Below are 111340 nucleotides of genomic sequence, written 5' to 3' on the forward strand. Positions count from 1 at the left end.
TGCCCCCCTGCCCCTGATTTGGAAAGCCTTCACTTCGTCGCCTGTGTCGATGGGGCTGTACCTCTTGGCCCTTGGCACGCTGATGCTGGCCGCTTGGCTGACCCGCGAAGGAATCGTTGCGCAGGAAGCCTATGACGCACGCAAAGTCGCGCGTCGCCCTGCTCTGCCCCGCAAAATGGCAGGGTCGCTGCTGACCGGGCTTGGCCTTGGGGTGGCTGGTATGGCTGGCTTTGGCATGGTCGAAGCGGTGATTTTCACAATCGTGGGCATACTGCTCCATAGCCTTGCCTTTGGTGTAGACCCACTGCGCAACAAGGGCGTTGATGGCGTTGACCTGCATCAGACCGACCGCGTGGCGCGCGCCGTAGATGAGGCTGAAAAGCACCTCACCGCGATGTCAGACGCCATTAAACGCGCAGGCGACCGCAAAATGGAACGCCGCGTCGAAGATTTTCAGAAAACCGCGCGTGATCTCTTTCGCACCATCGAAGATGACCCGCGTGATCTGACCTCCGCGCGCAAATACCTAAGCGTCTATTTGAAGGGCGCACGCGACGCGACTGCGAAGTTTGCCGATGTCTACAGTCGCAATCAAAGTGCCGAGGCGCGTGAGGGTTATGCCGCTCTGCTTGATGATCTTGAACAGAATTTCGCTGCCCGGACGCAAAAACTCTTGCTGAATGATCATTCAGACCTGACGATTGAAATCGACGTGTTGCGCGAAAGGCTGCAACGCGAGGGCATCCGCAACGACGCCTGATATTCGTAAAACGAGGGGAATTACATGTCTGACACTGTACGTCAAAAAGCCGAGGCCGCCTTGGCCGAGGTCGAAGAAGTCACCGCTGTGGTGCTGCCAGAACCGGTGGAAGCCAACGCCATCGTCCCATTAGCAGAGGCCGACGCGCCGACCAGCGATGAAATCGCCAAACGCATGGCCGAGCTGAACATGGAAGACACCAATTCCATCGTGACTTTCGGCTCATCCGCTCAGGCCGAGTTGCAGGAAATCAGCCAAGCCATGCTTCAGGATGTGCGCAACAAAGATGTCGGCCCCGCCGGCGACAGCCTGCGCAATATCGTGACCACAATTCGCGGCTTTTCAGTGTCGGAACTGGATGTGCGCCGGGAACGGTCCTTCTGGGAAAAACTGCTGGGACGCGCTGCGCCTTTTGCGAAATTCACCGCGCGATTTGAGGAAGTTCAGGACCAGATTGACCGCATCACCGACAACCTTCTGGATCACGAACATAAGCTGATGAAGGACATTAAGTCCTTGGATTTGCTTTATGAAAAGACGCTGACCTTCTATGATGAACTGGCGCTGTATATCGCGGCAGGCGAGGCCAAAATTGCAGAATTGGATGGCCGCGACATTCCTGCCAAGGAAGCAGAGGTGCAAGCCGCGCCTGAAGATAAGCAGGTGATGAAGGCGCAAGAATTGCGCGATCTGCGCGCCGCCCGAGATGATCTGGAACGCCGGGTGCATGACCTGAAACTGACCCGTCAGGTCACGATGCAGTCGCTGCCCTCAATCCGGTTGGTGCAGGAAAACGACAAATCGCTCGTCACCAAGATCAACTCGACCCTCGTCAATACGGTGCCCCTGTGGGAGACCCAACTGGCGCAGGCAGTCACCATCCAACGCTCTGCCGAAGCGGCTGCGGCTGTACGCGATGCCAATGACCTGACCAACGAGCTTTTGACCGCAAACGCGAAAAATCTGCGCGAAAGCAATAAGATGATCCGCGAAGAGATGGAACGCGGTGTCTTTGATATCGAAGCTGTGAAACAGGCCAACGCGGATCTGATCGGCACCATCGAGGAAAGCCTGCAAATCGCGGATGAAGGCAAGGCCAAACGTGCCGCAGCCGAGGAAGACCTGAAAGCCATGGAGGCTGAACTGCGCGACACGCTTGCAGCCGCCAAGGCCAAGGCGACCGGTCTGGGCGATACCGTTGCGACCTCTGCGGGCGCTGAATAAGCAAAATGCGAGGGGCCGTAGTCAAATCCATGCTGGCCGCAGGCGTCCTTGGCGCCTGCACGCTCGCCGCGCCCGAAAGTGCGCCGGTCAAGCCGACACCTGTCGCGCTGCCCCTGCCTGCGGCCCCAAGCCAACAAAGTGAAGCCATCCGCCGCTACTACGCCCATCTGCAAGAGGACCTGCTGGTTCAGGGGTTGATGCGGGTTGACGGCGGCGGACCGGACACACCCTATAGCGCCACGATGTTGGCGCGGAACTTTGAACGCATTGCCTTTTACGACGAACATGAAATCGGCGCGCGCCTGCAGGCCTCAAGCGGCGAAGCGCGGCTTTTGGCACGTTGGGAAGCCCCCGTGCGGGTCGCGGTTGAATTTGGCCCAAGCGTGCCATCAGAACAGCAAAAGGCCGACAGCGCCTTTGTTGCCCGATTTACGAACCGGTTGGGTCGCATCACCCGGCACCCGGTGCGGGCCGTGTCAGGGCGCGCGAATTTCCATGTCTTGGTGATTGGCGAAGACGATCGCACGGCCATGCAAACGCGTTTTGCGGCGCTTCTGCCCGATCTCTCGACCGCCAATCGCAGACTCCTGCAGAATCTGCCGCGCGACATGCATTGCCTTGTGGTCGTCAGCCACGAAGACAGCGCTAAGCCGCGCATCACCTCTGCCGTCGCCATTGTGCGCGCAGAGCACCCAACGCTGCTTCGCCAGGCCTGTTTCCACGAAGAAATCGCGCAGGGCATGGGTCTTGTGAACGACAGCCCCAACGCGCGCCCCTCAATTTTCAACGACGATGATGAGTTCGCTTATCTCACCAGCCATGATGAGAAATTGCTGCAAATGCTGTATGATCCGCGCCTTCGGATTGGCATGACTGCGTATGAGGCCCGCCCCATCGTCAAACAAATGGCCGGCGAATTGACCGCGCCGAACACGTAACACAGTAAGGAGTGTCCCATGGGTATTTTCGATTTTCTCAAAGGCGAATTTATCGACGTCATTCATTGGACGGATGACACACGCGACACGATGGTTTGGCGGTTTGAACGCGAAGGCCATGAGATCAAATATGGTGCCAAGCTGACGGTCCGCGAAGGTCAGGCTGCCGTGTTTGTGCACGAGGGCCAATTGGCGGATGTCTTTACGCCCGGTCTTTACATGCTTGAAACCAACAACATGCCGATTATGACCACGCTGCAGCATTGGGACCACGCCTTTCAAAGCCCATTCAAGTCGGAGATCTATTTCGTCAACACCACGCGATTCAATGATCTGAAATGGGGCACCAAGAACCCAATCATGGCGCGCGACCCCGAATTTGGCCCCGTGCGGTTGCGCTCATACGGCACTTATTCGATCCGCGTGACAGACCCGGCGCGTTTTTTGACTGAAATCGTCGGCACCGATGGCGAATTCACGATGGACGAAATCTCGTTCCAGATCCGTAATATCATCGTGCAAGAGTTTTCTCGTGTGATCGCTGGCTCAGGCATTCCGGTGCTGGATATGGCGGCGAATACCGCTGAGTTTGGCAAGATTGTCGCCGAAGCGATCGATCCCGTGATCGCCCAATATGGTCTGTCGATCCCAGAACTATATATCGAAAACATCTCGCTGCCCCCTGCCGTGGAACAGGCACTGGATGACCGCACATCGCGCGGGATTGCTGGAAACCTCAATGACCATATGCGCTGGAAAGCGGCTGAGGCCGTGGGCAAAGGCGGCGGCGCAGGCGATGCCATGGGTGCGGGCCTTGGGGCTGGTCTGGGCATGGCCATGGCCGGCAACGTGATGCAGCAAGGTTTTGGCGGTACCACCCAGACGATGGGGCCATGGGGCATGACGCAGTCTCCGGCTGCTCAGCCTGCACCGCCGCCACCACCCGTGGAACATGTGTGGCACATCGCGGAAAACGGCAAAACCACTGGCCCGTTTTCCAAGGCACGTCTGGGCCAGATGGCCGCCGAGGGCACGTTGAAACGTGAAACCTATGTCTGGACGGCAGGGCAAGACGGCTGGAAACCTGCGGGCGACGTGCAGGAACTTGCGCAGCTTTTTACAATAATGCCGCCGCCCCCACCGCCGGGTGTGTAATGCCAGCCGTTTTGAAAGCATAGAATACACGACCACCCATGACCGACACGCCCCCGCCACCCCCCGCGCCGCAAGCTGCGCATCGTTTTCCTTGCGACCAATGCGGGGCGGATTTTCGCTTTGATCCAAAGGAATCTCAACTCGTCTGCGATCACTGCGGCAATACCGCCGAGGTCAAAGACACGGGACCTTGGAAAGGGTCGATCAACGAGTTGGATTTCGTTTCTGCGATCAACAATCAACTGCCTGCTCAGGAAATCGAAGAGACCCGCGTGTCGACTTGCCCGAACTGCGCGGCGCAAGTTGAATTTGATGTCGTAAACCACTCAAAAGAATGTCCCTTTTGCGCAACTCCCGTGGTGACAGACACCGGGCGGCACCGGCATATCAAACCCAAGGGCGTTCTGCCTTTCGCCCTGAATGAACGCGCCGCCAACCGTGCCATGACGGATTGGCTGGGCAAGCTTTGGTTTGCCCCTAATGGGCTGCAGGAATACGCCCGAAAAGGTCGCAAGATGGACGGCATCTATGTCCCCTATTGGACCTTTGATGCCGACACCAAATCCTCCTATCGCGGAGAGCGCGGGACCGAATACCATCAAACCCGCACTGTCATGCGCGATGGCAAGCCGCAGCAACAGACCGTGACCAAGGTCCGTTGGCGTCCGGTCTCTGGCCGGGTGGCGCGGTTCTTTGACGATGTTCTGGTGCTGGCCTCCAAAAGCCTCCCGAAAAAATTCACCGACGCGCTGCCGCCTTGGGATCTTGATGCGCTGGAACCTTACCGGCCAGAGTTCCTCGCCGGGTTTCGTGCCGAGGGCTACGCGGTGGAACTGAATGAAGGCTTTGTTGAAGCGCGCGCGCTGATGGATCGCGTGATCCTGCGGGACGTGAAATTTGACATCGGCGGCGACCGCCAGCGGGTGCATGACATCAACACCGCCGTGTCGGATGTGACCTTCAAACATATCCTGCTGCCTGTTTGGATGGCCGCCTACAAATACCGTGGCAAGACCTACCGCTTTGTCGTGAATGGCCGTACAGGCCGCGTTCAGGGCGAACGCCCTTGGTCCGCTTGGAAAATCGCCTTTGCCGTGCTACTGGGCGCCATCGTGGCGGCTGGCATTGGATATGTGGTCGCAACGAACCAATAATTTCAAAAGGTTAAGACAATGCGCGCTTTGATCCAAAGAGTGTCCGAAGCCGCCGTGCGAGTGGATGGCGAAGGTGTGGGTGAGATCAATCAAGGCCTGCTAGTCCTGATCTGCGCCATGAAAGGCGACACAGAGGCCGAGGCCGACCGGTTGGCCGCCAAAATCAGCAAACTGCGCATCTTCACCGACGAAAACGGCAAGATGAACAAATCCGTTCAGGACATCGGCGGCAGCGCGTTGGTCGTCAGCCAATTCACGCTTGCGGCCGATACAAAAACCGGCAATCGCCCCGGTTTCTCAACCGCCTGCGGTGCCGAAGAAGGCAATGCCTTCTACGATTATTTCGCAGACGCTTTGGCGCAAACCGGTGTCCCAATTGCAAAGGGAGTATTTGGCGCGGACATGAAGGTTTCGCTTGTGAATGACGGCCCGGTGACGATTTGGATTGATACCGATCAGTGGAAATAGGCCCGAAGGCTAGCCTGTCTTTTTCACAAATTTGGTCAGGATGACGATACGCTGCCCCTCAACACGGCCTTCAATCTGCCCATCATTGTCCTGCACTAGTGAAATATTGCGCACAGGTGTCCCGCGCTTGGCCGTAAATCCTGCGCCCTTTACGGGCAGGTCCTTTATCAACACCACATTGTCGCCCGCGCCTAAAACTGCACCGTTGCTGTCGCGGTGCACAATATCGCTGGCACTTGGCGTTGCTGCTTCCGCCCATTCAAGGGTCGCAGGGTCTAGGTACGCAATTTCTAAAAGATCTCGCGCCCAAGGCGCTTCTGGCAGAGCCTTCAATAGCCGGTAAGCGAGCACCTGAGTTGCCGCGTCTGTGGACCAAATCGCTTCGTGGAGGCACTGCCAATGCGGTGCATCGCTGATCTCCCCGGTTGCAGCTGCGTGACAAGTCGCGCAAAGCGCAAGGCTCTCATCGTGAGGCGCTATAGGTAGCTCGATCAGATCAAAATCAACAGAACATAGGGCGCAGGCCATGGCGGGCTCCTTGGCGAAATACGGCGGATCACGCCCGCTTATGGCCCCGACAGGAACTTAGATCCAGACGCAATCGATTAGACCGACAATGTCGCTTGTACTGCCCGTTTCCATGCGGCGTATTTGTCTTCGCGGAAGGGTTCCTGCATTTTCGGCTCAAAAGTCCGGTCCAAGGCCCATGTTGCCGCAAAGCCGTCTTGGTCGGGGTAAACCCCTGCCCGCATGCCTGCCAACCACGCCACACCCAATGCTGTGCTTTCCAGAACGGTCGGGCGATCCACGGGCGCACCGGTGATGTCGGCGAGGAACTGCATCGCCCAATCGCTGGCGGTCATGCCTCCGTCGACGCGCAACTTTGCGTCCGCGCCCTCGCCCATGTCACCATGCATTGCTTCCAACAGGTCACGCGTCTGAAAGCCGACGCTTTCCAACGCCGCCCGCGCGAATTCGGCGGGACCAGAGCCGCGCGTCAGCCCATAGACCGCGCCCCGGCAATCCGGTGCCCAATACGGCGCGCCAAGCCCTGTAAAAGCGGGCACAAGGATCAGGTCCTGCGCCTTGTCGGCCTGTTCTGCGAGTGCCTGCGTTTCGCTGGCGTTTTCGATGATGCCAAGACCATCGCGCAGCCACTGCACCACCGCGCCAGCAATGAAAATCGCGCCTTCCAGTGCGTAGGTCGGTTTGCCGTCGAGCTGATAGCCAATGGTTGTCAAAAGCCGGTTTTTTGAGGTCACAGGCGTATCACCTGTGTTCAGAAGCGCAAAACAACCGGTGCCATAGGTGGATTTCAACATGCCTGGCTCAAAGCAGGCGTTCCCGATTGTGGCCGCCTGCTGGTCCCCTGCGACGCCAAGGATCGGCACCTCGGCCCCAAAAATACCTGCGTCTGTGGTGCCAAAATCGGCCGCGCAGTCCAACACCTCGGGCAGCATCGCTTGCGGGATGTCCAGAAGGTCACAAATCCGGCTGCTCCATTTGCCCTTGTGGATGTCATAGAGCATCGTCCGCGCGGCATTGGTGGCATCAGTGACATGGCGCTTGCCGCCGGTCAGGTTCCAGATCAGCCAACTGTCGACCGTCCCAAACGCCAATTGCCCCAGACGTGCGCGAGCGTGCAGACCCTCGTTGTGGTCCAAAATCCACTTCACTTTGGTCGACGAAAAATACGGGTCCAGCAAAAGGCCCGTCGTTTCGGTGATCAGCGGCTCGTGACCTTCGGTTTTCAGGATGCGGCAGATGTCGGCGGTGCGGCGGTCCTGCCAGACAATGGCGTTGTGCACAGGTTCGCCGGTCTGGCGATCCCAGACCAATGTCGTTTCGCGCTGGTTGGTGATGCCAATGGCGGTGATGTCGCCCATCGTCAGCCCGGCATCGGCCACCGCGGCCTTGCAGGTCGACAGCGTTGTGGTCCACAGGTCAATTGGGTCGTGTTCGACCCAGCCCGAGGCAGGGAAATGCTGTTTGAATTCTTCCTGGGCGCTGGTGACGATTTTCATCTGAGCGTCAAAGACAATCGCCCGTGTCGATGTCGTCCCTTGGTCAATGGCCAGAATATAAGTCATGCGGTCCTCACCCTATCTTTGCAGCTTTCCCAGCATTCAAACGAACAATGGCGTTGTGTCAGGAGGGCGCAACCAGCACGGATGCTCCGCCCTCCCAAACGCAACATGGGCCTTTCCTAGCGGCTTGATGCGCGTTTGAAAAGATATGAATGCAAAAACAACATTCACATCGGGCCAAAATCACATCAAAATCTGATAAACACGGCGCAATCACACCGCGTCGCCCGACCACTCCCAAGGTCTGGTGAAGTTACCCAGCACTTCGGCGACCGCTGCTTCCCTGGATTTATCGCCTGACAACTGCGCCACAAGTCCGCGCCGTTTGTCGTCAATCACCTCTGAAACCTGCACGTCCAGACCGGCCTCAGCCAAGGCCGCGTCATAAACGCGCGTAATGGCGCGCTTGCGCAAGTCAGGCTTAAACACCTTCCCCACAGCGGTCTTGGGCAATTCATCCAGAACCTCGACATGTTTCGGCTGCGCGGCGCGTTCATGCACATGTGTCTTGGCGTGCGCCATCAATTCTTCGGCGGTTGCCGAGGCACCTTCGACCAGTTCCACATAGGCGCAGGGCAGTTCGCCTGAATGCTTATCAGGTTGCCCAATCACGCCTGCCATGGCGACGGCGGGGTGCAATACCAATGCTTCTTCAATTTCAGCCGGGTCAATATTGTGCCCGCCACGGATAATCAGGTCTTTGGCCCGCCCTGTGATCCAGACATAGCCGTCTGCATCAACGCGCCCAAGATCGCCCGTGCGAAGAAAACGATCCTGATAATAGAGGTCCTTGTTGTTCAACACGTCGGTGTAGGTACTGCCCACGTAGACACCTGGGCTGGCTATACAGATTTCGCCAACCTCATCGGTCTTGCATTCCGCCGGTCCCTCATCTGTCTGAGCGACGATCTTGACCTCGGTATGTGGGAACGGGATGCCGACTGATCCGACCTTCTTTTTGCCATCAACCGGGTTGCAAGACACAAGGCAAGTCGCCTCTGTCAGCCCATAGCCCTCGACAATGGTAATGTCGGACGCCTTCTCAAACCGTTTGAACAATTCGATCGGCATGGGGGCAGAGCCTGAAAACGCCACTTCGACCGATGAAATATCGGCGTTTACGGGGCGTTGCATCAGGGCCGAAACCGCGGTGGGCACGGTGATAATAAAAGTGATGTTCCATCGCTCGATCAGCTTCCAGAAATTGTCAAAGACGCCCTCGCCGCGATAGCCTTGCGGGGTTGGGAACACCACATGCGCGCCCGAGGCAATCGCCGACATCATAATGACCTGCACTGCAAAAACGTGAAACAGCGGCAGCGGGCACATGATCGTATCGTTTTCATCAAACAGCAGTCGCTGACCGATCCAACCGTTGTAGACCATGCCTTCATAACAATGCTGGGCCACCTTTGGCATACCCGTGGTGCCGCCCGTGTGGAAATAGGCCCCGACCCGGTTGCCTGTGCTGTCATCAAAACTCAACGTGACGGGCTGCTTTGCCATCTCGGCCCGAAAATCCAGAACCTTGGCCTTATGACGAACAGGGTTCTTCGGGCGGATCAACGGCACGATCCAACTTTTGGGCGGGGTAAGATACCGCAGCAGGTCGACCTCAAGCACCGTATGCACATCCGGCGCTAGCGCCACGGCCTCTGCCACTTTCTGCGGCACATCGGTCTTTGGAAACGCCTTAAGCGTCACCACAACCTTGGCCCCTGTTTCGCGCAGGATCGAGGCGATTTGTTCGGGATCAAGCAGCGGGTTGATTGGGTTGGCTACGCCTGCGATCATCCCACCAAAAAGCGCAAACAGCGTTTCATTGGCGTTGGGCAGCACATAGGCGACGCTGTCCCCCTCGTTGATCCCAAGGTCCCGAAAAAGGTTCGCGGCTTGCACGGACTGGCGATGCAGGTCTGCCCATGTCAGGGTTTCCGCCTTGTCCTTCGGGCCTGAGGTCAGTTGATAACTGACGGCAGGTCGATCCGGGAACTTGTCCATCACCCGTGTCAGAAAATCATAAAATGTGGTTGCGACATCGCGGTCTGCCCATGGCATTTCTTGCTCAATCGCGTTGCGTTCTTCCATTGATGCGAAAGTCATCGCACTCCTCCCCTTGCCTGACCGCCCCTTGATTTAGGGCTTGTTGGCCGCGTCTGAGTTCGCGACATCTCTGCCCACGACGCAAGCTTACCTATGGGTCAACCTTAGCGCTGACGTGGCGTCGGGCAACCTTGAAATGTGTGCTTAAAGGGAAAGAGTCAACTTATGTGAGAAGTGACCTAGGCCGCCATACCGTCTGTGAATTGCAGCCGGGCCAGCTTGGCATATAGCCCATCCTGCGCGACCAATTCGTCATGGCGGCCCTGCGCAACGATCTCACCCTGATCCATCACGATAATACGGTCTGCCTTCTTAACGGTCGCAAGCCTGTGAGCAACAATCACTGTCGTGCGGCTTTGGGCGAGGTCATCGACCGCCAGCTGCACCAAACGTTCGCTTTCGGCATCGAGCGCCGACGTCGCCTCGTCCAACAGCAACACCGGCGCATCGCGCAGAATGGCGCGCGCAATGGCAATCCGTTGCTTTTGCCCGCCCGACAACATCACGCCACGCTCGCCCACATAGCTTTCATAGCCTTCGGGCAGCTTCTGGATAAATTCATGCGCGGCAGCGGCTTTGGCGGCGGCTTCGACCTCGGCGTCGGTCGCGCCAGGGCGGCCAAAGCGGATATTCTCTCGCGCAGTGGCCGCAAAGATCACCGGGTCTTGTGGAACTAGGGCGATGTGCTGGCGGAAATGGTGGCGGTCCATTTCGGTCAGCGGGATACCGTCCAAAGCAACCTGCCCCGTCAGCGGATCATAAAAGCGCTGGATCAGTTGAATAATGGTGGTTTTGCCTGCGCCCGAGGGGCCGACCAAGGCCACGGTTTCCCCCGGCTGAATGGTCAGGTTCACATCCTTCAGGGCAGGAATATCCGGGCGCGCCGGGTAGTTAAAATTCACGTCCTCAAAACAGATTTCGCCCTGCACGCTCTCTGGCACAAAACGCGGCTCTGCCGGGTCTTTCACACTGTCTTCGGCCTGCAGCAACTCGACCAACCGTTCTGTTGCCCCGGCGGCGCGCTGCAATTCTCCCCAGATCTCAGACAGGGCGGCGACCGACCCTGCGACCATGACGGCATAGATCACGAATTGGATCAAAGAGCCGGGGCTCATCGTGCCAAGGCGTACATCATTGGCACCAATCCAAAGCACACCGACCACGCCGGAAAAGATCAGGAAGATCACAATCGAGGTCATCAACGCTCGGGTATTTACGCGCCGCAGGGCTGATGCCAGCGACAGATCCGTGACCTCGGCAAAGGCCTGACGGCTTTCACGCTCATGGGTGAAGGCCTGCACGGTTTGCACTGACAACAGCGCCTCGGACGCATTGCCCGAACTTTCGGCGATCCAATCCTGGTTTTCCCGCGACAGCTTGCGCAGCTTTCGCCCCAAAACAAGGATCGGAACAATCACCATTGGCACGATCAGCAAGACAAGCCCGGTCAGTTTGGCCGAAGTAAACAGCATCAAGACCAGCCCGCCCGCAAAAATCAGCATATTGCGCAGCGCGATAGAGATTGAACTGCCGATGACCGACAGGATCAGCGTCGTGTCGGTGGTGATCCGGCTCAGGACTTCACCAGTCATTATGGTTTCAAAAAACCGGGGGCTCATGCCAATGATCCGGTCAAAGACAGCCTTGCGGATGTCTGTGACCACGCGTTCCCCGAGCTTGGTCACCAGCATATAGCGCAGCGCGGTGCCTACAGCGAGCAAAGCCGCAATCCCTAAGGCGGACAGGAAATACTGATCCAGAAGGGCGGCATCTGCGGTGCTGAAGTTATCCACCACACGACGTACCGCGATGGGCATCACCAGCGAAATCCCTGCCGTCAGCACCAACGCAAGACCTGCCATCACGGCTAGGGATTTGTATGGGCGCAGAAAAGGTGCAAGTTGACGCAAGGCGCCAACATTTTTGGACTTTGCCCTATCCTCATCGGTTTTCGCCGGGGTCGGAGTGCGCGCCATAGTGTCCTCATTTCACAGTCTTGGCGTGTTAGTGACCGCCCCGCCGCGCAAGGTCAAGAGTTGACCATCACCAAAGCGGCGAAGTGTCTCCCCGCCCAGCAGAGCATGTCCCTAAGGGACCGATGTAGGCTTCGCCAAAGAAGCGCGGAAAACGATCTTTGTAGCCAGTTTGACCGAGGCGACGTCCTCTGCTCCTTCGATCTGCTGAAGCAGCGTGCGCGCGGCCCTCTGGCCCATTTCATCATGCGGCACATAGACGGTCGTTAACGCAGGGGTAATGATCTGCGCCAGTTCCATGTCATCAAACCCTGTTATCGACACGTCACCCGGCACCGATAGCCCCATCCGGCTAGCCTGCCGCATTGCCCCTGCCGCGATGACGTCATTGCCGCACAGGATGACTGTGGGTGGGTGTGGTGCATCCATCATCTCGCGGAAATGAATCGCGCCTGCGCTGATGTCATAGTCTGCTTCTCTCAAGATCAGCTGGTCTCGTGGGATGCCCGCCGCCGCCAAAGCCGCGATGACGCCATCCACACGGCCCTTCGCGCGGTCGTTGCCTTCGGTTTTGCCTGCGATGAAGCCGATGCGTTGATGGCCGTATGACAGCACTGCCTCTGTTAGCGATTGCATCGCAAGGTGGTTGTCAAAACCGACCGAGGGCACCGGCCCGTCTTCGCTGTAGGTCCAAGCGGCGACTGTGGGAACGCCGTGACGCTTCAGATAGTCATAGGTCTCTGGCTCTCGTTCAAAGCCCACCAGCAGAATGCCATCTACGCCGCGTGCAACCAGATTGCGAATTTGCTCTCGTTCTGCAACGGGGTCATAGGCGGAACTGCCGACAAGCAGCATATAGCCGGCCTGGGCCAATTGATCCTGAAAGGCCTGCAAAGCACGCGCGAAGATCGCGTTGTTCATCGTGGGAATGACCGCGCCGATTGTCAGAGACCGTTTCGCCGCCATGGCGCGCGCGGCAAAGTTGGGTGTGTATCCCAGCTGATCGACCGCCGCCATGACGCGCTTACGGGTCGCCTCGATGACCCGGTTCGGGTCATTTAAGCAACGCGATACCGTTGCGGTCGACACGCCCGCCGCCTTGGCAACGTCCTCAAGTGTTGGGGCGGATTGGGATTTTGCCACGGCTCTCTCCTTTGGCGCGTTGCCGTCCTTCTATCACGCTTTCCGGCCTGTGCCACGCCCAAATGTAAGCGCTTGCATTTGGTGATGTAAGCGCTTACATATCCCCTCAGAAGTCGGACTTCTGATTCTCACCCAGAACCAGACATCCCAAAGCCGCCCCTGCTCATTGCCTTTACAGGATGCCCGCCATGCCCCGTGAATATCTCAAGCAAGCCACGCTCACTCCAAAATCCCACGCGACGGAAACCCATGACATCGTGAAGTCGATCTTGGATGAAATCGAAGCCGGTGGTGATGAGGCCGCTTTGAAATACGCGAAACAGTTTGACCGCTACGAAGGCAGCGTGATCCTGGGCCAAGCGGAAATCGAAGCCGCCTGCGCGCTGGTGCCGGAAAAACTGCGTGCTGACATCCGCTTTGCCCATGACAATGTGCGCCGTTTTGCGGAACTCCAAAAAAGCACCGTCCGAGATGTCGAAACCGAAATCACACCGGGCTTTGTCGCCGGACAGAAAGCGATCCCGGTTGATGCGGCGGGCTGCTATGTGCCCGGAGGTCGCTATAGCCATATCGCCAGCGCGATTATGACCGTCACGACCGCCAAAGTTGCCGGCTGCCGCCATATCACAGCCTGTTCCCCACCCCGCCCCGGTGTGGGTGTGAACCCGGCCATCGTTTATGCCGCCCATATCTGCGGTGCGGATAAAATCATGGCGATGGGCGGCGTTCAGGGCGTTGCGGCAATGACCTTTGGCCTTTTTGGCCTGCCCAAAGCAAACATACTGGTCGGTCCCGGCAACCAATTTGTCGCCGAGGCCAAACGCATTCTCTTTGGCCGCGTCGGCATCGACATGATCGCGGGGCCGACCGACAGCCTGATCCTTGCTGACAAACAGGCCGACCCGCACATTGTGGCCACCGACCTCGTAAGCCAAGCGGAACACGGTTATAACTCGCCTGTCTGGCTGGTGACAGATGATCGCGTCCTTGCCGAAGAGGTCCTGCGCCGCGTGCCCGAACTGATTGCGGACCTTCCAGAGCTTAATGGTGAAAACGCCGCTGCCGCGTGGCGCGACTATGCCGAGGTGATCCTCTGTGAAGACCGCGAAGACATGGCCGCCTGTTCAGACGAATACGCGCCGGAACACCTGACTGTACAGGCCGAGGACCTGGATTGGTGGCTGAACAGCCTGACCTGCTACGGGTCTTTGTTCTTGGGCGAGGAAACCACCGTATCCTATGGCGACAAAGCCACGGGCACCAACCACGTGCTGCCGACCTCTCGGGCGGCAAGCTACACCGGTGGGTTGTCGGTGCATAAATACATGAAAATTGTAACTTGGCAGCGCGCGACCCGCGAAGGGTCCAAGGCGGTGGCTGAAGCCACGGCGCGGATTTCTCGGCTGGAAGGCATGGAAGGCCACGCGCGCGCGGCGGATGTCCGTCTGGCGAAATACTTCCCAAATGAAACCTTTGACCTAACCGCAGATGCGTGACCCGCGCCATCTCTTTGATCTGACAGGCAAAGTCGCCTGTGTGACCGGGGCCAGTTCCGGCCTTGGTCGGCGCGCGGCTTTGGCGCTGGCGTCGGCGGGCGCGCAGGTCATTGTGGTGGCACGCCGCGCAGATGCTTTGGACAGCCTCTGTGCCGAGATTGGGCCAGAGTCAGCCGCTGTTGCCACCGACATCGCGGACCGCAGCGCGATGGAAGACATCGCGAAAGAGATCGCAGCGCCCTTTGGCGCGCCAGACATTCTTGTGCATGCCGCCGGGTTGAACACCCGCGAGGCCGCCGACGACGTTACCGATCACGGGTGGGATCAGACCCTCGCGATCAACCTATCCGCCCCATTTTTCCTCTCGCAGGCTTTGGTCCCCGCGATGAAGGAAAAGGGTTGGGGGCGCATTGTGAACTTTGCCTCTTTGCAGAGCACACGCGCCTTCCCGGGGGGGATTGCCTATGGGGCGACCAAGGGAGGGGTTGGCCAATTGACGCGCGCAATGGCCGAGGCCTGGTCGCCCCATGGCGTCACTGCAAACGCCATTGGGCCGGGGTTTTTCCCGACCGAATTGACCGCTGCTGTGTTCAATGACCCAGAGCGCGCGGCCCGCAATGCCGCGCAAACCTGCATTGGTCGCAATGGCACATTGGAAGACATCGACGGCCCGCTTTTGTTTCTTTGCTCTGATGCGTCAAGTTATGTAACCGGGCAAATCTTGATGGTTGACGGGGGGTTCACTGCGAAATGAAAGCCCTTGTTTATGAAGGCGTTGAAACGCTTGGCTATCGCGATGTTGCGATGCCCGTGCCGCAGGGCGGCGAGCATCTGATCAAGGTCGAAGCGGTTGGCATTTGCGGCTCTGACATGCATGCCTATTTGGGGCACGATAACCGCCGCCCTGCCCCCTTGATCCTTGGTCACGAGGGCGCCGGCACCATTGTTGGCGGGCCAAAGGACGGCGCGCGCGTCACGATCAATCCGCTTGTCACCTGTGGCACCTGCCCGGCTTGCCGCGCGGGACGAGAGAACCTTTGCCCGGAACGACAGATCATTTCGATGCCACCGCGCGAAGGGGCCTTTGCGCAATATGTGACCATGCCAGAGCGTAATCTGGTGCCTGTGCCGGATCACGTGTCCATGCAGGTTGCGGCCCTCGCAGAGCCTTTGGCGGTCAGTTGGCACGCGGCACGTCTGGCGCTTGATGCGCTGCATCCCAGCATGGATCGCCAAGCCCTTGTCATTGGCGGAGGTGCAATCGGGCTGGCTGCGGCGCTTGCGCTGACGGCGATGGACGTTTCGGATGTAACCATTGTCGAGTCGAACGCAAATCGGCGGCAGTTTCTGATTAAGAACTGCGGTCAGACTGTTGTCGAAAAGGCCACTACAGCTTGCCCGATTGTCATCGACGCCGTTGGTTTCGCCGCGACGCGCGCCACGGCCTCAGCCTTGGCCCTGCCCGGTGGGGTGATTGCACACATTGGTTTGGGCGAAGACACCGGCGGGCTGGATGTGCGGCGCTTAACGCTGCAAGAAATCACCTTTGTCGGCACCTACGCCTATACAATGCAGGACTTCCGCGACACCGCGCAGGCGATTTTTGACGGCCGGTTTGGTGCGCTCAATTGGATTGAAAACCGACCGCTGTCTGACGGCGCGCAGGCCTTTGCCGACCTACGACGCGGGGCCGTGGCGACGCCGAAAATCATACTTGATCCATGGAACTAAATGAACTGCTGCCCGGCACCGCCGGTGCCTCCTTGAAAGGGACCCCCATGAATATCGACAAGAAGATCGCAGATGATTTTGTCGCCAACGGCGTTTCATTTGTCACCACCGTGCCCTGCAAGCAATTGGCGGGCGTCATCGAGGAAGTCGACAAACGCGACGACATTTTCCACATCCCGTCCAACAAAGAAGACGAAGGCATGGGCCTCTGTGCGGGCGCTTGGATGGGCGGAAAACGCCCCGCTATCATCATGCAAAACACCGCAATCGGTGTGACCCTGAACACTTTGGCGACGCTGATCCAATATTACCGCATGCCACTGCCGATGCTGATCTCTTATCGCGGTGAATTACGAGAGCCGGTGGCCTGTCAGGTGGAAATGGCGGTGCATACCAAGGCACTATTGGCACAGCTGAACATCCCGACCTACCACTTTCACTGGCAGAAAGACGTCGAGGAATTCGACAATATTCTGAAATACACGTTTATGTGCAACAAGCCCGTCGCGATCCTGACCGACGCGAACTTTTGGGGAGGCTATGGCGACCAATGATCCGTTCTGAAATTCTGAAAGACATCGCGCCGATCCTGCGGGACCAGCTTGTGGTTTGCAATATTGGCATTCCCAGTCAGGAATTGCATGCAATCGACGACCAGCCCAGCAATTTCTATATGCTGGGCACCATGGGGCTGGCCTCCTCCATCGGTTTGGGGCTGGCGTTGGCGCAGCCAAAACCGGTGATCGTGATTGATGGGGACGGTTCTGTTCTGACAAACCTTGGCACCTTGCCCACCATCGGCAACAATGCCCCGCCGAACTATATATTGGTGATCATCGACAACGGCTCCTATGGTTCCACCGGGGATCAGCCAACCTATGCCGGGCAGAAGACAGATTTGGCCGGAATGGCTCGCGCTGCTGGGTGTGATCGCGTGGTTGAGGTACAAGATGTCGATACCGGCAAGGCGCTGAAAGAAGCGCTGGCGGCGGGTGAAGCCACCGTGCTTGTCGTGAAGTGCCAAAGCGGGAATGCTAAGATGCCTGTCATCACGATGGACCCGGTTGTCATCCGGGATCGCTTTATGAAAGCGGTGGCCGGGTGATACGCGGGTCAGCCATCCATTCGGTCGAAGACGCGCGGCAGATCGCGAAACGACGCCTGCCATGGATGGTGTTTGACTATATCGACGGTGCGGCGGGACGCGAAACCGGAGCAGCACGAGATCGTGCGGCGCTGGATCAGATCACACTGCGCCCACTCATCCTGCGCGATGTCAGCCAGCGCTCATTGGCGACGACCCTTTTTGGTGCACCAGCTCAACGCCCCTTCGGCATCGCGCCAATGGCGATGTGCAACCTTGCGGCCCCCGGGGCAGACCTGATGCTGGCGCGTTTGGCTGCAAGATACGAGATACCTCATGGGATCTCGACCATCGCCACAACCCCCATGGAAGAGCTGATTGAGGCTGCAGAAGGCCATGCTTGGTTTCAGCTTTATTTCTCGGGCGATGGCAGCGGGACTTTCAAACTGGTTGAGCGCGCAAAAGACGCCGGGTTTGAAACGCTTGTCCTGACCGCAGATGTCCCGGAACTGGGTCGTCGCTCGCGCGAATTGCGCCATGGCTTTAAGATACCTTTCCGTTTGGGGCCGCGTCAGATGATTGATTTCGCCCTGCACCCGCGCTGGTCCTTGACGACACTGCGCGCAGGTCGCCCAGATATGGCGAATTTCCATAAGCCGGGATTTCGGTTTGACCGTCGCGAAAGCCGGGGCCGTGCGACTTGGGACACGCTTGCGCGGCTGCGCGATGTTTGGCCCGGCAAATTGGTCGTCAAAGGCGTTCTGGACCTTTCGGATGCAACGCGGCTGCAGGCAGCCGGTGTAGACGCCATTCAGGTCTCCACCCATGGTGCGCGGCAGTTGGAAGCGGCGCCTGCGGCGATCAGCACTCTCGCTGAATTTCGGGCGGCTTTAGGCCCTGACTTCCCACTGTTTTATGACAGTGGTTTGCGCGGCGGCGAGGATGTATTGAAAGCCTTGGTGACCGGTGCGGATTTCACTTTTTTTGGGCGCGCATTGCTTTATGGAATTGCAGCGGCTGGCGAGGATGGGCTGCAGCAGGTCTGGGACGCTTTGACAGCGGAACTTAGCACCGCGATGGCTTTGACCGGGGTGACCGACCTATCGAAGGTACGATCGCAGTAGCAGGGAAGCGAAGGGCCTCCGCTCAACCGCGCTATCGACGATCGGCCGAATTTCCAATGCCAATGCCCATTTGCCTATTGACCTCGAAAACTGGATAAAATACTTCGTCATCCTACCGAGCGGGTATGGTGAAATGGTATCATAAGAGCCTTCCAAGCTTAAGGTGCGGGTTCGATTCCCGCTACCCGCTCCACTTTAACTTTTCCGCGTAAAACGCTTATTTTGCTCTGAAAGATCAAAGGTTAGTTCAGTGGAACGACCTTGCCGGGATTCAGGATATTCTGAGGGTCCATCGCACGTTTGATGGCCGCCATCACGCCCAGCGCCGCGCCGTGTTCTGCGGCCATATAGGGCAATTTTCCAACGCCAACACCATGTTCACCGGTCACCGTGCCGCTGTGTTTCAGCGCCAGTTCGTTCAACGAGTTCGCGATATTTTTGGCGGCAGCCATTTCCTCGGTACTTTTTGGATCGACAAGGATTTGTAGGTGAAAGTTCCCGTCCCCGACATGGCCCACAACAGGTGAGATCAGCCCCGCCTGCGCGATGCGTGCTTTGGCTTCGGCAATGCAGGGCGCAAGCGCCGAAATGGGAACACAAACGTCCGTCACGACACCGACCGCGCCACTTCGCATGGCGCGTGCGGCGTAATAGGCGTTGTGACGCGCCGACCAGAGTTTCTTATGCGCCTCTGGCATGTCGGCCCATTGAAAATCAATGACGTTGTGGTCGTTCGCGATGTCTCGGAACAGATCGACCTGTTCAGCCACACCATTGGGGGAGCCATGAAACTCTAGAAACAGATGCGGCATCTCGGGCAAGTCAAACGCTTCGTTATAGGCGTTCAGCCCGCGAATTTGCACCTCGTCGATCAATTCGATCCGCGCCATGGGCAAGCCGCTTTGGATGGCCACAATTACGCTTTGGACCGCATCGTCAATCTGCTCAAACGCACAGGTCGCAGCCGACATGGTTTCCGGGCGGCCGAACAGGCGCACGGTCAGTTCGGTGATGATGCCCAAAGTGCCTTCGGACCCCACGAAAAGGTGGGTCAGATCATAGCCCGCCGAAGACTTGCGTGCACGTGTACCCGTGCGAATGATGGTCCCGTCCGCCGTGACCACCTCAAGTGCCAAGACGTTTTCGCGCATTGTGCCATAACGCACCGAATTTGTGCCCGATGCCCGCGTAGCAGCCATGCCGCCCATTGTGGCGTCTGCCCCCGGATCAACGGTAAACATAAGCCCCGTGTCGCGCAGCGCTTCGTTAAGTTCAGTCCGCGTAACGCCCGGCTGAACCACAGCATCCAGATCGTCTGGATGAATGTCGAGAACGCGGTTCATACGCATCATATTCAGGGTCAACCCGCCTTTGATCGGCACGACATGTCCTTCGAGCGACGTGCCGACCCCATAAGGTACAATGGGGCAGCCGTGTTTGGCGCAGATCTTAACGATTTCTGAAACCTCTTGCGTGGTTTCCGGGAAGGCGACCGCGTCGGGCAAGACCGGTGTTGTATAGGCCTCATCATGGCTGTGGGTTTCACGGATGGATTGGCCGGTCGACAGCCGCTCTCCCAATAGATCGCGCAGCTCTGCAATGGCTTCTGAATGACCCACCATGGTCTCTCCCCTCATACTCCTTGGGGTATCCTCTGTGGTTTGGCGGAAAGTTCAAGGGCGCTTTTGAGGATCGACAGCTTCGAAGCTGTCATTGACGTTGCCCCACCTGTCGCCCAATTGTCGCCCAATCCCATCTTCCTGATGACCCTCCCGCGCGTCAATCGCATGCGTCGATTGAACGGGCTCAGTCTGATATCAAACGACGAGGTCGACCCGGAGGGATCGTCCGGCTTGAAACCTACTAGCGTCTATTAGGGAGGCTTGCGCGTGGTTTCGCGTGCATTCTTTAGCGCCTAGGACAGAATGTTTTCATCCGCTCTTAAGCCGCGCGCCTAGACGCCGATTAACCCTGAGCAAGCCAAGACCACCGCGCGGCGCGTTGGGTTGAGGCGATCCGCCCGGCAGCGCGCCGCGCGTGAGCCGCGTCGGCATTCCCTTTGTGATCGCGCTGCCTCAACGCTACCCAGAAGCTCAGAAAGAGGCAAAGACACCACCTTCTTGGCGTCTATCCACCTGTGACCCAACTTCTCAGCCAAGGTATCTGTGGCAGTAAAGCGCGCATCAACTAAGCGGTGTTGCTTGCTAGCTCCGCTTCCCAGCCTTCGGTCACCTTACTCTAGGCCTCGGTCGTTTGCGGTGCGCCTTCTCTTCTCTGTTCGCCCTCAATGTCCCCCAGACGTTCTCTCATGGCATAATTTCTTTGAAAATGTATGGGGGCACGAATCCGCATCGAGTAGCGGCGGGTGCATGAAAATTTCCATGACAAACTCCAACAAAATTCGGATTGATATTTCAGACGAGCAGAGAAATGTGCTGCAAAATCGGCATTTTGGATACCGGAACGCCAAAATCATGACGTTAAGTCTTTGTTTTATTGGTTTTTTGGACTGGGATGTGGCGGAGGAGGTGGGATTCGAACCCACGAAGGGCGTTAACCCTTGCCGGTTTTCAAGACCGGTGCATTCAACCGCTCTGCCACTCCTCCGGTCGGGCCTGAGTAAAGGGCTGCGATTGATTCTGAAAGCCCGAATTGGGGAAATTTTGCCGATCCTAGTAAGCAGCCTTTTCACAAACCATGCAGCGCGATAGACTGCGTAAAAAGCTGGGGTGCCCAAAATGGGGATGCCCCGGAAAGAACAAAAACGACAGCAAGAAAAGAACGCCGGCTACCGGCGCAACATTCAGGCAAAGGGCATGTCATGACGCAGATCAACCAACAGCCAAGAACGACGGCGCGCATCGGGCGCGCGCTCTTGATGGTTTCGGCACTTTCAATCGTCGCCGCATGCGAGGATTTTCAAGGTTTCAACTTTGGCAAGGGCAGCGCGTCTGAGGAAGCCGCCCCCATTCAAAGCACCAAAACTACTTTTGTAGAGCGCGATGTAGAAGCGCCAGAGGTCTTTTCCGCCAGTGAGGCCGGGCTTTGGGATGGCCGCCCCTCGCTTGGCGGGGTCTGGGTTGCGCATCCTGACGTGTCCGACCCAGAGCGGGTGATCATTCGCAATCAGGCCAATGGCAATTTCGTGATTGGCGCGCTTTTCCGTCGCGAACGCGCCCTGCCCGGCCCGCGCTTGCAGGTCTCCTCTGATGCCGCGTCAGCGCTCTCGATGTTGGCAGGTCAGCCGGTTCAGCTAGAGGTCACCGCGCTGCGCCGGGAAGAGACACCCGTTGAGACCGACGTGGAACTGACCGAAACGCCACTGGATGTGGCGGCAGAGGTGGAAACCGAAACGCTTGACCCAGTGGCTTCGGCAGCGGCGGCCATTGATGCCGCAGAAAGCGCAAGCACCGAGCCTGAGGCACCTACTGCGCCAAAGCCAGCGCCAGCTGCAGCGCCGAAACCCTCGAACCTCAGCAAGCCATTCATTCAAATCGGCATCTTCAGCGTGCAGTCCAATGCCGAAAACACCGCCGCACAGATGCGACGAGCGGGCATGGTGCCCACGGTCAAACCCGGCGAAAGCAATGGCAAGTCCTTCTGGCGCGTTGTGGTTGGCCCGGCGGCGACCTCTTCTGAACGGGCCGCATTGTTGAAAAAGATCAAGGAAACGGGCTTTACCGATGCTTATGCGGTCACCCATTAACTTGGCGATTGGGATATAATGCGTAGGGCAAAGCGATGGTCAGCGCAGCGGACAAACAGGGGAAACGAATGATGATGTCTTCCGCGAAACACTTCCTTTTGGGGGTCGTGGCCTCCGCCATGATATCGGTGCCGGCCTGGGCTTTTGAGACCCGCGCCAAGGCGGCGTTTGTGCTCGACCAGACCACGGGCACGATCCTAATGGCGAAGAATGCGGATGATGCGCTGCCCCCGGCGTCGATGTCCAAACTGATGACGCTTTACATGGCTTTTGAAGCTGTGCGCGATGGCCGCCTGTCGATGGAAGAAAAGCTGCCCGTTTCGCAACACGCGATGAGCTATGGCGGCTCGACTATGTTTCTGGACACCACGGACCGGGTCAGAGTCGTGGATCTCCTGCGCGGGATCATTGTGCTTTCTGGCAATGACGCTTGTGTTGTGATCGCAGAAACCCTTAGCCCGGATGGCACTGAGGCAGGCTTTGCACGGCAGATGACTTTGCGGGCGCGGCAGTTGGGTATGACAAATTCGACCTTCGCCAACTCCAACGGCTGGCCAGCACCCGGACATTTGATGTCAATGCGCGACCTTGCTTTGTTGGCCAATCGCCTGATCACGGACTTCCCCGAATTTTACCCGATGTTTGCGGAAACCGAATTTGCCTTTGACGGGCGCGCGCCGCGCAATGTGCAAAACCGCAACCCGCTGTTGAAACTTGGCATTGGCGCGGATGGTTTGAAAACCGGTCATACGCAGGAAGCTGGCTATGGGCTTGTTGGGTCGGCCAAACAGGCAGGGCGGCGTGTGATCTTTGCTGTGTCAGGCATGGAAAGCGTAAGCGACCGCGCCGAAATCTCTGAACAGATCGTCAATTGGGCCTTCCGCCAGTTCAGCGAGCGGCAAGTGCTGCGGGCGGGCAAACGCATTGCGCAGGCAGATGTCTGGATGGGTGACACGACGAAAGTTGGGCTGGTGTCTGCAGAAGACGTCGACATCCTGCTGCCGGTGATTGGCCAAAACGATGTTGACGCCGAGGTGGTTTACAACGGCCCCGTACAAGCCCCGATCGCCAAGGGGCAGCAGATTGCGGAACTGGTGATCAGACCGATGGACCTGCCTGAAATCCGGGTGCCACTGGTCGCTGAATCTGACGTTGCTGCGGGCGGATTTGCGGTACGCATGCGGACGGCGACCTCTGTTTTGATGACACGCTTTGGGCTGACGGCCGGGGGCGCAACTTGACGGACGACACTGTGCCGCCCAAGGGCACCTTCATCACTTTTGAGGGCATCGATGGGTCTGGCAAATCCACGCAAACGAAACGGCTTGCCAAACACCTCGAAGGCCTTGGCCATACGGTCGTTTTGACACGAGAGCCGGGTGGGTCTGTTGGGGCCGAGGAAATCCGCAGATTGGTTCTGGAGGGCGACCCGGACCGCTGGTCAGCAGAAACGGAGCTGCTGCTCTTCACGGCAGCGCGGCGAGATCATTTGGAACGCACGATCAATCCTGCACTGGCCGCGGGGCACATTGTCATATGCGACCGTTTCGCAGACAGCACCCGCATGTATCAGGGCCTGTCGCGCGGCGATTTGCGTCATAAGGTCGACGCGCTGCACGATCTGATGATTGGAACAGAGCCTGACCTCACAATCCTAATCGACATGGATCCATCGGTTGGCCTTGCCCGCGCTAAGGGTCGCCAAACAGCAGAAGAACGGTTTGAGGATTTCGGCCAAGACCTTCAGGTCAAAATGCGCGCGGGCTTCCTTGATCTTGCCAAACAATACCGCGACCGCTTTCGGTTGATTGATGGCAGCCGCGATATGGATGCTGTGGCCGCTGAGATACGCAAGGTTGTGCTGGACTATCTGACATGACAGATGATGCACTCACGGAAAGTGACCGCATCGAAGGCGCTCCGCACCCCAAAGAGACCCAAACACTCTTAGGGCAGGATCAGGCCATCGCCGCCTTTCTGGAAGCCTTCAATTCACAACGCTTGCACCATGGCTGGCTCGTCACCGGGCCGCGTGGCGTTGGCAAAGCGACCCTGGCCTGGCAAATCGCGCGTTTTCTTTTGGCGACTCCGAAACCAAGCGCTGGCGGGTTGTTTGATGACGCACCGCAAATAGCGGGCAACCTGCAGATTGACGCCGAACACCCGGTTGCCCGACGCATCGCAGCGGGGGCTGAGCCGGGTCTTTTTGCAGTGCGCCGCCCCTACGATGACAAAACCAAGAAACTTAAAAGTCAGATCACCGTTGACGAAATTCGCAAACTGAAAAACTTCTTCGCGCTCTCTTCTGCTGATGGCGGTCGGCGCGTTGTGATTGTGGATAGCGCGGATGAACTCAACGTCAGTGCGGCCAATGCGCTCTTGAAGGTACTTGAGGAACCGCCTGCCGACACAACGCTTCTATTGATTTCGCACCAGCCGTCGCGGCTGCTGCCAACGATCCGGTCGCGCTGTCGGGAATTGCGGCTCTCGACCTTGAACAGCGCGGATATGGCCAAGGCCCTGCGGAATGCAGAAATTGACGTCTCTAACCCAGAAGCCGTCGCAGAGCTTTCGGCAGGCTCTGTCGGGGACGCGATCCGGCTAGCACAGTTGGGCGGTGCAGATATCTATGCAAACCTCATCTCCCTGTTTGCCGACATGCCGCGTCTTGATCGACAGCGCGCGCTTACATTGGCCGAAGCCGCCGTGGGGCGCGGGGCTGAAGAGCGGTATGACCTTTTGCTGACCCTGATTGACCTTTTGTTGACGCGCCTTGCCCGCACAGGTGCAACCGGTCAACCGCCGATGCACGAGGCCGCCCCGGGAGAGGCCGCCCTGCTCGCCCGGCTTGCCCCTTCACCTCACCACGGTCGCAAATGGGCGGAAACGGCAGCGCTCGTCACGCAACGCAGTCGCCACGGCAAGGCGGTAAACCTTGACCCCGCCGCGCTGGTGCTGGATACGGTCTGGAAAATACAAGAGACCGCACAAACCTAACCATGACGCATGTTCCCCTGATCACAGACAGCCATTGCCATCTGGATTTTCCTGATTTCGATGGCGAACACGACGCGCTGATCGCGCGCGCCGCAGAGGCGGGCGTGGCGCGAATGGTTACGATCTGTACGCGGCTGCGCAACGAACCCAAAGTGCGCGCCTTGGCAGAGGCTTATCCGCAGGTTTTCTACGCGGCGGGCACTCATCCGATGAGTGCAGCTGATGAGCCGCTGGCGACGGTTGAAGAACTGGTTACGATGGCGCAGCATCCGAAGTTCGTCGGCATTGGCGAAAGCGGGCTGGATTACCATTACACCGCCGAAAGCGCCGACATTCAAAAAGAGTCGCTGCGCATCCACATCGAAGCGGCACGCCAGACCGGCCTGCCTTTGATCATTCATGCCCGCGCAGCCGATGACGACATGGCGCGCATTCTGTCAGAGGAACACGCGGCCGGGGCCTATTCTTGTGTGATGCATTGCTATTGCTCTGGCCCGGAGTTGGCCAAAACCTGCGTCGATCTTGGGTTTTACCTGTCGATGTCGGGCATCGCGACCTTTAAGAAAAGCCAAGAGGTCCGCGATATCTTTGCCGCGATCCCTGTTGATCGCGTGTTGGTGGAAACCGACAGCCCCTACCTTGCGCCAACGCCCTACCGGGGCAAACGCAATGAACCCGCCTATACCGCTCATACTGCAAAGCTGGGTGCCGAGGTTTTTGGCATGGACTACGCCGATTTCGCGGCACAGACCGAAGCCAACTTTGAACGGCTCTTCACAAAGGCTGCTGTCAAGGCGGAGGCCACATGAGCGACCAACTGACATTTACCGTGCTCGGCTGTGGTAGCTCCGGCGGCGTCCCGCGCTTGGGCGGGCATTGGGGTGAATGTGACCCCGAAAACCCAAAGAACACGCGCACGCGGTGTTCTTTGTTGGTCGAACGCATAGGCCCAAAGGGCACGACGACTGTTCTGATCGACACCAGCCCCGATATGCGCCAGCAGTTGCTGCGTGAGGGGGTCGGTCGGCTGGATGGCGTGATCTATACTCATAGCCACGCGGACCACGTGCATGGGCTAGATGACCTGCGCATGATCGTCTTTAACATGCGCAACCGCGTGCCGGTCTGGGCAGATGGCCCCACGCAAGACGCCTTGTTGTCGCGGTTTGGCTATGCCTTTACCCAACCCGAAGGTTCCCCCTACCCGCCGATCCTGGACCTGCATGCCATTCGCGGCGATGTCACAGTTGATGGACCCGGCGGCCCGATCACCTTTGAACCTTTGGAAGTCACACACGGCGGCATCGACGCCTTAGGCTTCCGCATCCATGACGTGCTTTACATGCCGGATGTGTCTGACATCCCTGAAGCGATCTGGCCACGTCTTTCCGGCCTACGCTGCTGGATCTTGGATGCCCTGCGCCGCACGCCACATCCGACCCATGTGCATTTGGATCGCGCCCTGGAATGGATCGACCGCGCCGCGCCTGCGGAGGCGGTGCTGACCAATATGCACATCGATCTGGACTACGTGACGCTGGCTGCTGAAACCGCTGATCACATCCAACCCGCCTTTGATGGTCTACAACTGACCTATCCGGTCTAAGCCCCCATGCTGGATATCCTCAACGTTGTCCTTCCCGTCTTTCTCTTGATCGGGATTGGCTATCTGGCGCGTTGGACCGGGCTAGTTACAGATGTGCTGGTTGACTCTCTGATGCGTTTTGCACTGAAGTTCGCAGCCCCTGCGTTGCTATTTCAAGCCGTCTCGACCCTGAATATCAGCGAAGAATTCAACACCCGAATGCTCGGCAGTTTCTACATTGCGGCCTTTGCGTCTTTCTGCCTTGGCGTGATGGGTGCACGGAAGCTATTCAAACGCGACCTGCAAGACAGCATTGCAATTGGATTTGCCTGTCTCTTTTCCAACTCACTGATGCTGGGCCTCCCCATTGCAGAGCGCGCCTATGGATCAGACGGCCTTGCAGGCAACTTTGCCATCATCTCTGTGCATTCGCTCTTTGCCTATGGCATCGGCATCACCGCGATGGAGATCGCCAAGGCGCGCGGGAGGTCGACGCTGACCACCCTCCGCACCGTGGTGAAAGGCATGACGTCAAACGCGCTGGTCTTGGCGATTGCCTTGGGCTTTGCGGTGAACCTGACGCGCACACCGGTGCCCGAGGCGGTGATGGACGGCGTGGGTCTTTTGGCCCAAACCGCCCTACCTACGGCGCTTTTTGCCATTGGCGGTGTCCTACGACGTTACAAGCCCGAAGGCGACCTGCGCGTCGTCCTATTCATTTGTGCCATGTCGCTGCTCTTTCATCCGGGTCTCGCCTACCTTTTGGGACAGACACAAGGCCTGTCGCAGGATCAGATGCGCTCGGTGATCACCACGGCCGCGATGGCACCGGGTGTAAATGCCTACCTCTTTGCCAATCTCTATGGTCGCGCCAAACGCGTTGCGGCCAGTGCGGTTTTGATCGGTACGGCGCTTTCGATCCTCACGGTCTCGGGCTGGTTGATCATATTGCAGTGATCTGCCGGGTTAGCCCTTGCCACGCGCCGGGAACATGGCCAGTTTTCCCCCAACGCTAACAAAAGGATCTGCCATGCCGTTGCGCGTAGACATTATTTCTGACGTCGTATGCCCGTGGTGTGCTGTAGGCTACCGGCAGCTTAAGCAAGCAAGCGCAGAAACCGGCCACGAGATCGGGGTCTATTGGCATCCCTTTGAACTGAACCCGGATATGGTGCCCGAAGGGGAAAACCTAAAGGATCACATCAAAGACAAATATGGCTCCTCCGACGAACAGTCCGCGCAGACGCGGGCGCACCTGAAAGCACTTGGCGATGACCTCGGGTTTGCTTTCAATTTCCAAGACGACAGCCGCATCTACAACACGCTGAAAGCGCACCAGTTGATCCACTGGGCAGGCGAAGACGGCAAATCGCATGACCTGAAGCAAGCGCTGCTGAAGGCCTACTTCACTGACGGCAAAGACGTCTCTGACGTCGACGTTTTGGTGGCAACGGCAGCCTCTGTTGGCCTTGACGCGGGAAAGGCGAGGACCGTTCTAGACACCGATGAGTTCGCGGAACTCGTGCGCAGCAAAGAAGCCTTTTGGCAAAACAAAGGTGTGCGCGGCGTGCCGGCGATGGTGTTTGCCGAAAAGTACCTTGTGACGGGTGCTCAGGGCACAGAAAACTACGCAAACATCCTAACGCAGCTCTCTGAAAATAAACAGTAATGCGGCCAACAGTCTCGCCTGATTTCTAAATCGACACGCTCGCCAGCAACTTGTCGCGGCTGATCGTCTCGGCCTTGTCGCGCAGGGTGACCCGGCCCCGGTTCAGCACGACAAAATCGTCGCCAAGTTCATGCGCGAAGTCGAAGAACTGTTCGACCAGCACAATCGCCATCTCCCCCTGATCACGCAGATAGCGGATCACATCACCGATCTGTTTGATGATATTGGGCTGAATGCCTTCTGTCGGCTCATCAAGCAAAAGCAGTTTCGGTTTCGTGACCAGCGCCCGCGCAATCGCAAGCTGCTGTTGCTGACCACCGGAAAGGTCCCCTCCGCGCCGGTTGCGCATGTCTTGCAGCACCGGAAACAGTTCAAAGATCTCATCCGACACCATGCGCTCAGCCGTATCTAGGCATGCATAGCCGGTCTCCAGATTTTCCCGCACCGTCATCAATGGGAAAACGTCCCGGCCCTGCGGCACATATCCAACCCCCATTTTCGCAAGCGTATAGGGTTTGGCGGTACGCGCAACAGATTGGCCGTCCAAAGACATCTCGCCGCCAGAGCGCGGATGCGTGCCGGAAATGGCTTTCAACAGGCTGGTTTTGCCGACGCCATTTGTGCCCATCAGACAGGTGACTTTGCCAACCTCGGCGGACAATGAAACATCATAGAGAATTTGCGAATGCCCATAGTGGAGCGTCAGGTTTTCAATATTCAGCATCAGTTAGCGTCCCAGATAAACGTCAATGACTTCAGGGTTTTGAGTGACGTGGTCGATGGACCCTTCGGCCAAAACAGACCCTTCGTGCAGCACCGTGACCTTGCAATTCAGACGACGCACAAATTCCATGTCATGTTCCACCACCACAACCGCGCGGGTTTTAGCCGCTTCGACAAGGATCTCGGTCGTTTTCTCTCGTTCCGCCGGTGTCATGCCTGCGGCCGGTTCATCCACCAACAACAGCCGCGGGTCCTGCGCCAAAAGCATGCCGATCTCCAGCCACTGCTTTTGCCCATGGCTCAACTCGCCTGCTTTGCGCAGCAATTGTTCGGTCAGATTGATTTCAGCGGCCAACGCTTCAATACGTAAAGCGCCATCGGCGGACTTACGATAGAACAACACCTCAAACGGGCCGCGTGGGTTTTTCAGCGCCATGGCGAGGTTTTCGCGCACGGTCTGATCTTCGAACACCGTGGGTTTCTGGAACTTACGCCCGATGCCTTCGCGCGCGATTTGGCTTTCGGATTTACCGATCAGGTTGATGGATTTTTCACCCCACAGCACACGCCCTTCATCCGGTTTGGTTTTGCCGGTGATAATATCCATAAAGGTCGTTTTGCCAGCGCCATTCGGGCCGATGATGGCGCGCATTTCCGGCTCTCCGATCTGGAACGCCAGATTGTTGATCGCTTTGAAACCGTCAAAAGAGACCGAGACGCCAGAGAGTTCAAGAAGGGTGCTCATGACGTGCCCTTTTTCAGTTTGTCAAAGATCATGCCAATGCCGCCGGGGAAGAACAGCGTGACCGCCACAAAAGAGGTGCCCAGCAATACAAGCCACCATTCGGTCCATTGGATTGTGTAGAACCCGAGGTTGATATTGGGTGCGCCACCGCCAGTGAACCAGCTTGAAAGCAGCGAAACAAAAGCCGTGCCAATCACCGCGCCATAAAGCCGCCCGCGCCCCCCGATGGCGACCCAAACGGCGAGGTAGATCGACGCAATCGGTGCGATTTCTGCTGGGTTGATGATACCCGCCTGCGGATAATAAAGCGCGCCCGCGATGCCAGCGACAATAGCCGTCAGGGTAAAGACGAAAAGCTTATAGCTTTCAACGTGGTATCCCAAAAACCTTACCCGTGCTTCATCGTCGCGAATGGCGCGGATCACGCTGCCCATTTTTCCGGTCAGGACGCGGGCAAAAAGCACATAGCCCAAACCAAGCGCCAATGCGGAGGCCCAAAAGAAGCCCATGGAGATGACAGACTGCGGAACCGCCTCAAACCCCGGGATGTTCTGCAAACCGGATAGGCCATTGTTACCGCGCAGACCGCTGTCGTTTTGGAACAAGTACAGCGCCAGTGCCAAGGTCATCGCCTGTGTCAGGATCGACAGGTAGACGCCCGTGACGCGAGAGCGGAACGCCAGCCAGCCAAAGATCAGCGCCAACAGGCCCGGCACCAGCACAACCATCATAAGTTGCAGGATCAGACTGTGCGAAAACGCCCAGATCAGCGGGAATTCTGAAGCCCCAACCACGCCGAAAATCTGCGTCGCAATCGCGTCATTCAGTTCTGTCGCTGTGGGCGGGATGGTTCGCTCGGCTAGGCTTTGGATGACGATAGCCTCTGTGCGGGCATACATCAGCCACATGCCAACCGCGTAACCGCCGATCCCAAAGAATGCGAAATGACCCAGCGAAAGGATACCGCAATAGCCCCAGACCACGTCCATGGCGACCGCGACGAGGCAGAGGCACAGCACCTTGCCCAAAGTTTTCACAAATGAGGTAGAGATCAGCCCGGCGCCTGTGGCTTCGGCCAGCACTGTCACACCAAGGGTGAACAAGCCAAGGCAGGCGAGGAACCAAAGAACGGATGGGTTGTCGGCAAAGAAACTCTTACGCATCGGATCAATCCCCTGCTGCGCGGCCTTTGAGGGCGATGATACCCTTTGGCCGGAATTGAATGAACAGGATGATAAAAAGGATCATATAGGTCTGCGCCGCCAGGGTGTTGGATGGGTTCAACCACTCCACCCCTTTCTGGAAGGTGCCAATCATCGCGGCCCCCGCAAGCGTGCCCCAGACATTGCCGACGCCGCCGACAACCACGGTCATAAAGGACTGTACAATGTAGTCTGATCCCATCTCGGACGTGACCTTGGCAAATAGGCCAATGGCAACACCTGCGATCCCGGCGATGCCTGAACCAAGCCCAAAGGTCATCATTTTGATCTTGTCAGGGTTGATACCCATCGAAGCTGCCATGCGCGGGTTCTGGGTGACAGCGCGCACTTCCAGACCCAGACGGGTCCGTTTCAAAATGAAGAGCAGCAGACCAAGGAACATCAGCGCCAGCACAAAGATCGCGATGCGGATATAGCTGATCTGCACGACGTCGTTGATGATCCATGCGCCATCGAGCCAGCCCGGAGAGGTCAGCGGACGCGCCTGCGTGCCAAAGATGTTCTTGGCAAGCTGTTGCAATGCAATGGAAATCCCAAATGTCGCGAGCAGCGTTTCAAGCGGGCGGTTGTAAAGCCAGCGGATGACCAGCCGCTCCATCGCGACGCCTGCTGCAAAGGTCACGATAAAGGCCAAGGGCAAAGCGACGATCAGCGAGGCGGTGTAATTTGGCACGAATTGCTGCACCACATAGCCGGTGTATGCGCCCATCATAATGAACTCTCCATGGGCCATATTGATGACGCCCATAACGCCGAAGGTGATCGCGAGCCCCACCGCAGCAAGGAAGTAGATAGAGGCCAATGAAATCGCATCTAGGCTGAGGTCGAAGAACTGGTTTACGCCAACGCGGGTCTGAACCGAGGCCTGCGCCTCCAAAGCGGCTAGCGTCACCACCGGATCGTCTTCGACAAAGGCACGATGAATTTGGTAGGTTTCAAGCGCATCGGTCAGCATCGCCTCGGTGACACGCGGCGCGACCGCGCCCGCAGACGCGAGCACATCATAGGCGTTTTCGCGTTTGCTCAGATCGTTAAGCTGCTGCACCGGAATGCCACCGACCTTGCCGCCCTCGACATTGGCTTCAAGCGCAAGACGGATTTCGTTTTCCGACACCATCGGTGACAGCTTGTGCTGCTCAACAATCAGCGCATAGGCCTCTGGCGCGGAGATATCTTCGCCAATTTCAAGCGTTTCCAGAAGGTTGCGATCAGAGGCACCTTTGGTCACAACAAGCTCTGTTTCTAAAATCTGCGACAGGATGGCCCGGCCCTCAACGCTGAGGTCGCCAGCAATGTCTTGAATGGCCGCCACGCGGTGCGCCGGATCATCAGAAAACTTGGCGCTCAGGTAATTGGCCAATTGTTTTTTGCGCGCCAACAGCGTTGGGTCGTTTTCGTTGTCAATCGACCCCAAAAGCGGCGTCAACATCTGACCTGACATATCGCGCGCAATGGCGTTCACCGCATCCGTGCGTCGGGCAATATCCGGGTCGCTCAGTTGAAACTGCACCAATGCAGAGCCGATTTCTTTGCGCACCCCGCCGTTGGGTTTGATTTGCTTGGCGGCTTTCTTGTCAACCGTGGCAACCGTCTCCCCAGTGTCCACGTCAATTAATTCCAGAGTGTCACCCGCGGCTTTGCCATAGAAAAACAGCCCGTCGTCTTCGCGGCTGTAGACATCTTTGTTCTGCCAGTATTCCAGAAAAACGGGAACCGTCGGCAGACCAGAGGTCACAAGCGCCTCAAGCACGGGGCCGACGGATTTGCGTGACGGTTTGGCAATTGTCTTTTGATGGCTTTGCAGCAGACTTTGCAGCTCTTGCGCTTGCACGGTCAATGGCAGGCACAGCAAGGCCAGCGCCATAGTGAGGATACGGATCATGGGAGAATGTCGCCGTTTAAAGTGAGGCCAAGGCGACAGTCTCGCCTTGGCCATAGGTCACAGGATCAGATCAGTAGTTGGATTTGATCTGAACGCAGCTTTCGGTCTCAGTGTTGTACATACCGCAGCCCAGCTCTTTCCAGTCGGACTTCAGAACCGCGGACGCTGGCAGGAAGTCTGTCCATGCATCGCCTGGAACCTCGGTGGTTTTGGAGATGATGTCGAACTGACCGTCTGCTTGGATTTCGCCAATCAGAACCGGCTTCGCCAAGTGGTGGTTTGGCAGCATAACAGCTGTACCGCCGGTCAGGTTCGGGAACTCTTGGCCGTACATTGCGGTGCGTACTGCATCCACATCGGTTGTGCCTGCTGCCTCAACTGCGTTCACCCACATGTTGAAACCAATGTAGTGTGCTTCCATCGGGTCGTTGGTCACGCGGTCTTCACCAGCAAAGGCTTTCCATGCGTCGATGAATTCAGCGTTTGCTTCGGTTTCTGCGGACTGGAAGTAGTTCCATGCCGCAAGGTGACCAACAAGGTTGGATGTATCCAGACCGGACAGTTCTTCTTCGCCAACAGAGAAGGCCACAACTGGGATTTCATCTGCAGAGATACCCGCCGCAGCCAGTTCTTTGTAGAAGCCAATGTTTGCGTCACCGTTGATGGTAGAGATAACGCCGACGGACTTACCGTCTTCGCCCAGTGCGACAACATCTGCCACAATGGTTGCCCAGTCAGAATGACCAAACGGTGTGTAGTTCACAAAGATATCGTCGGCTGCAATGCCGTTGTCTTTGAGGTACTGCTCAAGAATGTTGTTGGTTGTACGAGGGTAGACATAGTCTGTGCCCAAAAGCGCGAACTTTTCGACACCCAGTTCTTCTAGGAAGTAATCCACAGCTGGGATCGCCTGTTGGTTCGGCGCAGCACCTGTGTAGAACACGTTTTTCGAGGACTCTTCGCCTTCGTATTGAACAGGGTAGAACAGCAGGCCGTTCAGCTCTTCGATGACGGGCAGAACGGATTTACGGGACACAGATGTCCAGTTGCCGAAAATCACGTCAACTTCATGCGTGGTCAGCAGCTCACGCGCTTTTTCCGCAAACAGCGGCCAGTCAGACGCTGGGTCAACAACGACCGCTTCGATCTCGCAGCCCAAGACGCCGCCCTTGGCGTTCTGTTGATCGACCAGCATCAGCATGGTGTCTTTCAGAGTGGTTTCAGAAATCGCCATTGTGCCAGACAGAGAGTGCAGAACACCCACTTTCACAGGACAATCTGCGGCCATGGCAGCAGAGGCGGCGACGGTCAACGCGGCGGCACTGGTAAGAGTTTTAGCGAACTTGATCATATTAACTCCTCGCGGAGGGCCTGCCGCATTGCACGAAAGCGCGCAAAAGCGTAGCAAGGACTCCGCAACGTTTGTTGCAATTCGTGTGGCGGTCTCCTCGAGGTCCAAATCGGTTGGCCGTCACACACCCGGTATCCCCAAACGAGCCGAAGCCCGCGATCAGGTGGCCTTATGAAGGTCACTGGCTGCGCGCCTTTCAACTATTGAACTCGGAACGATGTCCCTTTTGGGGTGAGTGGTTAAATTTTAGTCACTTTTGCCCGACTTCGACTATTTTTTAATCATACATCCGTGTCAGTGGAGCAAAAATAGCCGCGAACTGGTCACTTACTGACGCATTTGATGAAGGATGCAGCAGAACAGTTTCGGGAATCAGACCATACACACTGCTGCCACATACCAGATTGAAAATACGATGGGTCCAGTTCCACGCACCAAAGGCGCGCTTTTGCTGTCGTCTAAGCGTGTCGCGGGGCGCAGCGGTATTGATCGGTTCCGCACGTCGGGCGCAATGAAGGCATTGTTCCCGCGCGCGGAAGACCTGCAGGCGATCTTGATCAATACCTCCGGCGGTCTGACCGGTGGCGACCAGATTGATATCGTCGCGCAGGCCGGTGCTGGCAGCTCCCTGACGTTGACCACCCAAGCAGCAGAGCGCGCGTATCGTTCACAAGACGGTCGCGCGCGAATGCACACCGACCTGACCATTGATACCGACGCCCAGATTAACTGGCTGCCGCAGGAGATGATCCTGTTTGAAGGCTCGGCTCTGGATCGCCGTTTGACCGTCGATATCGCAGACAACGGGCGCTTCTTGATGGTCGAGCCCATAATCTTCGGGCGCACCGCCATGGGCGAAACGCTGACCTCGGTTTCGTTCAAAGACCGCGTGCGGATCAATCGGCAGGGAAAGCCGCTTTACTGGGACGGGCTTGATCTGGACGGTCACACCATGCGGCACCTTGCCCAACGTGCCGTCGCGCAAGGCGGTCGTGCGATGGTGAGCCTTGTATACGTCGCCCCAGACGCAGAAGCCCATTTAGATGCGTTGCGCAGGTACCTGCCCGCAACCGGCGGTGCCAGCCTTTTGGCCCCTGACCTGCTGACCCTGCGTTTGGTGGCTGCGGACAGTTTTGAACTGCGCCGCGCGCTTATCCCTATTTTAGAGCGGTTGACCAAAGACCAGCTCCCAACCTCTTGGAGACTTTGAAGACATGAACCTGACCCCGAGGGAAAAAGACAAACTGCTGGTGGCCATGGCCGCCGAGGTGGCACGCAAACGCCTTGCGCGCGGCGTCAAGTTGAACCACCCCGAAGCCATCGCCCTGATCACCGACGCGGTGGTCGAAGGCGCGCGCGATGGGCGTTCTGTGGCTGACATGATGGAAGCCGGCGCCGAGGTCATCAGCCGCGACCAATGCATGGCAGGCGTGCCAGAAATGATCCACGAAGTTCAGGTCGAAGCCACCTTCCCGGATGGCACAAAACTCGTGACCGTCCACAACCCCATTCGCTAAGGAGATCACCCATGAAATTTGTTTTGCCCCTTTTGCTGACCGCATCACCAGCTTTGGCCCATACCGGCGTCCATATGCATCCGCACGGGTCCGAAAACTGGATCGCCGGGGCCCTGCTGGTCGGAACGTGCCTGTTTGTGGCGGGCGTCAAATACGTGTGCGTCAAACGCGCGGAGCAACGCACATGATCCCCGGAGAGGTCTTTGCGGCCGAGGGTAAGTTGATCCTGAACGAAGGGGCGACTGCAATCACGCTTATGGTCGCCAACACCGGCGACCGCCCGGTGCAGGTCGGCAGCCACTACCATTTCGCCGAGACCAACCCAGCGCTCGATTTTGATCGCGACGCGGCATACGGAATGCGTTTGGACATTGCGGCAGGCACTGCTGTGCGGTTTGAACCGGGACAACGCCGCGAAGTGCAACTGATCCCCATTTCTGGCGCACGCAAGGTCTATGGCTTCAATCAGAGAGTCATGGGTGATCTGTGATGTTGGGCACTTTGAGGCCCTCTGAAACGGTTGCGCCTAAGCCTCGGGGTGGGCGCAGCAACCGGGCTTGCAGCATGGAAGATGACCGTATGCGCAAGGTTCGCGCACTTTCGTAACGGCGCAAATGCGCCCTCCCCGTGGGGGAGGCTCGGGCGCAGACCGGCCTAAGGCCGGGCAATAAGATAAATTCAGGGAGCATTCACATGCCAGCAACCATCAAACGATCAGACTACGCGGCGATGTTTGGCCCAACCGTGGGCGACAAAGTCCGTCTTGCGGATACAGACCTGATCATCGAAGTCGAAAAGGACCTGACCGGCCCCTACGGCGAAGAAGTGAAATTCGGCGGCGGCAAAGTCATTCGGGACGGCATGGGCCAAGCGCAGACCACTCGCGCGGACGGTGCGGTCGATACGGTGATCACCAACGCGCTGATCGTGGACCACACCGGCATCTACAAAGCAGACGTTGGCCTGCGCGACGGGCGCATTCACAAGATCGGCAAGGCTGGGAATCCCGACACGCAGCCGGGCGTGAACATCATCGTCGGACCCGGCACCGAAGCCATCGCGGGCGAGGGCCGCATCCTGACCGCAGGCGGCTTTGACAGCCACATCCACTTTATCTGCCCGCAACAGATCGAAGACGCGCTGCATTCAGGCCTGACCACCATGCTCGGCGGCGGCACCGGGCCAGCCCATGGCACCTTGGCCACCACCTGCACCCCCGGAGCCTGGCACATAGGCCGTATGATGCAAGCTGCAGACGCCTTCCCGATGAACCTTGCGTTTGCCGGCAAAGGCAACGCCAGCCTGCCCGCCGCCTTGGAAGAACAGATCAAAGCCGGTGCATGTGCGATGAAACTGCACGAAGATTGGGGCACCACCCCAGCGGCGATTGACTGCTGCCTGACCGTGGCCGATGCGATGGACGTTCAGGTGATGATCCACACCGACACGCTGAACGAGTCAGGCTTTGTCGAAAACACCGTCGCCGCCATGAAGGGCCGCACCATCCACGCCTTCCACACCGAAGGCGCGGGCGGCGGTCATGCGCCGGATATCATCAAGATCTGTGGCGAAGAGCATGTGCTGCCGTCTTCCACCAACCCAACCCGCCCCTTCACCGTGAACACCATCGAAGAGCATCTGGATATGCTGATGGTCTGTCACCACTTGGACAAATCCATTCCCGAAGACGTGGCCTTTGCCGAAAGCCGCATCCGGCGCGAAACCATTGCTGCCGAAGACATCCTGCACGACATGGGCGCGTTTTCCATCATCGCTTCCGACAGTCAGGCCATGGGCCGTGTGGGCGAAGTGTTGATCCGCACGTGGCAGACCGCCGACAAGATGAAGAAACAGCGCGGGCGTCTGGCCGAGGAAACCGGCGACAACGACAACTTCCGTGTCCGCCGCTACGTGGCGAAATACACGATCAACCCGGCGATTGCCCACGGGCTGAGCCAGCACATTGGCAGCATCGAAGAAGGCAAACGCGCCGACCTTGTCTTATGGAACCCTGCATTCTTTGGGGTCAAACCCGAAATGGTTCTGCTGGGCGGCACCATTGCCATGGCGCAGATGGGCGACCCGAATGCCTCGATCCCGACGCCGCAACCGGTGTACTCGCGGCCGATGTTTGGGGCCTATGGCCGCTCGGTTGAAAACTCTGCCGTGACTTTTGTCTCAGAGGCCGCGCAGGCTGAGGGGATTGCCGACAAGCTCGGCCTTGCAAAATTGACCGTCGCTGTGCGCAATACCCGCAATATTGGCAAGTCAGACCTAAAGCTGAACACCGCGACACCGAAGGTCGAGGTGAACCCAGAAACCTATGAGGTGCGCGCTGATGGTGAACTGCTAACCTGCCAACCTGCCACCGAACTGCCCATGGCGCAGCGCTATTTCCTGTACTGAGACGACAATGACAACACTCCCCCTCGCCCAAACGCTGCATCGGCATTCACATGCGGAATACGCGGCCAGCGTCACGCTTAGCTATGACGACCGGTTCCTGCGTCGCAAACGGCTGGTCGCGGATGACGGCACGGCCTTTGTCGTGGACCTGGAAAAGACCACGTCGCTGGATCAGGGCGACGCGCTGGAACTGTCGGATGGGCGACTGATCAACGTGCGTGCCGCTGCTGAGGACGTACTGATCGTGACCGGCCCGAACCTGCCGCGCCTTGCGTGGCACATTGGCAATCGTCACACGCCCTGCCAGATCGAGGCCGACCGTCTGCTGATCCAACGCGATCCGGTGATAAAACACATGCTGGAGCATCTGGACGCCATCGTCGTTGAGGGCAAAGAACCCTTCACGCCCGAAGGCGGGGCCTATGGCCATGGGCGGACCCATGCGCATGAACACGGCCATTCGGCACATGATCACAGTCACGACCATAGCCATGCCCATTGACGCGAAGCTTCTGACGCTGACGCAATGGCTGTCACCGGCCTTTCCAGTCGGCGCCTTTGCCTATTCTCACGGGTTGGAACAGGCGGTGTGCGATGGCTGGATACATGACGCGTATACGCTGAATGAATGGTTGGTCGACATTGCACGCCATGGCAGTGGCATGTCAGATGCGATTTGGATACGGCTCGCCTATGCCGCGCAATCTGACGCAGAATTGGACGCGCTGAACGCGCAGTGCCGCGCCTATGCGCCCTGCGCCGAACGACTGCGCGAAGGTCAGCGACAAGGACAGGCCTTTGCACGCGTTGCGTCAGAGGTTTGGGGGCTTGCGCTGCCAAATCTGCAGCTTCCCGTCGCCTTGGGCAGCGCCGCGCGGCAAATGGGTCTTTCGCCAGACAGCACCATCACGCTTTACCTGCAGTCCTTCCTCGGCAATCTGGTGTCTGCTGCGCAAAGGTTGATGCCCCTGGGTCAGACCGAAGCGCAGACCGTGCTGGCCCAGTTGAATGCAGACTGTATCGCACTGGCGCAGGCCAGCGACGGCAAGGCGCTGGAGGACATTACATCAAGCGCCTTCCTTTCTGATATCGCCGCCATGCGGCACGAAACACTCCAACCGAGAATATTTCAGTCATGACAAAAATGAACGGTCCCCTACGCGTGGGCATCGGCGGCCCGGTGGGCGCGGGTAAAACGACTTTGACAGCGCGCCTGTCTGAGGTGCTGAAAGAGCGGTTTTCTATCGGCGTCATCACCAATGACATTTACACACAGGAAGACGCCGAGGCTTTGATGCGAATGCAGATCCTGCCGCAGGACCGGATCATTGGCGTGGAAACCGGCGGTTGCCCCCATACAGCGATCCGCGAGGATGCCTCGATCAACCTTGCCGCCGTGGCAGAGATGCAAGAACGCCATCCAGACCTTGATATCGTGCTGATCGAAAGCGGGGGCGATAACCTGTCTGCCACCTTCAGCCCAGAGTTGGCAGATCTGACGATCTATGTGATCGACGTCGCTGCAGGCGAAGAAATCCCGCGCAAAGGCGGCCCTGCCCTCACGCGATCAGACATTCTGGTGATCAACAAAACCGACCTTGCCCCCCATGTCGGGGCCTCTTTAGAGGTCATGCGGCGTGACGCAACCAAAGCCCGCGACGGGCGGGTCTTTCATTTTACCAACCTCAAGCAAAAAGAAGGTGTAGAGGCGGTTCTGGGCAGCGTCTTGGACCTTTCGGGGCTGGAATAGACTGCAGCGAGCGCAGCGCCGTCAAAGACCGACGATACTCCGTGGGTCCTTCCGGATGCTGATCAGGATCACACCGGCTGCGAGGGCTGAAAACACGACTCCCGACAGGGGCAAATAGCCCAGGCCCACGCCGCCCGCCAGCAATTGTGCGCCCAAGGCTGCCCCGGCCGCAATCCCAAGATTGGCGGCTGTCGAAATCAGCGTTGATGCCAAATCTGGCGCAGCAGAAGCGCCTTCTAGCACTCGGTTCACAATGGACGCTGCGGGCACAAACATGATCACCCCGAAGCCAAACAAAACGCCGCCCATTATGATGGGACCGGCCCCCGCAACAAACACCGCCAGAAAGGCCACGGCCTGCGCCGAGATGCCAATGATCAACGTTCTTTGCGGGATCTGATCCGCCAGTTTCCCGCCGATGAATGTGCCCAGCGTTGCCCCTGCTCCGAACAGAAACAGCATCACCGGTAAGGTGCGTTGGTCGACCTGCACCACCTCGGTCAGGAAAGGAGCAACAAAGGTAAAAAATGACCAGAACCCGATCAGCATGACGGCGAATGTCAGATAGGCCATCAGCACCTGCTGATTGCCAATGGCTTTGACCTGTGACGCTATGCGGCTGCCCTCGGACGCGGTGGATTTATCCGCAGGCACCGTCCAGGCAATTGCGCCCATCACAAGCAAAGCTGCGCCGCCAATGATCCAGAATGTCGCCCGCCAGCCCAGCCAGTTGCCAATTGCGGTGCCCAGCGGGACGCCAAGGATGTTGGCGACACTGATCCCCGCAAAGAGCCACGCAATGGCCGCGCCGCGCTTGTTTTCTGGCACAAGGGACACGGCCACCACGCCAGCGACACCGAAGTAAGAGCCATGGCTTAAGGCCACCAAAAGCCGACCAGACAACAGCGACTCATAGGTGCCTGCCGTTGCGCACCAAAGGTGCCCAGCGACGAAAATCGCAAGCAAAAGCAATAGATTACGTTTGCGAGAGTATCGTGCAATCCCCAGAGTCAAGACTGGGCCACCAATTGCAACGCCCAGAGCGTAGGCGGTGATCAGATAGCCCGCCGCAGGAATTGTGACATCGAGATCGCGCGCGACTTCTGGCAGCAGGCCTGCAACGACAAACTCGGTTGTGCCGACGCAGAAGGCCCCAAGAAACAAGGCAATAACGGCAATTGGCATGATGTGTCCCCCTGCGATGATGGTCGCAGGTCGCGCCCGTTACCGCAAGGTCAGAGGTTTTTGCCCAAACGACTAACGCTGGTGTCACGCTTTTGGTGGCAGGATCAGAAAGGCGCGGAAGTCGTTTACATTGGTCAATGTTGGCCCGGTCACAACCTGCGCAGCGGCCTTTTCAAAATAGGTATGCGCATCATTGTCGGCCAGCGCCGCCCGCGCGACGGCCAATCCGTTGGGCAAAGCAGCCAGCGTTTCAGGCCCGATACAGGCCCCAGCCACTTCTGCCGCGCCATCAACGCCGTCGGTGTCGCAGGCGATTGCATAAATTCCTTCAGCACCCTCAAGCGTCTGTAAGGCTGACAGTGCGAATTCCGCATTTGGCCCGCCAACACCCTGCCCTCTGCGCGTCACGGTGCATTCGCCGCCAGACAGCAATAGAACCGGTGCATCGCCTGCCGTCATCTTTGCCCGAATATCCAGCGCCGCCTGCGCCTGCGCCGCCCCTAGGTCTCTGGCTTCGCCCTCAAGGGCGTCGCCCAGCAGTTGCACCTCACTTTGGGCAGCGCGCGCGATCTCTGCTGCGGCCTGTAGCGATTGCGATGGCGCCGCAATGATGTGCACCTCTCCGTTGACGTACTGGCGTCGCTGCGGGGTCATGCCTGAACCGGCAGTTTTCAGATGTGTCATAACCGCGTCAGGCACGTCGACTGACCAGCGGTTCAGAATATCTAGCGCCTTTTGAGGCGTGCTTTGGCTGGCCACGGTTGGCCCAGAGGCGATCTCAGCGGGGTCATCGCCGGGCACGTCAGAAATGATCAGGCTGATCACGCGGGCAGGCGCACAGGCCGCCGCCAACCCGCCGCCTTTGACGCCGGAAAGCTGGGTACGCACCGCGTTCATTTCGCTGATCGGCGCGCCAGACGCCAACAACGCCGCGTTGACCGCTTGCTTATCTTCAAGGGTCAGCCCCGCCACTGGCGCACAAAGCAAAGAGGACCCACCGCCCGAGATCAGGGCAATCACAGTGTCCTGGGGTTCAAGGTCTTTCACACGTTCCAGCAGTTGCAGCGTCGCGTCGACCCCGGCTTGATCCGGCACCGGGTGCGCGGCTTCCACGATCTCGATCTGTTGACAGGGCCTGGCATAGCCATAGCGGGTGATTACGAACCCATCGCAGGGGCCATAGGCGGCCTCGACCGCCTCAGCCATGCGCGCACTCGCCTTGCCAGCACCAACAACAAGCAGCCGTCCCTCTGGCCGTTCAGGCAGGTGGTTCGCGACAACTTTCATAGGGTCAGCGGCGGCCACAGCGGTATCAAACAGCTGGCGAAGGAACCCGTTCGGGTCGGTGAACGTCGCTGACATAGAGGGCGTGTTTCCTATCTTGGAGCAAGCCAATTGGCGTAATCGCTGACGAGAAGATGCCTTGGCGCTTCGTCTTCGTCAATATTGGCAAACCGCCCTATCGGATCACGGAACACATTGTCCGTTTCATCATCATTCACGGTCGAGACTTCGCCGATCAGCACATCACCACCTTCGCCCCAAAAGGCATGCCAATCGCCGGGTTGCAGCGTCACGCTTTCTCCGGGGGCGAAGGTCAGCTTTTCACCGGGCGCATAGTCTCGATGAATGCCGTCACACCAGACTGTGCCGCCTTTGTCTTCAGCGAAGTTGCCTTGATCGTCAGAGCCGTAAAGCTCCACCACCAAGGTTGCCCCACCGCGGTTGATAATGTCCTCTGCTTTGATCACATGGGTGTGCATGGGTGACAGCTGATCTTGTCGAGAAATCAGCAGCTTTTCGGCATAACACATGCCCCCACCCCGTTGCAGGTCCGCCAGGCGGCCATTGCGCAGGGTGAACAAAAACAGCCCCATCTGGTCAAAATCCCCGGCTCCGTAGTCAGTAATGTCCCAACCGCAGCGTGCATCGATCAGATGTTTGGCCTTGTCCGCATTGGCCGCAAAGTCTTTTGGGGACCAATAGGCAAAGGGCGGCAGGGTAAAGCCGTAGCTGCGGATCATGTCATCCGCCGCGCTCATAATGTCGTTGATGCGCGAACGCTTCATGCGGGTTCTCCGGTCATCTTCAGGAACTCCATTACCATGGCCGCAGTCCATGTGAAATGCGGGCCACCACAGGGCGCGCCGTTCATGGGGTCAAAATATTCCGCAAAGCCACCAATGCGGATCAGTTCGACACTGTCGCTGACCACGCGCGCGGCCACCTGATCATACCCATCTCGTGCCAGACCGTCGGCGATCATGTAGTTCACAATCAACCACGCCGGACCACGCCAATAGCGGCGACCGTCAAAGTCCTCTACATCGGGGTCATGGCTAGGGACGAGGTATTTCACGCGGTTCCCAAGCGTTTCAAGCCGCGCGGCGATGGCCGTGGCCCGTTCTTCTGGAATAGGTGCAAAGACTGGCAACAACCCACCAATGGACGGGCTATCAATCAGCGCCCCAATCGCACGGTCATAACAGAGGTATTGCTTGTACTTGTCGCTCCAATGCGCCTCAAGCGCGGCAATCCCCTTGGCAACTCGCGCTCGTGACGTTTCGGCCAAAGCGGTTTCTCCAAGATCATCCGCCATATCCGCGAGATCCGCGCAGGACCTCAAAAGGATGGCGTTGAACCCCGGATCAACCACGCGGAAAGGCGATGCTTCGTGCAGCTTGCTGTTGTCCCATCCAAGGCTGCGGAAGCGTTCCACCAACCAGATATAGCGCTGATATTGCTCCTGCGTGGGGCGATGGGCGGGGTCTGTGTGCAGGGTATCGCGCCGGGTGAAGGCCCCCACCCCTTCGGTGGGAACGCGCGAAAAGGCGTCGTCCCAGTCAATCGAGTTATCGCGCCCGGATTCCCAAGGGTGGATGATTGCCACCAGCCCGGTTTGTTCCGGATCGCGATTGGCAAAGAACCAATCGTGCCAAGCAGCGATTTTGGGCAATAAGGCCGCCGCCCTGGTTCGCGCAGCTTCTTTGTCCTTTGCCCGGTTGAACAGCCGTCGAAGCGCAAAAGCTGCGACTGGCGGCTGTGTGATGCCCGACGTGGGGACAGGCCTGCCGGTCTGCCACACTTCGGGCCCGGGGAAATAGCCGTCATCTTCTTGATGGAAGATGATATGCGGCACCATCCCGTCCTCCCATTGATGAGAGAACAAAGTTTCGATTTCCGTCCAAGCACGGGGCTCGTTGATGTAGTTCAGACCAATCGCCGACAGCGCGCTGTCCCAATTCCATTGGAAGGGATAAAGCCCATGGGTTGGGACGGTGTAAGTCCCCTTGTCGTTCCGGGCCAGAATGTCGACAGCTTGATCAAATAGGTCACTGTTCATCGGAGTTCACGATTTCTTAGGCCACAGCCTGTTGAGTGGATTTATCAAACCAGCGGATACGGTCTGCATGCGGAGCGAGATTGATGATCTCCCCGGTCTTCAGCTCAAGATCGCTTTCCAACACGGCGCGGAACATGGTGCCATCGACATCGCAGGTCACAAGAAGATGCGCGCCCAAAGGCTCGATCAGCCGGACTTTGGCGGGCAAGCCGCTTTCAGCAGGGGCGATGTCTTCGGGTCGGATGGCAAATTCAACTGACCCATCCGCCGCATGAGGGCCGTCATAGGTTTGCCCCGCCACAGTCCATTTCCCGGCGTCCGCACGGTTGGCCGGCAGGAAGTTCATGGGCGGGTTGCCGATGAAACCGGCCACGAAGCGTTCTGCCGGATTGCGGTAGACCTCAACCGGGGTCGCAGCTTGCACAATCCGTCCTTGGTGCATCACGGAAATCCGATCCGCAAGGCTCATGGCTTCGACCTGATCGTGGGTCACGTAAATGGCGGTAGTGTTGCTTTCCGCCAAAACGCCCTTCAGTTCGGCGCGCATTTCCAAACGTAACAACGCATCAAGGTTGGACAGCGGTTCATCCATCAGGATCACATCAGGTTCCATGGCCAAGGCACGGGCCACGGCCACACGTTGGCGCTGACCACCGGAGAGTTCACCAGAGTAGCGCCCTAGAAGCTGCTCGATATGCATCAACTCGGCGGTGCGCTCGACCCGGCGTTTGACTTCGTCATTGGGCTGTTTCTGCATACGCAGGCCAAAGCCGATGTTTTCGAACACCGTCAGGTGCGGGAAAACCGCGTAGTTCTGGAACACCATCGCAATGCCCCGGTCCTTGGGTGCGAGGTGATCCACACGACGCCCGCCGATCCAGACCTCGCCTTCGGTGGCGGTTTCTAGCCCGCAGATGATCCGCAGCAGCGTGGATTTTCCGCAGCCAGAGGCCCCCAGAAGCACCATGAACTCTTGGTCTGCAATGGTGAGGTTGATGTCACTCAGAGCTTGATATTCCCCAAAGCGTTTGGCGACGTTTTTGATTTGAATTTCAGCCATTTGTCGGCTCCTTTTCCATTTTGCCAATCAGCGATTGGCAATGCCCCACATCGCAAACAGATATTTGCGGACGGCAAAGATGAAGATCAGCGCTGGCACCACGAGGATGAACCCACCGGCGAATTTCAAATGCAGCGGAGATTCTGACAGGGTTTGCAGCAAGAATGCAGTCAGCGTCCGGTTCTCGATCGTCAGAACCGCTGCGGCGAAGACCTCGTTCCACGAGATCACGAAGGCGAAAATCGCAGAGGCAGTGATGCCCGGAAGGATCAGTGGTAAGACCACTTTCTGAAACGCGGTGACCCGGTTACAGCCCAAGGTCCATGCGGCCTCTTCCAGTTCAATCGGGATGCCCGAAAAAAGCGAGAAAGTGATCAAGACCGAGAACGGGATCGCCAGTGTTGTGTGCACCAGCGCCAGGCCAAAGGCCGTGTCATCCAATCCCGTGCGGATGAAAAGCACCGCCAACGGAAGCGCCAGCAATGGCAGCGGAAAGGCGCGGGTCAACAGGATCAGCAGCCGGAACAGTTCTTTACCCCTAAAGTCAAACCGCGACAACGCGTAGCCCGCTGGTGCACCGATCAGGATCGACAGGACCATGGTGATCGCCGCCACAATGATCGAGTTTTTCAGCGCGACCAACATGCCGGAAAAGCCTGTGAAGAACTCCAGCGAGCCAAGGTCGAATTCTGGAATGAATGACTTTGGAAAGCTGTTCACGGTTTCCGGCGACGACAGGGTGTTCACCAGCAGCAGATAAAGCGGGATCAGCACCCAGGCGCAGAGCAACACCACCCCTGAGATATAGACATAACGCCCTGCCTTGCCCGGTGCTCTGGGAAGGGCGATTTCGGATACGGTCGCGTCACTCATATCGTGGCTCCTTTCGGGACGCGCAGCGCGCGCAGGATGATCAGGGTGAAGAAGATCGAGATCGCCAGAACGATCAGCGCAAGCGCCGCCGCTGTGCCACTATTTTGCAGCAAGAACTGGTTCTCATAGATTTGCTCCATCAAGACCGGGAAGGTCGATCCGCCAAGGGCCGCAACCACTGCAAAGACTTCAAAGGCAAGGACGACGCGCAGGATCAGGGCCGTTTGCAGCGAGGGGCGCAGCAAGGGCAGCGTGACCTTGACAAAGCGTTTCCACGGCGATGCGCCAAAGACTTCGGCGGCCTCGTAGTATTCCTTGGGAATAAGGCCAATGCCTGCCACGATAATCACCAACATGATCGCCGTAGCGCGCCAGATTTCTGCAAGCATGATCGCAATGAAGACGACCGTGAGGTTCTGATAGGACAAGAATGAGGTCGGCTGATCGACTACCCCAAGCCCATGCAGCATGGAATTCAGGAAGCCCGACTGCTCAAAGATGGCAAGCCAGATGATGCCTGCGGCAAGGTCTGAGATGCCCAGCGGAATGGTCCAGACATAAAGCACCAAATCACGTCCGCGTTTCATTTTGTTGACCATTGTCGCCATCAAAAGCGAAAGCGCCAACTGGATCGGAACGACCGCAAGGGCAAGCAGGAAGGTGTTGCGCATCGAAATCGGGAACTTCCAGTAGCCCACGACCTCGCGGAAGTTGTCCATGGTGAAGCCGTTACCTGTGGTAAAGGCCTGCTGCGCAACGAGGAAAAATGGGTACAGGAAGAAGACACACAGGAACGCTGTCACCGGTGCAATCAACACATAGGGTAGTAACCGAGCATTCATCAGAAAGCTCCTCGGATAAGATTTGCGAAGTTTAGATAATACACACCGTATCAGCGGTGGGGATGGGTCCGGGCCAAACTTGGCCCGGACAGGAGGCAAAACCTTATCGATTACTCGACTGGGCAGGCACCTTCAGATGGAGCATCAGGAGCCCAGCATGGCGCACCGGTTTCGTCCATGATTTTCTGCAAAGTTTTCTTTTGATCTGCAAGAACACGGTCGATCGGCTGACCGGCCAGAACGATACGCTCGAAGGTGTCGACGAACACACGGTTGAAGTCACCCCCCATCGAACCAAGACCTGCTGGCAGAAGACCTGGGTTCGCATCAGACGATCCGCTCATCTTGGCAACTGCATCGCCTGCCGCACGCACTGCCGGTGGCAGGTCATCAGGCAGATCAACATCGACCACAGGGAAGAAGCTGGTCGCACGCAGCGTTGCAATCTGAGTTTCAGGCTGCAGCAGATACTTCACCAATTCCTTGGCTTCATCCATATTTGGTGCTGTCTTCGGGATCGCGACACCTGCAAGCACAGGCATGAAGCCACGACCAGTAGGCCCTGCTGGCGCTGGGAAGGCTACAAAGTCATCAGGACGCTCGTTAAAGGCCTGTGCCAAACGTGAGGTGTGATCAAACACAATCCATGCATCGCCGGACAACAGTTGCTCTTGCAGGAAGTTGTAGTTTGTCGATGCTGGGTTGGTGTGTTCCCACAGTTCTTTGAATTTTTCCCACGCAGTGACGGCTTCGTCTGACGCGAAGGTACGCACAACGCCGTTTGTATAGGACGGGTACAGATAGCCTTGGAAGAACCGGTGCTTCAGCCCTTTTGGACCGGCAGGGAAGCCAAACTTCGGCTGACCGACGGCTTCGTGCACATTCGCGGACCACTGGATCAACTCATCGTAAGTCAATGCATCAATATCAGCGCCTTCCGGCAGATACTGCAGCGCTTCTTTGTTGGCTGCCATGATGTAGCTTGCCTGCATCCAAGGCACATATTGCATGTTGTCGGTGCCAAGTTTTGCAAGATTGTTGAAGGTCGCGCTTGAAGACGAAACCCCGAGATCGTCAAGATCAACTAGGTCATCTGCATTCAGAGATGAAAACACCCCATGCAGCGACCCCAAAACCCCAATCGAACCAGAATTTGCTTCGATTTCTGCCTTCAGGCGGGTCAACCATGGCCCCTCTTCGTTTGGCTGATAGTCCACACCGGGACCAAAGCCAGCGAGAACATCCGTGCGCATGGCCTGCGCTTCTTCTGCCGGACGCGCTTGCGTTGACCAGAAGAGTGTTTCCGCGCTTACCGCTGCGGCTGATAGTAAGATTGACAGGCCCGATACGGCACCTGCCAGCTTGGCTGAAAGTTTCATTTCATTCCTCCCTTATGAACAACGGTACCCATTCTCCCTTGGCACCATTCAGAGTTCAGGCGGTTTTCCAATTGCAGCGCCCCAGAAATCGTTTGCTGGAGGGCTCAAATGGAATCGCCGAATTCTCGCAGTCAGCTTGGTATAACGTTATACCTTCTGTCAACGATTTTTCCTGACGCATGTTTTCGGTATAGGCGTGAACTGCCCTATCCCCTTGTTATTTGGGGTGTTGCAACGTTATGTTTGCAATAACGTTTAACCAAAAATCAGGCTCATGGCACAAAGACCCAAGCTAGAAACTGTTGCCAAACGCGCGGGCGTCTCTGTCGCGACCGCGAGTCAGGTCATGCGCGGCACCGGTCGCATTTCGGACAAAACCCGCAAAAAAGTTCTGGATGCCGCACAGACCCTGCACTACGTGCCTGATGCCCGCGCGGCGGCGATGCGGTCGGGCGACAACCGGGAAATTGGGTTTACCATCCACCAGATCGCCAACCCATTTAACGCCGAGGTGATCAGCGGGGTGAGCGATCTGTTGGAGTCTGAGGGCTACCTTGTCTCTATTCTGGACTCCCAGGATGACCCCGAACGTCAGCGCCGTCAGCTTGAGGCATTTATTCGCGGGTCGCGCGGCGGGCTCTTGTGGGTGCCGGCCCATGACACGCCGAAATCAACTTTTGAGTTGCTCAGAAATCATCGAATCCCCACGGTGACGTTCCTGCGTCGAGAGGGCTTTGATGAATTTGACCACGTCGGAATACGCAACAGCGAGGCCACACGCACCGCAACGACGCACTTGGCTGTACTTGGTCACCGCAACATCGCCTTCCTCGGCGGCCTTGCCAATGTCGAAACCCGCAATCAGCGGATCGCGGGCTACTTGTCAGTGATGCAAGAGCGCGACCTCGCCGATCCAATTGTTTGGGAATCCCCAGACGACAAAATGTCCGGCATGAAGGCGATGATGGCCCTGCAAAAAGCACATCCCGAAGTCACAGGAGTGGTTTGCAACGGCGACATGATCGCCCTTGGGGCGTGCCTTGCTTTGACGCGAATGGGCAAACAACCGGGCAAAGATGTTTCGGTCGTGGGCTTTGACAATATCCAAGACGCGGCGGTCGCCACCCCGCCCCTTACGACCATGGCGGTCTCGCCCCGTCAACTCGGTCGTCGCCTCGCTCGCACGCTGCTGGACCGCATCCGAGAACCTGAAGGGCCACCTGCCGTGTCAGAGGTGTCTGCGGAACTGACTGTCAGGGATACAACGGGCGCTTTGACACGCCCGTCGTAATTTGCGTAAGCCGTTTTATCGACGCAGTGCGAAAATCGCGCCGGCTGCAGCAACCAAAGCCAAAATCAAAGTATTTTCAATGCCATGGCTGTGAAATCCATTGTCAACGTGTGCGAGCGCTGGCGATGCAACGATCATCGCTACGAGTGAGAAAAGGCGCGTTTTCATGCCTCTATTTCCTTTTTTCTTTGATGCAAAAAGTCGCGAATATCCATGGTCGATTTCTCATCCATCGAGACATAGATCAGCGACATGTTGGTGCGTTCCTGAACCATTTCACCGGGAAACGGCAGATAGCTAAGCTCACGTGACCCAAAAGAGGGCGACGCGGTCCCGACCTGCCAGTCGGTTTTTAGCTCGACATCGATCAGCTTCAGCGATTTTGCGCCGTCCTTGGCCGGGCGTTCAAACGGGACACCGGCCAGTTTCAGGTAGCTGGATTTGTCCTTGGCTTGCAAAAAACCCTCGATGAATTGCGTGGCAAGCACCTGCAGGTCAGCCGCTTCATCTGCATTATGCATGTGGCTGTGCAGGTGGTCGCCGTGCGCGTGATTGTGGCCATGCCCCGCGTGGGAATGAGGGTGGGCATGATCGTGATCATGGTGGTGGTGGTGGTGGTCGTGATGGGGATGGTCGTGTGGCATCAGACACCCACCTTATGCGGACCGTCGTTGCGCCAGCGGCGACCGTTGAATTCACCATGCGGTAAGCTGACCGGTTTATCGATGAACTTCTTATGCGCCCCAAGCTTGCCGTTGGACACCAGTGCCCCCAGCACGTCCACAATCACACGCGTACCCATCAGCGCGGTAATATCAGACGTGTCGTAAGGAGGAGACACCTCTACCAGTTCGAGACCGCAAATACCTTCGGCCGCGATGCCCGATGCCAGCGCCAGCGCCTCGCGTGGGAGGAACCCACCCGGTTCTGGCCAGCCTGTCCCGGGCACAAAGCCACAGTCGATGCTGTCGATGTCAAAGGACATATAGACCATGTCGACGTCCTTCCATGCCATCTCAAGCGCCATTTCGATGGTTTTATCGACACCCATTTTTTCCATGTCGCCCATGGTGATGATGTTGGTGTTGCGCTCTCTCGCTACTTTGACGGCCTCACGCGGGACCTGCCAGCCGCCGATGCCGATCTGCACGAGGTTTGTGGCAGGCACATTCGGTAGGTTGGTCGAATGGAACCAAGGCGTTGTGTGCATCCGTTCATCCAAGTCTTTCTCTTGGATGTCGGCATGGCGGTCAAAGTGCACGATGCCGATTTTCTTGGAGGTACATTCCGCGATCCCGCGCACGCATGGGAAGCCAATCGAGTGGTCCCCACCAATCATGATCGGCAAGGAACCAGAGCTAAATACATGGCTGACGGCGCGGCTGATCTGGTCAAAGGATTTTTCGATATTGGCCGGGATCGTGAACACATCGCCCGCATCGCAGAGCGTCATTTGCTCGCGAAGATCGACCCCAATTTCGTAGTTATAGGGCGTATAAAGCGCCGAGATTTTGCGGACCCCTTGCGGGCCAAATCGCGTTCCCGGACGATAAGTTGTCCCACCATCAAATGGGATACCAAGGACCGTGGCATCATAGTCTGCGACCTCCAGAACGTCTTCGGCATAGGGTGCCTTTAGGAATGTGTTGATCCCAGCAAAATGCGGCAGTTCCCCGCGCGCAAAGGTCGGGATGGATTTGTCTTCAATGCTGTCCGCACCGGTCAACCCCATGCGCAGCGCCCACTGACGCTCTTCTTCCATGCGGCCTTCGGGCAGGTCCTTTTCCAAATGCATGGCCTTCCAGCCTGCCAGTTTGGTCAGATCCGGGTGGTGATGGCGTTTATCGCGCGCCTCGATGGTGCCCTGCAAATCAACAGGGTGGTGGGTTCGGGAACGGTCCCGATCATGCAGAAACATCTGCGTCCTCCTTCAATTGAAACGGGATGCCCCCATCGCGGGCATCGAAATCATATGTGATGGTCGCGCCATACATGCCTGGGTCATGTGGGTCCCAGCGCGGCTTATCAAAGACCAGAACACGGTCCCCGAGTTTGAACCCCTCCTGCAGGTCGTGCGTGACCATGAAGACCGTCATGTTGGTCTCGTCACGCAGTTCCAAAAGAAAATCGTGCATCTGTAGACGTGTGCCGGGATCAAGAGCCCCAAAGGGTTCGTCCAGTAGCAGAATGCGCGGCTTGGCGGTCATCGCTTGGCCAATCGCGAGGCGCTGCTGCATGCCGCCCGACAGTGATGCCGGATATTGATCGGCCACGTGGTTCAGGCCGATACGTTCCAGCATTGCATCGGCGCGCTCTGCCGCAGTTTTGCGTTTTTCGCCGGACAACCGGCCAAAGGCCGTGTCAAAGCTTTCCGCTGCAATCAGGTTCTCTCGTACCGACAGATGCGGAAAGACAGAGTATTTCTGAAACACCACCCCGCGTTCGCGATTGGGCTCCTTGGCAGTTACCCCGCCGTCGATGCTGATCTCACCTTTGTGTGGACGTTCCTGCGCCAAAAGCATGCGTAGAAAGGTGGATTTGCCACAGCCCGAGGCCCCGACGATGGAAATAAATTCGCCCTCGTCAATCTCGACATTCACCCGTTCAAGGATCGACCGGTTGCCGTATTTCTGCCAGACATTTGAAACACTTACAAAGCTCATAGGCCTGCCTCCATCCAAGGGAAGGCTTTGCGCGACAGGGTCTTGAGGAGCCAGTCGATCAGAAAAGCCAGAAAGGTGATCCAGATGACGTAGGTCAGGATGACATCCATGGCGAGATAGCGGCGCACAAGGAAGATGCGGTAGCCTAGCCCGACGTTAGACGCTACGGCTTCGGCGGCAATCAGGAAAAGCCAGGCAGAGCCGAGCGACAGGCGCACATTTGAAATCAGGCGCGGCAGCACTTGCGGCAGCGCGACGCGCAGGGCGATGACGGCTGAGGATGCGCCAAGCGTCTGGGCTTTGACAATCTGCTCTTGCGGAATTTCAAGCACGCGCTGCGCGAGGTCACGGGTCATAAAGGGCGTGATCCCGATGACGATCAGAACCACTTTTGATGTCTCTCCAAGCCCAAAGACAATGAACAGGATCGGCAGCAAAGCCAAGGGCGGCACCATGGACACAACAGCAATAAAACTCGACATGGCAGATCGCGCATAGGGTAAGAGGCCAATGGCGAGACCGATCAGCAAAGAAAGCAGCGCTGATATCCCAACACCCCCCAAAAGCCGTGCGAGGCTGGCGAAAGTGTCGTTCCAAAGCAGAATTTCTTTGGACCGGCGGTCGGGTTCGGTAAACAGCCGCTGTGCGGTTTCAGCGATGGTTGAAGGGGCAGGCAGAAGTTTGTCTTGCGGGTTCGCGTCCAGTCGGATGTCAGAGCCAATCGAATAGGCCGCAAAGAGCGCGATAAAAGGGAGCGCCGCCAAAAGGACCGCCAAGGGCTTGCCCGGAATATGGTTGATCAAACGCATGCGCCGACCTCCTTTGTGGATTGGAAGGGCCATGTGCGGCCCTTCCAAAATCAACGGATGGATTACAGCGCGCCGTCGGCGGCCATCTGCATGTAAGTCGTGTCAAAGCGGAATTTGACGTTACCTGAATCGCCGGTTGTGGATCCGTCGGGGTAGGCAATCCCCACGAAATCCGCGCTTGGGGCGCCTTCGCCCAGAATGCCTTTATCAAACAGGAACTCCGCGACACTGGTCATTGTGGTCGGCAAATCGGCGGAACTTGCCTGCGCGACGGCAGCTGCCGGGTCAAAGAACATTTCCGTCGCCGCCAGCTGCGCTTTGTACCCTGCAAGATCGGTACCGGACGCTTCTGCCATCGCGGTCAACGCGGCTTCGTCGCCTGCTGCCATCAGCGCCATAAGTTCGTACCACGCACCAGCAACGGCTTTGCCAAATGCCGGGTTATCCGCGAGCGTCTCGGTGTTCACCACCATCAGGTCAAGGATTTCACCGGGGATGTCAGCACTGTCAAACAGCACATTTGCATCTGCGTTGGAGCCGGTGATTTCAGACACCAGCGGGTTCCATGTCACCACAGCCTCGACATCATTGGTCGCGTAGGCCGCGATCATGTCAGCGTCTGAGGTATTGATGACGGCATCGAGATCGGATTCTTCCATGCCTACCGTGTCCAGCGCACGGGCGAGCAAGTAGTGCGAGACGGACAGTTCCACCAGATTGACCGGCTTGCCTTTCAGATCGGCGATGCCGCCCGCACCTTTCATAATCACGGCGTCGTTGCCGTTTGAATAGTCGCCGACGATCAACGCGGTTGTATCGACGCCACCACCCGATGGGATCGAAAGCGTGTCCATATTGGTGGCCGAAACGCCATCAAACGCGCCCGCGGTGTATTGGTTGATGGATTCGACGTAGTCGTTGAACTGCACGATCTCGACATCAATGCCGTATTTCTCGGCCCATTTGTCCATGATCCCGCTGTCTTCCAGATAGCCCCATGGCATCCAGCCGACGTAGATCGACCAGGCAAGTTTGAATTCGGTTTTTTCTTCTGCTGCGACAGGGGCGGAAACCCCGGCCAGAACACCCATCGCAAGGGCGGTCGCGGACATCAGTTTGGTGATCTTCATGTCTTTCCCCGTTGTTGCGTCCCGCCGAGGTCTTCGGTTTTGGGTCCACTGGCGGAACAAAGAGATCGGGCGCGGACAAACCTGCGCAGTAGTCTCCCGGGATTTTGCCCCGCCGTGTGCCTTACCGGAGTTTGCCGGTTCGGTGAAGCTTCTCGGACCTGACCCGCTGGGAATGCGGCGGAACCCTAAGCGTCCTGCAAGTCTAGTTCACGAGACCGTGGTATCTTCAGGCAATAAAATTGCCTCAATTTCCGAGGAAATCGCCAATTCGCCGCGTTGTGACGCCGGATATTCCCGCTTCTGCCCATCAATTAATCAAAAAGTGAAGGCTCGGCGTCGTTTGATCTTGCGAAGTTTGCCGGGGACGTCATCGGGTTTGAACGGCTCGGCTAAACTAACCTACCTTGTGACCTTGGCTCCAAACCCCGCGTAGCAGCGGCGTTTGGCCGACTGGTCGCACCCGCAGGACGTCGCCACGCAGACCAACTTCCAAAGCGCCGCGATCCGACAAACGCGCTGCTTTTGCCGGGTTGCGCGTCACAGTCGAAATGGCGCGGGGCATGTCATCCCAAATGCGCGCCAGTTGGAACGCTGACAGCAATAGCGCGGATGGCACATAGTCTGACGACACAATATCCAGCAGGTCCGCCTTTGCCAGATCTTCCGCCGCGACATTGCCGGAATGCGACCCGCCCCGGATCAGGTTCGGCGCCCCCATCATAACGGCGATACCCTGATCGCGGCAGGCTTCTGCGGCTTCGACGGTGGTCGGGAATTCAGCAAAGCCCACGCCGTTTGACGCCGATATCACGACTTGCTCTTTCGTCGTGTCGTCATGGCTGGCCAACACAGACCCAAGGCGGTTTGCTTCCTTTACGGCGCCCGCCTCATGTTTCGCGCCAAACCGTTTCTGGAGGGACAGCAGGTTTTCGACATGTTCTTCAAACTCGGCGTTATTCATACCGCGTTTTTTGGCCACATAGGTCTTGAGCGCTGTCAGATCGCAGAATTGCCGTTGGCCCGGTGTGTGGTCCATTAGACTGACGATGCCCACCCGATCCTCCGGTCCAAAGGCGGCCAGTTCCTCTAGCAGGGTTTCTGAACAAATCTCTGCCCGCAGGTGCAGGAAGTGGCTGATCTTGAACAGCCCTTCGGCCCGCGCCGCCAGCAGCTCATCTGCAAGTTTGCGCGCATAGTCGATATAGCGCCCCTTGCCGCTGTGGATCGAACCGACACGCATCGCGTCAAACACGGTGGTGATCCCAACCGAGGCCAATTCTGCGTCATGGGCAATCAGGGCTGGTAGATGTGGCCAATCGACCTCTGGGCGTGGCTCAATATGGCGTTCAACATTGTCTGTATGCAATTCAACCAATCCCGGCAGCACCAAGTCGCCCTGGCAATCCACAGCGCCGTCTGGCACCCCTTCCCCTTCAGTAATTTCATTGATGATACCTTGTTCGATCTTCACCGCGCCTGTAACCACACGGTCGGTCAGAACCAACTGTGCATTTGCAAGATGCAGGTGTCCTGACATGTCGTTGTCATAAGACTCTGGCAGGGACGGCACAGGAAAAGGGGAATTCATGTCATACTCTCGCTTTGCGATCTATTACGTTCCGCCCGAGGGCCCATTGGCGACGTTTGGCGCAACCTGGCTGGGCTGGGATGTTCTGCGCGGCCTCGAGGTGCCGCAGTTTGATTTGCCCGGTTTGGATGACATCACAATGACACCACGCAAATACGGATTTCACGGCACTCTGAAGCCGCCGTTCCGTTTGCAGACGGGCCATACGGTTGATGACCTTGCGTCGGCTGCTTCCAAGATGGCCGCCGCGCTGGCCCCGGCGACTTGTGATGGTTTGAAACTGACGCCCTTGGGCCGGTTTCTCGCCCTGACCCCGCAAGGGGATATGTCGCAATTGCAGCGCGTGGCCGAAACCTGTGTGCAGGAATTGGATGCTTTTCGTGCGCCTGCCAGCGAGGCGGAATTGGCGCGACGCCGCAAGGCTGGGCTGAATGCGCGGCAGGACGCCCTGCTGACGCAATGGGGCTATCCTTACGTGTTTGAAGAGTTCAAGTTCCACCTTACCCTGACAGGTCGGTTGCCCGCTGACATTCTGCCTGTCTGGGTCGACAACGTGCAAAGCTGTCTGCCGGACTTGCCGACGCCCTTTGTCGTCGATCAGATCGCCCTTTGTGGCGAACGCGAAGATGGGCGCTTTGAACTTCTGCATCGCTACACACTCGCGGGTTGAAGCAAGGCAACTGCCCGGGTGATGGTCTGATCCAGCGGACCGTCATTAGCGAGGTCGAGCACATCTAACCCGTCAGGAAGTGGCTTATTTGCCTGCGCCAGACGTTTGGCGATTTCTTCTTCGGTTTCCCGCCCGCGTCCAGCTAGCCGCGCTGCCAAGGTTTCTGGCTGCGCCGTGATATGCAGGACAGAAAAGCGCGGGAAAACATCAGCCCCACGCGTCAATGCCTTGCGTGAGAAATTGGCGAGGCAATCCGTGCCCGCCTCAAGCAAAGACAGGACCGAGTTGGGAATGCCGTAGTAAAGCCCATGCGCGCCCCAATGAACCGCGAAGGCACCGCTTTGGGCCATCTGTTCAAACTCTGCCACAGAAACGGCGTCGTAGTCTTCGCCCCCGAGTTCTGGCGCGCGCGTGATGACCCGACGCACCAGATGAAAGTTCGGCGCGCGGTCGTGAATGCCCTGCATCACGCTGTCTTTGCCTACACCCGATGGGCCAACAACCGCGATCAGACGCCCCTGTGTCATGCGGCAGCCTTTGGTGTAAAACGGCTGACGTCGATTTCACGGTCGCACACGCGGTCGCGCGCAGCTTCATCGTGGAAAATCCCAATGATTGCCGCACCGCGCCCTTTGGCCTCTTCGATCAGTGACAGGACGATTTCGCGGTTGGTCGCGTCAAGGCTGGCTGTTGGTTCATCCAGCAGCATCGCCGGATAGGTATGCGAAAACCCGCGAGCAATATTCACCCGTTGCTGTTCACCACCAGAAAAGGTTGTCGGCGAGAGGCTCCAGAGCCGCACTGGGATATTGAGTTGCGTCAACAGAGCACGCGCGCGTGCCTGTGAGGCTTCGGCGGACACGCCCAGCGCCCGTAAAGGTTCCGCAACAACATCCAAAGTCGGCACACGCGGCACAACCCGCAAGAATTGGCTGACGTATCCCAGAACCTCGCGGCGCAGGGCGATCACCTCGCGCGGCTCCGCTTGGACGAGATCAACATCGCCAATCCGAATGGCGCCGGCCTGCGTCAGGTAGTTGCCATAGATCATGCGCATTAGCGTGGATTTACCCGCGCCAGAGGCACCGGTCAGCGCCACACATTCTCCCGGAGCCACCGCAAAGGACACATCGCTGATGACTTCAATAACCGCACTGCCTTGATTGTGCAGGGTGAAGGTCTTGGAAACGTTGGAAAGTTCAATCATGGCTCACACCTGCAAAACGGAACTGACAAGAAGCTGGCTGTAGGCATGCTGCGGATCATCCAGCACCTGATCAGTCAGGCCTGCCTCAACAACGCGGCCCGATTTCATCACCATCAAACGATCCGCCAAAAGCCGCACCACTGCAAGGTCGTGGGTAACGATGATGGCCGAAAGCCCCATGTCGCGCACCAAACCGCGCAGCAGATCCAACAGCCGCGCCTGAACGGACACATCCAGCCCGCCTGTTGGTTCGTCCATGAACACCAGCCGCGGTCCGGTCACCAGATTGCGCGCGATTTGCAGACGTTGCTGCATGCCCCCCGAAAAGGTGGTCGGCCGGTCATCAACGCGCCCGGCGTCGATCTCAACACGTTCAAGCCAGTCGGTCGCCTTGGATCTTATGTCGCCATAGTGACGTTCGCCCACGGCCATAAGCCGTTCGCCCACGTTCCCGCCAGCAGAGACCCCCATGCGCAGCCCGTCCCGCGCATGTTGGTGCACAAAGGCCCAGTCGGTGCGGCTCAGCATGCGGCGCTCGGGTTCGGACATAGTCACAGTGTCGCGCGGCCCATCGGCGCGCGTGTCAAACACGACCTGCCCCGCATCCGGTGTCAAGTGCCCCGCCATACAGTTGAGCAGGGTTGATTTGCCAGAGCCACTTTCGCCCACGATGCCCATGACCTCGCCGGGGTAAAGCTCAAACGAGACATCCGCGCAGCCGATATGAGCACCGTAGCGCTTGGTGACGCCTTGAACAGAAAGCAAAGGTGTCATGCTGCGTCCTTCCCTTTGTAGCCTGCCGCCTGGCGCGCATCGCAATAATCTGTGTCCGAGCAGACAAACATCCGCCCACCGGCATCATCCACGATCACCTCATCCAAATAGCTTTCTTCGGCGCCGCACAGCCCACATGGATGGTCAGCCTTGGAGGCCTCAAACGGGTGATCTTCGAAATCTAGGCTGACGACCTGCGTGTAAGGCGGCAAAGCGTAAATCCGTTGTTCGCGCCCAGCGCCGAACAGCTGAATTGCCGCCATGTCGCCCAGTTTTGGGTTGTCAAATTTTGGAATGGGCGATGGGTCCATGACATAGCGCCCTTCGACTTTGACAGGATAGGCATAAGAGGTCGCGATATGGCCGTGGCGGCTGATGTCCTCATAAAGTTTCACATGCATCAGCCCGTATTCTTCAAGCGAATGCATCTTGCGTGTTTCGCTTTCGCGTGGCTCCAGAAAGCGCAGCGGTTCCGGGATGGGCACCTGATAGACAAGGATTTGATCCTCGGTCAGCGCCTCTTCGGGGATGCGGTGACGGGTCTGAATCACGCTGGCGTCGGAGGTCTTTGTGGTGGTGGTAACGCCTGCCGTGCGCTGAAAGAAAGAGCGGATCGAAACCGCATTGGTCGTGTCGTCCGCACCTTGGTCGATCACCTTGAATGTGTCTTCGGGTGTCAGCACAGCCGCAGACACCTGCACGCCGCCGGTGCCCCAACCATAGGGCATCGGCATTTCGCGGCTCGCAAACGGCACCTGATAGCCGGGGATTGCCAAACCTTTGAGGATCGCGCGACGGATCATGCGTTTGGTCTGTTCGTCAAGGTAGGCGAAGTTGTAATCTTGGTCGGTCATTCCGCAGCCTCCGGCACCTGATCGGCCCCTGCTTCGCGCCGCAGTTTACGCACCAGTTCCAGTTCGGATTGGAAATCGACGTAATGCGGCAGTTTGATGTGTTCGAGGAACCCCGTCGCCTGAATATTGTCGGCGTGGTAAAGCACGAATTCTGCGTCCTGCGCCGGGGCACCAACATTGTCCTCGCCCAGTTCCTCCCACCGCAGCGCCCGGTCGACCAGCGCCATGGATATGGATTTGCGTTCACTTTGGCCAAAGACCAGCCCATAGCCGCGCGTGAATTGCGGCGGTTCGGTTTTGGAGCCTTTGAACTGGTTCACGGTTTCGCATTCGGTCAGGGTGATTTCCCCGATCTCAATCGCGAAGCCCAGTTCGGGGATCTCCATCTCCACCGGCACCATGCCAATCCGCAATTCACCGACAAATGCGTGGTTGCGCCCGTAGCCGCGTTGGGTGGAATAGGCGAGGCCCAGCGTGAACCCCTCATCCGCACGTGTTAGCGCCTGAAGCCGCAGCGCACGGCTGGCGGGCATTTCAAGCGGTTCGCGTGTCAAATCAGGCGGCGTGGTGTCCTCGGCGGGTGCTTCTTCGATCAATCCCTCACGGTTGAGGAATTCGGTCACATGCGGCACATCGCCTGGGGCGACATCGCGCGAAGGCGCTTCGGGCACTTCTCCGTCTGCGGCCAGTTTGAAATCCAGCAAGCGGTGCGTGTAGTCAAAGGTTGGCCCCAAGACCTGCCCGCCGGGCAAATCTTTGAAGGTCGCAGAGATACGCCGGTCGCAGGCCATTTCGCCAGTGGACACCGGCTCTGACGCGCCAAAGCGCGGCAAGGTGGTGCGGTACGCCCGGATCAAAAAGATCGCTTCGATCAGGTCGCCGCGCGATTGCTTGATCGCCAACGCCGCAAGGTCGGGATCGTATAGCGACCCCTCAGCCATTACCCGATCAACAGCCAGTTTTAGCTGCTCGCGGATCTGCGTAACGCTGAGGTCGGCCACATCGGTATCACCACGGCGCTCTTCGGCCAGCCAAGCATGGGCGTTTGCAATGGCGCGTTCACCGCCTTTGACTGCAACGTACATCAGGACACCTCTGTCGTTCTTGGCAGCGCGGCCAATTGGCTGCCGCTGGTCAGGATAAAATCAAGCCCCAAAGGAAAGAGCGCGCGGTTCTGTTGGAAGGCCTGCACCGATGGCAATGACAGCGCCGCATTGGTTTTGATCCCCGGACCGCTGAGCGTCGCACCGGACTGCGTCAGCGCCTCACATTCTACGATCAACGTGGCAGATCGGTCAGGATATTCAGACGTACCAACGGGATAGACCGAAAGCGGGTTCAGGGCCTCCCACGTGCCAACCGCGAACATGCAGTGGCTTGGCCCGGTCAATGGCGCGCCGGTGTGAAAGGCCAGCCACGCACGCACGGCGTCGCAATCGGCGTCCCCGGCCAAATAGACCGGCGTGTCGGTGTCACAAAGCGTCAGCAACACGCTGCCTGCCGCTTTGGACAACGGCGCGGGGGGTTCAGCACCGGCGATATCCTGCAAAGTCCCGGGGCGCGCCATGGCTTCCATTACGCTGCGAAATGCATGGGCCGATTGGACGGCTGGGTTGGCAAAGCCACCGGAAAGGGTTTCTGCCTGCATCAGTCCTCTCCTCGTGCCATGGTGAAAAACTCGACCTTGGTGGCCGCCGCTTTGGCCGCGCGCGCGGCCTTTTTGGCGGCCATTTCTTCTTCAAGCGGGGTCAAAACAGCAGAACGCACGGCCTCTGCTTGTGGTCCCTGCATCAGGGCATCCACCAGCGCTGCGGCCTCAGTATCTGCTTTGCGGCGTCCTTGGATATAAGCGTGCCCGACCTCTCCGGTCTCTAAGGTCAGCGCACAACGCGTGACGGTCATTTCGCCCAAATTGAATGGCGCGCCCGTGGCCCCTGCCCGACCGCGCACCATGGTACTGCCGATCTCCGGCGCACGCAGCCAAGTAAACAGGGGGCGCTCCATGGCGGCATCCAGAAGGGTTGCTACCCGCCCCGCTGGCGCTTTTGCCAGCAGGCCCATCCAATGTTTGCGCAGCGCATTTTCGTCGAATGTATCTTTCATCTCGACAACTGTTCCGTTCCCTATACAACTATACATATCTTAACATTTTCGCGGCAAGAAGACAGCGAAGATTTGTGAAACTTGCGTGACAAGGAGACGACAATGCAGGCCAAAACGCCCATCTGGAAGGCGATTGCCGACGCCTTGCGCAGCGACCTCGCCGAGGGGCGCTACGCCCCCGGCGACAAGCTGCCGACCGAGGCGGCCTTGGCAGAGCGGTTTGGCGTCAATCGGCATACGGTGCGGCATGGGATCTCTGCTTTGATTGATGAAGGTCTTGTCCGCACCCGGCGCGGGGCTGGGGCGTTTGTCGCGACGACACCGACCGACTACCCCATCGGCAAACGCGTGCGGTTCCATGAGAACCTGATCGCTGCAGGGCGGCGACCCGAAAAAACCGTACTGCACCTAGAGGAACGTGCAGCCACCGATGGCGAAGCCAAGGCACTGCAAATCGCTCCGGGCACGCTGATCTGCGCTTATCACGGGCTATCGCTGGCCGATGGACAACCCATCGCTGTGTTTGAAAGCCTCTTCCCGCTGGATCACCTGCTGGGCATCAGCCAAGCATTAACAGAAATCAGCAGCGTAACCGAAGCGTTGGCTGCTGTAGGCGTACATGACTACACACGCGCTTCGACGCGCTTGACCGCTGTGCGCGCCTCTGCAACGCAGGCTTTGCACTTGCAAGTGGCAGAGGGTGATCCCCTCTTGCGGTCTTCCAGTGTGAATGTGGACATGTCAGGCATGCCCATCGAATACGGGCGCACGTGGTTTGCGGGGGACCGGGTGACTTTGACGCTGGAAGGTTAACCTTCGTATTTTTCCAAGAACGCTTCGGCGGACAGCGCACGGAAATCCTCCAGCGCCGCGCGCAAAGCCTCATGCGGCCAATCCCACCACGCAAGCGCCATCAAACGCTCTGCGATGTTGAGTGGTTGGCGCAGACGCAAGGGTTTGGCCGGCGTCCCGGCGACAATGGTGTAGGGATCGACGTCCTTGGTCACAACCGCGCCTGAGGCCACAACAGCGCCGTCGCCCAAAGTGACTTCTGGCTTGATCTGCGCGCCTGCCCCAATCCAAGTGTCATGCCCGATATGTGCGATCCGTGATCGGCGATGGGCAAAGAATTTCGCATCGCGGTCCGCGTCGTCCCAATAGTCGTCAGAGCGATAGAGGAAGTGGTGACAGGCGGCGGTGTCCAGCGGATGATCCGTCGCACCGATCCGAGAAAAGGCGGCGATATTGGCAAACTTCCCGATCTTGGCGTTGGCAATATCAGCATAGCGGTCGCAATAGCTGTAGTCGCCAAACTCCGAATGCGCGACCCGGCTGCCTTTGCCGATTTCGACAAAGGCACCGAAAGTGCTGTCGGTGATTTCACATTCGGGGTGGATAAACGGCTTTTCGGCGGAGAGGCGTGCCATGATCAGAAGTCCCTTTCTTCGCCGGTAAAGCGAAAGAATTTACCTGTGTCGGCCATTTGCAGGCCAAGTGCGATGTCAAGAATACCCTTGGCGACCTCTGTCGGGTCTTCTTCGGCGTCCGCTCCGCCCATGTCAGTGCGCACCCAGCCGGGATCGACCAAAGCCACAGGGATGCCTTCCGGGTCTAGCGCTGTCGCGAGGCCCTGTATGACTTTGTTCACCGCCGCCTTGGACGCGCGATAGGCGATCCGGTCGGCCTTGCGATAACCCATCCAGGCCATTTGCGAACTTATCGTCACAATCTTGGGCGCTGCACTGGTGCGCAACTGCGGTAGCACCGACTGGGCGACGGCCAAAGGCGCGATGCTGTTCACCGTCAGCGTATGGGCGAAGCCAGCAAAATCCATATCCAGCGGCGATTGACGCGTGGGTGTTATCACGCCTGCGTTGTTGATCAGAATGTCGACCGGACCGAGGTCGGCCAGCTGGTCTGCAATTGTCTCTGGCGTATCCAGCGTCAAGGCAATGCTGCCATCGCGCCCGTCCCTCGTTGTGCCAATTGGATCGTGCCCGGCTGCTTTTGCCGCCACAAACAGCGCAGCACCAATACCGCGGTTGGTTCCGGTAATCAGAATGCGTGCCATTAGTCTTTGCGGTCAATCAGTTTGCCACGCAGCCAGCCCGAGAACCAATCCATAAACATCACCATGACAACGATCAGAACGATGTAATAGGCAACTTCTTCCCAGTCTTTCTGGGTCTGGATCGCTTGCGTCAACATCAAACCAATGCCGCCGCCGGTGATCGCCCCGATAATAGTGGCCGAGCGTGTGTTGGATTCCAAGAAGTATAGGATCTGTGCCAGCAGCACCGGTACGACCTGTGGGATCACGCCAAAGCGATACCTCTGTAGCGGCTTGGCCCCGGTCGAGGACACACCTTCGATCTGCTTTCCGTCTACGTTTTCCAGCGCTTCAGAGAATATCTTGCCAAATGTACCTGTGTCCGTAATCAGGATCGCCAGTGCCCCAGTCAATGGACCTGGCCCAAAGGCGCGAGCCAAAACCACGGTCCAAATCAAGGCATCCACACCGCGCAAGAAGTCAAACAACCGACGCGTTGCCGCCCGCAAAACCATCACTGGGGAAAACCGCTTGGCCGCAAGAAAAGCCAGAGGCAAAGCAATGATCGCGGCCCCCATGGTGCCCAGAAACGCCATCAGAATGGTTTCTCCGATAGCCCAGGCCACGTCTTTGTGTCGCCACATCGGATTGTTCCACCAATCCGAGATCGCACCAGCAATGTTGCTGCGCGCCGGGTCGATCTGTTCGCCGAACAAGATCGTGGCAAGGCCCTGCCCGTGGTACGGGCTGTCCAGCGTGAACCAAAAAAGTTCCCAGCCGGGGAAATAGTTGAACACTTCGGTGCGCGATCCGGTCAGCGTGATGCGCCCTTCCGGGGTGGTAATGCCAATGCGACGGTTAGAGGCGGAAATCCAATCTGGAAGGTCTGTGGGCAGATTGCTGATCAGGCTGCGCCCCTCAGCCTGCACTTCGATCATCGGAAAGCCCGGAAGTTCGATTTCTGTCCGGTTTTCTGGCAGATAGCGCACGATGTGGTTGCCACCCAGATCAATGATGATGACCTCGTCCCCAGTCACCCAATCGGGGCGCTGACCTTCGGGATATGTGCCTTTGCGTTCGCCTTCGACGGCATAGGTGATCTCTCCTGAGCGGTTGTCGCGGGTGACATGCACCTTATGAGACCAGCTGTCAGAGGCCAGCGTGACCGCATTGTTAAGATTGGCGCGTCCGGCAAGGCCCGGCAGATCAAAGGCGAAAAAGATATAGATCAGATAAAGCAGGATGACCGCAGGGATGGCATAGCCGATCAGCCGTTTGCGCTGAAACAGCCTGTCCGCATTTTCTTTGGCGAAACTCAGATCAGTTGCGGTCATTGGCCCTGCCCCTCTGTCAGTCGATTGCGATAGCGGCTGGACACCTGATCGAAGAAGACAATGGTGCCAAACAGCAGGATGAAAATTGCCGCGGCTTCGTCAAAGCGGCCCGGCCCCCAAGCCATCGCATTGCGCAGCTCGTAGCCAAGGCCGCCAGCGCCGACAAAACCGAGAATGGCCGACGCACGGATGTTGATCTCAAAACGCAGAAGCGCATAGCTGATGTAGTTTGGCGCGACCTGTGGCAGGACACCCAACAGCATGCGCTGCGACCAAGTCGCCCCGGTGGACGCCAACCCTTCGACAGGTTTCAGGTCCGCATTTTCCGCAACCTCGGAAAACATCTTGCCCAACGCGCCAGCCGTATGGATCGCAATGGCAATCATTGCAGGCACCGGTCCGCCGCCAAGAACAAAAATCAAAACAAGCGCAATCACGATCTCTGGCACGGCGCGCATGATGTCGGCCACACGGCGGAAGAGCGGGATCAGCCGTGGCCATCTGGCCAAACCACGTGTTCCCAAGAGCGAAAGGAACAGGCCGCCGATGGCCCCAATCAGAGTAGAAACAGCAGCGATATTGATGGTTTCCACTAAGGCTGGAAAATACTTTGCAATCAAAGACGGCAGATCGGCGCGTTTTTCCCAGGCCTCAGACAGAACATCAGCCGGGTAGTCCCCGATCTGGTGCAAACCTTCCCAGAAGCCGCCCGCGTTGCGGTCATCGGCAACATTGAAGCCCGACACCATCAGAACGGCAAAGATCAAAAGCGCCAAGCCACCATAAAGCCTGCGTCGTTGGACCTGCGCCATATAGCTTGCTTGGATGCTGTCCACGCTGTCCGGCGCGCCGCTGAGTGAGATTTCTGCCATGCTGCCCTCAACCAAAAAAATACCGGCGGCCCCAGAGGGCCACCGGACACGTCATTGAAATGGCTTAGCCACCGATTTTCGCTTTGCGCGCTTCAACGATGGAGACGTAGGTGTCGTGCGTGACAGGCTGGAAGCCAAGCGTGTCCCCCGCTGCAACGCCATAGGCGCAATCCGCGTCACGCTCATGCAGGCCGTCAACCAGTGCGGTCATGGTTTCACGCACGTCCGCTGGCAGAGCCTTGCGCAGAACAACCGGACCTTCTGGGATCACGTTGGATTTCCAGATTTGAACCATGTCGTTCATGTCAACCAGACCCGCGTCAACTGCTTTGCGCAGCGCGCCAGAGTTGTAGCCGTCTTCCCAGTTGCCTTGACCGTCAGCCCAGGTCACGCCGCCGTCGATGTCGCCGTTGTTCACTGCAACGATGGTCTGCTCGTGGCCACCGGTGAATTTCACTTCGCCGAAGTATTCGCCGGATTCCATTGTGATGCCGTCTTTGTACTGCGGGATCTCGATGGATGGGATCAGGTAACCGGATGTGGAGTTCGGGTCGCCAAAGCCAAAGACTTTGCCTTCCATGTCATCCAAAGAGGTAACGCCGCTGTCTTTGCGTGCAAACCCGATGGAGTGATAACCGATGGAACCGTCAACGTTCACTTTGATCAGAACAGGCTCTACTGCTTCTGGGTCTTGCAGATATGTCGCTGCATAAGATGATGCGCCCAACCATGCCATGTCGATGGTGCCGCCCAACAGGCCTTGGATCACGCCGTTATAATCCGCAGGCGCGAACAGTTTGGTTTCAACACCCAGCGCTTCGGTGGTGTAGTCTGCCAGACACTGGTAAGAGTTCATACGGTCCTGCGCGTTTTCACCACCCAGAATGCCGATACGGAATTCAGTGATGTCTGCGGCAAAAGCACCGGTGGTCAGGGCAGTCGTGGCGACAAGCGCCATTGCAAAGGTCTTTTTCATCAGTTTCTCCATTAGGTTAGATGAAGGTCGCCTGCATGAGGCGCAGGGTTTACTGGCTCAGATGAAGGCTTCCGCCTCGCGGACTTCCGGTCTGTCCAGGGTCTCAATTTCTGTCGATGTGGCGGCTTCGGAGAAATCCGAACCGGCCCCATAGATGTCGCGTGCAACGCCGGTGGTCAGTTGCTCTGGCGTGCCATCAAAAACGATGCGCCCGTCGCGCATGCCGATCACACGGTCGCAATACCGGCGCGCGGTGTCGAGCGTATGAAGGTTCGCAATCACCATGCGCCCGTCTTCTTCGTGAATGGTCCGCAACGACTGCATCACAACCTGCGCGTTCATCGGGTCAAGCGAGGCAATCGGTTCATCTGCCAAGATAATTTTGGGGTCCTGCATCAGGGCGCGCGCAATCGCGACGCGCTGTTGCTGGCCACCCGACAGCGCTTCGGCGCGCTTTGGGGCCTGTTCAGCGATGCCCAGACGATCGAGAATTTCAATCGCTCGGTGGATGTCAGACTGGGGATACAGATTGAACATGGTCGCCAATGTCGAGCGTTTGTTCAGCGTGCCATGCAAAACGTTTGAAACAACGTCCATGCGCGGCACAAGGTTGAATTGCTGAAAGATCATCGCGCAGCGCGATTGCCAGTCTCGCTTCGCTGCGCCCCGCAACGCGGTGATCTCTTCGCCTTCAAAGGTGATTGTTCCGCTGGTCGCGTCACTCAGCCGGTTGACCATGCGCAGAAGCGTGGATTTGCCCGCCCCTGACCGGCCAATGATGCCGATCATTGTCGGCTTATCGACCGTGATATTGGCCGCGTCTACAGCCGTGTTTTGCCCAAATTGCTTGGTCAGCGCGTCTATCTTCAGCATATTGCCCCCATGTCCGAAGGCTGGCTAACGGCTGAAAACAACAGTCACGTGACATAAATATTTCGGTTTTGTTGCATTTTATGACGAAACGCTGACAAAACACGCCTTAAGCTGCGCTGAAGCATTGCTTTCAACTAATCCGTGCATGATGCCTGCGCGTTACAAATTTGTTACAACTGCCGCAATGTCGCGCTATCGTGGCTTTATGAGTTTTCGTTTCACTCTCTGTCTGAGCCTCGGGCTGACACTGCCAACACTCGCCCTCGCCAATTTGGTCGAGGTATCCTGCGATGACAGCGCGCGGATGGTCAAAACATTGGAACGGGTCATGGGCGCACAGCGTCAGGGCATGGGGCTGCGCGACCCAGAGACCATGCTGGAGGTCTGGGTGACCCCGCGAAACGGAGACTGGCTGATCGTGCAGAATTACGCCAACGGCACATCGTGCATCGTCGCAATGGGCGAACATTGGGAGGCGATCCCAGCAGACCCCGTTTAGCGCTTGGCTTATGTGAGGCGATCTTTTGTTGGGGCGGGTCAAGGCGATAACGCTTCAATGCGGGCGTAATCATTGTCACGCAGCTATAAAGCCGGCGCATTCATGCGGTTTGAGCTGGCCGCATGTTCCAGCTTCCTGATTTGCCCAAAGCAAATGTCCTCTAACGGATGGAATCGGAGTGAACACGTGTCCTATGCCCAAGTTTAAACTCGCGCCCAAAAGGGCTACCGGTTCAAGAGATCTGCGCACCAATCAATATCAAAGGGGTCCCTGGCCATTGCCGAGCGGTTTGGTCTGATGTCGCAAGTCAGATTGCTTACGAAAGGGCGAGCACGCAGGGGTCTTAAAGTGATCCACCAAGTACTATTTGGAAAGGTGTACCACACCCAAATACCACCATAAAAATCAAACATTTAAGGTTTATGGCGGAGACGAAGGGATTCGAACCCTCGATACCGTTTCCGGTATACTCCCTTAGCAGGGGAGCGCCTTCGACCACTCGGCCACGTCTCCGAGGACGGGTAGTAATGATTAGCCCCATGAAGGACAAGCGGTTTTTGTGACTTTTTTACGTCGCTGACGGCACGGGTCGGAAATACATCAGGCGACCGTGGGATCGGTCGCCTGATGTGTGGAGTTCGGCCTTGGATGCGGTCCTGATGGACGAATGGCCATCGCTAAAAACATAGGAATTGACCTATTTTCGGATGGCGTGTGCCGTGATGGTTCGATCATTCTGACCTGGCCCAAGGCCTTCTGCCCAAACGATCGGCAATTGACCTTGTACCTTCGTGCCAAAGCTGGGCTTTGGCATTTCGCTGCAGCAGTGCCAGGGATTGGCTGCAAAAACAGGGTAGCGCTTGCCAAATCGGCGATCCATCATTCATATTGAATTTATCCATGAAAAATCAAAATATATATAAGGTCGACGCACATCTCCTTCGGGTTTTCCTGAAGGTCTGTGAACTCCACTCGGTCAGTCGGGCAGCGGATGTATTTGACCTGAACCAATCGACCGTCAGCAATATGATGGATCGCTTGCGACAGGCGGTGGGGTTTCGTCTGTTTGAGAAGGTTGGCCGAAACATAGTGCCGACAGAGGACGCCAAAGACCTAATCCCACGTGCGGCACGTATCGTGTCAGCCATTGAAGGACTACCCGAGGCCGGTACCTATGACCCCTCGCAGGACAGCCGCCCGATCACGATTGTCGGAAATCTGAACTCGATGCTGGGCGTTCTGCAGTGCATTCAGGACGCCGTGCGCGCAGAATGTCCAAGCCGCCATGTCAGGTTCTTGGAACTTGGCAGCAGGGATCAGCTTGAGGAACGGTTGGAAGATGGCAATGTCGATTTCGCGATATCTGTGCGCACACCGCGCTACCCACCGTCCCTCTCTGCGCATCTACTGTTTGAAGATCGCTCGGTGGTCTATTTTGACGGCAAAATGCGCAGCGCCCCGACCACACGTGCCGAGTATTTTCGAAGCGGTCACGGCGTATTGGATTTTGGCGGCTATGTCCGCAGTACCGTCGACAATGATGTGCGTGGGTTACAGGCCCACCGACGGATTGTCTGTTCGGCCTCTAATGCATCGGTGCTGGCGCATATGATTGCAGGCACAGACCTTTTGGCGAGCATGCCAAGCCATCTGCGTCTGAATGTGTTCAAGTCGCTTAGCTGGGCGCCACTCCCGCTGTCACCGAACACGACGCTGAAATTCGACCTTTTGTGGCATAAGCGGAACGCCAATTCTTCGCGCCACAAATGGATTAAGAACATCATCCTAGAGGCTGATACCCAGGGCGCGACACAGGCTATTTTGGACTGAAGCCACTCACGATAGGCGGGCAAGCGCCTCAAGGAAAAGTCCTTTCACCGCCGCTGCTTCAACCGCCGTATAAACCGCAGTGGGCGCGCGGCCATCTTTGGCCGTTTGTGTCGCGCCCGACTTGTCGCCATCACATGACACAGTGATCCCGACGTTTTCTGCTGTGAAAAGATGCGGATGGGTGCAGGCAATGACAGCCGCCGGATCATGCAGAGAGCAGCCATCCAACTTGCCAACCGACTTATAGAAGGCGAGGTAGAAGTGGCTCATATCCTGCAGCATGCCGCCCAGTTTGGGGGCCGCCGCCGCGATGTCTCTAAAATCATTGGCTGTGCAGAGAATGCGGTGGGTGACATCAAGCCCAACCATTTCGACCCGCGCGCCGCTGGCAAAGACAACCTCTGCCGCATGGGGATCGTGATAGATATTGGCCTCTGCATGCGGTGTGATATTGCCGCCTTCGCGATAGCTGCCGCCCATCAGGACGATGCGTTTGACGTTCCTCGCAAACGCTGGGTCTTGTTGGATGGCTTTGGCAATATTGGTCAGCGGGCCGATGGGACACAGTACCAGTTCGCCCTTGTGTTCCCGCGCCATGCGGCACAGAAAATCAACCGCGCCTTCGTCTATGGCTTTGCCTTTTGGAGTGACTGCCGGAATATCACCAAACCCTTCATCGCCATGTACATGGAATGACGGTTTGAAAGGAGGCAATTGCAAAGGCGTTTTCTCGCCAGCAGCGACCGGCACATCCAAGCCCGCAGCCTCAACCAGACGCAGCGCATTGCGGGTGGCCATCTCGACCGTGACATTGCCGAAAATTGTGGTCAGCCCCAAAAGGTCAATATCCGTCGCCGCGGCGGCATAGAAAATGGCCATGGCATCATCTACGCCAGGGTCTGTGTCGATGATCAATTTGACTTTGTCTGACATATCGCTGGCTTCCTAAACAAGGAAGGGAGGCTGCGCGCCTCCCCTTTGAAAACGCAAATTTGAACCGGATCAGGTGTTGAACAAGAAGTGCATGACATCACCGTCCTGCACAATATAGCTTTTGCCTTCGGCGCGCATCTTGCCCGCTTCTTTGGCCCCCTGTTCGCCATTGTATGTGATGTAGTCGTCATAGGCGATTGTTTCAGCCCGGATAAAGCCACGTTCAAAATCACCATGGATAACACCTGCCGCCTGCGGCGCTGCGGTGCCTTTTTTGATGGTCCAAGCGCGGGCTTCTTTCGGGCCGACGGTGAAATAGGTTTCCAGCTGCAAAAGATCATGCCCAGCGCGGATCAGGCGATCCAGCCCTGCTTCTTCCAGACCCATTTCGCTAAGGAACATTTCTGCTTCTTCGGCATCCAACTGGCTGATCTCTTCTTCGATCTGTGCCGAGATAATCACATGCGTGTTGCCCTGCTTGGCGGCCATTTCAGCCACGGCAGCGGAATGGGCATTGCCGGTCGCAGCGTCTGCCTCACCCACGTTGCAAACATAAAGGACTGGTTTGGTGGACAAGAGCTGCAGGCTCTTCCACATCTTTTCGTCTTCTTTGTCGATCTCAACCGTGCGCGCGGGGCGGTCGTTTTCAATCGCCTCTTGTGCCATGGCCAGCAGACGGTCCTGCTCTTTGGCTTCCTTGTCGTTGCCCTTGAGTTTGCGCACCAGACCCTGACGGCGCTTTTCGATGCTTTCCAAGTCAGCAAGCATCAATTCCGTTTCGATGGTTTCGGCATCTGCAACCGGATCAACGCGGTCGTCGACATGGGTTACGTCATCATCGTCAAAGCAGCGCAGGACGTGGGCAATCGCGTCGGTTTCGCGGATGTTCGCCAAGAACTGGTTGCCAAGGCCCTCGCCTTTGGACGCGCCTTTCACAAGGCCCGCGATATCCACAAAGGTCATGCGCGTTGGGATGATCTGCTTGGAACTGGCGATCGCCGCCAGCTTGTCCAGCCGGTCATCAGGCACGGCCACATCGCCAACGTTGGGTTCAATGGTACAGAACGGGAAGTTCGCAGCCTGTGCAGCCGCGGTTTTGGTCAGCGCGTTAAACGTGGTGGATTTGCCGACATTCGGCAGCCCAACGATCCCAACTTTAAAGCCCATGCTGGCCTCCTGTCACATGTTCGTGCTGCTCTTATGCAAGGTTTGGGCATGGCGCAAGCCGTGTTACCCTTTGCCCAGTTCATTCATCTGTAAAAGTGGAGGTGCCGATGTCTTTTACCCCGTATATTTTCTTTGACGGCAATTGCTCTGACGCGATTGATTTCTATGCCGAGGTGTTTGGCGCGGACAATGTGATGAAGATGCCCTATTCCGAGGCCCCGCCGGATGTCGGTCTGCCGCCCTCTGAAAGCCGGTTCATGCATGCTCAGATAAATGTGGGCGATACGGTTCTGATGTGCAGCGACAACCCAGAAGGCGCGCCATCCATGCCGCAATCGGGTTTTGCTGTCGCGCATGAGACCAAGACGGTTGAGGACGCAAAGGAAAAGTTCGCCAAACTGCTGGATGGCGGAGAGGTCACCATGCCCTTTGAACCCACTTTCTTTTCGACAGGCTTTGGCATGTTAAAAGACAAGTTTGGCACCCATTGGATGATCATGGTGGCAGAAGCCCCCGCCCAGGACTAAAGCACAGCCGAACGGCCATTGATTTTCCGAAACGAAACAGGCAAACCCCTAGCAAGATTTGTAAGGGGCACCCATGACTCGCATCGACGCCAAATTCGCAGACCTGAAAGCCACAAATAAGAAAGCCTTTGTGGCCTACGTCATGGCGGGTGATCCGAATTACGACACTTCGCTAGAGATCGTCAAAGGTCTTCCCGGCGCAGGCGTCGACGTGATCGAACTGGGCTTGCCTTTCACCGACCCAATGGCCGATGGCCCAACCATCCAATTGGCTGGGCAACGTGCGCTGGAAGGCGGCATGACGCTAGAACGTACCCTGCAGCTGGCGCGCGAGTTCCGTGAAACTGACGACACAACGCCAATTGTGATGATGGGCTATTACAACCCGATCTATAGCCGAGGCGTCGACAAATTTCTGGTCGATGCCAAAGAGGCCGGGATTGACGGGTTGATCGTTGTGGACCTGCCACCCGAAGAAGACGAAGAACTGTGCATCCCAGCCCAAGCGGCCGGGCTGAACTTTATCCGCCTTGCAACCCCCACGACCGACGACAAACGCCTGCCGAAGGTACTGCAAAACACCTCTGGCTTTGTCTATTACGTCTCGATCACCGGCATCACCGGCGCGGCCAATGCGCAAGCGACCAATGTTGGACCAGAGGTCGCGCGTATCAAATCCAGCACGGACCTGCCCGTGATTGTGGGCTTTGGCATCAAAACACCCGAGGCGTCACAAGAGATTGCCTCAGTCGCGGATGGCGCTGTGGTCGGGTCTGCCATTGTCGGAGAGATCGCATCGGGCAAACCGGTCTCCGAGGTTCTGGAATTTGTGAAGACACTCGCCGACGGCGCGCATCGGGCCTGAGTTTGATTTTGAGGGCTGCGCCTGACCCTGGGTGGGTGCGAAGCGCCCTCCCGTGGGGAGGGTCGGGCGCTGCCCGGCTTGTCAGCCGGGCCTAACATTTCTTAGTCCAACAGACTTTCCAACCGGATCGCACAGAGAAAATCATTCTCTGTCAAACCGCCCGCTTCATGGCTTGTGTAAACCACCTCGCAATAGCCCCATCCAAAGCTGATATCTGCGTGGTGCCCCATCTTGTCCGAATGCCACGCCACAAGGTTCGCCATCTGGGTCGCCTTGGCGAAGCCTTTAAATTCATAGCGCTTGAAAATCGTGCTCTCACGCTGCGCCCACCCCGGCAGGTTTGTCAGCCCATCGTCGATCTGGGCCTGATCCAAAACACCGGTCCCCTGCGAACACGGCACACATTGCGTTGCTGTTGTCATTTTATGATGCTTTCTTTTCAACTGGAGGATAAGTCGGCGCAAAAAGCCCCTTAGCTTGCGCGGCTTTGATATCGGCCATCAGGTCACGGTCTGCTGCTGCAAACAGATCATTCATATCCTCAATCACAAAATAGATCGGCTGATGAATGTCGATCCGATAGGGCGTGCGCAGGATGTCTTCGATATTGAACGGGCGGATGGTGGGTTCGCCGGACAAAACCGCATGCGGCAGCTCAGTCTTGGAAGACGCAAGTCCCGACCCAAGCGCTTTCAACTGCCCGTTTTCTCGGGTCAGGCCAAATTCGATCGTGAACCAATAAAGCCGGATCAGCCAGCTAAAGTCGGTCTTCTCTGCTGTCAGCCCAGCGCGCCCGATGGCGTGGGAAAATTCGGCAAAACGCGCGTCGGTCAGCAAGGGCGTGTGGCCAAAGATTTCATGGAAGATATCGGGTTCTTCGATATAGTCGAAATCTTCCCGAGACCGGATAAAGCTTGCTGCCGGAAAGGTGCGGTCCGCCAGCATGCTGTAGAATTTATCAAACCCTATCAGTGCAGGCACGGGTTTCACCTGCCAGCCCGTTTCGCGCATCAAAACGGCAGAAATCTCGGGGCATTGCGGCACCTTGTCTTTTGGCATCGCGAGCTTTTTCAAACCCTGCAGATAGGGCTGCGCCATATGAGCCTGAACGGCACTTTCCTGCGCGGCATAAAGATCGCGCCATACGGCGTCTTCTTCGGGGGTATAGGCAATATATCCCGCCTCATTCGGGATCTTTGCCACGTATTTGGTAGATTTTGGCATCTGTTCGCTCCTCTCATCCCATATTTGCCGGAACCACATGAAAAAACTTGCCAGTTTTCCGCAATATCGCGCTATAATGGGTAAAATTTACCCACACATCACCTCCTGAGGGGAAAATTCCGTGAAACTCGAAGGTAAAGACAAGGAAATCCTGCGTGTTTTGCAAAAAGACGGCAAGATCAGCCTACAAGCTTTGGCTGAGGCGGTGAACCTGTCGACCTCTCCCTGTTGGCGGCGGGTCAAGCGGCTGGAGGAAAGCGGTTTGATAGACCGCTATGCCGCCATTCTGAACCCCCGCAAATTGGGCTTGCACGCGCAGGCCTACATGCATGTCTCGCTTCTGGATCACACCGAGGCCACGATTGAAGCCTTCGACCGCTTTGTGCAGACCGAAGATCAGATCACCGAATGCTGCTCGATCACCGGATCAAACGACTACATGCTGAAGGTCGTCGCCGAAGGGCCCGAAGCGTTGGAGACCTTCATTATGAAACGCGTGCTGCGATTGGGTATTGTGCGCTCATCGCACACAAACTTCGTCCTGCGCCGCACGAAATCCAGCACCGCCCTGCCCGTCTAATCAAACCCTCAGGCGCTTGGCAAACTCTCCGAAGTCTGCTCTGCTGTCCGGGCGACAGAACCAAGGGAGGAACACGCGATGAAACGCATGAAGGATTTTCTCGACGAAGCGAATGAAGTGGTGCCAAAGGCCACGCCCGAAGAAGGGATCGCCATTCACGCCAAGGGTGACGCGGTGTTCATCGACGTGCGCGACAGCAACAGCCTGCGCGACAGCGGCACAATCGCCGGTGCCCTGCACATCCCGCGGGGCATGGTGGAACTCTCTGCGGACCCTGACACGCCATTTCACAAACCAGAACTGCAAAAAGACGCGCATCTTTGCCTTGTTTGCGGCGGCGGCGTCATGGCAGCGATGGCGGGTAAGACCCTGAAAGAAATGGGCTATACCAACGTCACCAACGTCGGTGGCATCAACGCTTGGAAAGAGGCTGGCGGTCCGACGGAAGATGTGGAGTAACACCCCAAAAATTGCCGTGAAACTGCGCCGCATCTGCGGCGCGGTCTTGCTGTTACTGCTGGCGACACAGACCTCTGTCTTCGCAGGAGAATTGGATGGGAAGGTCTTCAAAGGATTGATAGGCCCCAGCGCCAACCCAGACTTGGAAGACAGCCTGCATTTTTCAGACGGGCATTTCTGGTCAGACATCTGCACGCGCTGTGGCTTTCAACCGGGTCCCTACCAAAGCAAGACAACTGAGGAAGGTACAACCTTTCAAGGTGTTCTGCAAAGCGACAGCCGTGGTCAGTTCACCTACGATGGATTGATCCACCCTAACGGCAGCATCGATGTGACCATTAAATGGGAACGCAAACGCTGGTATTGGACCACGCGCCGCGAGATTGCTTTCCGGGGTCAATTACAAGATGCTCAACCGGCCTCCGCGCTGAAAGAAACGCTTGCGGCGATGCACCGTCAAAACCCCAATGAGAACCCGCTGTGCGCGCGCTTCTAGCAGGCATCTGGTCTAAGAGACGCGCATTGTTATTTTACGCGGCACTCTTGTTGATTGGCTGGATCATGGGCGAAGCGCTACACGACTTCGCAGTCCCGGAAATGCGCCCGATGAATGAACCGCAGATTCACCGCATGGTCATGGTTGCGCTTGTGGTCTTCATTCTTGCGGCCGCGATCCCCTTTGTGCCGGGGGCAGAAATTGGCTTTGCCCTGCTTTTTCTGTTTGGCGGCCAGGCGTCGCTTTTGGTCTTTCTTGGAATGACCGGCGCAATGCTACTGGCCTATGTGGTTGCGCGGATTGTTCCGGCCCATTTGATCAGCAATTTTGCCCTATGGCTCGGCCTGACCGGCACCGCGAAGTTGCTGTCGGACCGATCGACCAAAGGCGAAGCGTCGATCCAAAAGCTTACGAAAAATATGCAAGGTCGCTTGGGTAAGTTCGCGCTGAACAATCGGTATTTGCTGTTAATGCTATTGCTGAATACACCGGGCAACTCTCTTCTTGGTGGCGGCGGAGGGCTGGCATTTCTGGCAGGTTCGTCCGGCCTTTATCGCTTTGTGCCATTTGCGATCAGCGTGATGCTTGCCGTCGCGCCGGTGCCGTTGGCCTTTGCTTTGATGGATGGCGTTGGCTAACGCTTCCTAGGCGCCTCAGACATAGGGATTACGTTGGGGCCGCAGCGTGATCTCTGTGACACAGGCCGTATTGGGCAAGGAAATCGCGCCGTAAATCGCCTGCGCGATATCCTCGACTTGGATCATTTTGGCAGGGTCCTTGCCTTCATACCCATCACGGCTGGTATTCACAAAACCCGGATGCACGACAGTGACGCCAATGCCGTCTTCGCGGACATCCTCAAACAGAGCCTTGGCAAAACCCGCCTGCGCGTGGCGCAAGGCGCAATGGATGGCGTGGCGGGACCAGCCCAACCAAGACGTCGGGCCACAGATGTAAACCACAGACCCTTGTGTTTTTTGCAGTGCTGGCAGCACATAGGCCGTCAACCGGATCGTTGCGCGAAGCACGTCGTCTATGGATTGATCCCAATCCGCAAACCGTTCCGTTGAGACTTTGCCGTAGGTGAATTTTGCGGCGCAATGCACGAAAGCGTCCAAACGCGGTTGCCCGAGCGCCCAATCTGCGAGGTTTGCCAATTCATCCATGTCCCCCATTTCGGCAAAGAAACACGTGGCTGATCCACCAGCGGCTTGAATGGCGGCAACCGTCTGCTGCAGCCGGTCTTCATCTCTGCCGTGGGCCAAAATATGCCACCCCTCGCGCGCCAGCCGAATGGCCGTGCCCTGCCCTATGCCGCTTGACGCACCGGTGATAAGAGCTGTTTTTGGCATATCTGGGACCTCCGCATTTGCGCCCTTAGTTTAGCACAGACTCCGCCAACACCACATCCTTTGCCCGGCAACACCCAGCGCCCCTTTGACAGCGGCAATGGTCCAAGCAATAGTCAGGGCAACACAGACGCAGGCTAAGACGGTGCAAATTTACTTCAAACAAAACTTGGCATTTCTGGCAGTTCCCAAAACCGGCACAACCGCCTACGAAATGGCGCTGCGTGGTGAGGCCGACATCATCTTTGCCAAACGCCGCAAGCATATGACAGCCGGGCAATTTCAGCGTCGCATGATGCCGTTTCTAAAAGGGTTCTATGATCTGGAACCCGAACGCATGGCGATCATGCGCGACCCGATTGAACAGATCCGCAGTTGGTATCGCTATCGCACGGACCCCAAACGCAATAGCCGCACCGAAGGGCTGAGTTTTGACGAATTTGTCTTGGCAACAATGCAAGATCCAGAGCCGCCCCTTGCGGCCATTGGCAGCCAATACGGATTTCTGACCATGGCCGACGGCCACCAACCGCTTGAACATCTTTTTGCCTATGGACATCAAAACCTTATTCGCGGCTGGCTCTCTGACCGGTTTGGAAAAGATTTGAAGTTCCCGGAAAAAAACGTCTCACCAGACCGTCCAGCGCCGCTTTCGCCCAAGGTTGAACATCGTCTTCGACAGGCGCGCGCAGCGGAATTTGAACTGTATGATCGGATTTTGCAGGCCGGAGGCCATCTAAATCCAAATAAGCGCTAAAATCACAGCAAATTCACGATTTTCGGACTTTCCACACATTTGATTCTGCGCTATGGGCCGGGCTTCACGCGGGGTTACAGCCTTGGAGGAACCCTGCCCTAACATATTGGAGAATTCAAATGGCTGGACAGATCCCTGATCTTCACGCCGAGGTCCGTACGGGGACAGGCAAGGGCGCCGCTCGTCAAGCACGTCGCGATGGTATGGTTCCTGGTGTTGTATACGGCGGTGACGCTGACCCACTGGCAATCAATATTCCTTTCAATGTTCTGTTGAAGAAACTGAAAGATGGCCGCTTCCTGTCGACGCTTTTCAACCTGAAAGTTGAAGGCCAAGAAGACGTGCGTGTGATCTGCCGGAACGTGCAGCGCCACGTGGTCAAAGACCTGCCAACGCACCTCGACCTGCTGCGTCTGAAACGGACGTCTAAGATCAACCTCTTTATTCCGGTTGAGTTCATCAACGAAGAAGACGCCCCAGGCATCAAAAAGGGTGGCGTTCTGACTGTTGTTCGTAACGAAGTCGAGCTGAACGTGACCGCAGGCGATATCCCAGAGAAAATCGTTGTGGACATGGCCGGTGCAGAAGTGGGCGACACGTTCACCATCTCTGGTGTTGAACTGCCAGCAGGCGCAAAACCAACCATCGACCGCGATTTCGTGATCGGCAACCTGTCCGCGCCATCCGCGCTGCGTTCTGAAGACGACGAAGAAGAGGTCGATCCAGAAGCAGTCGAAGTGATCGAAGGCGCTTCTGAGGACGCTGCGGCAGAGGAATAATCCTCCGCGCGCTCCCTTAGTGGACCAAATAGAAACGCGGCCCTGATTTGGGGCCGCGTTTTTTGTTGGTGAGAGCGCATTCGCCGTGGATTTCAGGTGCCCGCGTTGACTTACCTCGACTTTTCGACGCGCAAGCGCCTTAAACAAATTGAAACACGCCTGTGTCCCTGTAAGCTTTCCAATGGAAAAAAGTTGGATACTCGGTCTGCACAAACTCCTTGCGGCAAATTTCATCAAAGCGTGCAAAGCGAATTTCAGAGACTTCTGAGAAATCGGGAGCATAGTCGGCATTGACGAGATAACCATGCGCTAACAACGAAATGTTCTGCACAATATCCCCGTTTGGATACGTGTGACGCTCTGAAATCGGGTCCGAAGACAATCCGAAAGCTGTTGTGTCCCTCAATTTAGCACGCGCTTCTTCCCAAGCCTCGCGATGAACCACATCCAACAAACTTTCACCGACTTCCATGGAACCGCCCGGCAATCCCCAATCTCCGCTGTCAGTCCGTCGAATGATAAGAAACTTTCCTTCATTATTCTCGATAAGAACCCGCGCTCCGATTGCTAACAAAGTCTGAGAACCGACTTTAGCTCGAAGCCTTCCAAGATAGCTTTCTGAAAAATGCATGTAAGAACCCGCAAGGTGAAATAACGAATACTAACAAAACTTCGTTCTTTGACCACGGTTTTGCAGTTTAGCTCACTTCAATTTTTCTCAACCCAAGGGATTGGAAAAACCGCAGCAGATACCCATCGGGATCAGCGACAACAAACTGCCGATTGCCCGCTTCGCTGTCTCCCACGCGGTACCATTTGTCTTCTGGTGGAAGGAACAAGGCAATGCCGTGGCGCTCAAGCGCCCCTACCAACGGCGCGATGGTCGCAACTTCGATCTGAACGTTCAACCCACGCCCAAAGGGGTATCCTTCCGGCGCATGACCATCGTCAAATGTGCGTCCCCGTCCGATCTGATCGATCATCAATTCCGCGCCCTCTCGCCGTAGATAGGCAAACCCCTCTTCCGGGCGGTCGTAGACGCATTCAAAGCCCAGAACATCGCAGTAGAACGCTTTGGAGCGCGCATAATCGCTGACTGCAAACTCCGGGACAAGTGCATTCCCCATGGTTAAACCCACTTTCCAAAAAGTTCCTAAACCCGCATGAACCCCAAGGTGCGGCCATGGGAGGTCGCGGGATCATAGGTCAGACCCGAGGCCGACATACAATCCACTATTTCTTTGATGGTTCTGGTTTTGTATTTCTTTGGGTGCAATTCCAACACAACGAATTTCACAAATCGCGGCCAGGGCTTTTTGAACAGCTCCGCCTCTGCGCCCTCGACATCCAGCATGACAAAACGCGGACGGATGGTCAGCAACAGAGGGCGCAGACGCAGCGCTGGAACCGGCACCATGTCATCATGCGTCACGCCATTCGGCAGTGTTGCCCCGCCCCAAAAGAGGCTCCCGGCACGGAAATTCACCGTCTCTTCGTGGTGGCCATTGCCAACCAGCGCCCCATGCATCACCTGCACGGCCTTACAGCCATTGCGCGCCAGATTGGCTTGCAGCGGTGCCAACATCTGGGGGTTGGCTTCGACGCTGACAACATGTTCGGCCCCTGCCAGATTGGCGCAGATCGCACTGACGTAACCAAGCCCCGCACCGACCTCTAGAACTCGCATTCCGGGTTTGATCCGCATGCGGGCAGCATGGCTTTCGCTGCCTTCATAGTCACCGCTGGCAACTTTATGTTCAATTGCCGTGCCAAGCAGCCAGTCGGGCAGTTCAATCTCGATATCGTCGATGGAGAATACGCGCATCTCGGCCTCTTTTGGGGGCATTCTGTTGCCATCCGTGACGGCGCGCAACCGCTAATGAAGATTGAACAATTCCTCTCTGCCGCCTAGGGTCAGCGCAAAGACGACGCCCTACACGACGGGGCTGGAAAAGGACGGACGAAGATGAAACTTTTCGTGGGGCTTGGCAATCCCGGGCCAAAATACGCGGGCAATCGCCACAATATCGGCTTTATGGCGCTGGATCGTCTGGCCGAGGACCACGGCTTTGCCCCTTGGCGCAAAAAGTTTCAGGCGCAGGTGAGTGAGGGCAAACTGGGGTCCGAGAAAGTCGTCCTGCTGAAGCCAGAGACCTTTATGAACCTGTCGGGCCAATCGGTGGGCGAGGCCATGCGGTTTTACAAACTTGAAAGCACCGATGTCACCGTATTTCACGATGAATTGGATCTTGCACCGGGCAAATGCCGCGTCAAGTCAGGCGGCGGGCATGCGGGCCACAATGGTCTGCGGTCCATCCACCAACATATCGGTCCGCACTATGACCGTGTGCGGCTGGGCATCGGCCATCCCGGCCATAAGGATGCTGTCGCGGGCTACGTGCTGCGGGATTTTTCGAAGGCCGACGGGGAGTGGCTCGACGACCTGATCCGTGGTATCTCTGACGGGGCTGTCCATCTTGCCGAAGGTGACGCGGGCAAGTTTATGAACGCTGTCGTCCTGCGCGTCGCCCCGCCGCGGTCCTCAACCAGCCAGCCCAAGGCAAAGGCCACAAAAGCGCCAGAGCCAGAACCAACCGATGACCGCACGCCAATGCAAAAGCTGATGGATAAGTTTCGCTAACGCCCACCCCCACCAAAGGCGACCGACAATGCAGAAAGACCCCGAAATCAATGTTTTAGGTGACAAATTGGAAGCCTGTTCGACCGACCCGGTGACCGGGTTTTTCCGCGACGGGCATTGCAATACCTGCGACGCAGATACAGGCAGCCATACGGTCTGTGCGGTGATGACGGCGGAATTTCTAGCGTTCTCGAAATATGTAGGCAATGACCTGTCGACCCCGCGCCCTGACTTTGGGTTTGCCGGTCTAAAACCCGGCGACCGCTGGTGCCTCTGCGCCGCGCGTTTCCTACAGGCCCATGATGAAGGCTGCGCGCCCAAGGTGCATTTGGTGGCCACCCATGGGCGTGCGCTCGAAATCGTGCCCCTGCGCGTCTTGCAAGAACATTCAGCCACCTAATCCTGCATTAGGTCTTCGACAAAAAGGCTCAGCAATTGGGTGCGCCCACTGACCCCTGCCTTGCGATAGATCGCATTGCTTTGGGCCTTGACTGTGCCTTCTGATGTTTCCCGGACCGAGGCGATCTCTGCCAAGCTAAGGCCTTTGATCGAATACAGCGCCACATCGCGTTCTGCGTTTGTCAGGCCCCAAGCCTCGAATTTTTCGTCCAAATGGTCGCGGAAGGTCGATTGCAGCACGCGCAGGCTTTCTTCGGCTTTGGCTCGCATCCGCATGGCATTGCGCAAAGCATTGATGGCAAAGATCGTGCCCAAAAGCAGCCCAACAGCCGCTCCGATTTCAAGCATCTCGCGCAATTGCCAACTGATCGGGACAGAACGTGTTCCGAAAACTGTGAAGAAAATATCAGAGACAAAGAAAAGCGCGCAGGCGATCTGAATGAAAATCAGCGCAAATAGAATAGCGTTGTTGGTCAAAACGCGATCTCCGCAGCAAAGGCGACTACCAAAGATGGCTTAGGCACGTTCACGTGTCATCCTCTTCGTCATCGTCATCCTCTTCTTCGTCTTCTGCTTCCTCCTCGTCGTCCTCTGTTTCGTCCTCATCGTCTTCTTCTAGCGCGTCGTCCTCATCTTCATCGTCGGGAAACCAATCCTCATCGACCTTGATGTAGTCGCGCAGAACTTCACCGGTGCTGCGGTTAATGACGATCTCACGTTCTAGGTTGCCTTTTTCAGCCTCAATGCGAATGCGGCCAAGCCAAGTGCGTTCAGTTTCAAAGATTTCAAACCCTTCCGTCCGCAATTGGCTGATAATGCGATCGACATGAGGGTTGGCAAAGGCCGGTGTCGCCATGGCCAAAGCAAGTGCCGCTGCCCATAGATGCCGGTGTTTCATGCTGTCTCCTTCAACGGCGCAGGCCAGCGGCGCTCGGGGGGCGTGCTGACCAGCATGAGGTTAATCAGGGCTTACATGGGGACGCAAGGCGAAGCCCTGCCCCATTACTGAAATTTAGTCGTCGTCTTCATCCTCGTCGTCTTCATCATCATCTTCTTCGTCGTCCTCCTCCTCATCCTCTTCGTCCTCATCATCTTCCTCATCAACGTCGCCATCGTGATCATCGTCTTCGTCGTGATCATCGTCATCATCGTCATCGTCTTCAGACAAAGGCTCTATTTCCGTTTCCAACAGGTCTTCGCTTTCGGTGTCATAGACATACTCGTAGCGCATATCGCCAAATGTCGCTTCGATGACCGTCGTGCTGCCTTCGGTCTCTATTTCGATATCGGTGTATCCCTTCGACAAAAGATCCGTGACAATCGGGCCAGCAAAGCTTTGGGCGGCGGCCCATGTTGTCATTCCAAATGTCAAAGCCGTTGTGGTTATCAGAAGTTTTTTCATCGAGCATCTCCAATTCGATTTTGGTCAAGCAAGTGTCCCTGCCGTTCCTCAGAATTGCCGCGCCATGCTGCGTTTCACTATTGGGCTTAGGTTTAGAAAGACTGCCCTAAACCATGAGCCCACGGCCATAAACTTTGGTTTATGGGGGAAAAACCACGAAAAAAGGCGCGCCGAAGCGCACCTTTTCATTCAATCCAACACCTGAATTGGCGAGATGTTATTCGCTGTCTTTCATGTCAAACCCAAGGTGGCGGGCGACGGTAAAGATGTCTTTGTCGCCCCGGCCACACATGTTCATCACCAAAATGTGGTCTTTGGGCAGCGTCGGTGCGAGCTTCATCACATGGGCCAAAGCGTGGCTTGGCTCCAAAGCTGGGATGATGCCTTCGGTCCGGCAAGCGAATTGGAAAGCCTCCAGCGCTTCTTTGTCGGTGATCGAGACGTATTTCGCGCGGCCAATTTCGTGCAGCCATGCGTGCTCTGGCCCGATGCCCGGATAATCCAGCCCTGCTGAGATTGAGAACCCTTCGAGGATCTGCCCATCATCATCCTGCAACAGATAGGTGCGGTTACCGTGCAAGACACCGGGACGTCCGCCTGTCAGGGACGCGCAGTGTTCCATCTTTTGGTTCACACCTTTGCCGCCCGCCTCGACGCCGATGATATTCACGCTTTCGTCATCCAAGAACGGGAAGAACAGACCCATCGCATTCGATCCACCGCCAATCGCCGCAATCACGGTATCAGGCAGACGGCCTTCGCCTTCTTGCTCGGCCAGCTGCCAGCGGACTTCTTTGCCAATGATGGATTGGAAATCACGCACCATGGCAGGATATGGGTGCGGACCGGCCACCGTGCCGATGCAATAGAAGGTGTCCGCGACATTGGTCACCCAGTCACGCAGCGCGTCGTTCATTGCGTCTTTCAGCGTGCCACGGCCAGAGGTCACAGGCACAACTTCGGCCCCCAATAGGCGCATGCGGAAAACGTTTGGCGCTTGGCGTTCCACATCATGCGCGCCCATGTAGACCACACATTTCAGACCAAACTTGGCGCAGACCGTTGCCGTCGCAACGCCGTGCTGGCCTGCACCGGTTTCGGCAATAATGCGGGTCTTGCCCATGCGGCGCGCCAGAATGATCTGCCCTAGCACGTTGTTGATTTTGTGCGCGCCGGTGTGGTTCAGCTCGTCACGCTTAAGGTAAATTTTCGCCCCGCCAAGTTCTTCGGTCATGCGCGGTGCGAAATAGAGCGGGCTTGGTCGACCTACGTAATGCGCCCAAAGGTCGTCCATCTCGGCCCAGAACGTCGTGTCGTCTTTGGCCTTTTCGTATTCCGCCTCCAGATCAAGGATCAGAGGCATCAGGGTCTCAGACACGAAACGCCCGCCGAAATCACCAAAACGGCCCTTTTCGTCGGGACCGTTCATGAAGCTGTTGAAAAGATCGTTGGCCATGGATGCCTCATTTACTCATCGTTACTGAGTGTCTTAGGGCGAAAGCCCGGAAACTTCCATGGCAAATTGGGCGCAACCTGTCAGGAAAGTTTCGGCGCAGGTGCCGTTTGGGCGGCTTTGATAAAGGCGCGGATCAGGTCAGGGTCCTTGACACCCGGCGCGCTTTCCACACCTGAGGAAAGATCAACCTGCTTCGCGCCGGTCATCTGAATGGCCTCGGCCACATTGTCGACCGTCAGCCCACCGGCGAGCATCCACGGTTTCGGCCAGAACTTACGTTTGACCAGCCGCCAGTCAAAAGTCAGTCCGTTGCCCCCCAGCATCTTGGCGTCCTTGGGCGGCTTCGCATCCACCAGCAACTGATCGGCCACCTCGCCGAAAACATCAATCAGCTTGGTGTCTTCTTCGGTCGCGATGCCAAAGGCCTTGATGACCGGCAGACCATAAAGTTCACGCACCTCGGCCACACGTTCTGGCGTTTCATGGCCATGCAGTTGGATCATATCCAGCGGCACTTTGGTCAAGAGGTCGTCAAGGAAAGTGTTGTCCACATTCACGGTCAGGCCGACTTTGGCGACACCAATCGGCGTTTCCAACGCAAGGTCGCGCGCCTGATCGAAATCCACGTAGCGCGGGGATTTGGCGAAGAAATTAAACCCCACATAGGCAGCACCGGCTTCGGCGGCGACTTTGATGTGCTCGGCTTCTTTCAGGCCACAGATTTTGACGCGTGTTTTCAACTTCATTCTCTCTCAGGCGATCTGTTATCTGTCTTATCTGGTCAATGAAGAACGTAAAACCCCAAGTTCCGCCGGACGATAGACCAGCCCCCGACCGCGGGTGGGGGTGAAGCCCCCGCCCTAGAGGGCGGTCGGGGGCTGGCCGGCGTTACCGGCCTATAGCGTTCAAACAAAAACGCCCCGGACATTCCGAGGCGCTTCATCGAACATTCACTCAGTTCAACTCGCTTCGTCCAAAAGCGCCAGAACCTCGTCTTTGTTTTCTTCCTGACGCCCTTTCAAGCGGCGCACTTCGCGTTTGGTTTGCTGCAACTCGCGTTGCGCCCGGCCCGCGGCAGCACGGATTTTATATTCGCGCATCCACTCCCAGACGAAGCCAATCAATAGCCCCGCGATAATGCTGCCCAAAATGACAACAAACAGCGGCAGCGAAATTGAATAATGCAGCCCCACCAGATCGGCCAAGGCCTCTGGCAAAAGTTTCAAGGTCACCACACCACGATTGGCGAGGGCCACAGAAATCAGAACCACGCCCAGCGTGGCTAAGAAGGCATAGCGAATATAGCGCATTTAGGCTTTCCCGTTCAGACGATCCCGAAGGAGTTTCCCTGTCTTAAAGAACGGAACGTGTTTTTCTTCAACTGCGACAGATTCACCCGTGCGCGGATTGCGACCGACGCGGGCATCGCGTTGTTTGACAGAGAAGGCCCCAAAGCCACGCAGTTCCACGCGATCACCACGCGACATGGCTTCGGTGATTTCGTCAAAAATAGTATTCACAATACGCTCAACGTCACGCTGATAAAGATGCGGGTTTTCGTCGGCGATTTTTTGAATGAGTTCCGATCGGATCATCGAAGTCCTCTCCCCAGGGTCGTGCTTTTGTTTTTCTTAGCATTGACGATGAATATAGAGAAAACGTCGCCAAACGGAAACATTAAGTCAGGCTTACGCCGCGCAAACCCCTGATTTTCTACAAAAATACCCGTGAATGCCGGAAATTGAGCAATGCTATGCCGATGACAGGCCGCGCCTTCTGCGACTGCGAACAATGCCGCAGCGCAGAAAGTGACTGTCGATTCGGATCACCCGCCGCTATTTGGCGCGTTTGGGCCGGGCTTCTCCGCCTTTGGATTTGGCAAAGGCCTTTGTTGCCGCGCGGGCTTTATTCTTTTTGCTATTGGGTTTGCCTTTGGGCGGTGGCGGGCCTTTCGGCTTTTGACCGGCAGGTTTGCCCGCTCTGGGGGTCCGGTCTTTCCACGCTTCTTCATCACGTGGTTTGCGCGGCGTCCCCTCGCCTTTGCGATGTGGCTTTGGCTCTGATCTTTCCGCCGATCTGTCAAACTCGCGATCCCGACCCGGCTTTTTGAACTTTGGCGGGCCTTCGCGCTTTGGACCTCGGTCCTTGAAGTTACGGTCTTTGAAATTGCGCTGTGGGCGTTCAGAACGTTCAGCGCGCTCCAGATTTGGTTCGCCAGCCACCTGCGTGATCTTCGCGTCCTCGACCTTTTGATCCGGTCCAATCGCTTTGAGGAAACCCTCAGCGCTTGACTTCAGAACCTGCACATAGGTTTCCGTTTCCTGAATGCGGATCGCGCCGAGATCGTCTTTGGTCAGGTTGCCAGCTTTACAAAGCATCGGCAGCAGGCGTCGCACTTCGGCGCCAGCCGCTCGACCACCAGAGACAGAGAACCAGACGCTCGGGCCGAAATCCTCTTTCCGGCGCGGTTTGCTTTCGGTGAACGCATTCAACTCTTCTGGAGCAGAGCGCGACAGCTGACGCAGGCGCAAATAGGCCGCGGCAAGTTGTTCTGCCGAGAAGGCGCTGACCAGAGCGTCAACCGTTTCGCGTTCGCTTTCGTTCACGGGTGTGGTCCAGGCCTCATCCGCCAGCATACGTTCTTCTTCGCGGGCGGACACCTCTTCTGCACTTGGGGCACTGCCCCAGCTTGCATCCAGTTTCGCCATCGACAGAATGCGTTGTGCTTTCTTCGAAGACCGTTTTGTCACAATCAGTGCGCTGGTGCCCTTGCGCCCAGCCCGGCCTGTCCGGCCAGAGCGGTGCAGCAGGGTTTCATGGCTGCCCGGCAGTTCAGCGTGCACAACCAAATCAAGGTTCGGCAGGTCAATCCCGCGCGCGGCGACATCTGTGGCGACACAGACATTGGCGCGCCCATCGCGCATCGCTTGCAGCGCGTTTGTGCGTTCCGCCTGTGTCAGTTCGCCAGACAGGCAGACCACGCGGAACCCACGGTTTGAAAGCCGGGTCGTCAAACGGTTTACGGTCGCACGCGTATTGCCAAACACAATCGCATTGGGTGCATCATAATAAAGCAGTGTATTGATCACGGCGTTTTCCACGTCGCGGTCCACCACGTTCATCGCGCGATATTCAATATCGGCGTGCTGCTTGCTTTCAGATTTCGCCACCACACGGATCGCGTCATTCTGATATTTCTGCGCCAGCGTGGTTATCATTTTTGGCACGGTGGCAGAGAACAAAAGCGTCTGGCGGTCGGCTGGGCACTCGCTCAGAATGAACTCAAGATCATCGCGGAACCCGAGATCAAGCATTTCGTCTGCTTCATCCAGCACCACAGCGCGCACAGCGGACAGGTCAATCGCGCCCTTTTCGATGTGGTCACGCAAGCGGCCCGGCGTGGCGACAACGATATGTGTGCCTCGGTCCAATGTCCGCCGTTCGGTGCGAATATCCATGCCGCCCACGGTCGATGCCAAAATCGCTCCGGCTTTGGCATAAAGCCACTCCAGTTCGCGTTTCACTTGCAAGGCCAACTCGCGGGTTGGGGCGACGACCAAAGCCAAAGGTGCTTCGGCGCGCTGGAAACGGTCGCCTTCACCAAGCAGAGTTGGTGCGATGGCCAGACCGAAACCAATGGTCTTACCAGAGCCGGTTTGCGCCGAGACCAACAGGTCTTTGCCCGCATAATCATCGCTGATGACGGCCTGTTGTACAGGCGTCAGGGTTTCATAGCCGCGGTCATCTAACGCGTCTTGCAGGGTTTGTTTCACTATAGATCTTCTCTTTGTGTAGGGTGTCTGCGCGATGCGCAGGAAGACCATTCGCCGACCACCGACACTAGATCCTCAATAAGAAAGGCCCCGCCCAGTGGGCGAGGCCAATGTTTGCTTTAGCCCTAAGGCCAGTCGACTTATTCGTCGCCCTTCAGAGCTGCGCCAAGGATATCGCCCAAGGACGCGCCAGAGTCAGAAGAACCGTACTGTTCGACAGCTTCTTTTTCTTCCGCGATTTCGCGCGCTTTGATCGAGAGACCCAGACGGCGTGTCTTGCTGTCGACATTGGTGACGCGAACGTCAACTTTGTCGCCAACATTGAAGCGCTCTGGACGCTGGTCCGCACGGTCACGTGCCAGATCGGAGCGGCGGATGAAGGACTTCATGCCTTCGTATTCCACTTCGATGCCGCCATCTTCGATCGCGGTCACTTCGACAGTCACGATAGAGCCACGCTTCACGCCGCCAACTGCGTCAGCGAACTTGTCGCCGCCCAGTGCTTTGATGGAGAGAGAGATACGCTCTTTTTCAACGTCAACTTCGGACACAACCGCTTTGACGACGTCGCCTTTGCGGTAGTTCTGGATCGCGTCTTCGCCGCGCTCATCCCAAGAGATGTCGGACAGGTGAACCATGCCGTCGATGTCGCCTGGCAGGCCAATGAACAGACCGAATTCGGTGATGTTCTTGACTTCGCCTTCAACCTCGGTGCCCTCTGGGTGGGTTTCGTCAAAGACTTCCCATGGGTTGCGCATTGTCTGCTTGAGACCAAGGGAAACGCGGCGCTTCGCACCGTCGATTTCCAGAACCATGACTTCGACCTCTTGAGACGTAGACACGATTTTGCCTGGGTGTACGTTTTTCTTGGTCCAAGACATCTCAGAGACGTGCACCAGACCTTCAACACCGGCTTCCAGCTCAACAAATGCACCGTAGTCGGTGATGTTGGTGACGCGACCAGTGTGGACGGATTCCAGTGGGTATTTCGCTGCAACCAGATCCCATGGATCTTCCATCAGCTGTTTCATGCCCAAGGAGATACGGTGGGTTTCTTTGTTGATCTTGATGACCTGAACCTTAACGGTTTCACCGATGGACAGGATCTCGGATGGGTGGTTCACACGGCGCCATGCCATGTCGGTGACGTGCAACAGGCCGTCAACGCCGCCCAAGTCAACGAACGCACCGTATTCGGTGATGTTCTTGACCACACCGTCAACCGCTTGGCCTTCGGACAGGTTGCCGATGACTTCTGCGCGCTGCTCGGCGCGGGACTCTTCGAGGATCGCGCGACGGGAGACAACGATGTTGCCACGGCGACGGTCCATCTTCAGGATTTGGAATGGCTGCTTCAGGCCCATCAGAGGGCCCGCGTCGCGTACTGGACGCACGTCAACTTGGGAACCAGGCAAGAACGCAACTGCGCCGCCCAGATCAACAGTGAAGCCACCTTTGACGCGACCGAAGATCGCGCCTTCAACGCGCGCATCGTCTGCGTATGCTTTTTCCAGGCGATCCCATGCTTCTTCGCGACGTGCCATCTCACGAGAGATAACCGCTTCGCCACGCGCGTTTTCTGCGGCGCGCAGGAAGACTTCAACTTCGTCGCCAACGGAAACTTCAGGAGCTTCGCCAGGGTTTGCGAATTCTTTAAGTTCGACGCGGCCTTCCATTTTGTAGCCTACGTCGATGATGGCCTGACCCGCTTCGATTGCGATGATCTTGCCTTTAACAACGGACCCCTCTTCTGGGGTGTCCATTTCGAAGCTTTCGTTCAGAAGGGCTTCGAATTCTTCCATAGATGTCATTGCCATGTGGCGCACATATCCTTTGTTACACTTTTCTGGCCGCGCGGTTGTCTCCGCCGGTCTTGGTTTCGTTACATCTGACGGCGCATGCTAAAGCGTTGCAAACACTGGTGAAAAAAACACAAACAACAAGGGCCGAAGGTTTCCCTTTGGCCCTGCTCACCAGAATTGCGACTCTTAACGGTCGTCAGACAAGGGCGCGTATAGGCGGGAATGGGCTTGTTTGCAAGGGGTTTGGGACAGCATCGAATGATCCGCCCGGCCGCACGCCGGGCAGCCCCCGACCGCCCCTCTTTGTCGAAGGCAGACCTTTGGTTTGACGGCGAGGGCTTCACCCCCACCCGCGGTCGGGAGCGGCCCTTTGGATCAACAAATGCATTCAGCTCTATCTTTCCACCTCGATACTATGGACGGCATCGAGCATATCTTGATGGGAAGGAATGTAATGTTCAGCCAAAGCTTTTAGTTTAGCCCAAGAATAATAATCTCGTCCGTCATTTGGTAGGGGATAGCGCTCTCTTGGTAGTGCAAATAATTCCGGGGATTCCCTTTTGAGCCTATGGTCGTCTTCACAAACGAGATCGCGCTGAAATGAATTTTCTGCTGCTTTAGCGATTTTTTCACCGACGGCGGGAGTTAGGTACGCTCGTGGTAAGTGTGACGAAGAGGAAGTGTGCTTGAGGCGCTGGCCCGCTTCCTTAGATTGAAAAGCTAAATATACCAGCAACGAGGCATCCACGGGACGGTCGGAATAGCATCGTAAAGTGAGACCTACCTTACGGAGAATTCGCCGAATTTGACGAGGTGTTAGTTTAAGAAGGACGGCCAATTTTGCGGCTAATTCCGCCGCATGTTCGACACTAAATTGATCGTCTTGCCCAAAAAGAATGGACACTTCCATCTCAGAAAGAGCAATTAGCCGAGTTGCCGCTTCCAGATCATCTTCATCCACGGGCAGCCTCAACCGAATATCCACAAACTTATCGAGGTACTGCTCCCCTTCCCCCAACTTCCCAAACCGATGGTCCGCAACACTTTGCAAGTAGTCTGCGTTCACGAACAAGCAGAAGACAAATCCATCCTGCGCAAACACCAACTTCATCGCTTCTAAGAAGGCAATCGCGTAATCTGGATGACATCGATCCAACTCATCAACCAAGATTACAACACGCTTATTCTTGGCATCTTTGGTCAAAGCATCTCGAAGCGCCTTCAACTGCTCGGGTATCTCCTGAGTGCGCACCCGCTCGGCAATAACCTGCGCGGCAATTAGATCACCAGCCACCTTCGACAGACCATCTCCGAACTCTTCAACAGCACCCTGCAGGGCTTCTTTGTCATCCCCAATCGCATCGCTGGCTTGCCCAGTGACCAGATCGATCACCTCATCCGCGCCTTGCCGCAAACCCAGACGCAGGACAGAACGCAGTGCAACTCCGCCAAATTTTTTGCTTTTCTCGAGCAACTGCTTGCCGGTTGCTGTTTCATTCTCAGGCAATGCTGCAACAAGCGCTGCAATGAAGGTCAGCACCGGATCACCCGAGTGATCTGACAACAGTGCATCGACCTCGACAACCACTTCTCCTTCGGCCTGTAAATGCTTCGCCCAGCGTTCCCGAAAGAATGTCTTGCCGCGCCCGTAGCCCGCCTCAATCGAAATGACCTTCGTGTCGTCTATCGATTTAACAAGATTGCCAAATGTGTTCCCAATTTCCTCAAATCCAGGGAGGTCACCTTCCCAAATGCTCATGTAATTGCCTTAACTATTTCTTCGAAAACAAATTTGGTTAAAACGCTTTGATATAGCAAGTTTCCAGTTCCCGAGGTCGACCAAAAGAATGAAGTTTGAAATCCAATCCATCACCGCCCAAGAAACCTTGCCCTTGCGTCAAAAAGCACTTTGGCCAGGCCATCTCATTGAGCAATCCATGGTCGACGGAGATGAGACTGCCCTTCATTTTGGTGGATATCTGGATCGGAAACTGGTCTGCGTCGCCTCACTATTTCACGAGCCGCCCGGCATCCGCTTGCGTAAATTTGCAACCGATCCGGCGTTTCAGGGTCAGGGATTTGGCAGCCAGATGCTGAGACAGCTCTTGCACGAGGCGCAGGCAACAGGGGCAAAAACGTTCTGGTTTGACGCCCGAGAAAGTGCGCTGCCGTTTTATCAGCGCAACGGCTATACCCCTGACGGGGAAAGGTTTTTCAAGGCTGATATCCCCTATCGGCGCATCGTGCGGGCGCTGACGTAACGAATTAGCGACCTGTTTTCCCCATGATCGCTGTCAACGCCATCGCCACAGCTGCGTCGATATCCAGCGTCGACGTATCAATCAAAACCGCGTCCTCTGCGGGTTTTAACGGGGCTTCGGCCCGGTTCATATCGCGCTCGTCCCGCGCTTTGACGTCCGCCAAAACGTCCTCGCGAGACACGTCATGCCCGCTTGCGGTCAACTCCAGATAGCGCCGCTCGGCGCGGACTTCGGCAGAGGCCGTTACAAACAGTTTCACTTCGGCATCCGGGCAAATCACCGTTCCGATGTCGCGGCCATCCAGAACCGCCCCACCCAAACGGCGCGCAAAGGCGCGTTGGAAATCCACAAGGGCCGCGCGGACCTCGGCAATCACCGCGACTTTGGAGGCGGCTTGCGCCACGTCTGGCGTCCGTAGATTGGTCGCTTCCAGATCAGCAGCGGTCAATGACGTCGCAGCCTCAACCGCCTCGACCCCGGCTAGGACCTTGGCCCCAACGGCGCGATAGAGAAGCCCGGTGTCCAGATGCGCAAAGCCAAGTTTCTTGGCCACGGCCTTGGAAATCGTGCCTTTGCCTGCCGCGGCAGGCCCATCAATTGCGACGGTGATCCGGGTGTCAGCCATTGTTGCGCACCAGCTGCGCGCCAAGGCCACCCATCAGACCTTCGAAAATCGGGAAGGAGGTCGCAATCGGCCCGCCGTCATCCACGCTGACCGGTTTTTGTGTCGCCATGCCCATGACCATGAAACTCATCGCGATGCGGTGATCCAACACGCTTTCACAGGTCGCGCCGCCGGGCACGTTGCCATGCCCCAAGCCTTTGACAATCCACCAATCGTCGCCCTCTTCGACCTCAACCCCATTCAAGCGCAGGCCTTTGGCCATGGCGTCGATCCGGTCAGATTCCTTCACGCGCAACTCCTTGACGCCTTTCATCACGGTGTCACCTTCTGCAAAAGAGGCCACGACCGACAGCACCGGGTATTCGTCAATCATGCTGGCCGCGCGGGCTGGATCGACCTCGATACCTTTGAGGTCCGGCGAGAACTTTGCCCGCAGGTCTGCCACCGGCTCCCCGCCCTCTTCGCGTTCGTTTTCGTAAGTCAGGTCCGCGCCCATTTCACGCAGGGTTGTGAACAGCCCCGCCCGCGTTGGGTTCAGACCGATATTGGGCACCAGCACATCAGAGCCGGGCGTGATGATCGCGGCACAAACCGGGAAAGCCGCCGAAGATGGGTCGCGCGGCACCACAATGTTCTGCGCCTTCAATTCCGGCTGACCGGTCAGGGTGATCACACGGCCCTCATCGGTTTCTTCGACGGTCAGTTCCGCGCCAAAGCCCTGCAGCATGCGTTCGGTGTGATCGCGCGTGGCTTCTTTTTCAATCACAACGGTTTTGCCCGGCGCATTCAGCCCCGCCAGCAACACAGCCGATTTTACCTGAGCCGAGGGCATCGGCACTTCGTAGCGCACCGGGACAGGGTCGGCTGCGCCCACAATCGTCATTGGCAAGCGCCCACCAGAGCGCCCGACGGCCTGTGCACCAAACAATGCAATCGGGTCCGTGACGCGCGCCATCGGACGTTTGTTCAGGGATGCGTCGCCAGTGAATGTCGCCGTGATGCCGGTCGTCGCCATGCAGCCCATGATCAGTCGCACACCGGTGCCAGAGTTACCGCAGTCGATGACATTCTCTGGCTCCGCAAAGCCGCCAACGCCGACGCCATGCACAGTCCATTCACCGCCGCCATGTTCGATGACCTCTGCGCCAAAGGCACGCATCGCTTTCGCGGTGTCCAGAACGTCCTCGCCCTCCAGCAATCCCGTGATATGGGTTTCACCCACCGAAAGCGCACCCAGGATCAGAGACCGGTGCGAAATCGACTTGTCGCCCGGCACATTGGCCTCCCCCTTCAGGGGGCCACAGGGGCGGGATGTCATTGGAATGGGGGTGCCGTGGCCAGACATATGCGCGATCCTCAAACTGTCGTTTGTTAGGCTGTTAGCGCAGAAGATTGCGAAGGTCCATGGGGCAGCGCCATGATCGCAACGCCGATCCGCATTCACCTTTGCATAATTACTCTGGGGTGAATGGCGCGGCGCGCCAGAGGGGCAAAGCCCCTGCCTCTGCTCTCCCTCAGCCCAGCCGCTTGAACGTCAGATAATGCGGCTTACGGCCTTCACGGAAAGCTTTTTGTTCATAGCGGGTGGAAATCCAATCCGCCCACGGCTCTCGCCAATCGGCAGGGCGTTCGGCCAGCCATTCAAACCCCGCTTTGGGCACTTCTTCCAAGGTCTGACGCACGTAGTCTTCGATGTCCGTCGCCACGCGGAAAATCGCGCCGGGTTTTAGCGCCTTTGCCAGCGGCTCCAGATGTTCGGGCGTCACAAAGCGACGACGATGGTGGCGCTTTTTCGGCCATGGGTCGGGATACAGCAAAAAGGCGCGGGAGATGGATGCGTCAGGCAAAACATCAAACATGTCGCGCGCATCGCCGGGATGGACGCGGATATTGTCGGCCCCCGCCTCTCGGATCTTGCCCAGCAGCATGGCAACGCCATTGATGTAAGGCTCACAGCCGATAAAGCCCACATCTGGGTTCTGGCTGGCTTGATGCACCATATGCTCGCCGCCGCCAAAGCCGACTTCAAGCCAGACGTCGCGATCGCCAAACAGCGCCTTCAGGTCAATCTCTGAGCGATCAGGGTTGTCTTCCCAAGTCACCTTGCCCGGCGACAGCGCCGCGAGGTCTTCGTCCAGATAGGCTTCCTGAGATTTGCGCAGGCCCTTGCCTTTGAACCGGCCATAGAAATTGCGCCATGGCGCGCCAGAAGGGTGTTTGTCGCTGTGCTTTGGGTCGTCAGACATATCGGGCCTCTTTCAGGTGGCGCCCATGTGCCGTAACGAACCAAGCGGGTCAAGGCCAGCCGTCCGATCAAACGCAAAACGCGGCCCCGAAGGACCGCGTTTTGATCAATGTTAATTGACCTAGATCGCGGATGTCAGCGCGTCGGCCAGATCGGTGCGTTCCCAGCTAAAGCCGCCGTCTGCATCGGGCTTGCGGCCAAAGTGGCCATAGGCTGCGGTGCGTTGATAGATCGGCTTGTTCATCTGAAGATGCTCGCGAATGCCGCGCGGGGTCAGATCCATGACTTGCGCCACGGCTTTTTCGATCTGCTTGGCCGAGACTTTGCCGGTGCCGTGGGTTTCAGCATAGATCGATAGCGGGCGCGAAACGCCGATAGCATAGGATAGCTGTAGCGTGCATTTGTCAGCAAGACCCGCAGCGACGACATTCTTTGCCAGATAGCGCGCGGCATAGGCTGCGGACCGGTCAACTTTCGTTGGGTCTTTGCCAGAAAACGCGCCGCCGCCATGCGGGGCGGCACCGCCGTAGGTGTCCACGATGATCTTGCGGCCCGTCAGACCGGCATCGCCATCAGGCCCACCGATCACAAACTTACCGGTCGGATTGACGTGCCAGACGGTGTCATCCGTCAACCAACCCTCAGGCAGCGCTTCCTCGATATAAGGCGCGACGATGGCGCGGATGTCTTCGCTGGTCAGGCTTTCGTCCAAGTGCTGCGTCGACAGCACCAAAGAACTTACGCCGACCGGCTTGCCATTTGCATAGCGCACCGACAGCTGAGATTTCGCATCCGGGCCAAGCACCGGCTGTTCACCGGTTTTACGCGCCTTTGCCAAGCGGCGCAGGATCGCGTGGGCGTATTGGATCGGCGCAGGCATCAAGTCCGGCGTTTCGTTGGTCGCATAACCAAACATGATCCCCTGATCCCCGGCACCTTCGTCCTTATCGGCGCGGGCATCCACCCCTTGGGCGATATGCGCGGATTGTTCGTGCAAAAGATTGGTGATTTCCACCGTCTCGTGGTGGAACTTGTCCTGCTCGTACCCGATGTCTTTGATACAAGCGCGGGCGATCTCGTCGATCTTGCCCATATAATCTTTAAGTTTCTCCTGATCCGAGAGGCCCACCTCGCCACCGATCACAACGCGATCAGTTGTGGCAAAGGTTTCGCAGGCAACGCGCGCTTCGGGTTCTTCGGCCAAGAGGGCGTCAAGAACGGCGTCAGAAATGCGGTCGCAGACCTTATCAGGATGGCCCTCCGAGACGGACTCGGAAGTGAAAACATAGTTCTGTCTGGCCATGAAGTGCTCCATTAGGTTTCATCTGCCACGCCAGGAAGCCGTTGTGACAGACAGCAAGTAAGGCCCACTTAGGGTGCCCCACGGGTAAGGTCAATTGCTATTGCGTCGTCTTTTGATCCAAAGGCCTAAAAGCGCAACGGTCAAGAGTATGGAAATCGGAAAATCTCTGGTGTGGCTATAAAACGTGGGCGCTGCTGGTGGCGGCAAGGGAACGTCCAGAAAGCCAGCTTCATTCAGCGGCAAGGCCTTCACAATGCGGCCTTTGTCATCAATCAGCGCAGAGATGCCGGTATTGGCCGCGCGCAACATGGGCAACCCCTGCTCAATGGCGCGCATGCGCGATTGCACCAAATGCTGTTGCGGGCCAGCAAAGCTGCCAAACCACGCGTCATTTGTCAGATGCAGCAGGAAATCCGGGCGTTCGGGTGAACGCGCGACATCCTGCGGAAAAACTGCTTCATAGCATATCAGGACCAAAGCACGCCCTAAGGGGCCAAGGTCCATCAGATCAGCCGTTGACCCTGCCGAGAAGCCACGCCCCTCAGATGCAGCCAGCCCGTGAATACCGAGTTGCGCGAGCCAGTCGCCAAAAGGCACGTATTCACCAAAGGGGACAAGGTGCTGTTTGTCGTAGGTCTGGGTGATCTCGCCTTTTTCATTCGTCAGGACCGCCGCGTTATACAGTCTGAACCCCTCAAACCGATTGGCCCCGATAACCATGGGGGTGCCGTTTGTGGCACTGGCGATCTCGGCCAATATGTCTGCCCCGCCCGGCAATGATGCGGGCAGGCTTGTTTCTGGCCAAACGATCAGATCAGGCGCCCCAGGTGCCGTGCTGAAGTCCAAGGCGCGATCATAAAAGACCTGAATGTAGTCTGGGTCCCACTTCAGATGCTGGGGCGCATTGGGTTGGACTAGGCGGACGGTTGCGGCGTTTGCATCTGGAGAGATCGCCGTTTCGCTGGCCGGTAGGGGCCAAAGCAACGCGGTACCAATCATGGCAGAAACAAGCGCTAGTTTGCGTGTGCCCCCGCGAGCGCAGATTGATTGCGAAAGCGCAAAAGCGGTTGCCAGAAAAAGCAGATTGACCCCATGAGAACCAACAAGTGCTGCCCCCTGCCCGAGCCATGTATCCACTGCCCCGTAGGCAGGCATCGCCCATGGAAAACCTGTGAAGACATAGGCGCGCGCTAATTCCGCAAGCGGCATGGTCATCAACAAAGCGATGGACCCAAGCCGGTGTGAAATCGCAAAGGCCACACCCCAAAACAGCGCCAGTCCGCCCGCCATGAACAGCACCGCAAAGGGTGCCATCCACGCATGGCGCGCGGCATCAACCAGAAAGGGAGAGACCAGCCAATGCAGGCTCAGAACGAAATAACCAAGACCAAAGCGCCATCCGATCCATGCGGCACCGCGCATCGTCGCAGCACGCCGCAGGGAATAGAAGCCCAAAGCGAAACCGATCAAAGACACAAGCGGCACCCCAAACGGGGCTTGCCCCAGGCTGGCGATCAGCCCGAGGGCAAAAGGGAACCGCAGTAGCAGTTCCCAGTTCAGTGTAAAAGGTTCAGCTTTCTTATTCCGCCACATGCTGCTGCGCTTCGGTCAGCAGGACCCGCAGGCGCTTGATCCGGCGCGGGTCGGCGTCGACGACTTCAAATTCGGTACCATCCGGGTGCACGACCAATTCGCCCCGCGCAGGCACACGGCCTGCCAGCATGAACACAAGTCCGCCGAGGGTATCGACCTCTTCAGCGTCGATGTCTTCATGCGCACTGAGGGATCGCCCGATTTCACCTTCGAACTCTTCCAGCGGTGCCTTGGCAAGCGCGTTGAAACAGCCCGGCGCTTCCTCGACCCACAGGACGTCCTCGGCCTGATCGTGTTCGTCTTCGATCTCGCCGACGACCTGTTCAATCAGGTCTTCGATGGTCACAAGGCCATCCACGCCACCGTATTCATCGATCACCAGCGCCATATGCCGTCGTTCGGTCTGCATCTTGGTCAGCAAAACACCAATCGGCATCGAAGGCGGCACAAACAGCAAGGGGCGCACCAAGGCGCGCAGCACAAACTGCCCGCTAGAGCCGTTGAAACCAAATTTCAGCGCCAAATCCTTGAGATGCAAAAAGCCGACCGGCGTATCCAATGTGCCGTCATAGACCGGCAGACGGGTGAACCCGCTGGTACGGAAGGCATCCACAACTTCATCAAGGTCCATGGTCGCTGCAAGCGCGACAATGTCGGCCTTGGGCACAGCCACATCTTCAACCCGCATACGGCGCAGGTTGATCATGCCCGGCACCGGAGCGAACAATCTTTCCTGTTCAGGGTTTTGCGCATCCTCGCCTGCATCGGCAGGGCTGATCGCTTCGATCAGACGGCGGAAAAATCCTCCGCCCGTGTCATTCTCTGTCGTGGTCTCAACTTGCGCGCTTTGCGCTGCGCTAGAGGACCCGTCGGTACTGTCGCCCATCTTACCTTTCCAATTGGGGGGCTACCCCGTTATGTCCCTATATGGGTCAGCGATACCCATTTTGCCAAGTATCTTCGTTTCCAGAGCTTCCATCAAAGTGGCATCTTGGTCACGGATATGATCATAGCCCAACAAATGTAGAATACCGTGTACCAATAAGTGCGTCACGTGATCTTCGAATCTTTTCCCAGCGTCGCGCGCTTCGCGATCACAGGTTTCAAAAGCAATCGCGATGTCGCCAAGTTCCGGGTCCGGACCTTCGGGAGATGCGGGATGGGTGCCGTCTACCTCTGCGCCGCGTTCCTCTGACGGCCAGGAAAGCACATTTGTCGGCGTGGGTTTTTCACGAAATTCGGCGTTGAGCTCCGCAATACGCGCGTCATCGCAGGCCATGATGCAGATTTCCCAATCCGCATCCAAGCCCAAGGCCGCAAAGACACCCATCGCCGCTTTGTCTGCCAAAGCATCCAAACCCACGTCTGCCCAACGGGCATCTTCAATGATCACATCCACCGTCATTGGCGCGCCATACAGCGAGTCGTCAGTTCCGACGAGTGGTATTTCGCTCGACCATCGCTTTTTCGGCGTCCGCATCATATGCCTTGATGATCGCGGCAACCAATGGGTGGCGGACGACGTCATCTGCGGTGAAATAGTTAAAGCTGATGCCTTTGGTACCTCTGAGCAAACGTTCAGCATCGGCCAACCCCGACTGCACGCCGCGCGGCAGGTCCACCTGTGATCGGTCGCCGGTGATGGCCATGCGGCTGCCTTCGCCCAGACGGGTCAGGAACATCTTCATCTGCATGGTGCTGGCGTTCTGCGCTTCGTCCAGAACAACGAAAGCATTCGCCAAAGTCCGACCCCGCATAAAGGCCAGCGGCGCAATTTCGATGCGTTTTTCTTCGATCAGCTTGGCCAGCATCTTACCTGGCAGAAAATCATTCAGCGCATCATAAAGCGGCTGCATATAGGGATCGACTTTGTCTTTCATGTCGCCCGGCAGATAGCCCAGCTTTTCGCCCGCCTCGACGGCAGGACGCGACAGGATGATCCGGTCGACCTCGCCCGAGATGAACATGCTGACACCCACCGCCACCGCGAGATAGGTTTTGCCCGTCCCTGCAGGGCCGATGCCAAAGGCGAGTTCGTTTTGAAAAAGGCTTTGGACATAGGCCTTTTGGGCGTCAGTCCGCGGTTCAACATGTTTCTTGCGGGTTTTGATTTCGACAGGACCGCCCTTAAACATCTCAAGCTGGTCGCCATCGCGGACGCCTGTGCCTTTTTCGGCCTGACCCATGCGGATCTCACGGTCGATATCGCCGGGTTCCACAGCTTTGCCGCTTTCCAAACGTTCATAGAGGGCTTGCAGAATGTCGCGTGCCTTGGCCTGCAGGGCCTCTTCGCCGTGGATCGCAAGCATATTGCCGCGCCGGATGATCTGAACACTCAGCTTCTGCTCTATGTCCGCCAGGTTGCGGTCAAACTCTCCGCAGAGGTCAATCAACAGACGATTATCCGGGAATTCCATCAGAACTTCGGCGATGGCTTCGGTGACGGGCGGTGGGGTCAGGGCGCTGGTGGCCAAATACTTCTCCTCGCTAAGCGTTCCACTGAGTCTCAGCGTGACAACTTGTGCGCCCCAGCGCAAGTGGGTCTATGCCGAATTTCACAGCGGCGTTACAAAAAATGCCACCGACAGGGCGTCGATGGCATTTCATTTTCGTCATTTATTTTCATGGGGTTAGAGGGATACTCTGACCCTTGTACTTTCACCCAACCTGCCGACGGCAACCGCCTAAGAATTGATCAAACTTGACCCTACGGCAAGGTATGTGGCGCGGTCTGAATCGATCCGAACCTTTAGGCCGGATCGTTAAAGAACGTGCCGTCTTTGTATCCGCCCGTTGCGGTGTTTGGCGGTGCGATGGGGGCGCAAACAGGTTTGCCATAGCGATCAAGCCGCGCATCCATATAGCCTTCGTTGCCGTCATCGATGATCCAGTGATGGCAGCCGTTCGGGTCAACCCAAATCCCGGCTTTGAGTTCGGTCAGCGGTTTGGCGTCATAGCCACTGTCGACGGTCTTGTCGGTGATTTCGCCGCCGCTTTCCTCGCCAAAACAGCCCGCCAGCGCGGTAATTGTTACCAAGGCAACGCAGATTTTTCCAAATTTCATATCCCGTCCCCCTTAGCGAATACACATGATTTCAACACGCCGGTTTTCAGCCCGACCTTTGGAGGTCTTGTTGCTGGCACGTGGCATGCGTTCGCCATAGGCGCGGATGTCGGCGATTTCGGCCCCGGCGCTTTGGCCGACCTTGGCAACGGCAGCCGCCCGGCGGAAGCTGAGCGCCATATTGGCTTCGTCGCTGCCACGGCTATCGGTGTGGCCCATGACGATGTAATATTGCGCCCCGGCGCTTTGGAAGAATTCTTTGATCTTGGCGCGGCCAGAGGCGCTTAGCCCGGCACTGCCCGAGGCGAAGAACTGATCGGAACTGAGTTCGCCACACATTTTGCCATCGCGGCAAACCGGAAGGCCCTGTCGTGTGAGGTGCGGGCTCATGTAGCCCTCTGCCCCGTCGTCCATGACCCAGTGTTCACAGCCATCCGGGTCAACCCAGATGCCTGGCGTGTAATCCTGTGCACGGACGGTTTTCGTTTCCTGTGCAAATGAAGTGCCGGCGGTCGCCGCCAAGGCGAAGCTGGCGACAACTGCGCCCCGCATCACCCCACGCGCACCAGCAATGAAGCCTACTGCCACGATAATATCCCCTGACTGCCCAGACACCCCGCGCAAACCACGAAGCACCCCCAAGTTATGATTATCGTCAGTTTAGCAAAATTTTGAGCGCTGTGAAGAAATAATACTAGATATGGTGGTCATACCTAGAAAACACGCGCGGCGTGTCTTAGGTGCAGCAGGTCACCCTCGCCCGATGGATCAGGCGATGGCCACGCCTTTCAAGGAGTTTGTGCCGCTTTCGACAATTTTCACCTTGCGAATATCCCCGATCTGCGCGCCCGACCCGGCCACGTGAACGGCGTGAAGGTAATCAGACTTGCCCACCATTTGATCCTCAAACCGGCCTTCTTTTTCAAAAAGAACCGAAACCTCACGTCCGACCATTGCGTCCTGCAGCTCTTTTTGTTGCTGCGATAGCAAGGCTTGCAGGCGCTGAAGGCGTTCGCTCGCTTCCGCGTCGTCCACCAATGGGCGTTCTGCCGCCGGGGTGCCTGGACGGGTGGAGTATTTGAAGGAATAGGCCTGGCCGTATTTGACCTCTTTGATCAAATCGAGCGTCGCCTGAAAATCTTCTTCGGTTTCTTCCGGGAAGCCAACAATGAAGTCGCCTGACAACAACAGATCAGGGCGCGCGGCGCGGATGCGCTCGATCAGGCGGATGTAGCTTTCTGCGGTGTGGCTGCGGTTCATGCGTTTCAGGATTTTGTCGCTGCCGGATTGCACCGGCAGGTGAAGGTAAGGCATCAGCTTTGCGCATTCGCCATGGGCCGCGATCAAATCATCCTGCATGTCATTCGGGTGGCTGGTGGTGAAACGGATGCGTTCCAGCCCGTCAATTTCGTTCAACTTCCAGATCAGATCGGCCAAGGACCATGTGCTGCCGTTCAGCCCAGCGCCGTGGTAGGCGTTGACGTTTTGCCCGAGCAGAGTGATCTCACGCACACCGCGTTCGACCAGATCCTGCGCTTCGGAAATCACGCGCTCTGCCGGGCGCGAAACCTCTGCCCCGCGGGTGTAAGGCACCACGCAGAAAGCACAGAATTTGTCACAGCCTTCCTGTACCGTCAGAAACGCCGCTGGCGCGCGCTTGGCTTTGGAGCGTCCCTTGAGTTTCTCAAACTTATCTTCTTCAGGGAAATCCGTATCAAGCGCCTTTTCACCGGCACGGGTCTTTTCTTCCATCTCGGGCAGGCGATGATAGGCCTGCGGGCCGACAACCAGATCCACCAATGGCTGGCGGCGCATGATTTCCTCGCCTTCAGCCTGCGCGACACAGCCTGCTACACCAATTTTCAGGTCAGGTTTGTCCGCTTTCATACCCTTGAAGCGCCCGAGTTCAGAATAGACCTTCTCGGCGGCCTTTTCGCGGATGTGGCAGGTGTTCAGCAGGATCATATCCGCGTCTTCGGGTGTTTCCGTCGTCTCATAGCCTGCCCCGCCCATGGCTTCGGCCATGCGCTCGCTGTCATAGACATTCATCTGGCAGCCATAGGTCTTGATAAACAGTTTCTTGGTATCGGCCATGATACAGTTCCCGCAGTTTCAGGGGGCTACCTACATCAGTTTCACACCCGCTTGCAATGCACGTCGATTTCGCCGAGTTTATCCACAAATGAGAGCAGTCACATCCAATTCAGACCCTTTGCGGTTCACCTCGTTCCAAGAGCTTTTGGCCACGGACAAATCCCTGATTTCCAAAGGGCCGTTGGCGTTGATCTTTGTGGAAGATGAAGTTGAAATTGACACCACCCTGCGCCACCACGTCGGGCTGGGTTTTCAGCAGGTCATCGCTTTTATGCCGGCAGCGTTCAAAATGGCCTATGACGTCAGCGAAGATGTGATCCGTGTCGATTGTGAGCAGACCAGTGGGCAAGCGATGATTGATATGGTCAACCTGGTCGCCAAACAAGCACCGGGCGTTTGGCTGTATTATTGCTTTAACGCGGAATATTTACTGTTCCCGTTTTGCGAGACCCGCACCGTTGGCGAGATGCTGCAATTCCATGCACAGGAACGTCGCGCGGCGATGCTGACCTATGTTGTTGACCTTTACGCGGGCAATCTGTGGGAGCATCCAAATGCGGTCTCGATCGACAACGCGCTGATGGACAAAACGGGCTACTACGCGCTGTCGCGCCCGGACCCGGAGAACCACAACCACCCTAAAGAGCGGCAGTTGAACTTTTATGGCGGGCTGCGCTGGCGGTTTGAAGAGCATATTCCCGAAGTGCGCCGCCGGATTGACCGGGTTTCGATATTCCAAGCGACCGAGGGTGTAGAACTTAAGTCTGACTTCACAATGAGTGATGAGGAAATGAACACCTTTGCTTGCGCATGGCACAACAATCTGACGGCGGCAGTCTGTTCCTTCCGCACCGCCAAGGCGTTGAAAACAAATGCAGGCAGTACCTTTGATATTCAAAGTTTCACCTGGCACAATACAGTGCCGTTTGAATGGCACTCTCGGCAATTGCTAGATTTGGGGTTGATGGAACCCGGGCAGTGGTTCTGAAGAAGCGCCCTACCCGCAAATGCAAAACGCCGCCCCGAGGGACGGCGTTTTTGTTTTGTGGGTACTGCTCTTATTGGATCAAGCGCAGGCGCTGAATGGACGACGCGATTGACACAAAGGTGTCAACCAGTTCCTCGCCTGTAACCTCAAAGAAGTGGCTTTCTGAGGAGGCGCAGGTGCGGATTTCCTCTGCGGCGACGTCGCTCGTTTCCAAGGCGACGGTATAGACCACCACGCCTTGCGATTTGGCCAGTTCACATTGGTAGAGGAACAGCTCGATGTTTTCGAGTTGATCGGACTCCACGACGCTATCCTCAGCAGGACGAACATCCAGTTCCGTGTCGTTGTTTTCTGTGTCCAACTCGTCCGCAGGACGCACCTGAGCACCAGTCCGACCGTCCGTCAGAAGCACGATGAACTTGCTGCTGTCGTCGGCATCCCAACCCAGCGGGCGGTTTTTGTAGGCGTCTGGCACCTCACCCTTGAGGTTCATGTACTCGAAGTACGGCTGGCTGGCAGGGTCTAGCGTCGCCAAAGCATATTTCATGCCATAGTTCGTGCCGGTGCCGTCAAACAGGCGGATATTGTCGATGAAGCTGTGCAGTTTGGTTTCGTCATCCTGCGCATATTGAATCGCCATGTCGTCATCAGGGCACCAGCCCCAGTTTTGGCTGACCTCGTCAAAGTCCCAGTTCACGAAGTGCGGTGTTTGCTCTCCATTCCCTACGGGCATGCCTGTTGTCAGGAAGTCGTTGTACTGGAATTCAATGCAAGAACTTTCATTGTTCGGCACGATCTGCGCGTAGAAGTCGACAAACTCAACAACTTCATCAGTTTTTCTGAATTCGGTTGGGCCGTCGACTGGATCGCCATATTCATTGAAAAAGGTTGTCGGCTGAATCCCGCCTTTGATGGTGGCACCAAGGAAATAGGATGTGCCCCCTGTCTCACCCGGCGCGCTTAGGTCACCGAGAACGTCGGGGAATAGCTCTGCAAAATAGTCGAGCGCATAGAGGTAGTAGGTGTCCAGATCGTCTTTGTTGAACAGATCGACGTCATTGTCAGGAAAGTTGTCGATCTTGACCGAGTAGTCTTCGAAGCCATCGTTGTCCAAATCGAACCAAAACACGACGTTCGAAATATCCTGACCCCATTCGTTGACCTCGAAATAGTTCTCGCTGGTGGTCGTGCCAAAGCGTTCGCCACCCAGTTCTTCGAACATGGTCGAACCCGGATTTGTCTGGCCCGCAAATGGCACCACATTGATCGACGTGTGATAGTCGTTCACCAAGCCTGTTTCTGGGTCAACGTTGCGTTCTAGCGATTTAGAAATAAAGCGTTTTGAGGCAAGTTGCATCAAAGACAGGCGGTTGTTGACGCCCATACTACCCGAGATATCCAGCACAACCGAAATTTCGGTGCTTGGTGTACGCTCCATCGCGGCGGAAACAACATTGATGTCGAGGCTATTGATCCCATTCAGGTGCATCAACTGCGTCACGTAGTTGGATTCAATCGTCGCTGACACAGTTTTCTCAAACGGGTCTTCCTGCACGTATGTGCCGGTCAGGTATTCGCCCAGACCCGCGCTGTTCAGGTAGTCATCCACGACGCTTTCAGCGTCCAGTGGCTGCGATAGGTCAGCGGCCGCCAGAACCGCGTTGTCCAAAGACATCTGCAGGTGTGCACGGTCGCGGTGATAGCTCATCATGTCCACGCCGATCCCGCCAACAAGCAGGATGATCAGAAAGATGAAAACGGAGAGGAAGACCATCGATCCATCCTCTGACCGGCGGAATGCCCGCAGAGTACGGCGCATATCCTGGCCTGATTTTTGTTCGGAACACATAGCCTGAGCCATCATTTGTTCTTCCTTTCCTATCCCATTCGACCCCGCGACAGACAGCGAATTGCGCGTGTGATCATTGAACGAATCTAGAAGGAGAACCCGTCACCAATTGGTTCGGAATGCGGCGAAAAAACGAAAACTGGTGCGTTATTTTTTGGGTTGCGCGGCTGCGACGCAGGCCAAAACACTTCGGAACGTCGCCAGACTAAGAATTTACATAAAAGCCAGATTATTAAGTGCTTTTGTCGCGTCGGCCGGTTTCGATTGCGTTGCAAAATATTGGCAATTGTAGGCAATTCAGCGTGTGCGACGCTGCTGTGACGTTGAGAATTGTGGCAGAAACAGGACCAACCGACAGCGCTTTTGCGTTTCGCTCTTCAACCTGTGCGAGAGCCGCAATTTCGCGTCAAGCCGATCAATATGACACGAAAAACAAAGCCCCGCAGTGTGTTGCAGGGCTTTGCTGTAGTTATATCAGTGAACCGCATCAATCTTGTGGAAATCAAGCGTGTTCTCTTCGGGTGAGGCGTTGATCGCCATGACCTCTTGCCGCTTATTCAGCACGATATAGAGGATGCAGGCCACGTAGATCCCTACCACAATTGCGCCGACCCATTGGATCTGCAGCCACTGACTTTGGAACGCCAAGGTCAAACCAAACAGCGCCGCGACGTTGATCGCGATATAGGTTGGCCGCCCAAAACGTTTCACCGTGATCGACAGGTTGTCTGAGTAGAGACGGATCAAGCTGTCCAATGAGTTCACGACAAAGGTGATCCCGACGATGATCATGCAGAGATTCACGAGCCCTGCGGTTTCGATGCCATTCTCATAGTAGAAGTACAGAACCGAGAACCAGATCGCCAAGGGGATCGAGGGGATGACAAGCAGCGCCAATAGCAGCGTCTGGGTGCGCAAGCCGCCCACAAAGCGCGACGTGAACTGACCGATCATGATCGACCATGCGAACCACCAGAACAGGTAGAATTCGTGATAGTCGTTAATGGGTGCTGCAAATCGGTGGATATTGCCGAAATAACCGCTGGTCAGCTCTGCCAGATTTCCGGCCAAACCGCCAAAACCCATTTTGGCATAAAGCCACATGAAGATCACAAGCGCCGCAAAGAGGAAGCTTGAGGCAAGGCTGAGCACGCGCACGTATTTGATATCAGTGCTAGAATAGGCCGCTGCCAGGATCGTCAGGAAGACAATCACGTAGAACGCGGGCACAACGGTTTCCCCATCGCCGATTTCCGGGATGTAGAATGGCAGGTAGATCAAGAACAAGCTGGCCGTGAAGGCACAGGTGCCAACGATAACGATGTTGTTGATGATCCGCACCGCTGGAATTTCAAAGAACTTCACCCGAGGTTCGATCACACAGAAATAGAAACTGGTGAGGAAATAGAAACTCCAGATCAGAAAACCCCAGAACCCAAACTCTATCGAAAGCGGGTTGGTAAAGGCGTATTCGGCGTTTTCCGGGTCGGCGTAGACCGGGAATTCCCCAAGTGGGAACATGATCAAACCGACATCCAGACCCGATGTAAAAAGGATAGCGATAAAGGTAAAAAGTGGCACCGGCGCGACCCCGATCGCCCGAACGTTCCACCATTTCACCACGCAAAACGCGACCATCACCAAAGCCATGATGATCCCGAATGTGATTATGACTGACAAAATGCTTTCCAAGTGTCCCTCCATTATTGTCGTTATTGTTGGTGCATCAACAAAGGCCACAGCACTATCGTAATCATGCCCCTTCCCCCCAGATCAGCACGACACAGCGAACCTGAGCGCGCAAAGGCGCAGGTCTCCCGCCGCGGGAATCGCGTTCCCATTCTCTCAGTGAACGATGTTGTTACTTGCGACGCAAGCGGATCACGACGTCAACCTTGGATACCTCTGCCCCTTGGGGCACCTCAGGCAAGGCGACGATCCGCAATTGATCAGACGGGGCATCGACCAATGTGCGGTCATCTTCCCAGAAAAAATGCGGGTGATCGTGGGTGTTGGTGTCAAAATAGCTTTTGGAGCCGTCAACGGTGATTTCCTGCATCAGCCCGGCATCGCAGAAGGCGCGCAGCGTATTGTAGACCGTGGCGAGCGACACTTGCTCTCCGTGATCCTGCACATCGGCATAAAGGCTTTCGGCGGTCACGTGACGATCACGCCCATCCCCAACCAGCAAAGACGCCAAGGCCACACGCTGCCGCGTTGGGCGGACGCCCCCGCGCATCAACCATTGTGTGCCTACTTTGACTGGATCGGTCTGCATATGCCTGAACCTGCTATTTGATCATATGACTCTAGAGTCTTGACCCGGTGAATTCAATTGGAAAACAAGTCCAGAGACCTCCAACGCGCCGCTTGCGAAGATCACCAGCCGCTCTTGCACCCTCAGCAATCCCGGTGATACAGGGAGATAACGACAGAAAATAACAAAGGGGACATGCCTGCATGGCCGATTTTCCAACCAGCTTCGACAAAGAGGACCTTCTGAAATGCGCACGGGGCGAATTGTTCGGACCCGGAAACGCGCAGTTGCCTGCGCCTCCGATGTTGATGATGGACCGCATCACCGAAATCTCTGGTGACGGCGGCGCGCATGGCAAAGGACATGTGCTGGCGGAATTCGACATCACCCCCGACCTTTGGTTCTTTGAATGCCATTTCCCCGGCAATCCGATTATGCCCGGCTGTCTGGGTCTGGATGGCCTGTGGCAGCTGACCGGCTTCAACCTCGGCTGGCGCGGCTGGCAGGGTCGTGGCTATGCGCTGGGTGTGGGCGAAGTGAAACTGAAGGGCATGGTGCGCCCTGAAAGCAAACTGCTGACCTATGAGATCGACTTTACCAAAGCCGTGCAAACCCGTCGTCTGACCATGGGCGTGGCTGATGGCATCGTGAAAATCGACGGTGAAATGGCCTATGAAGTCAAAGACATGAAGGTTGCGCTGTCTGAAGCGTAATTGCTGTTTGTATACCTGTTCAGAGGCCGCCGTTAGGCGGCCTTTTTTATGCGGTTCACGTTCTTGCGCCATGTGATTGCGAGGTAGAAAATACCCGCGAGTCCTGCCAGTTCCATGATCAGAAAGAACCCATCGTCCAAGTCGTTTGTGCCCAGTGAGATTTGCCCAAGCGCAGCGATAGCCGCTATTGCCACATTGCCCCAACGCGCAAGGCTTTGTGGCAATATCTGCGACAGGATCACCATCACGATCATCAGCTCAACCGCGATGGCTCCGGCAAGCATCACCTGTTCTGTCACCTGTCGACCATTCATGAACCCCGAAGCCATCGCGTCGAGAACGCCGGGGCGAAACAACTCGTGCACGTCGCGAAAGAGGATATTGAGAAGCACAAAGGTCCAGAGCGTGGACAGAAGTATGCGACGGCGGTCATCAGTCATTTTGGAACCTCAGCTTTAGAGTTGAAAAGAGATGGCACGCCACCAACCAAGGCTTCACTGGCGGTCCAAAGGTCTTCGGCCATGTTCATATCTGCACCCCAAGGTTTGGTGACTTCTACTTTGCAATCGTCGAAATATTCGCCGGAGAGTCCTTCGACATCTGGCGACATCGCCAGATAAAGGCTTGTCGCGGCTCCTTGATTGGGATTGCGGAAGAACGGCGATGCTAACCGATGCAGGGCACTGACCCACCATCCATTCTGGCGCCCCAAACCTGTCGTCACCTCACCCGGATGCAGCGCGTTCACGGTGATCGCGCTGCCTTCAAGCCGTTTCGCCAAAGCGCGCATGAAAAGAATATTGGCCAGTTTTGAATGGCCGTAGGCTTTCAAGGGACGAAAGCCCTTGGCCCAGGCCAAATCGTCCAGTCGAAGGGTCTTACACATCAGATAAGCGCCGGACGCAACGACGACAACTCTTGCAGCGGGCGCTCTGAGGAGCGCAGGCATCAACAGGTGCGTCAAAAGAAAATGTCCGAGGTGGTTTACCGCGAACATCTCTTCGATGCCATCTGGGCGCACCACATGTTTGGTATTCAGAATGCCTGCGTTGTTGATCAAGACATCAAGCGCTAGACCTTTCGCCTCAAACGCAGATGCGGCCTGCCGGACCGACGCGAAATCACCCAGATCACAAAGAAGGACCTCCACTTCGATCTCTGGGTTCACCTTGCGCAGGTCCTCTTGCAACGTCCGCGCCTTGGCAGCGTTGCGGCAAAGCAAATGCAAATTTGCCCCTGCCTTTGCCAAATTCACGGCCGTCGCGCGCCCGATCCCATTTGTTGGACCGGTAATCAATACTGTCTTGCCACTCATATCCTGCATCTGCCCCTCCCCGCGACTAAACGCGCCATGACCTAAATCTTGATGCCGATGGCACGGTGCACAACGCCAAGGAGCGCATTACACTTATGCAGATTTGTATCTTGGGCCTGCGCAAGACATCAGGATGCAAACTGCCGCTTGGCGCGTATCTTACCTTTCTATCACCAAGCCTTGCCGCTCCCGCGTGGTTGCCCTAAACAAGTTTAAAATAACAAA

119 protein-coding genes, 3 tRNA genes and 2 riboswitches (1 of these 124 cut by a window edge) are annotated in these 111340 nt (G+C 57.0%); of the genes, 47 read left to right on the forward strand and 75 right to left on the reverse strand.

All coding sequences use genetic code 11. From position 1 onward, the window contains the following. The 6 genes in view from BUA39_RS03195 to dtd are tightly spaced (at most 38 nt apart) and all read left to right on the forward strand, a layout consistent with a single transcriptional unit that may run on beyond the window. Nucleotides 1-760: the 3' portion of a 5-bromo-4-chloroindolyl phosphate hydrolysis family protein gene (locus BUA39_RS03195; protein ID WP_072790812.1), read on the forward strand. It extends 128 nt beyond the left edge of the window; the window shows 760 of its 888 coding nt (coding positions 129-888); its start codon lies beyond the left edge, outside the window; the stop codon is at nt 758-760. A gap of 24 nt (nt 761-784) precedes the next feature. After that, nucleotides 785-1984: a toxic anion resistance protein gene (locus BUA39_RS03200; protein ID WP_072790816.1), complete on the forward strand. Its 1200-nt coding sequence runs from the start codon at nt 785-787 to the stop codon at nt 1982-1984. A 5-nt stretch (nt 1985-1989) separates the two neighbouring features. Continuing rightward, nucleotides 1990-2922: a DUF2927 domain-containing protein gene (locus BUA39_RS03205; RefSeq protein ID WP_110721804.1), complete on the forward strand. Its 933-nt coding sequence runs from the start codon at nt 1990-1992 to the stop codon at nt 2920-2922. 18 nt (nt 2923-2940) lie between these two features. Next, nucleotides 2941-4077, forward strand: a complete 1137-nt coding sequence (locus BUA39_RS03210) for an SPFH domain-containing protein (RefSeq protein ID WP_072790822.1) — start codon at nt 2941-2943, stop codon at nt 4075-4077. 38 nt (nt 4078-4115) lie between these two features. Then, complete coding sequence (locus BUA39_RS03215; protein WP_072790825.1) at nt 4116-5231, forward strand: TFIIB-type zinc ribbon-containing protein; 1116 nt, start codon at nt 4116-4118, stop codon at nt 5229-5231. An 18-nt stretch (nt 5232-5249) separates the two neighbouring features. Continuing rightward, the gene (gene dtd, locus BUA39_RS03220; protein ID WP_072790829.1) at nt 5250-5699 is read left to right on the forward strand and encodes a D-aminoacyl-tRNA deacylase; all 450 of its coding nucleotides are present in this window, start codon (nt 5250-5252) and stop codon (nt 5697-5699) included. A gap of 9 nt (nt 5700-5708) precedes the next feature. Here dtd and BUA39_RS03225 read toward each other — a convergent pair whose 3' ends face one another. The 5 genes from BUA39_RS03225 to BUA39_RS03245 all read right to left on the reverse strand — a co-directional run bounded on the left by BUA39_RS03225 (nt 5709) and on the right by BUA39_RS03245 (nt 13005). Continuing rightward, entirely contained in the window at nt 5709-6227 is a 519-nt protein-coding gene (locus BUA39_RS03225; protein WP_072790832.1) for an alkylphosphonate utilization protein, read from the reverse strand. A 77-nt stretch (nt 6228-6304) separates the two neighbouring features. After that, complete coding sequence (gene glpK, locus BUA39_RS03230) at nt 6305-7789, reverse strand: glycerol kinase GlpK (protein ID WP_072790835.1); 1485 nt, start codon at nt 7787-7789, stop codon at nt 6305-6307. 210 nt (nt 7790-7999) lie between these two features. Beyond that, nucleotides 8000-9889 carry an acyl-CoA synthetase gene (locus tag BUA39_RS03235; protein WP_072790838.1) on the reverse strand — a complete coding sequence of 630 codons (1890 nt, stop codon included), beginning with the start codon at nt 9887-9889 and terminating at the stop codon, nt 8000-8002. Nucleotides 9890-10068: 179 nt separating this feature from the next. After that, the gene (locus tag BUA39_RS03240; protein ID WP_072790841.1) at nt 10069-11865 is read right to left on the reverse strand and encodes an ABC transporter transmembrane domain-containing protein; all 1797 of its coding nucleotides are present in this window, start codon (nt 11863-11865) and stop codon (nt 10069-10071) included. Nucleotides 11866-11976: 111 nt separating this feature from the next. Continuing rightward, nucleotides 11977-13005: a LacI family DNA-binding transcriptional regulator gene (locus tag BUA39_RS03245; protein ID WP_072790844.1), complete on the reverse strand. Its 1029-nt coding sequence runs from the start codon at nt 13003-13005 to the stop codon at nt 11977-11979. A gap of 188 nt (nt 13006-13193) precedes the next feature. Between BUA39_RS03245 and hisD the strand changes: the two genes are divergently transcribed. From hisD to BUA39_RS03280, 7 genes are all read left to right on the forward strand, one after another. Beyond that, nucleotides 13194-14501: a histidinol dehydrogenase gene (gene hisD, locus BUA39_RS03250; protein ID WP_072791700.1), complete on the forward strand. Its 1308-nt coding sequence runs from the start codon at nt 13194-13196 to the stop codon at nt 14499-14501. Next, nucleotides 14494-15255 carry an SDR family NAD(P)-dependent oxidoreductase gene (locus tag BUA39_RS03255; protein ID WP_072790847.1) on the forward strand — a complete coding sequence of 254 codons (762 nt, stop codon included), beginning with the start codon at nt 14494-14496 and terminating at the stop codon, nt 15253-15255. The genes hisD and BUA39_RS03255 overlap by 8 nt, the downstream gene beginning before the upstream one ends. Continuing rightward, nucleotides 15252-16232 carry an alcohol dehydrogenase catalytic domain-containing protein gene (locus BUA39_RS03260; protein WP_072790850.1) on the forward strand — a complete coding sequence of 327 codons (981 nt, stop codon included), beginning with the start codon at nt 15252-15254 and terminating at the stop codon, nt 16230-16232. The genes BUA39_RS03255 and BUA39_RS03260 overlap by 4 nt, the downstream gene beginning before the upstream one ends. Before the next feature lie 47 nt (nt 16233-16279). Continuing rightward, nucleotides 16280-16786 (forward strand): decarboxylase, encoded by a 507-nt coding sequence (locus tag BUA39_RS03265; protein ID WP_072791701.1) that lies wholly within the window; start codon nt 16280-16282, stop codon nt 16784-16786. After that, nucleotides 16783-17337 carry a sulfopyruvate decarboxylase subunit beta gene (gene comE, locus BUA39_RS03270; RefSeq protein WP_072790854.1) on the forward strand — a complete coding sequence of 185 codons (555 nt, stop codon included), beginning with the start codon at nt 16783-16785 and terminating at the stop codon, nt 17335-17337. Before BUA39_RS03265 ends, comE begins: the two co-directional genes overlap by 4 nt. Continuing rightward, nucleotides 17337-18440: an alpha-hydroxy acid oxidase gene (locus tag BUA39_RS03275; RefSeq protein ID WP_072791703.1), complete on the forward strand. Its 1104-nt coding sequence runs from the start codon at nt 17337-17339 to the stop codon at nt 18438-18440. Before comE ends, BUA39_RS03275 begins: the two co-directional genes overlap by 1 nt. A 119-nt stretch (nt 18441-18559) precedes the next feature. Beyond that, nucleotides 18560-18633: transfer RNA gene (locus tag BUA39_RS03280), tRNA-Gly, on the forward strand. 49 nt (nt 18634-18682) lie between these two features. Here the strand turns inward: BUA39_RS03280 and BUA39_RS03285 are convergent. Both BUA39_RS03285 and BUA39_RS03290 read right to left on the reverse strand, forming a co-directional pair. Further along, on the reverse strand, nt 18683-20062 hold the full coding sequence (locus tag BUA39_RS03285; RefSeq protein ID WP_084604682.1) for an FAD-binding oxidoreductase: 1380 nt from the start codon (nt 20060-20062) through the stop codon (nt 18683-18685). Nucleotides 20063-20957: 895 nt separating this feature from the next. Next, a tRNA-Ser gene (locus BUA39_RS03290) sits at nt 20958-21047 on the reverse strand. 214 nt (nt 21048-21261) lie between these two features. On the opposite strand from BUA39_RS03290, the gene BUA39_RS03295 reads away from it, so the two are divergent. The 8 genes from BUA39_RS03295 (at nt 21262) to BUA39_RS03330 (ending at nt 28397) form a co-directional block, all read left to right on the forward strand. Next, nucleotides 21262-22146 (forward strand): SPOR domain-containing protein, encoded by an 885-nt coding sequence (locus BUA39_RS03295; RefSeq protein ID WP_072790860.1) that lies wholly within the window; start codon nt 21262-21264, stop codon nt 22144-22146. A gap of 71 nt (nt 22147-22217) precedes the next feature. Beyond that, a complete protein-coding gene (locus BUA39_RS03300) occupies nt 22218-23387 on the forward strand; it encodes a D-alanyl-D-alanine carboxypeptidase family protein (RefSeq protein ID WP_084604740.1) in 1170 nt (389 codons plus the stop codon). An 11-nt stretch (nt 23388-23398) separates the two neighbouring features. Then, nucleotides 23399-24025: a dTMP kinase gene (tmk, locus tag BUA39_RS03305; protein WP_072791707.1), complete on the forward strand. Its 627-nt coding sequence runs from the start codon at nt 23399-23401 to the stop codon at nt 24023-24025. Next, nucleotides 24022-25143 (forward strand): DNA polymerase III subunit delta', encoded by a 1122-nt coding sequence (locus BUA39_RS03310; RefSeq protein WP_072790864.1) that lies wholly within the window; start codon nt 24022-24024, stop codon nt 25141-25143. The genes tmk and BUA39_RS03310 overlap by 4 nt, the downstream gene beginning before the upstream one ends. Nucleotides 25144-25145: 2 nt before the next feature. Further along, entirely contained in the window at nt 25146-25952 is an 807-nt protein-coding gene (locus BUA39_RS03315) for a TatD family hydrolase (protein WP_072790867.1), read from the forward strand. Continuing rightward, nucleotides 25949-26749 carry an MBL fold metallo-hydrolase gene (locus BUA39_RS03320; RefSeq protein ID WP_072790870.1) on the forward strand — a complete coding sequence of 267 codons (801 nt, stop codon included), beginning with the start codon at nt 25949-25951 and terminating at the stop codon, nt 26747-26749. The genes BUA39_RS03315 and BUA39_RS03320 overlap by 4 nt, the downstream gene beginning before the upstream one ends. Before the next feature lie 6 nt (nt 26750-26755). After that, complete coding sequence (locus tag BUA39_RS03325) at nt 26756-27685, forward strand: AEC family transporter (RefSeq protein ID WP_072790873.1); 930 nt, start codon at nt 26756-26758, stop codon at nt 27683-27685. 73 nt (nt 27686-27758) lie between these two features. After that, a complete protein-coding gene (locus BUA39_RS03330; RefSeq protein WP_072790876.1) occupies nt 27759-28397 on the forward strand; it encodes a DsbA family oxidoreductase in 639 nt (212 codons plus the stop codon). A 25-nt stretch (nt 28398-28422) separates the two neighbouring features. Here BUA39_RS03330 and urtE read toward each other — a convergent pair whose 3' ends face one another. The 5 genes from urtE to urtA form a co-directional block, all read right to left on the reverse strand. Then, complete coding sequence (gene urtE, locus BUA39_RS03335) at nt 28423-29121, reverse strand: urea ABC transporter ATP-binding subunit UrtE (RefSeq protein ID WP_072790879.1); 699 nt, start codon at nt 29119-29121, stop codon at nt 28423-28425. Between the two features lie 3 nt (nt 29122-29124). After that, a complete protein-coding gene (gene urtD, locus BUA39_RS03340; protein WP_072790882.1) occupies nt 29125-29865 on the reverse strand; it encodes an urea ABC transporter ATP-binding protein UrtD in 741 nt (246 codons plus the stop codon). Continuing rightward, entirely contained in the window at nt 29862-31028 is a 1167-nt protein-coding gene (gene urtC / locus BUA39_RS03345; protein ID WP_072790884.1) for an urea ABC transporter permease subunit UrtC, read from the reverse strand. Before urtC ends, urtD begins: the two co-directional genes overlap by 4 nt. A gap of 4 nt (nt 31029-31032) precedes the next feature. Continuing rightward, nucleotides 31033-32970, reverse strand: a complete 1938-nt coding sequence (gene urtB / locus BUA39_RS03350) for an urea ABC transporter permease subunit UrtB (RefSeq protein WP_072790887.1) — start codon at nt 32968-32970, stop codon at nt 31033-31035. 70 nt (nt 32971-33040) lie between these two features. Beyond that, nucleotides 33041-34321: an urea ABC transporter substrate-binding protein gene (gene urtA, locus BUA39_RS03355; protein WP_072790890.1), complete on the reverse strand. Its 1281-nt coding sequence runs from the start codon at nt 34319-34321 to the stop codon at nt 33041-33043. 415 nt (nt 34322-34736) lie between these two features. Here urtA and BUA39_RS03360 point away from each other — a divergent pair, with 415 nt between their 5' ends. The 8 genes from BUA39_RS03360 to ureG all read left to right on the forward strand — a co-directional run bounded on the left by BUA39_RS03360 (nt 34737) and on the right by ureG (nt 39994). Then, a complete protein-coding gene (locus BUA39_RS03360) occupies nt 34737-35531 on the forward strand; it encodes an urease accessory protein UreD (protein WP_072790893.1) in 795 nt (264 codons plus the stop codon). A 4-nt stretch (nt 35532-35535) separates the two neighbouring features. Beyond that, complete coding sequence (locus tag BUA39_RS03365; RefSeq protein WP_072790895.1) at nt 35536-35838, forward strand: urease subunit gamma; 303 nt, start codon at nt 35536-35538, stop codon at nt 35836-35838. A gap of 11 nt (nt 35839-35849) precedes the next feature. After that, nucleotides 35850-36026, forward strand: coding sequence for a hypothetical protein (locus BUA39_RS16865; RefSeq protein WP_207546189.1), 177 nt, complete (start codon nt 35850-35852; stop codon nt 36024-36026). Then, nucleotides 36023-36328 (forward strand): urease subunit beta, encoded by a 306-nt coding sequence (locus BUA39_RS03370; protein WP_072790898.1) that lies wholly within the window; start codon nt 36023-36025, stop codon nt 36326-36328. The genes BUA39_RS16865 and BUA39_RS03370 overlap by 4 nt, the downstream gene beginning before the upstream one ends. Before the next feature lie 203 nt (nt 36329-36531). Next, nucleotides 36532-38244 (forward strand): urease subunit alpha, encoded by a 1713-nt coding sequence (ureC, locus tag BUA39_RS03375; protein WP_072790901.1) that lies wholly within the window; start codon nt 36532-36534, stop codon nt 38242-38244. Nucleotides 38245-38251: 7 nt separating this feature from the next. Then, nucleotides 38252-38746, forward strand: a complete 495-nt coding sequence (ureE, locus tag BUA39_RS03380) for an urease accessory protein UreE (protein ID WP_072790903.1) — start codon at nt 38252-38254, stop codon at nt 38744-38746. Beyond that, on the forward strand, nt 38691-39383 hold the full coding sequence (locus BUA39_RS03385) for an urease accessory protein UreF (protein ID WP_242648528.1): 693 nt from the start codon (nt 38691-38693) through the stop codon (nt 39381-39383). Before ureE ends, BUA39_RS03385 begins: the two co-directional genes overlap by 56 nt. Next, nucleotides 39380-39994: an urease accessory protein UreG gene (gene ureG, locus BUA39_RS03390; RefSeq protein ID WP_072790908.1), complete on the forward strand. Its 615-nt coding sequence runs from the start codon at nt 39380-39382 to the stop codon at nt 39992-39994. The genes BUA39_RS03385 and ureG overlap by 4 nt, the downstream gene beginning before the upstream one ends. A 21-nt stretch (nt 39995-40015) precedes the next feature. On the opposite strand, the gene BUA39_RS03395 is transcribed toward ureG, so the two are convergent. The 8 genes from BUA39_RS03395 to BUA39_RS03430 all read right to left on the reverse strand — a co-directional run bounded on the left by BUA39_RS03395 (nt 40016) and on the right by BUA39_RS03430 (nt 48676). Continuing rightward, nucleotides 40016-41179 carry an MFS transporter gene (locus tag BUA39_RS03395; protein ID WP_072790910.1) on the reverse strand — a complete coding sequence of 388 codons (1164 nt, stop codon included), beginning with the start codon at nt 41177-41179 and terminating at the stop codon, nt 40016-40018. Nucleotides 41180-41263: 84 nt separating this feature from the next. Continuing rightward, nucleotides 41264-42541: a glycerate kinase type-2 family protein gene (locus tag BUA39_RS03400; RefSeq protein ID WP_072790913.1), complete on the reverse strand. Its 1278-nt coding sequence runs from the start codon at nt 42539-42541 to the stop codon at nt 41264-41266. A gap of 14 nt (nt 42542-42555) precedes the next feature. Then, nucleotides 42556-43248: a D-lyxose/D-mannose family sugar isomerase gene (locus tag BUA39_RS03405; protein ID WP_072790915.1), complete on the reverse strand. Its 693-nt coding sequence runs from the start codon at nt 43246-43248 to the stop codon at nt 42556-42558. After that, a complete protein-coding gene (locus BUA39_RS03410) occupies nt 43245-44522 on the reverse strand; it encodes an amylo-alpha-1,6-glucosidase (protein ID WP_072790918.1) in 1278 nt (425 codons plus the stop codon). The genes BUA39_RS03405 and BUA39_RS03410 overlap by 4 nt, the downstream gene beginning before the upstream one ends. Before the next feature lie 16 nt (nt 44523-44538). Continuing rightward, on the reverse strand, nt 44539-45582 hold the full coding sequence (locus BUA39_RS03415) for an ABC transporter ATP-binding protein (RefSeq protein WP_072790921.1): 1044 nt from the start codon (nt 45580-45582) through the stop codon (nt 44539-44541). A 27-nt stretch (nt 45583-45609) separates the two neighbouring features. Continuing rightward, nucleotides 45610-46455 carry a carbohydrate ABC transporter permease gene (locus tag BUA39_RS03420; RefSeq protein ID WP_084604684.1) on the reverse strand — a complete coding sequence of 282 codons (846 nt, stop codon included), beginning with the start codon at nt 46453-46455 and terminating at the stop codon, nt 45610-45612. Further along, nucleotides 46452-47297: a carbohydrate ABC transporter permease gene (locus tag BUA39_RS03425; RefSeq protein ID WP_072790925.1), complete on the reverse strand. Its 846-nt coding sequence runs from the start codon at nt 47295-47297 to the stop codon at nt 46452-46454. The genes BUA39_RS03420 and BUA39_RS03425 overlap by 4 nt, the downstream gene beginning before the upstream one ends. Nucleotides 47298-47407: 110 nt before the next feature. Further along, nucleotides 47408-48676 (reverse strand): ABC transporter substrate-binding protein, encoded by a 1269-nt coding sequence (locus BUA39_RS03430; RefSeq protein ID WP_072790928.1) that lies wholly within the window; start codon nt 48674-48676, stop codon nt 47408-47410. A 274-nt stretch (nt 48677-48950) separates the two neighbouring features. On the opposite strand from BUA39_RS03430, the gene BUA39_RS03435 reads away from it, so the two are divergent. Beyond that, the gene (locus BUA39_RS03435; RefSeq protein WP_072790931.1) at nt 48951-49967 is read left to right on the forward strand and encodes a LacI family DNA-binding transcriptional regulator; all 1017 of its coding nucleotides are present in this window, start codon (nt 48951-48953) and stop codon (nt 49965-49967) included. Between the two features lie 15 nt (nt 49968-49982). On the opposite strand, the gene BUA39_RS16755 is transcribed toward BUA39_RS03435, so the two are convergent. From BUA39_RS16755 to BUA39_RS03465, 7 genes are all read right to left on the reverse strand, one after another. Further along, nucleotides 49983-50135 (reverse strand): hypothetical protein, encoded by a 153-nt coding sequence (locus BUA39_RS16755; protein ID WP_165610477.1) that lies wholly within the window; start codon nt 50133-50135, stop codon nt 49983-49985. Beyond that, complete coding sequence (locus BUA39_RS03440; protein WP_072790935.1) at nt 50132-50611, reverse strand: hypothetical protein; 480 nt, start codon at nt 50609-50611, stop codon at nt 50132-50134. Before BUA39_RS03440 ends, BUA39_RS16755 begins: the two co-directional genes overlap by 4 nt. Beyond that, nucleotides 50611-51885 (reverse strand): agmatinase family protein, encoded by a 1275-nt coding sequence (locus BUA39_RS03445; RefSeq protein ID WP_072790938.1) that lies wholly within the window; start codon nt 51883-51885, stop codon nt 50611-50613. Before BUA39_RS03445 ends, BUA39_RS03440 begins: the two co-directional genes overlap by 1 nt. Beyond that, nucleotides 51872-52630: an ATP-binding cassette domain-containing protein gene (locus tag BUA39_RS03450; protein ID WP_072790941.1), complete on the reverse strand. Its 759-nt coding sequence runs from the start codon at nt 52628-52630 to the stop codon at nt 51872-51874. The genes BUA39_RS03445 and BUA39_RS03450 overlap by 14 nt, the downstream gene beginning before the upstream one ends. Further along, on the reverse strand, nt 52627-53439 hold the full coding sequence (locus BUA39_RS03455) for an ABC transporter permease (RefSeq protein ID WP_072791710.1): 813 nt from the start codon (nt 53437-53439) through the stop codon (nt 52627-52629). Before BUA39_RS03455 ends, BUA39_RS03450 begins: the two co-directional genes overlap by 4 nt. A 62-nt stretch (nt 53440-53501) precedes the next feature. Beyond that, nucleotides 53502-54569, reverse strand: a complete 1068-nt coding sequence (locus BUA39_RS03460; protein WP_072790943.1) for a putative urea ABC transporter substrate-binding protein — start codon at nt 54567-54569, stop codon at nt 53502-53504. A gap of 91 nt (nt 54570-54660) precedes the next feature. Next, nucleotides 54661-54769, reverse strand: a riboswitch (guanidine-I (ykkC/yxkD leader). Nucleotides 54770-54963: 194 nt separating this feature from the next. Continuing rightward, nucleotides 54964-56157 (reverse strand): alpha-D-ribose 1-methylphosphonate 5-triphosphate diphosphatase, encoded by a 1194-nt coding sequence (locus BUA39_RS03465; RefSeq protein WP_072790946.1) that lies wholly within the window; start codon nt 56155-56157, stop codon nt 54964-54966. Between BUA39_RS03465 and BUA39_RS03470 the strand changes: the two genes are divergently transcribed. Next, nucleotides 56156-56827, forward strand: coding sequence for a DUF1045 domain-containing protein (locus BUA39_RS03470; protein WP_072790949.1), 672 nt, complete (start codon nt 56156-56158; stop codon nt 56825-56827). The genes BUA39_RS03465 and BUA39_RS03470 overlap by 2 nt on opposite strands. On the opposite strand, the gene phnN is transcribed toward BUA39_RS03470, so the two are convergent. From phnN to phnG, 7 genes are read right to left on the reverse strand one after another with little or no spacing between them, the layout of a single operon-like run. After that, nucleotides 56809-57354 (reverse strand): phosphonate metabolism protein/1,5-bisphosphokinase (PRPP-forming) PhnN, encoded by a 546-nt coding sequence (gene phnN, locus BUA39_RS03475; RefSeq protein ID WP_072790953.1) that lies wholly within the window; start codon nt 57352-57354, stop codon nt 56809-56811. The genes BUA39_RS03470 and phnN overlap by 19 nt on opposite strands. Continuing rightward, nucleotides 57351-58034 carry a phosphonate C-P lyase system protein PhnL gene (gene phnL, locus BUA39_RS03480; protein ID WP_072790957.1) on the reverse strand — a complete coding sequence of 228 codons (684 nt, stop codon included), beginning with the start codon at nt 58032-58034 and terminating at the stop codon, nt 57351-57353. The genes phnN and phnL overlap by 4 nt, the downstream gene beginning before the upstream one ends. 3 nt (nt 58035-58037) lie before the next feature. Continuing rightward, nucleotides 58038-58808 (reverse strand): phosphonate C-P lyase system protein PhnK, encoded by a 771-nt coding sequence (gene phnK / locus BUA39_RS03485; RefSeq protein WP_072790960.1) that lies wholly within the window; start codon nt 58806-58808, stop codon nt 58038-58040. Further along, complete coding sequence (locus tag BUA39_RS03490; protein WP_072790962.1) at nt 58805-59662, reverse strand: alpha-D-ribose 1-methylphosphonate 5-phosphate C-P-lyase PhnJ; 858 nt, start codon at nt 59660-59662, stop codon at nt 58805-58807. Before BUA39_RS03490 ends, phnK begins: the two co-directional genes overlap by 4 nt. Further along, nucleotides 59659-60747: a carbon-phosphorus lyase complex subunit gene (locus tag BUA39_RS03495; protein ID WP_072790965.1), complete on the reverse strand. Its 1089-nt coding sequence runs from the start codon at nt 60745-60747 to the stop codon at nt 59659-59661. Before BUA39_RS03495 ends, BUA39_RS03490 begins: the two co-directional genes overlap by 4 nt. Then, complete coding sequence (gene phnH / locus BUA39_RS03500) at nt 60747-61310, reverse strand: phosphonate C-P lyase system protein PhnH (RefSeq protein ID WP_072790968.1); 564 nt, start codon at nt 61308-61310, stop codon at nt 60747-60749. The genes BUA39_RS03495 and phnH overlap by 1 nt, the downstream gene beginning before the upstream one ends. Continuing rightward, entirely contained in the window at nt 61310-61765 is a 456-nt protein-coding gene (gene phnG, locus BUA39_RS03505) for a phosphonate C-P lyase system protein PhnG (RefSeq protein ID WP_072790971.1), read from the reverse strand. The genes phnH and phnG overlap by 1 nt, the downstream gene beginning before the upstream one ends. 102 nt (nt 61766-61867) lie before the next feature. Here phnG and phnF point away from each other — a divergent pair, with 102 nt between their 5' ends. After that, on the forward strand, nt 61868-62578 hold the full coding sequence (phnF, locus tag BUA39_RS03510; RefSeq protein WP_072790973.1) for a phosphonate metabolism transcriptional regulator PhnF: 711 nt from the start codon (nt 61868-61870) through the stop codon (nt 62576-62578). On the opposite strand, the gene BUA39_RS03515 is transcribed toward phnF, so the two are convergent. The 6 genes from BUA39_RS03515 to phnC all read right to left on the reverse strand — a co-directional run bounded on the left by BUA39_RS03515 (nt 62575) and on the right by phnC (nt 67870). Then, entirely contained in the window at nt 62575-63192 is a 618-nt protein-coding gene (locus BUA39_RS03515; RefSeq protein WP_072790976.1) for an LbetaH domain-containing protein, read from the reverse strand. The genes phnF and BUA39_RS03515 overlap by 4 nt on opposite strands. Before the next feature lie 2 nt (nt 63193-63194). Then, nucleotides 63195-63836 carry an SDR family NAD(P)-dependent oxidoreductase gene (locus BUA39_RS03520; protein ID WP_072790979.1) on the reverse strand — a complete coding sequence of 214 codons (642 nt, stop codon included), beginning with the start codon at nt 63834-63836 and terminating at the stop codon, nt 63195-63197. Continuing rightward, on the reverse strand, nt 63836-65149 hold the full coding sequence (gene phnE, locus BUA39_RS03525) for a phosphonate ABC transporter, permease protein PhnE (RefSeq protein ID WP_072790982.1): 1314 nt from the start codon (nt 65147-65149) through the stop codon (nt 63836-63838). Before phnE (BUA39_RS03525) ends, BUA39_RS03520 begins: the two co-directional genes overlap by 1 nt. Continuing rightward, on the reverse strand, nt 65146-66021 hold the full coding sequence (phnE, locus tag BUA39_RS03530; RefSeq protein ID WP_072790985.1) for a phosphonate ABC transporter, permease protein PhnE: 876 nt from the start codon (nt 66019-66021) through the stop codon (nt 65146-65148). The genes phnE (BUA39_RS03525) and phnE (BUA39_RS03530) overlap by 4 nt, the downstream gene beginning before the upstream one ends. Nucleotides 66022-66085: 64 nt before the next feature. Next, nucleotides 66086-66997 carry a phosphonate ABC transporter substrate-binding protein gene (gene phnD / locus BUA39_RS03535; RefSeq protein WP_072790988.1) on the reverse strand — a complete coding sequence of 304 codons (912 nt, stop codon included), beginning with the start codon at nt 66995-66997 and terminating at the stop codon, nt 66086-66088. A 57-nt stretch (nt 66998-67054) separates the two neighbouring features. After that, on the reverse strand, nt 67055-67870 hold the full coding sequence (gene phnC, locus BUA39_RS03540; protein ID WP_072790991.1) for a phosphonate ABC transporter ATP-binding protein: 816 nt from the start codon (nt 67868-67870) through the stop codon (nt 67055-67057). Nucleotides 67871-68054: 184 nt separating this feature from the next. Here phnC and BUA39_RS03545 point away from each other — a divergent pair, with 184 nt between their 5' ends. Then, a complete protein-coding gene (locus BUA39_RS03545; protein ID WP_084604742.1) occupies nt 68055-68369 on the forward strand; it encodes a hypothetical protein in 315 nt (104 codons plus the stop codon). Nucleotides 68370-68792: 423 nt separating this feature from the next. Here the strand turns inward: BUA39_RS03545 and BUA39_RS03550 are convergent. After that, nucleotides 68793-68882: transfer RNA gene (locus tag BUA39_RS03550), tRNA-Ser, on the reverse strand. A gap of 387 nt (nt 68883-69269) precedes the next feature. Between BUA39_RS03550 and BUA39_RS03560 the strand changes: the two genes are divergently transcribed. Then, nucleotides 69270-70199, forward strand: coding sequence for a LysR family transcriptional regulator (locus BUA39_RS03560; protein ID WP_072790996.1), 930 nt, complete (start codon nt 69270-69272; stop codon nt 70197-70199). A 6-nt stretch (nt 70200-70205) separates the two neighbouring features. On the opposite strand, the gene BUA39_RS03565 is transcribed toward BUA39_RS03560, so the two are convergent. Both BUA39_RS03565 and ychF read right to left on the reverse strand, forming a co-directional pair. Next, on the reverse strand, nt 70206-71132 hold the full coding sequence (locus tag BUA39_RS03565; RefSeq protein WP_072790999.1) for a nucleoside hydrolase: 927 nt from the start codon (nt 71130-71132) through the stop codon (nt 70206-70208). A 69-nt stretch (nt 71133-71201) separates the two neighbouring features. Further along, entirely contained in the window at nt 71202-72299 is a 1098-nt protein-coding gene (gene ychF / locus BUA39_RS03570) for a redox-regulated ATPase YchF (RefSeq protein ID WP_072791002.1), read from the reverse strand. A 107-nt stretch (nt 72300-72406) separates the two neighbouring features. Between ychF and BUA39_RS03575 the strand changes: the two genes are divergently transcribed. Together BUA39_RS03575 and trpA are read left to right on the forward strand one after the other, a co-directional pair. Beyond that, the gene (locus BUA39_RS03575; RefSeq protein ID WP_072791005.1) at nt 72407-72826 is read left to right on the forward strand and encodes a VOC family protein; all 420 of its coding nucleotides are present in this window, start codon (nt 72407-72409) and stop codon (nt 72824-72826) included. Nucleotides 72827-72899: 73 nt separating this feature from the next. Then, a complete protein-coding gene (gene trpA / locus BUA39_RS03580; protein WP_072791007.1) occupies nt 72900-73691 on the forward strand; it encodes a tryptophan synthase subunit alpha in 792 nt (263 codons plus the stop codon). A 101-nt stretch (nt 73692-73792) separates the two neighbouring features. Here trpA and BUA39_RS03585 read toward each other — a convergent pair whose 3' ends face one another. Together BUA39_RS03585 and phhA are read right to left on the reverse strand one after the other, a co-directional pair. Then, complete coding sequence (locus BUA39_RS03585; protein ID WP_072791010.1) at nt 73793-74113, reverse strand: 4a-hydroxytetrahydrobiopterin dehydratase; 321 nt, start codon at nt 74111-74113, stop codon at nt 73793-73795. A gap of 1 nt (nt 74114) precedes the next feature. Continuing rightward, nucleotides 74115-74915 (reverse strand): phenylalanine 4-monooxygenase, encoded by an 801-nt coding sequence (gene phhA / locus BUA39_RS03590; RefSeq protein ID WP_072791013.1) that lies wholly within the window; start codon nt 74913-74915, stop codon nt 74115-74117. A 121-nt stretch (nt 74916-75036) separates the two neighbouring features. Here phhA and BUA39_RS03595 point away from each other — a divergent pair, with 121 nt between their 5' ends. The 4 genes from BUA39_RS03595 (at nt 75037) to BUA39_RS03610 (ending at nt 77088) form a co-directional block, all read left to right on the forward strand. Beyond that, a complete protein-coding gene (locus BUA39_RS03595) occupies nt 75037-75495 on the forward strand; it encodes an Lrp/AsnC family transcriptional regulator (RefSeq protein WP_072791016.1) in 459 nt (152 codons plus the stop codon). A gap of 78 nt (nt 75496-75573) precedes the next feature. Continuing rightward, nucleotides 75574-75954, forward strand: coding sequence for a rhodanese-like domain-containing protein (locus BUA39_RS03600; RefSeq protein ID WP_072791018.1), 381 nt, complete (start codon nt 75574-75576; stop codon nt 75952-75954). Beyond that, on the forward strand, nt 75944-76450 hold the full coding sequence (locus tag BUA39_RS03605; protein WP_072791021.1) for a hypothetical protein: 507 nt from the start codon (nt 75944-75946) through the stop codon (nt 76448-76450). The genes BUA39_RS03600 and BUA39_RS03605 overlap by 11 nt, the downstream gene beginning before the upstream one ends. Before the next feature lie 26 nt (nt 76451-76476). After that, entirely contained in the window at nt 76477-77088 is a 612-nt protein-coding gene (locus BUA39_RS03610) for a hypothetical protein (protein ID WP_131814559.1), read from the forward strand. Between the two features lie 15 nt (nt 77089-77103). Here BUA39_RS03610 and BUA39_RS03615 read toward each other — a convergent pair whose 3' ends face one another. Continuing rightward, a complete protein-coding gene (locus BUA39_RS03615) occupies nt 77104-77802 on the reverse strand; it encodes an SDR family NAD(P)-dependent oxidoreductase (RefSeq protein WP_072791026.1) in 699 nt (232 codons plus the stop codon). A 97-nt stretch (nt 77803-77899) separates the two neighbouring features. Here BUA39_RS03615 and BUA39_RS03620 point away from each other — a divergent pair, with 97 nt between their 5' ends. After that, complete coding sequence (locus BUA39_RS03620) at nt 77900-78556, forward strand: hypothetical protein (protein WP_242648529.1); 657 nt, start codon at nt 77900-77902, stop codon at nt 78554-78556. Nucleotides 78557-78675: 119 nt separating this feature from the next. Then, nucleotides 78676-79335, forward strand: coding sequence for a 50S ribosomal protein L25/general stress protein Ctc (locus tag BUA39_RS03625; protein ID WP_072791029.1), 660 nt, complete (start codon nt 78676-78678; stop codon nt 79333-79335). Between the two features lie 139 nt (nt 79336-79474). Here BUA39_RS03625 and BUA39_RS03630 read toward each other — a convergent pair whose 3' ends face one another. From BUA39_RS03630 to BUA39_RS03640, 3 genes are all read right to left on the reverse strand, one after another. Then, nucleotides 79475-79966, reverse strand: coding sequence for an NUDIX domain-containing protein (locus BUA39_RS03630; RefSeq protein WP_084604686.1), 492 nt, complete (start codon nt 79964-79966; stop codon nt 79475-79477). 67 nt (nt 79967-80033) lie between these two features. Further along, entirely contained in the window at nt 80034-80462 is a 429-nt protein-coding gene (locus BUA39_RS03635) for a bleomycin resistance protein (RefSeq protein WP_072791034.1), read from the reverse strand. Nucleotides 80463-80488: 26 nt separating this feature from the next. Continuing rightward, on the reverse strand, nt 80489-81160 hold the full coding sequence (locus BUA39_RS03640) for an FkbM family methyltransferase (RefSeq protein WP_072791715.1): 672 nt from the start codon (nt 81158-81160) through the stop codon (nt 80489-80491). A 141-nt stretch (nt 81161-81301) separates the two neighbouring features. Between BUA39_RS03640 and pth the strand changes: the two genes are divergently transcribed. Together pth and BUA39_RS03650 are read left to right on the forward strand one after the other, a co-directional pair. Beyond that, a complete protein-coding gene (pth, locus tag BUA39_RS03645) occupies nt 81302-81976 on the forward strand; it encodes an aminoacyl-tRNA hydrolase (RefSeq protein ID WP_072791037.1) in 675 nt (224 codons plus the stop codon). A gap of 28 nt (nt 81977-82004) precedes the next feature. Continuing rightward, nucleotides 82005-82376: a DUF2237 family protein gene (locus BUA39_RS03650; protein WP_072791040.1), complete on the forward strand. Its 372-nt coding sequence runs from the start codon at nt 82005-82007 to the stop codon at nt 82374-82376. Here the strand turns inward: BUA39_RS03650 and BUA39_RS03655 are convergent. The 10 genes from BUA39_RS03655 to BUA39_RS03695 form a co-directional block, all read right to left on the reverse strand. Continuing rightward, nucleotides 82373-82852, reverse strand: coding sequence for a helix-turn-helix transcriptional regulator (locus BUA39_RS03655; protein WP_072791042.1), 480 nt, complete (start codon nt 82850-82852; stop codon nt 82373-82375). The two genes, BUA39_RS03650 and BUA39_RS03655, sit on opposite strands and share 4 nt — an antisense overlap. Before the next feature lie 49 nt (nt 82853-82901). After that, complete coding sequence (locus BUA39_RS16760; RefSeq protein WP_165610464.1) at nt 82902-83273, reverse strand: hypothetical protein; 372 nt, start codon at nt 83271-83273, stop codon at nt 82902-82904. Nucleotides 83274-83387: 114 nt separating this feature from the next. Then, entirely contained in the window at nt 83388-83777 is a 390-nt protein-coding gene (locus tag BUA39_RS16870) for a hypothetical protein (protein ID WP_207546190.1), read from the reverse strand. A 217-nt stretch (nt 83778-83994) separates the two neighbouring features. Next, on the reverse strand, nt 83995-85233 hold the full coding sequence (gene trpB / locus BUA39_RS03665; RefSeq protein ID WP_072791045.1) for a tryptophan synthase subunit beta: 1239 nt from the start codon (nt 85231-85233) through the stop codon (nt 83995-83997). Nucleotides 85234-85313: 80 nt separating this feature from the next. Further along, nucleotides 85314-85979: a phosphoribosylanthranilate isomerase gene (locus BUA39_RS03670; protein ID WP_072791048.1), complete on the reverse strand. Its 666-nt coding sequence runs from the start codon at nt 85977-85979 to the stop codon at nt 85314-85316. 213 nt (nt 85980-86192) lie between these two features. Next, nucleotides 86193-86543 carry a lipopolysaccharide assembly protein LapA domain-containing protein gene (locus BUA39_RS03675; RefSeq protein WP_072791050.1) on the reverse strand — a complete coding sequence of 117 codons (351 nt, stop codon included), beginning with the start codon at nt 86541-86543 and terminating at the stop codon, nt 86193-86195. Further along, nucleotides 86544-86828, reverse strand: coding sequence for an integration host factor subunit beta (ihfB, locus tag BUA39_RS03680; protein ID WP_058315462.1), 285 nt, complete (start codon nt 86826-86828; stop codon nt 86544-86546). Between the two features lie 240 nt (nt 86829-87068). Beyond that, nucleotides 87069-89006 (reverse strand): DEAD/DEAH box helicase, encoded by a 1938-nt coding sequence (locus BUA39_RS03685; RefSeq protein ID WP_072791717.1) that lies wholly within the window; start codon nt 89004-89006, stop codon nt 87069-87071. A 140-nt stretch (nt 89007-89146) separates the two neighbouring features. Then, nucleotides 89147-90823 carry a 30S ribosomal protein S1 gene (gene rpsA / locus BUA39_RS03690; protein ID WP_072791053.1) on the reverse strand — a complete coding sequence of 559 codons (1677 nt, stop codon included), beginning with the start codon at nt 90821-90823 and terminating at the stop codon, nt 89147-89149. Between the two features lie 379 nt (nt 90824-91202). Continuing rightward, the gene (locus tag BUA39_RS03695) at nt 91203-92567 is read right to left on the reverse strand and encodes a KAP family P-loop NTPase fold protein (RefSeq protein ID WP_072791055.1); all 1365 of its coding nucleotides are present in this window, start codon (nt 92565-92567) and stop codon (nt 91203-91205) included. 88 nt (nt 92568-92655) lie between these two features. On the opposite strand from BUA39_RS03695, the gene BUA39_RS03700 reads away from it, so the two are divergent. After that, complete coding sequence (locus BUA39_RS03700; protein WP_072791057.1) at nt 92656-93069, forward strand: GNAT family N-acetyltransferase; 414 nt, start codon at nt 92656-92658, stop codon at nt 93067-93069. Nucleotides 93070-93073: 4 nt separating this feature from the next. Here the strand turns inward: BUA39_RS03700 and cmk are convergent, their stop codons facing one another. From cmk to miaB, 11 genes are all read right to left on the reverse strand, one after another. After that, a complete protein-coding gene (cmk, locus tag BUA39_RS03705; protein WP_072791059.1) occupies nt 93074-93694 on the reverse strand; it encodes a (d)CMP kinase in 621 nt (206 codons plus the stop codon). After that, a complete protein-coding gene (gene aroA, locus BUA39_RS03710) occupies nt 93687-95039 on the reverse strand; it encodes a 3-phosphoshikimate 1-carboxyvinyltransferase (protein ID WP_072791061.1) in 1353 nt (450 codons plus the stop codon). Before aroA ends, cmk begins: the two co-directional genes overlap by 8 nt. A gap of 169 nt (nt 95040-95208) precedes the next feature. After that, nucleotides 95209-95940, reverse strand: a complete 732-nt coding sequence (gene trmB, locus BUA39_RS03715; protein WP_072791064.1) for a tRNA (guanosine(46)-N7)-methyltransferase TrmB — start codon at nt 95938-95940, stop codon at nt 95209-95211. A gap of 120 nt (nt 95941-96060) precedes the next feature. After that, the gene (metK, locus tag BUA39_RS03720) at nt 96061-97242 is read right to left on the reverse strand and encodes a methionine adenosyltransferase (RefSeq protein WP_072791066.1); all 1182 of its coding nucleotides are present in this window, start codon (nt 97240-97242) and stop codon (nt 96061-96063) included. Nucleotides 97243-97246: 4 nt separating this feature from the next. Then, nucleotides 97247-97295: riboswitch (SAM-SAH riboswitch) on the reverse strand. Between the two features lie 37 nt (nt 97296-97332). Continuing rightward, nucleotides 97333-98835 carry an apolipoprotein N-acyltransferase gene (gene lnt / locus BUA39_RS03725; RefSeq protein ID WP_072791068.1) on the reverse strand — a complete coding sequence of 501 codons (1503 nt, stop codon included), beginning with the start codon at nt 98833-98835 and terminating at the stop codon, nt 97333-97335. Next, the gene (locus BUA39_RS03730) at nt 98822-99721 is read right to left on the reverse strand and encodes a hemolysin family protein (protein ID WP_072791073.1); all 900 of its coding nucleotides are present in this window, start codon (nt 99719-99721) and stop codon (nt 98822-98824) included. Before BUA39_RS03730 ends, lnt begins: the two co-directional genes overlap by 14 nt. A 21-nt stretch (nt 99722-99742) precedes the next feature. Further along, entirely contained in the window at nt 99743-100240 is a 498-nt protein-coding gene (ybeY, locus tag BUA39_RS03735) for an rRNA maturation RNase YbeY (protein ID WP_072791075.1), read from the reverse strand. Nucleotides 100241-100262: 22 nt separating this feature from the next. Continuing rightward, entirely contained in the window at nt 100263-101309 is a 1047-nt protein-coding gene (locus BUA39_RS03740) for a PhoH family protein (protein ID WP_072791083.1), read from the reverse strand. Nucleotides 101310-101584: 275 nt separating this feature from the next. Next, nucleotides 101585-101899 (reverse strand): hypothetical protein, encoded by a 315-nt coding sequence (locus BUA39_RS03745; protein ID WP_072791086.1) that lies wholly within the window; start codon nt 101897-101899, stop codon nt 101585-101587. A 12-nt stretch (nt 101900-101911) separates the two neighbouring features. Further along, nucleotides 101912-102487 carry an OmpA family protein gene (locus tag BUA39_RS03750; RefSeq protein ID WP_341349524.1) on the reverse strand — a complete coding sequence of 192 codons (576 nt, stop codon included), beginning with the start codon at nt 102485-102487 and terminating at the stop codon, nt 101912-101914. A 180-nt stretch (nt 102488-102667) separates the two neighbouring features. Beyond that, nucleotides 102668-103993 (reverse strand): tRNA (N6-isopentenyl adenosine(37)-C2)-methylthiotransferase MiaB, encoded by a 1326-nt coding sequence (miaB, locus tag BUA39_RS03755; protein WP_072791088.1) that lies wholly within the window; start codon nt 103991-103993, stop codon nt 102668-102670. Between the two features lie 88 nt (nt 103994-104081). Between miaB and BUA39_RS03760 the strand changes: the two genes are divergently transcribed. Next, nucleotides 104082-104981 (forward strand): hypothetical protein, encoded by a 900-nt coding sequence (locus BUA39_RS03760; RefSeq protein WP_110721805.1) that lies wholly within the window; start codon nt 104082-104084, stop codon nt 104979-104981. A gap of 70 nt (nt 104982-105051) precedes the next feature. Here the strand turns inward: BUA39_RS03760 and BUA39_RS03765 are convergent, their stop codons facing one another. From BUA39_RS03765 to irr, 3 genes are all read right to left on the reverse strand, one after another. After that, nucleotides 105052-106845 (reverse strand): TadE/TadG family type IV pilus assembly protein, encoded by a 1794-nt coding sequence (locus BUA39_RS03765; protein WP_084604690.1) that lies wholly within the window; start codon nt 106843-106845, stop codon nt 105052-105054. A 459-nt stretch (nt 106846-107304) separates the two neighbouring features. Then, complete coding sequence (locus BUA39_RS03770) at nt 107305-108510, reverse strand: BCCT family transporter (protein WP_072791720.1); 1206 nt, start codon at nt 108508-108510, stop codon at nt 107305-107307. A 181-nt stretch (nt 108511-108691) separates the two neighbouring features. Next, a complete protein-coding gene (irr, locus tag BUA39_RS03775; RefSeq protein ID WP_072791096.1) occupies nt 108692-109108 on the reverse strand; it encodes a Fur family transcriptional regulator Irr in 417 nt (138 codons plus the stop codon). Between the two features lie 182 nt (nt 109109-109290). Here irr and fabA point away from each other — a divergent pair, with 182 nt between their 5' ends. Continuing rightward, entirely contained in the window at nt 109291-109800 is a 510-nt protein-coding gene (fabA, locus tag BUA39_RS03780; protein WP_072791098.1) for a bifunctional 3-hydroxydecanoyl-ACP dehydratase/trans-2-decenoyl-ACP isomerase, read from the forward strand. A 32-nt stretch (nt 109801-109832) separates the two neighbouring features. On the opposite strand, the gene BUA39_RS03785 is transcribed toward fabA, so the two are convergent. Together BUA39_RS03785 and BUA39_RS03790 are read right to left on the reverse strand one after the other, a co-directional pair. Further along, nucleotides 109833-110240, reverse strand: coding sequence for a DUF6326 family protein (locus tag BUA39_RS03785; protein WP_072791102.1), 408 nt, complete (start codon nt 110238-110240; stop codon nt 109833-109835). Then, the gene (locus tag BUA39_RS03790) at nt 110237-111124 is read right to left on the reverse strand and encodes an SDR family oxidoreductase (RefSeq protein ID WP_072791105.1); all 888 of its coding nucleotides are present in this window, start codon (nt 111122-111124) and stop codon (nt 110237-110239) included. Before BUA39_RS03790 ends, BUA39_RS03785 begins: the two co-directional genes overlap by 4 nt. Nucleotides 111125-111340: the final 216 nt, after the last annotated feature.

Source organism: Cognatishimia maritima, from assembly GCF_900129685.1.
Lineage (GTDB): Bacteria > Pseudomonadota > Alphaproteobacteria > Rhodobacterales > Rhodobacteraceae > Cognatishimia > Cognatishimia maritima.

Bases quoted from the DNA above. Each gene is read 5' to 3' on its own strand.
- BUA39_RS03785 (WP_072791102.1), bottom strand. From the start codon at position 110,240: ATGACTGATGACCGCCGTCGCATACTTCTGTCCACGCTCTGGACCTTT.
- BUA39_RS03310 (WP_072790864.1), top strand. From the start codon at position 24,022: ATGACAGATGATGCACTCACGGAAAGTGACCGCATCGAAGGCGCTCCG.
- BUA39_RS03415 (WP_072790921.1), bottom strand. From the start codon at position 45,582: ATGGCTGAAATTCAAATCAAAAACGTCGCCAAACGCTTTGGGGAATAT.
- BUA39_RS03300 (WP_084604740.1), top strand. From the start codon at position 22,218: ATGATGTCTTCCGCGAAACACTTCCTTTTGGGGGTCGTGGCCTCCGCC.
- BUA39_RS03560 (WP_072790996.1), top strand. From the start codon at position 69,270: ATGAAAAATCAAAATATATATAAGGTCGACGCACATCTCCTTCGGGTT.
- phhA (WP_072791013.1), bottom strand. From the start codon at position 74,915: ATGCCAAAATCTACCAAATACGTGGCAAAGATCCCGAATGAGGCGGGA.
- ureC (WP_072790901.1), top strand. From the start codon at position 36,532: ATGCCAGCAACCATCAAACGATCAGACTACGCGGCGATGTTTGGCCCA.
- rpsA (WP_072791053.1), bottom strand. From the start codon at position 90,823: ATGGCAATGACATCTATGGAAGAATTCGAAGCCCTTCTGAACGAAAGC.
- BUA39_RS03215 (WP_072790825.1), top strand. From the start codon at position 4,116: ATGACCGACACGCCCCCGCCACCCCCCGCGCCGCAAGCTGCGCATCGT.
- ychF (WP_072791002.1), bottom strand. From the start codon at position 72,299: ATGGGCTTTAAAGTTGGGATCGTTGGGCTGCCGAATGTCGGCAAATCC.
- urtA (WP_072790890.1), bottom strand. From the start codon at position 34,321: ATGATCAAGTTCGCTAAAACTCTTACCAGTGCCGCCGCGTTGACCGTC.
- BUA39_RS03370 (WP_072790898.1), top strand. From the start codon at position 36,023: ATGATCCCCGGAGAGGTCTTTGCGGCCGAGGGTAAGTTGATCCTGAAC.
- BUA39_RS03205 (WP_110721804.1), top strand. From the start codon at position 1,990: ATGCGAGGGGCCGTAGTCAAATCCATGCTGGCCGCAGGCGTCCTTGGC.
- BUA39_RS03670 (WP_072791048.1), bottom strand. From the start codon at position 85,979: ATGAAGTTGAAAACACGCGTCAAAATCTGTGGCCTGAAAGAAGCCGAG.
- aroA (WP_072791061.1), bottom strand. From the start codon at position 95,039: ATGTCTGGCCACGGCACCCCCATTCCAATGACATCCCGCCCCTGTGGC.
- BUA39_RS03440 (WP_072790935.1), bottom strand. From the start codon at position 50,611: ATGCCACACGACCATCCCCATCACGACCACCACCACCACCACCATGAT.
- BUA39_RS03200 (WP_072790816.1), top strand. From the start codon at position 785: ATGTCTGACACTGTACGTCAAAAAGCCGAGGCCGCCTTGGCCGAGGTC.
- miaB (WP_072791088.1), bottom strand. From the start codon at position 103,993: ATGGCCGATACCAAGAAACTGTTTATCAAGACCTATGGCTGCCAGATG.
- BUA39_RS03745 (WP_072791086.1), bottom strand. From the start codon at position 101,899: ATGAAATTTGGAAAAATCTGCGTTGCCTTGGTAACAATTACCGCGCTG.
- urtC (WP_072790884.1), bottom strand. From the start codon at position 31,028: ATGCGTAAGAGTTTCTTTGCCGACAACCCATCCGTTCTTTGGTTCCTC.
- ureG (WP_072790908.1), top strand. From the start codon at position 39,380: ATGACAAAAATGAACGGTCCCCTACGCGTGGGCATCGGCGGCCCGGTG.
- dtd (WP_072790829.1), top strand. From the start codon at position 5,250: ATGCGCGCTTTGATCCAAAGAGTGTCCGAAGCCGCCGTGCGAGTGGAT.
- BUA39_RS03465 (WP_072790946.1), bottom strand. From the start codon at position 56,157: ATGAATTCCCCTTTTCCTGTGCCGTCCCTGCCAGAGTCTTATGACAAC.
- BUA39_RS03430 (WP_072790928.1), bottom strand. From the start codon at position 48,676: ATGAAACTTTCAGCCAAGCTGGCAGGTGCCGTATCGGGCCTGTCAATC.
- BUA39_RS03760 (WP_110721805.1), top strand. From the start codon at position 104,082: ATGAGAGCAGTCACATCCAATTCAGACCCTTTGCGGTTCACCTCGTTC.
- BUA39_RS03320 (WP_072790870.1), top strand. From the start codon at position 25,949: ATGAGCGACCAACTGACATTTACCGTGCTCGGCTGTGGTAGCTCCGGC.
- BUA39_RS03635 (WP_072791034.1), bottom strand. From the start codon at position 80,462: ATGGGGAATGCACTTGTCCCGGAGTTTGCAGTCAGCGATTATGCGCGC.
- phnK (WP_072790960.1), bottom strand. From the start codon at position 58,808: ATGACACCTTTGCTTTCTGTTCAAGGCGTCACCAAGCGCTACGGTGCT.
- BUA39_RS03765 (WP_084604690.1), bottom strand. From the start codon at position 106,845: ATGATGGCTCAGGCTATGTGTTCCGAACAAAAATCAGGCCAGGATATG.
- BUA39_RS03410 (WP_072790918.1), bottom strand. From the start codon at position 44,522: ATGAACAGTGACCTATTTGATCAAGCTGTCGACATTCTGGCCCGGAAC.
- BUA39_RS03255 (WP_072790847.1), top strand. From the start codon at position 14,494: ATGCGTGACCCGCGCCATCTCTTTGATCTGACAGGCAAAGTCGCCTGT.
- BUA39_RS03630 (WP_084604686.1), bottom strand. From the start codon at position 79,966: ATGCATTTTTCAGAAAGCTATCTTGGAAGGCTTCGAGCTAAAGTCGGT.
- BUA39_RS03675 (WP_072791050.1), bottom strand. From the start codon at position 86,543: ATGCGCTATATTCGCTATGCCTTCTTAGCCACGCTGGGCGTGGTTCTG.
- BUA39_RS03490 (WP_072790962.1), bottom strand. From the start codon at position 59,662: ATGACCGACCAAGATTACAACTTCGCCTACCTTGACGAACAGACCAAA.
- BUA39_RS03445 (WP_072790938.1), bottom strand. From the start codon at position 51,885: ATGTTTCTGCATGATCGGGACCGTTCCCGAACCCACCACCCTGTTGAT.
- BUA39_RS03240 (WP_072790841.1), bottom strand. From the start codon at position 11,865: ATGGCGCGCACTCCGACCCCGGCGAAAACCGATGAGGATAGGGCAAAG.
- BUA39_RS03260 (WP_072790850.1), top strand. From the start codon at position 15,252: ATGAAAGCCCTTGTTTATGAAGGCGTTGAAACGCTTGGCTATCGCGAT.
- BUA39_RS03625 (WP_072791029.1), top strand. From the start codon at position 78,676: ATGGCTGGACAGATCCCTGATCTTCACGCCGAGGTCCGTACGGGGACA.
- BUA39_RS03225 (WP_072790832.1), bottom strand. From the start codon at position 6,227: ATGGCCTGCGCCCTATGTTCTGTTGATTTTGATCTGATCGAGCTACCT.
- pth (WP_072791037.1), top strand. From the start codon at position 81,302: ATGAAACTTTTCGTGGGGCTTGGCAATCCCGGGCCAAAATACGCGGGC.
- phnH (WP_072790968.1), bottom strand. From the start codon at position 61,310: ATGCAGGCAGAAACCCTTTCCGGTGGCTTTGCCAACCCAGCCGTCCAA.
- BUA39_RS03295 (WP_072790860.1), top strand. From the start codon at position 21,262: ATGACGCAGATCAACCAACAGCCAAGAACGACGGCGCGCATCGGGCGC.
- comE (WP_072790854.1), top strand. From the start codon at position 16,783: ATGATCCGTTCTGAAATTCTGAAAGACATCGCGCCGATCCTGCGGGAC.
- BUA39_RS03520 (WP_072790979.1), bottom strand. From the start codon at position 63,836: ATGGCACGCATTCTGATTACCGGAACCAACCGCGGTATTGGTGCTGCG.
- phnF (WP_072790973.1), top strand. From the start codon at position 61,868: ATGCAGGCCAAAACGCCCATCTGGAAGGCGATTGCCGACGCCTTGCGC.
- BUA39_RS03605 (WP_072791021.1), top strand. From the start codon at position 75,944: ATGTGGAGTAACACCCCAAAAATTGCCGTGAAACTGCGCCGCATCTGC.
- BUA39_RS03565 (WP_072790999.1), bottom strand. From the start codon at position 71,132: ATGTCAGACAAAGTCAAATTGATCATCGACACAGACCCTGGCGTAGAT.
- metK (WP_072791066.1), bottom strand. From the start codon at position 97,242: ATGGCCAGACAGAACTATGTTTTCACTTCCGAGTCCGTCTCGGAGGGC.
- trmB (WP_072791064.1), bottom strand. From the start codon at position 95,940: ATGTCTGACGACCCAAAGCACAGCGACAAACACCCTTCTGGCGCGCCA.
- phnN (WP_072790953.1), bottom strand. From the start codon at position 57,354: ATGACACAGGGGCGTCTGATCGCGGTTGTTGGCCCATCGGGTGTAGGC.
- BUA39_RS03450 (WP_072790941.1), bottom strand. From the start codon at position 52,630: ATGAGCTTTGTAAGTGTTTCAAATGTCTGGCAGAAATACGGCAACCGG.
- BUA39_RS03435 (WP_072790931.1), top strand. From the start codon at position 48,951: ATGGCACAAAGACCCAAGCTAGAAACTGTTGCCAAACGCGCGGGCGTC.
- fabA (WP_072791098.1), top strand. From the start codon at position 109,291: ATGGCCGATTTTCCAACCAGCTTCGACAAAGAGGACCTTCTGAAATGC.
- BUA39_RS03650 (WP_072791040.1), top strand. From the start codon at position 82,005: ATGCAGAAAGACCCCGAAATCAATGTTTTAGGTGACAAATTGGAAGCC.
- urtD (WP_072790882.1), bottom strand. From the start codon at position 29,865: ATGAGCACCCTTCTTGAACTCTCTGGCGTCTCGGTCTCTTTTGACGGT.
- BUA39_RS03790 (WP_072791105.1), bottom strand. From the start codon at position 111,124: ATGCAGGATATGAGTGGCAAGACAGTATTGATTACCGGTCCAACAAAT.
- BUA39_RS16870 (WP_207546190.1), bottom strand. From the start codon at position 83,777: ATGAAAAAACTTCTGATAACCACAACGGCTTTGACATTTGGAATGACA.
- BUA39_RS03315 (WP_072790867.1), top strand. From the start codon at position 25,146: ATGACGCATGTTCCCCTGATCACAGACAGCCATTGCCATCTGGATTTT.
- BUA39_RS16865 (WP_207546189.1), top strand. From the start codon at position 35,850: ATGAAATTTGTTTTGCCCCTTTTGCTGACCGCATCACCAGCTTTGGCC.
- lnt (WP_072791068.1), bottom strand. From the start codon at position 98,835: ATGTGGCGGAATAAGAAAGCTGAACCTTTTACACTGAACTGGGAACTG.
- ureE (WP_072790903.1), top strand. From the start codon at position 38,252: ATGACAACACTCCCCCTCGCCCAAACGCTGCATCGGCATTCACATGCG.
- phnG (WP_072790971.1), bottom strand. From the start codon at position 61,765: ATGAAAGATACATTCGACGAAAATGCGCTGCGCAAACATTGGATGGGC.
- BUA39_RS03395 (WP_072790910.1), bottom strand. From the start codon at position 41,179: ATGCCAATTGCCGTTATTGCCTTGTTTCTTGGGGCCTTCTGCGTCGGC.
- BUA39_RS03400 (WP_072790913.1), bottom strand. From the start codon at position 42,541: ATGTCAGCGACGTTCACCGACCCGAACGGGTTCCTTCGCCAGCTGTTT.
- BUA39_RS03515 (WP_072790976.1), bottom strand. From the start codon at position 63,192: ATGGCACGCCTCTCCGCCGAAAAGCCGTTTATCCACCCCGAATGTGAA.
- BUA39_RS03700 (WP_072791057.1), top strand. From the start codon at position 92,656: ATGAAGTTTGAAATCCAATCCATCACCGCCCAAGAAACCTTGCCCTTG.
- glpK (WP_072790835.1), bottom strand. From the start codon at position 7,789: ATGACTTATATTCTGGCCATTGACCAAGGGACGACATCGACACGGGCG.
- BUA39_RS03460 (WP_072790943.1), bottom strand. From the start codon at position 54,569: ATGAAGATCACCAAACTGATGTCCGCGACCGCCCTTGCGATGGGTGTT.
- BUA39_RS03615 (WP_072791026.1), bottom strand. From the start codon at position 77,802: ATGCCAAAAACAGCTCTTATCACCGGTGCGTCAAGCGGCATAGGGCAG.
- BUA39_RS03210 (WP_072790822.1), top strand. From the start codon at position 2,941: ATGGGTATTTTCGATTTTCTCAAAGGCGAATTTATCGACGTCATTCAT.
- urtE (WP_072790879.1), bottom strand. From the start codon at position 29,121: ATGCTGAATATTGAAAACCTGACGCTCCACTATGGGCATTCGCAAATT.
- BUA39_RS03620 (WP_242648529.1), top strand. From the start codon at position 77,900: ATGGTCCAAGCAATAGTCAGGGCAACACAGACGCAGGCTAAGACGGTG.
- urtB (WP_072790887.1), bottom strand. From the start codon at position 32,970: ATGATCCGTATCCTCACTATGGCGCTGGCCTTGCTGTGCCTGCCATTG.
- phnE (WP_072790985.1), bottom strand. From the start codon at position 66,021: ATGGCAGAAATCTCACTCAGCGGCGCGCCGGACAGCGTGGACAGCATC.
- hisD (WP_072791700.1), top strand. From the start codon at position 13,194: ATGCCCCGTGAATATCTCAAGCAAGCCACGCTCACTCCAAAATCCCAC.
- phnD (WP_072790988.1), bottom strand. From the start codon at position 66,997: ATGAAAAAGACCTTTGCAATGGCGCTTGTCGCCACGACTGCCCTGACC.
- BUA39_RS03235 (WP_072790838.1), bottom strand. From the start codon at position 9,889: ATGACTTTCGCATCAATGGAAGAACGCAACGCGATTGAGCAAGAAATG.
- phnL (WP_072790957.1), bottom strand. From the start codon at position 58,034: ATGATTGAACTTTCCAACGTTTCCAAGACCTTCACCCTGCACAATCAA.
- BUA39_RS03575 (WP_072791005.1), top strand. From the start codon at position 72,407: ATGTCTTTTACCCCGTATATTTTCTTTGACGGCAATTGCTCTGACGCG.
- BUA39_RS03425 (WP_072790925.1), bottom strand. From the start codon at position 47,297: ATGAATGCTCGGTTACTACCCTATGTGTTGATTGCACCGGTGACAGCG.
- BUA39_RS03695 (WP_072791055.1), bottom strand. From the start codon at position 92,567: ATGAGCATTTGGGAAGGTGACCTCCCTGGATTTGAGGAAATTGGGAAC.
- BUA39_RS03495 (WP_072790965.1), bottom strand. From the start codon at position 60,747: ATGTACGTTGCAGTCAAAGGCGGTGAACGCGCCATTGCAAACGCCCAT.
- BUA39_RS03730 (WP_072791073.1), bottom strand. From the start codon at position 99,721: ATGGGCGACAGTACCGACGGGTCCTCTAGCGCAGCGCAAAGCGCGCAA.
- BUA39_RS03405 (WP_072790915.1), bottom strand. From the start codon at position 43,248: ATGAAGCGTTCGCGCATCAACGACATTATGAGCGCGGCGGATGACATG.
- trpB (WP_072791045.1), bottom strand. From the start codon at position 85,233: ATGGCCAACGATCTTTTCAACAGCTTCATGAACGGTCCCGACGAAAAG.
- irr (WP_072791096.1), bottom strand. From the start codon at position 109,108: ATGCAGACCGATCCAGTCAAAGTAGGCACACAATGGTTGATGCGCGGG.
- BUA39_RS03265 (WP_072791701.1), top strand. From the start codon at position 16,280: ATGAATATCGACAAGAAGATCGCAGATGATTTTGTCGCCAACGGCGTT.
- BUA39_RS03360 (WP_072790893.1), top strand. From the start codon at position 34,737: ATGGGTCCAGTTCCACGCACCAAAGGCGCGCTTTTGCTGTCGTCTAAG.
- cmk (WP_072791059.1), bottom strand. From the start codon at position 93,694: ATGGCTGACACCCGGATCACCGTCGCAATTGATGGGCCTGCCGCGGCA.
- trpA (WP_072791007.1), top strand. From the start codon at position 72,900: ATGACTCGCATCGACGCCAAATTCGCAGACCTGAAAGCCACAAATAAG.
- BUA39_RS03470 (WP_072790949.1), top strand. From the start codon at position 56,156: ATGTCATACTCTCGCTTTGCGATCTATTACGTTCCGCCCGAGGGCCCA.
- BUA39_RS03285 (WP_084604682.1), bottom strand. From the start codon at position 20,062: ATGGTGGGTCATTCAGAAGCCATTGCAGAGCTGCGCGATCTATTGGGA.
- BUA39_RS03640 (WP_072791715.1), bottom strand. From the start codon at position 81,160: ATGCGCGTATTCTCCATCGACGATATCGAGATTGAACTGCCCGACTGG.
- BUA39_RS03325 (WP_072790873.1), top strand. From the start codon at position 26,756: ATGCTGGATATCCTCAACGTTGTCCTTCCCGTCTTTCTCTTGATCGGG.
- phnE (WP_072790982.1), bottom strand. From the start codon at position 65,149: ATGACCGCAACTGATCTGAGTTTCGCCAAAGAAAATGCGGACAGGCTG.
- BUA39_RS03330 (WP_072790876.1), top strand. From the start codon at position 27,759: ATGCCGTTGCGCGTAGACATTATTTCTGACGTCGTATGCCCGTGGTGT.
- BUA39_RS03365 (WP_072790895.1), top strand. From the start codon at position 35,536: ATGAACCTGACCCCGAGGGAAAAAGACAAACTGCTGGTGGCCATGGCC.
- BUA39_RS03420 (WP_084604684.1), bottom strand. From the start codon at position 46,455: ATGAGTGACGCGACCGTATCCGAAATCGCCCTTCCCAGAGCACCGGGC.
- BUA39_RS03600 (WP_072791018.1), top strand. From the start codon at position 75,574: ATGAAACGCATGAAGGATTTTCTCGACGAAGCGAATGAAGTGGTGCCA.
- ihfB (WP_058315462.1), bottom strand. From the start codon at position 86,828: ATGATCCGATCGGAACTCATTCAAAAAATCGCCGACGAAAACCCGCAT.
- BUA39_RS03455 (WP_072791710.1), bottom strand. From the start codon at position 53,439: ATGCGTTTGATCAACCATATTCCGGGCAAGCCCTTGGCGGTCCTTTTG.
- BUA39_RS03585 (WP_072791010.1), bottom strand. From the start codon at position 74,113: ATGACAACAGCAACGCAATGTGTGCCGTGTTCGCAGGGGACCGGTGTT.
- BUA39_RS03545 (WP_084604742.1), top strand. From the start codon at position 68,055: ATGTCGCGCTATCGTGGCTTTATGAGTTTTCGTTTCACTCTCTGTCTG.
- BUA39_RS03385 (WP_242648528.1), top strand. From the start codon at position 38,691: ATGAACACGGCCATTCGGCACATGATCACAGTCACGACCATAGCCATG.
- phnC (WP_072790991.1), bottom strand. From the start codon at position 67,870: ATGCTGAAGATAGACGCGCTGACCAAGCAATTTGGGCAAAACACGGCT.
- BUA39_RS16755 (WP_165610477.1), bottom strand. From the start codon at position 50,135: ATGAAAACGCGCCTTTTCTCACTCGTAGCGATGATCGTTGCATCGCCA.
- ybeY (WP_072791075.1), bottom strand. From the start codon at position 100,240: ATGACGGTGGATGTGATCATTGAAGATGCCCGTTGGGCAGACGTGGGT.
- BUA39_RS16760 (WP_165610464.1), bottom strand. From the start codon at position 83,273: ATGAAACACCGGCATCTATGGGCAGCGGCACTTGCTTTGGCCATGGCG.